The 115,343-nt window shown below is 66.1% G+C and carries 82 protein-coding genes, 1 tRNA gene and 1 pseudogene (1 of these 84 running past the window's edge); 50 read left to right on the top strand and 34 right to left on the bottom strand.

Annotated elements, in window-relative coordinates:
• A protein-coding gene (locus tag B2R83_RS08955) for a hypothetical protein (protein ID WP_292040252.1) crosses the window boundary here: on the bottom strand, window positions 1–820 show its 5' portion. 671 nt of this gene lie to the left of the window's left edge; the window shows 820 of its 1,491 coding nt (coding positions 1–820); its start codon is at window positions 818–820; its stop codon lies off the left edge, out of view.
• Entirely contained in the window at window positions 817–2,295 is a 1,479-nt protein-coding gene (locus B2R83_RS08950; RefSeq protein ID WP_292040250.1) for a hypothetical protein, read from the bottom strand. The genes B2R83_RS08955 and B2R83_RS08950 overlap by 4 nt, the downstream gene beginning before the upstream one ends.
• Window positions 2,296–2,516: 221 nt before the next feature.
• Between B2R83_RS08950 and B2R83_RS08945 the strand changes: the two genes are divergently transcribed.
• The 3 genes from B2R83_RS08945 (at window position 2,517) to B2R83_RS08935 (ending at window position 6,314) form a co-directional block, all read left to right on the top strand.
• Window positions 2,517–3,560, top strand: coding sequence for a hypothetical protein (locus tag B2R83_RS08945; protein WP_292040247.1), 1,044 nt, complete (start codon window positions 2,517–2,519; stop codon window positions 3,558–3,560).
• 60 nt (window positions 3,561–3,620) lie between these two features.
• Window positions 3,621–4,805 (top strand): GAF domain-containing sensor histidine kinase, encoded by a 1,185-nt coding sequence (locus B2R83_RS08940; protein ID WP_292040245.1) that lies wholly within the window; start codon window positions 3,621–3,623, stop codon window positions 4,803–4,805.
• A 78-nt stretch (window positions 4,806–4,883) separates the two neighbouring features.
• Complete coding sequence (locus tag B2R83_RS08935; protein ID WP_292040243.1) at window positions 4,884–6,314, top strand: serine hydrolase domain-containing protein; 1,431 nt, start codon at window positions 4,884–4,886, stop codon at window positions 6,312–6,314.
• On the opposite strand, the gene B2R83_RS08930 is transcribed toward B2R83_RS08935, so the two are convergent.
• Window positions 6,298–6,687 carry a MerR family transcriptional regulator gene (locus B2R83_RS08930; RefSeq protein ID WP_292040241.1) on the bottom strand — a complete coding sequence of 130 codons (390 nt, stop codon included), beginning with the start codon at window positions 6,685–6,687 and terminating at the stop codon, window positions 6,298–6,300. The genes B2R83_RS08935 and B2R83_RS08930 overlap by 17 nt on opposite strands.
• 83 nt (window positions 6,688–6,770) lie before the next feature.
• On the opposite strand from B2R83_RS08930, the gene B2R83_RS08925 reads away from it, so the two are divergent.
• The 7 genes from B2R83_RS08925 (at window position 6,771) to B2R83_RS08895 (ending at window position 16,422) form a co-directional block, all read left to right on the top strand.
• Entirely contained in the window at window positions 6,771–7,220 is a 450-nt protein-coding gene (locus tag B2R83_RS08925; protein WP_292040239.1) for a hypothetical protein, read from the top strand.
• Window positions 7,214–8,062, top strand: coding sequence for a phytanoyl-CoA dioxygenase family protein (locus B2R83_RS08920; RefSeq protein WP_292040237.1), 849 nt, complete (start codon window positions 7,214–7,216; stop codon window positions 8,060–8,062). Before B2R83_RS08925 ends, B2R83_RS08920 begins: the two co-directional genes overlap by 7 nt.
• 129 nt (window positions 8,063–8,191) lie before the next feature.
• Window positions 8,192–10,561, top strand: a complete 2,370-nt coding sequence (locus B2R83_RS08915; protein ID WP_292040235.1) for a M1 family metallopeptidase — start codon at window positions 8,192–8,194, stop codon at window positions 10,559–10,561.
• Window positions 10,562–10,644: 83 nt separating this feature from the next.
• Entirely contained in the window at window positions 10,645–13,020 is a 2,376-nt protein-coding gene (locus B2R83_RS08910; RefSeq protein WP_292040232.1) for a M1 family metallopeptidase, read from the top strand.
• Window positions 13,020–13,538, top strand: coding sequence for a DUF6702 family protein (locus B2R83_RS08905; protein ID WP_307189209.1), 519 nt, complete (start codon window positions 13,020–13,022; stop codon window positions 13,536–13,538). Before B2R83_RS08910 ends, B2R83_RS08905 begins: the two co-directional genes overlap by 1 nt.
• Window positions 13,538–15,604, top strand: coding sequence for a TonB-dependent receptor (locus B2R83_RS08900; protein WP_292040228.1), 2,067 nt, complete (start codon window positions 13,538–13,540; stop codon window positions 15,602–15,604). Before B2R83_RS08905 ends, B2R83_RS08900 begins: the two co-directional genes overlap by 1 nt.
• 47 nt (window positions 15,605–15,651) lie before the next feature.
• Window positions 15,652–16,422, top strand: a complete 771-nt coding sequence (locus tag B2R83_RS08895) for a 2OG-Fe dioxygenase family protein (RefSeq protein ID WP_292040226.1) — start codon at window positions 15,652–15,654, stop codon at window positions 16,420–16,422.
• Between the two features lie 208 nt (window positions 16,423–16,630).
• On the opposite strand, the gene B2R83_RS08890 is transcribed toward B2R83_RS08895, so the two are convergent.
• Entirely contained in the window at window positions 16,631–17,599 is a 969-nt protein-coding gene (locus B2R83_RS08890; protein WP_292040224.1) for a DUF1800 family protein, read from the bottom strand.
• A gap of 139 nt (window positions 17,600–17,738) precedes the next feature.
• Here B2R83_RS08890 and B2R83_RS08885 point away from each other — a divergent pair, with 139 nt between their 5' ends.
• Window positions 17,739–18,923: an efflux RND transporter periplasmic adaptor subunit gene (locus B2R83_RS08885; RefSeq protein ID WP_292040222.1), complete on the top strand. Its 1,185-nt coding sequence runs from the start codon at window positions 17,739–17,741 to the stop codon at window positions 18,921–18,923.
• 13 nt (window positions 18,924–18,936) lie between these two features.
• Window positions 18,937–22,059 (top strand): efflux RND transporter permease subunit, encoded by a 3,123-nt coding sequence (locus tag B2R83_RS08880; protein ID WP_292040220.1) that lies wholly within the window; start codon window positions 18,937–18,939, stop codon window positions 22,057–22,059.
• Between the two features lie 149 nt (window positions 22,060–22,208).
• Here the strand turns inward: B2R83_RS08880 and B2R83_RS08875 are convergent, their stop codons facing one another.
• Window positions 22,209–23,054 (bottom strand): DUF883 family protein, encoded by an 846-nt coding sequence (locus B2R83_RS08875; RefSeq protein ID WP_292040218.1) that lies wholly within the window; start codon window positions 23,052–23,054, stop codon window positions 22,209–22,211.
• A 422-nt stretch (window positions 23,055–23,476) separates the two neighbouring features.
• Here B2R83_RS08875 and B2R83_RS08870 point away from each other — a divergent pair, with 422 nt between their 5' ends.
• The 3 genes from B2R83_RS08870 to B2R83_RS08860 all read left to right on the top strand — a co-directional run bounded on the left by B2R83_RS08870 (window position 23,477) and on the right by B2R83_RS08860 (window position 27,060).
• Window positions 23,477–24,643 carry a DUF2325 domain-containing protein gene (locus B2R83_RS08870; RefSeq protein WP_292040216.1) on the top strand — a complete coding sequence of 389 codons (1,167 nt, stop codon included), beginning with the start codon at window positions 23,477–23,479 and terminating at the stop codon, window positions 24,641–24,643.
• Between the two features lie 92 nt (window positions 24,644–24,735).
• Complete coding sequence (locus tag B2R83_RS08865; protein ID WP_292040214.1) at window positions 24,736–25,800, top strand: acyltransferase family protein; 1,065 nt, start codon at window positions 24,736–24,738, stop codon at window positions 25,798–25,800.
• 198 nt (window positions 25,801–25,998) lie between these two features.
• The gene (locus tag B2R83_RS08860) at window positions 25,999–27,060 is read left to right on the top strand and encodes an acyltransferase family protein (RefSeq protein WP_292040212.1); all 1,062 of its coding nucleotides are present in this window, start codon (window positions 25,999–26,001) and stop codon (window positions 27,058–27,060) included.
• A gap of 67 nt (window positions 27,061–27,127) precedes the next feature.
• On the opposite strand, the gene B2R83_RS08855 is transcribed toward B2R83_RS08860, so the two are convergent.
• The 3 genes from B2R83_RS08855 to pepN all read right to left on the bottom strand — a co-directional run bounded on the left by B2R83_RS08855 (window position 27,128) and on the right by pepN (window position 30,978).
• Window positions 27,128–27,203 (bottom strand) — tRNA-Thr (locus B2R83_RS08855).
• A 98-nt stretch (window positions 27,204–27,301) separates the two neighbouring features.
• Entirely contained in the window at window positions 27,302–28,303 is a 1,002-nt protein-coding gene (locus tag B2R83_RS08850) for a class 1 fructose-bisphosphatase (protein ID WP_292040210.1), read from the bottom strand.
• 29 nt (window positions 28,304–28,332) lie between these two features.
• Complete coding sequence (gene pepN / locus B2R83_RS08845; protein ID WP_292040208.1) at window positions 28,333–30,978, bottom strand: aminopeptidase N; 2,646 nt, start codon at window positions 30,976–30,978, stop codon at window positions 28,333–28,335.
• A gap of 194 nt (window positions 30,979–31,172) precedes the next feature.
• Between pepN and B2R83_RS08840 the strand changes: the two genes are divergently transcribed.
• Entirely contained in the window at window positions 31,173–31,838 is a 666-nt protein-coding gene (locus tag B2R83_RS08840) for a DUF4136 domain-containing protein (protein WP_292040206.1), read from the top strand.
• 196 nt (window positions 31,839–32,034) lie between these two features.
• On the top strand, window positions 32,035–32,688 hold the full coding sequence (locus B2R83_RS08835) for a PEP-CTERM sorting domain-containing protein (RefSeq protein ID WP_292040201.1): 654 nt from the start codon (window positions 32,035–32,037) through the stop codon (window positions 32,686–32,688).
• Here B2R83_RS08835 and B2R83_RS08830 read toward each other — a convergent pair.
• From B2R83_RS08830 to B2R83_RS08815, 4 genes are read right to left on the bottom strand one after another with little or no spacing between them, the layout of a single operon-like run.
• The gene (locus tag B2R83_RS08830; protein ID WP_267872344.1) at window positions 32,681–32,803 is read right to left on the bottom strand and encodes a hypothetical protein; all 123 of its coding nucleotides are present in this window, start codon (window positions 32,801–32,803) and stop codon (window positions 32,681–32,683) included. The two genes, B2R83_RS08835 and B2R83_RS08830, sit on opposite strands and share 8 nt — an antisense overlap.
• Entirely contained in the window at window positions 32,800–33,774 is a 975-nt protein-coding gene (locus tag B2R83_RS08825; protein ID WP_292040261.1) for a quinone oxidoreductase family protein, read from the bottom strand. Before B2R83_RS08825 ends, B2R83_RS08830 begins: the two co-directional genes overlap by 4 nt.
• A gap of 25 nt (window positions 33,775–33,799) precedes the next feature.
• Window positions 33,800–34,192, bottom strand: coding sequence for a methylglyoxal synthase (locus B2R83_RS08820; RefSeq protein ID WP_209587566.1), 393 nt, complete (start codon window positions 34,190–34,192; stop codon window positions 33,800–33,802).
• Complete coding sequence (locus B2R83_RS08815) at window positions 34,189–35,109, bottom strand: DMT family transporter (protein WP_292040193.1); 921 nt, start codon at window positions 35,107–35,109, stop codon at window positions 34,189–34,191. Before B2R83_RS08815 ends, B2R83_RS08820 begins: the two co-directional genes overlap by 4 nt.
• A 213-nt stretch (window positions 35,110–35,322) precedes the next feature.
• Here B2R83_RS08815 and B2R83_RS08810 point away from each other — a divergent pair, with 213 nt between their 5' ends.
• From B2R83_RS08810 to B2R83_RS08765, 10 genes are all read left to right on the top strand, one after another.
• A complete protein-coding gene (locus B2R83_RS08810) occupies window positions 35,323–36,099 on the top strand; it encodes a DUF2182 domain-containing protein (protein ID WP_292040191.1) in 777 nt (258 codons plus the stop codon).
• Between the two features lie 112 nt (window positions 36,100–36,211).
• Window positions 36,212–36,937 carry a YebC/PmpR family DNA-binding transcriptional regulator gene (locus tag B2R83_RS08805; RefSeq protein WP_036215836.1) on the top strand — a complete coding sequence of 242 codons (726 nt, stop codon included), beginning with the start codon at window positions 36,212–36,214 and terminating at the stop codon, window positions 36,935–36,937.
• A gap of 79 nt (window positions 36,938–37,016) precedes the next feature.
• The gene (gene purD / locus B2R83_RS08800; RefSeq protein WP_292040188.1) at window positions 37,017–38,282 is read left to right on the top strand and encodes a phosphoribosylamine--glycine ligase; all 1,266 of its coding nucleotides are present in this window, start codon (window positions 37,017–37,019) and stop codon (window positions 38,280–38,282) included.
• 57 nt (window positions 38,283–38,339) lie between these two features.
• A complete protein-coding gene (gene hemF / locus B2R83_RS08795; RefSeq protein WP_292040186.1) occupies window positions 38,340–39,263 on the top strand; it encodes an oxygen-dependent coproporphyrinogen oxidase in 924 nt (307 codons plus the stop codon).
• On the top strand, window positions 39,260–39,919 hold the full coding sequence (nadD, locus tag B2R83_RS08790; RefSeq protein WP_292040184.1) for a nicotinate (nicotinamide) nucleotide adenylyltransferase: 660 nt from the start codon (window positions 39,260–39,262) through the stop codon (window positions 39,917–39,919). Before hemF ends, nadD begins: the two co-directional genes overlap by 4 nt.
• The gene (rsfS, locus tag B2R83_RS08785) at window positions 39,919–40,605 is read left to right on the top strand and encodes a ribosome silencing factor (RefSeq protein WP_292040182.1); all 687 of its coding nucleotides are present in this window, start codon (window positions 39,919–39,921) and stop codon (window positions 40,603–40,605) included. The genes nadD and rsfS overlap by 1 nt, the downstream gene beginning before the upstream one ends.
• A gap of 7 nt (window positions 40,606–40,612) precedes the next feature.
• The gene (gene rlmH, locus B2R83_RS08780) at window positions 40,613–41,083 is read left to right on the top strand and encodes a 23S rRNA (pseudouridine(1915)-N(3))-methyltransferase RlmH (RefSeq protein ID WP_036215824.1); all 471 of its coding nucleotides are present in this window, start codon (window positions 40,613–40,615) and stop codon (window positions 41,081–41,083) included.
• Between the two features lie 13 nt (window positions 41,084–41,096).
• On the top strand, window positions 41,097–41,714 hold the full coding sequence (locus B2R83_RS08775) for a Maf family protein (protein WP_209587559.1): 618 nt from the start codon (window positions 41,097–41,099) through the stop codon (window positions 41,712–41,714).
• Between the two features lie 95 nt (window positions 41,715–41,809).
• Window positions 41,810–43,282 carry a ribonuclease G gene (rng, locus tag B2R83_RS08770; protein ID WP_209587558.1) on the top strand — a complete coding sequence of 491 codons (1,473 nt, stop codon included), beginning with the start codon at window positions 41,810–41,812 and terminating at the stop codon, window positions 43,280–43,282.
• 66 nt (window positions 43,283–43,348) lie between these two features.
• Window positions 43,349–44,269, top strand: coding sequence for a CHAD domain-containing protein (locus B2R83_RS08765; protein WP_292040177.1), 921 nt, complete (start codon window positions 43,349–43,351; stop codon window positions 44,267–44,269).
• Between the two features lie 81 nt (window positions 44,270–44,350).
• Here the strand turns inward: B2R83_RS08765 and B2R83_RS08760 are convergent, their stop codons facing one another.
• From B2R83_RS08760 to B2R83_RS08735, 6 genes are read right to left on the bottom strand one after another with little or no spacing between them, the layout of a single operon-like run.
• A complete protein-coding gene (locus tag B2R83_RS08760) occupies window positions 44,351–46,441 on the bottom strand; it encodes a putative bifunctional diguanylate cyclase/phosphodiesterase (RefSeq protein ID WP_292040175.1) in 2,091 nt (696 codons plus the stop codon).
• Between the two features lie 60 nt (window positions 46,442–46,501).
• Window positions 46,502–47,155: an energy-coupling factor ABC transporter ATP-binding protein gene (locus B2R83_RS08755; RefSeq protein ID WP_027867779.1), complete on the bottom strand. Its 654-nt coding sequence runs from the start codon at window positions 47,153–47,155 to the stop codon at window positions 46,502–46,504.
• Entirely contained in the window at window positions 47,152–47,859 is a 708-nt protein-coding gene (locus B2R83_RS08750) for an ABC transporter permease (protein ID WP_292040170.1), read from the bottom strand. The genes B2R83_RS08755 and B2R83_RS08750 overlap by 4 nt, the downstream gene beginning before the upstream one ends.
• A complete protein-coding gene (locus tag B2R83_RS08745; RefSeq protein ID WP_292040166.1) occupies window positions 47,859–48,740 on the bottom strand; it encodes a formate dehydrogenase accessory sulfurtransferase FdhD in 882 nt (293 codons plus the stop codon). Before B2R83_RS08745 ends, B2R83_RS08750 begins: the two co-directional genes overlap by 1 nt.
• Window positions 48,737–51,538, bottom strand: coding sequence for a formate dehydrogenase subunit alpha (gene fdhF, locus B2R83_RS08740; RefSeq protein ID WP_292040163.1), 2,802 nt, complete (start codon window positions 51,536–51,538; stop codon window positions 48,737–48,739). The genes B2R83_RS08745 and fdhF overlap by 4 nt, the downstream gene beginning before the upstream one ends.
• A complete protein-coding gene (locus B2R83_RS08735; RefSeq protein ID WP_292040161.1) occupies window positions 51,535–53,250 on the bottom strand; it encodes an NADH-ubiquinone oxidoreductase-F iron-sulfur binding region domain-containing protein in 1,716 nt (571 codons plus the stop codon). Before B2R83_RS08735 ends, fdhF begins: the two co-directional genes overlap by 4 nt.
• A 111-nt stretch (window positions 53,251–53,361) precedes the next feature.
• On the opposite strand from B2R83_RS08735, the gene B2R83_RS08730 reads away from it, so the two are divergent.
• Window positions 53,362–54,819 carry a class I adenylate-forming enzyme family protein gene (locus B2R83_RS08730; protein ID WP_292040160.1) on the top strand — a complete coding sequence of 486 codons (1,458 nt, stop codon included), beginning with the start codon at window positions 53,362–53,364 and terminating at the stop codon, window positions 54,817–54,819.
• 2 nt (window positions 54,820–54,821) lie between these two features.
• On the opposite strand, the gene B2R83_RS08725 is transcribed toward B2R83_RS08730, so the two are convergent.
• A complete protein-coding gene (locus B2R83_RS08725) occupies window positions 54,822–55,052 on the bottom strand; it encodes a hypothetical protein (RefSeq protein ID WP_285382852.1) in 231 nt (76 codons plus the stop codon).
• Window positions 55,053–55,294: 242 nt separating this feature from the next.
• Between B2R83_RS08725 and B2R83_RS08720 the strand changes: the two genes are divergently transcribed.
• A complete protein-coding gene (locus B2R83_RS08720) occupies window positions 55,295–57,559 on the top strand; it encodes a family 1 glycosylhydrolase (RefSeq protein ID WP_292040157.1) in 2,265 nt (754 codons plus the stop codon).
• Between the two features lie 71 nt (window positions 57,560–57,630).
• On the opposite strand, the gene msbA is transcribed toward B2R83_RS08720, so the two are convergent.
• Window positions 57,631–59,376 carry a lipid A export permease/ATP-binding protein MsbA gene (msbA, locus tag B2R83_RS08715; RefSeq protein WP_292040156.1) on the bottom strand — a complete coding sequence of 582 codons (1,746 nt, stop codon included), beginning with the start codon at window positions 59,374–59,376 and terminating at the stop codon, window positions 57,631–57,633.
• Complete coding sequence (locus tag B2R83_RS08710) at window positions 59,366–60,646, bottom strand: O-antigen ligase family protein (RefSeq protein WP_292040155.1); 1,281 nt, start codon at window positions 60,644–60,646, stop codon at window positions 59,366–59,368. Before B2R83_RS08710 ends, msbA begins: the two co-directional genes overlap by 11 nt.
• A 55-nt stretch (window positions 60,647–60,701) precedes the next feature.
• Between B2R83_RS08710 and B2R83_RS08705 the strand changes: the two genes are divergently transcribed.
• On the top strand, window positions 60,702–61,541 hold the full coding sequence (locus B2R83_RS08705; protein ID WP_292040153.1) for a glycosyltransferase family 2 protein: 840 nt from the start codon (window positions 60,702–60,704) through the stop codon (window positions 61,539–61,541).
• A 12-nt stretch (window positions 61,542–61,553) separates the two neighbouring features.
• Here B2R83_RS08705 and B2R83_RS08700 read toward each other — a convergent pair whose 3' ends face one another.
• A complete protein-coding gene (locus B2R83_RS08700) occupies window positions 61,554–62,126 on the bottom strand; it encodes a DUF7010 family protein (RefSeq protein WP_292040151.1) in 573 nt (190 codons plus the stop codon).
• Window positions 62,127–62,477: 351 nt separating this feature from the next.
• Between B2R83_RS08700 and B2R83_RS08695 the strand changes: the two genes are divergently transcribed.
• Window positions 62,478–71,714, top strand: a complete 9,237-nt coding sequence (locus tag B2R83_RS08695; protein WP_292040150.1) for a putative Ig domain-containing protein — start codon at window positions 62,478–62,480, stop codon at window positions 71,712–71,714.
• Between the two features lie 264 nt (window positions 71,715–71,978).
• Here the strand turns inward: B2R83_RS08695 and dnaE are convergent, their stop codons facing one another.
• Together dnaE and B2R83_RS08685 are read right to left on the bottom strand one after the other, a co-directional pair.
• Window positions 71,979–75,476: a DNA polymerase III subunit alpha gene (dnaE, locus tag B2R83_RS08690; RefSeq protein ID WP_292040149.1), complete on the bottom strand. Its 3,498-nt coding sequence runs from the start codon at window positions 75,474–75,476 to the stop codon at window positions 71,979–71,981.
• 179 nt (window positions 75,477–75,655) lie between these two features.
• On the bottom strand, window positions 75,656–76,774 hold the full coding sequence (locus B2R83_RS08685) for an acyltransferase family protein (RefSeq protein ID WP_292040148.1): 1,119 nt from the start codon (window positions 76,772–76,774) through the stop codon (window positions 75,656–75,658).
• Window positions 76,775–76,920: 146 nt separating this feature from the next.
• Here B2R83_RS08685 and B2R83_RS08680 point away from each other — a divergent pair, with 146 nt between their 5' ends.
• Complete coding sequence (locus B2R83_RS08680) at window positions 76,921–77,793, top strand: sulfurtransferase (RefSeq protein WP_292040147.1); 873 nt, start codon at window positions 76,921–76,923, stop codon at window positions 77,791–77,793.
• A 152-nt stretch (window positions 77,794–77,945) separates the two neighbouring features.
• On the opposite strand, the gene B2R83_RS08675 is transcribed toward B2R83_RS08680, so the two are convergent.
• The 8 genes from B2R83_RS08675 to B2R83_RS08640 all read right to left on the bottom strand — a co-directional run bounded on the left by B2R83_RS08675 (window position 77,946) and on the right by B2R83_RS08640 (window position 91,255).
• Entirely contained in the window at window positions 77,946–78,521 is a 576-nt protein-coding gene (locus B2R83_RS08675) for a DUF4214 domain-containing protein (RefSeq protein WP_292040146.1), read from the bottom strand.
• A 371-nt stretch (window positions 78,522–78,892) separates the two neighbouring features.
• Window positions 78,893–80,251 (bottom strand): TolC family outer membrane protein, encoded by a 1,359-nt coding sequence (locus B2R83_RS08670; RefSeq protein ID WP_292040145.1) that lies wholly within the window; start codon window positions 80,249–80,251, stop codon window positions 78,893–78,895.
• Window positions 80,252–80,254: 3 nt separating this feature from the next.
• On the bottom strand, window positions 80,255–81,607 hold the full coding sequence (locus tag B2R83_RS08665; RefSeq protein ID WP_292040144.1) for an HlyD family type I secretion periplasmic adaptor subunit: 1,353 nt from the start codon (window positions 81,605–81,607) through the stop codon (window positions 80,255–80,257).
• On the bottom strand, window positions 81,604–83,430 hold the full coding sequence (locus B2R83_RS08660) for a type I secretion system permease/ATPase (RefSeq protein ID WP_292040143.1): 1,827 nt from the start codon (window positions 83,428–83,430) through the stop codon (window positions 81,604–81,606). The genes B2R83_RS08665 and B2R83_RS08660 overlap by 4 nt, the downstream gene beginning before the upstream one ends.
• A 190-nt stretch (window positions 83,431–83,620) precedes the next feature.
• Entirely contained in the window at window positions 83,621–85,156 is a 1,536-nt protein-coding gene (locus B2R83_RS08655; protein WP_292040142.1) for a class I SAM-dependent methyltransferase, read from the bottom strand.
• A 145-nt stretch (window positions 85,157–85,301) separates the two neighbouring features.
• On the bottom strand, window positions 85,302–88,031 hold the full coding sequence (locus tag B2R83_RS08650; protein WP_292040141.1) for a hypothetical protein: 2,730 nt from the start codon (window positions 88,029–88,031) through the stop codon (window positions 85,302–85,304).
• Between the two features lie 424 nt (window positions 88,032–88,455).
• Window positions 88,456–89,781 carry an IS4 family transposase gene (locus B2R83_RS08645; RefSeq protein ID WP_292040140.1) on the bottom strand — a complete coding sequence of 442 codons (1,326 nt, stop codon included), beginning with the start codon at window positions 89,779–89,781 and terminating at the stop codon, window positions 88,456–88,458.
• A gap of 118 nt (window positions 89,782–89,899) precedes the next feature.
• Complete coding sequence (locus tag B2R83_RS08640) at window positions 89,900–91,255, bottom strand: FecR family protein (RefSeq protein ID WP_292040139.1); 1,356 nt, start codon at window positions 91,253–91,255, stop codon at window positions 89,900–89,902.
• 285 nt (window positions 91,256–91,540) lie between these two features.
• Here B2R83_RS08640 and B2R83_RS08635 point away from each other — a divergent pair, with 285 nt between their 5' ends.
• The 18 genes from B2R83_RS08635 to B2R83_RS08550 all read left to right on the top strand — a co-directional run bounded on the left by B2R83_RS08635 (window position 91,541) and on the right by B2R83_RS08550 (window position 113,086).
• Window positions 91,541–93,382 carry a CHASE2 domain-containing protein gene (locus B2R83_RS08635; RefSeq protein WP_292040138.1) on the top strand — a complete coding sequence of 614 codons (1,842 nt, stop codon included), beginning with the start codon at window positions 91,541–91,543 and terminating at the stop codon, window positions 93,380–93,382.
• Complete coding sequence (locus B2R83_RS08630; RefSeq protein WP_292040137.1) at window positions 93,379–94,617, top strand: tetratricopeptide repeat protein; 1,239 nt, start codon at window positions 93,379–93,381, stop codon at window positions 94,615–94,617. The genes B2R83_RS08635 and B2R83_RS08630 overlap by 4 nt, the downstream gene beginning before the upstream one ends.
• An 8-nt stretch (window positions 94,618–94,625) precedes the next feature.
• The gene (locus tag B2R83_RS08625) at window positions 94,626–95,765 is read left to right on the top strand and encodes an acyltransferase family protein (RefSeq protein ID WP_292040136.1); all 1,140 of its coding nucleotides are present in this window, start codon (window positions 94,626–94,628) and stop codon (window positions 95,763–95,765) included.
• A gap of 69 nt (window positions 95,766–95,834) precedes the next feature.
• Window positions 95,835–96,152, top strand: a complete 318-nt coding sequence (locus tag B2R83_RS08620) for a VanZ family protein (RefSeq protein ID WP_292040135.1) — start codon at window positions 95,835–95,837, stop codon at window positions 96,150–96,152.
• 101 nt (window positions 96,153–96,253) lie between these two features.
• Complete coding sequence (locus B2R83_RS08615; protein WP_292040133.1) at window positions 96,254–96,934, top strand: Crp/Fnr family transcriptional regulator; 681 nt, start codon at window positions 96,254–96,256, stop codon at window positions 96,932–96,934.
• A 54-nt stretch (window positions 96,935–96,988) separates the two neighbouring features.
• Window positions 96,989–97,306: a hypothetical protein gene (locus tag B2R83_RS08610; RefSeq protein WP_292040132.1), complete on the top strand. Its 318-nt coding sequence runs from the start codon at window positions 96,989–96,991 to the stop codon at window positions 97,304–97,306.
• A 169-nt stretch (window positions 97,307–97,475) separates the two neighbouring features.
• Complete coding sequence (locus B2R83_RS08605) at window positions 97,476–98,276, top strand: ABC transporter permease (RefSeq protein WP_292040131.1); 801 nt, start codon at window positions 97,476–97,478, stop codon at window positions 98,274–98,276.
• The gene (locus B2R83_RS08600; protein ID WP_292040130.1) at window positions 98,276–99,511 is read left to right on the top strand and encodes an ABC transporter ATP-binding protein; all 1,236 of its coding nucleotides are present in this window, start codon (window positions 98,276–98,278) and stop codon (window positions 99,509–99,511) included. Before B2R83_RS08605 ends, B2R83_RS08600 begins: the two co-directional genes overlap by 1 nt.
• Window positions 99,508–100,809 carry an FkbM family methyltransferase gene (locus B2R83_RS08595; RefSeq protein WP_292040129.1) on the top strand — a complete coding sequence of 434 codons (1,302 nt, stop codon included), beginning with the start codon at window positions 99,508–99,510 and terminating at the stop codon, window positions 100,807–100,809. The genes B2R83_RS08600 and B2R83_RS08595 overlap by 4 nt, the downstream gene beginning before the upstream one ends.
• A 17-nt stretch (window positions 100,810–100,826) precedes the next feature.
• Window positions 100,827–103,739 carry a glycosyltransferase gene (locus tag B2R83_RS08590; protein ID WP_292040128.1) on the top strand — a complete coding sequence of 971 codons (2,913 nt, stop codon included), beginning with the start codon at window positions 100,827–100,829 and terminating at the stop codon, window positions 103,737–103,739.
• The gene (locus B2R83_RS08585; protein ID WP_292040127.1) at window positions 103,732–105,648 is read left to right on the top strand and encodes a hypothetical protein; all 1,917 of its coding nucleotides are present in this window, start codon (window positions 103,732–103,734) and stop codon (window positions 105,646–105,648) included. Before B2R83_RS08590 ends, B2R83_RS08585 begins: the two co-directional genes overlap by 8 nt.
• Window positions 105,645–106,685, top strand: coding sequence for a glycosyltransferase family 2 protein (locus tag B2R83_RS08580; protein ID WP_292040126.1), 1,041 nt, complete (start codon window positions 105,645–105,647; stop codon window positions 106,683–106,685). Before B2R83_RS08585 ends, B2R83_RS08580 begins: the two co-directional genes overlap by 4 nt.
• On the top strand, window positions 106,682–107,071 hold the full coding sequence (locus tag B2R83_RS08575) for a GtrA family protein (protein ID WP_292040125.1): 390 nt from the start codon (window positions 106,682–106,684) through the stop codon (window positions 107,069–107,071). Before B2R83_RS08580 ends, B2R83_RS08575 begins: the two co-directional genes overlap by 4 nt.
• Window positions 107,068–109,143: a DUF7024 domain-containing protein gene (locus tag B2R83_RS08570; protein WP_292040124.1), complete on the top strand. Its 2,076-nt coding sequence runs from the start codon at window positions 107,068–107,070 to the stop codon at window positions 109,141–109,143. Before B2R83_RS08575 ends, B2R83_RS08570 begins: the two co-directional genes overlap by 4 nt.
• Window positions 109,140–109,436, top strand: a complete 297-nt coding sequence (locus B2R83_RS08565) for a hypothetical protein (RefSeq protein WP_292040123.1) — start codon at window positions 109,140–109,142, stop codon at window positions 109,434–109,436. Before B2R83_RS08570 ends, B2R83_RS08565 begins: the two co-directional genes overlap by 4 nt.
• 48 nt (window positions 109,437–109,484) lie before the next feature.
• Window positions 109,485–110,939 (top strand): hypothetical protein, encoded by a 1,455-nt coding sequence (locus B2R83_RS08560; protein WP_292040122.1) that lies wholly within the window; start codon window positions 109,485–109,487, stop codon window positions 110,937–110,939.
• The gene (locus tag B2R83_RS08555; RefSeq protein ID WP_292040121.1) at window positions 110,933–111,250 is read left to right on the top strand and encodes a DUF7024 domain-containing protein; all 318 of its coding nucleotides are present in this window, start codon (window positions 110,933–110,935) and stop codon (window positions 111,248–111,250) included. Before B2R83_RS08560 ends, B2R83_RS08555 begins: the two co-directional genes overlap by 7 nt.
• A 144-nt stretch (window positions 111,251–111,394) precedes the next feature.
• Complete coding sequence (locus B2R83_RS08550) at window positions 111,395–113,086, top strand: histidine kinase famiy protein (RefSeq protein ID WP_292040119.1); 1,692 nt, start codon at window positions 111,395–111,397, stop codon at window positions 113,084–113,086.
• 117 nt (window positions 113,087–113,203) lie between these two features.
• On the opposite strand, the gene B2R83_RS08545 is transcribed toward B2R83_RS08550, so the two are convergent.
• Entirely contained in the window at window positions 113,204–114,727 is a 1,524-nt protein-coding gene (locus B2R83_RS08545; protein WP_292040118.1) for a DEAD/DEAH box helicase, read from the bottom strand.
• A gap of 258 nt (window positions 114,728–114,985) precedes the next feature.
• Window positions 114,986–115,343: pseudogene (locus B2R83_RS08540) on the bottom strand (hypothetical protein); the annotation flags it as partial.

Raw genomic sequence — 115,343 nt, 5'->3', positions numbered from 1 at the left:
TGGCCCTGGGAGTGCGCGCATCCGGATCGACGTCGGCGCGCAGCGCGCCTCCGGGCGCCTGCGAAAAGGACACGCCCGGCGCATCCTCCACCTGGGCCGGCGCCAGGCGCACGGTGTCGCGGTCGAGCGGTTTCAGGCGCGCCGGCTGCTCGGTGATCACGCGGGCGATGCGGCCCGAAGCCAGCAGGCCGTCGAGCGCACGGCTGCCCTCCTTGCCGACCGCGAAGGCATACACCATCAGCCCGTTGGCCTGGTAGTGCTTGCCCTGGACCGGCATGCGCAGCGGGAAGGCCACCACCTTGTCGATCGCCTGTCCCTTGTGGATCAGCTCGTAGAATTCGCGGTTGCGCGCGGCCGTGGCCTGGTCGTTGTTCGGGCTGTTGCGGTTATTGGTCACCAGCCAGACGATGCCCGGCTTGCCGCCGAGCGCCGTCGTGATGGCCGCCTGCACCGCTTCGCCGAGGTCGGTGTCGGCCAGCGCGCTGCTGTTCGGCTTGCGCGCGGTGTCCAGGTTCGCCAGCGCGCCGCCCACGCGGCTGCGCACCGTCTCATCAATCGCTTTCATCGACAGCAGCGCCTTCGGTGAGGGCGCGCCGGGCAGCGACTGGTTGAAGGCAGCCAGCACCAGCGCGTCGCCCGGCTGCACCACGGCGCCGGCCAGGGCGCCGACGAGCGGCTTGAACTGGCTCTTCGGGTCGCTGTAGAAGGGTTCCATCCAGCCCGAGTTCTGCACCAGGAAGACATGCGGCGTCGCCCACGCCCCCGCCATGGCGAACAGCGCCGCCAGCGCGGCAAGCAAGTGCTTGAAGCGCGCCCTCATGCCGGCTCTTCCAGGCGCCAGCCGCGCATCGCGTTCCAGTCCGGATGGTGCAGCCACAGGCAGCCGTCGTAGACGAAAGGCACGCACTCCAGTGGACGCGACAGGCGCACCACTTCGTCGAGGATCACGTTGCGGCGGCCGATCCATTCGACCGTGGTGCGGGCGATCGTGCGCTCTTCCAGCGCATCCTCGGCGCGGCCGGTGACCTTGTGCATGCGCAGCACCAGGCCGCTCGGCTGGCTGCGGTTGTTGTTAAAGGCGCGCAGCAGCGGCAGCACCAGGGTTTCGTCCTGGTTCAGGTCTTCCACGTGTTCGCCCGACCAGGGCTCGTCGAGCACCGGGTGGCCGCGCCGGAACAGGAAATTGGCGAAGCCCAGGCGCGCGCCGTCGATCGGCGCCGTCTCCGGCCGCTCGCTGCCGAGTTCGAGGAAGGAGTAGCCCTGGCCGTCATGGCCGATGTGCCACAGGCGGCCGTCGCGGCTCTGGGTCGGCCCGCCGAAGGCCAGGCGCGGTTGCCAGCCCGGCGGCCAGGGCGTGAACAGCGGCGGCTCGCCCGGACGCCAGGCCAGTTGTCCCTGCTCGTGCAGCCAGAACAGGCGCCCGTCGTAGCCGATCGGACGCGACCAGCCGCTTGCGGGAACGTCGGGGCAGGCGAATTCCTCGACCGCATCAAGATCGATGCGCGCGCTCCACAGGCGCACCATGCCTTCCGGCGCCACCAGGCAGGCGATGTGGCGGCGCATGGCGCCGGGCGCCGCAACGACCGGCGCCTGCAGCACGGGTTCGAGACGGTAGGATTCGCTGACAGGATTGATCCACAGGCGCTGCAGGCCCGCGTTGGTCGGCACGATGGCGACTTCGCCGCGGCGCGGCTCCAGCACCGGCAGCCATGCATAGCTGGAGACGGTGAAGGCCAGGCTGGCCGCCCCATCGTCCGGCGCCATCACGTGCCACAGGCCGGCCACCGGGTCCCAGTACTGCAGCACGCCGCGGGTATGCGCCAGCGCCAGCAGGCGCTGCTCCGGAAAGCCGTAGTGGGCGGCGGCGAACACGCAGTAGGCGTTGGGCGGCGTCGGCATGCTCAGGTCGCAGCGGCCGGGGTGCGGCGCGGCCGGACGTTCCTCCAGGCTGTCGCCGAGCGGCAGCGACGTGACCGGCAAGCCATGCGGCACATGGCGCGGCAGCATGGCATCGGCACCCGGCCCCCACCAGCCGGGCTGGCGCGAAGGCGTGCCGGGAAGGCGTTGCAAGGGCTTGCCGCAGTTCGGGCAGAAAACGAAACCTTCGGGGTAGATGGGCGCGCAGCCGCAGCTGGTCGGCAGCGAGGCGCCGAGCAGGCGGGCAACGTCGGGCAGGCGGCCGGGCGCATGGGCCTGCCAGTCGATGCGGCCCAGCCCTTCGCTGGCCAGCAACGCAAACTGTCCCTGCTCGTCTTCCTGCCAGACACTGGCAGGCGTTTCCCATCGGTATGTCATTCTCGCCTTTTCGCCCAAATAATTGATCAACATCTAGCCTGATGGGGCAGTTGTTGTTGCTCAAATCATAGCGCCGGGCACTGCCGCGCGGCGCGCCGTACACGGGGTAGCGTGCCCTGACACCTGAAGGATCAATAGACGAGCCAAAAACGGGCTGAAGCGCGGAACTTTTGGCCAACGTACGTATAATGGCGGCGATTTCGCCTCCATTTCCGCTCAACATGCATACGCCAGTTTCACCAGACCTCCCCGCGCCCGCCGTCGACGCCGCCACCGCGCACCTGCGCGACATCCTGGCGCTCGCGCTCGAACACGGCCCCGGGCAGCGGGCGCTGGTCGTGTACGACGAACGCACTCCCCTGTCGCGCGCCCTGACCGAGGCATACCGCCGCAACCTGGGGGAAGCAAGCTTCATCGACTTCGACAGCGCCACGCCGGAGGCGGTGCTGGCCGCCTTTCGCGCGATGGGGCCGAAGGACCTGGTGGTGCTGGTGCAGTCGACCAACTTCCGCCTCGACGGCTTCCGCATCCGGGTCGAGCTGTTCAAGCTGGGGCTGAAGGTGATCGAGCACGTGCACCTGTCGCGCATGCCGGGCCCGCAGTCGGAGCACTACATCGAAGCGCTGGCCTACGATCCAGCCTACTTCCGCGGCACCGGGCGTGCGCTCAAACGCCGCATCGACGCGGCGCCGCATGGGCGGGTCGAGGGCGGCGGCGAGACCCTGCATTTCAGCTCGGCCTTCGAGCCGGCCAAGCTGAACGTGGGCGACTACAGCGAGATGAACAACGTCGGCGGCCAGTTCCCGATCGGCGAAGTGTTCACCGAGGCGCTCGACCTGGAGGCGGTGCACGGCCGGGTGCAGGTGCACGTCTTCGGCGATACCAGTTACCGCTCGAACCGCCCGGACCTGCCGGTGACCCTGGTCGTCGAGCGCGGGCGCGTGGTCGGCACCGAGAACGCGACGCCGGCTTTCCAGGAAGTGCTGGACAAGATTACCCTTGATGAAGGCGAGGTCTGGGTGCGCGAACTGGGCTTCGGCCTGAACCGGGCCTTCACGCGCGCGCGCCGCGTGGACGACATCGGCACCTACGAGCGCATGTGCGGCATCCACCTGTCGCTCGGCGCCAAGCACGGCGTCTACCCGAAGCCGGGCTTCAAGCGCAAGGACGCGCGCTACCACATCGACGTGTTCGCGGTGACCGACGCCGTCTACCTGGGCGAGGAACGAGTTTACGCGGAGGAAGGATGGATTTGTAACAACTAGTTTTTCTTCGCGCCACAAGTGCTACCATGGTTCGTTTGCAATTGTTTCGTAGGGCGTTCTATGGCAGCAAATGCACTAAACTGCGTCGACGAAATCCAGGCAATCGGTGCGGTGCCGAAGATCCTGGAAACCGTCGCCGCCATGACCGGCCTGCGCTTCGTGTGCATCGCCCACGTCACGCAGGATTCCTGGACCGCCTGCGCGGTGCTCGACAAGCTCGAATTCGGGCTCAGGCCGGGCGACCCGCTCGACGTCACCACCACCCTGTGCGAGGAAGTGCGCGATACCGGCGCCGCCGTGATCATCGACCACGTGCGTGAAAGCGCGCAGTACTGCGAGCACCACACCCCGCGCATCTACGGCTTCCAGAGCTACTTCTCGATTCCGGTATTCCGTCCCGACGGCCAGTATTTCGGCACCCTGTGCGGACTCGATCCGGAACCTGCCCGGCTTACCGATGCCGTCACCGTCTCGACCCTGCAGTTGTTCGCCGAACTGATCGCCAAGCAGCTGGAAGGAGAACGCTCGCTGGGCGAAGCACGCGCCGCCCTGCTGGACGAACGCGAGACGGCCGAGCTGCGCGAGCAGTTCATCGCCGTGCTCGGGCACGACTTGCGCACGCCGCTCGGCTCCGTGCTGTCGGGCACCGAGATCCTGCTGCTGAAGCACCAGGATCCGTCCACCCGCCAGGTGGTCGAACGCATCCGCCGCAGCACCCGGCGCATGGCGGCCCTGGTCGAGGACGTGGTCGACTTCACGCGCGGCCGCATGGGCGGCGGCATCGCGCTCGACCTGCGCATGGTGAAGGGCGCCGACCTGCGCCTGTATGACGTGGTGGACGAACTGTCCGGCGTCTACCCGGAGCGCACCATCGACACCGCGATCCAGCCCGGCATGTCGCTGCACTGCGACCCGGAGCGGCTGGCGCAGCTGCTGTCCAACCTGCTGAAGAACGCCCTGGTGCACGGCAGCGCGCACCATCCCGTATTCGTGGTCGCCCACGTGCGCGAGGGCCAGTTCACGCTGCGCGTCACCAACGGCGGGCCGGACCTGAGCCCTGCCGTCGTCGCCCAGCTCCTGAAACCCTACTGGCGCGCGGCTTCGCGCGCCGGCAGCGAAGGCCTGGGACTCGGCCTATACATCGTCGACCAGATCGCGCGCGGCCATGGCGGGACGATCGACATCGGCTCGAGCGCCGGATCGACCTCGTTCACCTTCACGATGCCGGCGGAAGCCCGGGCTTGAGAAGGCGCTTGCGCCGCCTGCCGTATTTACCGATACTGTTGCTGATGAGGTAACTCGACAACAGTCAAGGGAGACGGCATGGACGCAAGGTGGATGGTGCGCGGATTCGCGGCACTGGGTATGAGCATGCTGGCGTGCTTGCCTGCACAGGCACAGGACGCGGAGTCCATCGCGCGCATCGAACGCGGCCTGCGCCCCGCCGTGGCGATCCAGGGCGCGAAACTCGAGACCCGTACGCTGGCCGCCGAGATGGCGCGCCTGAACGTGCCGGGCGTGAGCGTCGCCGTCATCCGCGGCGGCAAGATCGCCTGGGCCAAGGGCTATGGCGTGACGCACGCGAACGGCGCCCCGGTCACCCCGCAGACCCTGTTCCAGGCCGCCTCGATCAGCAAACCAGTGGCGGCCATGGCGGCCCTGAAGATGGTCGAAGCGGGCCAGCTCGAGCTCGACGCCGACATCAACACCGTGCTCACCAGCTGGAAACTGCCGCCGGGACCGGCCAAGCGCCCGGCTAGCTTGCGCCAGCTGCTGTCGCATACCGCCGGCACCACGGTCTCGGGCTTCCGCGGCTATGCGGCCGGCGTGCAGGTGCCGACGCTGCAGCAAGTCCTGGAAGGCGCAGCGCCGGCGAACAGCGGGCCGGTACGCATCGAAGGCATGCCCGGCGACGCCTGGAACTATTCGGGCGGCGGCTACACCGTGGTCCAGCAGGCCATGATCGACCGTTCCGGCCGGCCCTTCGACGCGCTGATGGAAGAGACGGTCCTCAATCCGCTCGGCATGAGCGACAGCAGCTTCGCCCAGCCGCTGCCCGGCGCCTTGCTGGCCCGCGCCGCCCTGCCCCACTCCGAAAACGGCAAGCCCACGGCGGGCGGCGCCCACACCTATCCCGAACTGGCGGCGGCCGGGATGTGGACGACGCCGACCGACCTTGCGAAGTTCGCGCTTGCGCTGCAGCGCGGCGCGGCCGGCGCCGACGGCGTGCTGTCCCCGACCATGACGCGCACGATGCTGCGGCCGGTGATGAACAACTATGCGCTCGGCCTGCAAATCGACGGCAAGGCGCCGCAGCACGCTTTTTCCCACGGCGGCAGCAACATGGGCTACCAGAATACGCTGTACGCCTACGTCGCGCGCGGCGACGGTGCGGTGGTGATGACCAACGGCGATGGCGGAGCCCAGCTGGCGCAGTCCGTCATCCGCGCCATCGCGGCCGAGTACCGCTGGCCGACCTACCAGACCGTGATGCGCAAGGCGATCGCGCTGCCGGCGGCAACGCGCGCCAAGCTGGCCGGGCGCTACGAGATCAAGGACCTGGGCGGCTTCGAGATCGCCGAGCGCGAGGGCAAGCTGATGGTGGCGCTGCGCGAGAACCAGTGGGAACCGCTGTATGCCGAATCGGCGCGCAAGCTGTTCGTGCTCTCGCGCGAGCTCGAGCTGCACATGGAAAACCAGGGCGGCCGCCTGGTCAGCGGTTCGTTCAACGTGGCGTTCAAGCGGGTTCGCTGAGCTTGTCCACGGCTGGATTGCGCAGCGGGCAGGCATCGAGCGGCTCGGCCAGGCGTTGCGCCAGCCCTGCCCGCAGTTCGGCCAGGCCCGCGATACGCGCGTCGATGTCCGCCAGCTTGCGCGCCAGGGCGGCGCGCAGCTCGGCGCCGGAGCTGGCCGGGTCGCCCAATAGGGGCATGCCGGCCTCGATCTCGGCTAGCGTGAAGCCGAGCGACTGGGCGGTGCGCAGGTAGCACAGCCACTCGACCGCCTCCGGCGGATAGTCGCGGTAGCCGTTCTCGCGCCGGCGCGCCGTCAACAGGCCGCGCGCTTCGTAGAAGCGCAGCGCGTCGCGGCTCAGGCCGGTGGCTGCGGCCAGTTCTCCAATCTGCATGGCTCGTTTCCGAAAAATCGCTTGACCCTCGAGTGTACTCCAGGCTTGAGGATGGGGACTTCGTTATCCCAAGGAGCCCTGCCATGCCGCTTTCCCCCGCCGCCAATTGCCGCATCGTGCGCGCCAGCGCCATCTACGACCTGCTCCTCACCGCCGCCTTTGCCACGCCGTGGACCTTCGCCCTCGCCCATGGCCAGATCTCGTCCTTGAACCTGGCGTTGGGCGGCGCGGCACTGCCGGGCTTTACGCCTTTCCATATGCTGTTTGCCTGCCTGATGGGCAGCGTGGTGCTGGTGTGGTCGCTGCTGCGCATCCTCGAGCCGACGCAGCGTTTGGGGCGCTTCGACGGCATTGCGCGTTTCCTGTTCTCGCTGTGGATGGCCTGGTGCCTGGCGCTGACCGGTGCGCCGGTGCTGTGGCTGTTCGTGGTGCCCGAATTCGCCTGGGGCGTGGTGCAGTGGTGGCCGGTCCGTGGACAGGAAGACGGGCAGCGCTACAATGGCGTTTTGTCCCGGACCTCCCAAGCATGCTGACCACTGAACAGCGCGAGCAGTACAGGCGCGACGGCTTCCTCGTCATCCCCGATTTCAAGAGCATCGAAGAAATCGCCGCCCTGCGCCGGCGCGCCGAGGAAATCGTCGACGCCTTCGATCCAAGCGAATCGCGCGCCATCTTCACGACCAAGGACCAGGCCCGCGCCAGCGACGCCTGGTTCCTCGGCTCGGACAACACGGTGCGCTGCTTCTTCGAAGAGGAAGCCTTTGGCCCCGACGGCCAGCTGCGCCAGGCCAAGGCGCTGTCGATCAACAAGATCGGCCACGCCATGCACGACCTCGACCCGGTCTTCGACGCCTTCACGCGCGACCCGAAGCTGGCCGCGGTGGCGCGCGACCTCGGCCTCGAGCAAGCGCAGGTATGGCAGTCGATGTACATCTTCAAGCAGCCCGGCATCGGCGGCGAGGTGCGCTGGCACCAGGACGCCACCTTCTTCGACAGCGACCCGATCACTGTGACCACCTTCTGGTTCGCCCTGGAAGATGCGACCGTGGACAACGGCTGCCTGTGGGCCGAGCCGGGCGGCCACCGCGGCCCGCTGCGCGAGCGCTTCCTGCGCGATGGCGACACGATCACGATGGAAAAGCTGGACAACACGCCCTGGCCAAATGACAGCACCGCGGTCCCGCTGGAGGCCAAGGCCGGCACCCTGGTCTGCTTCCACGGCCTGCTGCCGCACTACAGCGCCCCGAACCGCTCGCCGGTGTCGCGCCACGCATTCACCCTGCATGCCACCGATGCGCGGTCTGTTTACTCCCCGCGCAACTGGATCCAGCGCGGGGACGATTTCCCCGTGCGCGGCTTCGATCCGCACGAATAAGACACAGTTTCAGCCCGGGTGGGGATGCATATGCATCATGTATCAGCTTTTTTACAAATCCACTGAGCAATTGATAATTGGTAAAGCTAGAATAGTTTTTCCTATACCAATTAAAATTCCAGGGGAAATATGATACGTCTGCCCATCGGACTAGCCGCGCTGTGCCTCAGCGCCACGGTTTTCGCAGCACCGCCTTTCGACGACAAATTCCGCCAGCTCGACGAACTGCTGCCGACGCCGGGCGCCGTGCGCACCGCGTCGGGCGCGCCGGGCCACGCTTACTGGCAGCAGCGCGCCGACTACACGATGCGCGCCACGCTCGACGAGAACAAGCGTTCGCTCACCGGCTCGGGCACCATCACGTACCACAACAACTCCCCTGACACGCTGAAGTACCTCTGGCTGCAGCTGGACGAGAACATCTACAAGCCGGATTCGGCTGCCCGCAGCACCGCCACCCTGCCCTCGCGCGAAGCCTGGCAGGCGCGCGGCAACGACGGCGTGAAGTTCGACGCCCTGCGCACCCTGTTCACCGCGCGCGATTTCGACGGCGGCTTCAAGGTCGCCAACGTGCGCGACAGCGGCGGCCGTGCGCTGAAGTACACCATCAACGGCACCATGATGCGCATCGACCTGCCGCAGCCGCTCAAGCCGGGTTCGCGCGTGTCGTTCAGCCTCGACTGGAACTACAACATCAACGAGCAGAAGGTGCTCGGCGGCCGTTCCGGCTACGAGAAGTTCGACGACGGCAACGACCTGTACGAGATCGCCCTGTGGTTCCCGCGCATGGCGGCCTACTACGACGTCTATGGCTGGCAGCACAAGCAGTTCCTGGGTTCGGGCGAGTTCACGCTGGAATTCGGCGACTACGACGTGCGCATCACCGTCCCGGCCGACCACATCGTGGCGTCCACCGGCGAACTGCAGAACCCGAACGAGGTCCTGACCGCCACCCAGCGCCAGCGCCTGCAGCAGGCCAAGACCGCCAAGAAGCCGGTCATCATCGTGACCCAGGCCGAAGCCGAAGCCGCCGAGAAGGGCCGCGCCACCAACACCAAGACCTGGCACTTCAAGGCCAAGAACGTGCGCGACTTCGCGTTCGCGTCGAGCCGCAAGTTCATCTGGGATGCCCAGGGCATCAAGTCGGGCAACACCGACGTGATGGCCATGTCCTACTATCCGAAGGAAGGCAACCCGCTGTGGGAGCGCTACTCGACCCACGCGATCATCCACACCATCGAGCAGTACAACAAGTATTCCTTCGACTATCCGTACCCGGTCTCGATTTCCGTGAACGGCCCGGTGGGCGGCATGGAATACCCGATGATCACCTTCAACGGTCCGCGTCCGGTCAAGGACAAGAAGACCGGCGAGCTGACCTACTCGAAGCGCACCAAGTATGGCCTGATCGGCGTGATCATCCACGAAGTCGGCCACAACTACTTCCCGATGATCGTCAACTCGGACGAGCGCCAGTGGACCTGGATGGACGAGGGCATCAACTCCTTCGTGCAGTCGCTGGCCCAGGAAGCCTGGGAAGAAGAATGGGATGAGATGCGCGGCCATCCGCGCACGATCGTTCCCTACATGCGTTCCCAGAACCAGGTGCCGATCATGACGAACTCGGAGTCGCTGCTCCAGTTCGGCAACAACGCCTACGCCAAGCCGGCCGCCGCGCTGAACGTGCTGCGCGAGACCATCCTGGGCCGCGAGCTGTTCGACTTCGCCTTCAAGGAATACGCCGAGCGCTGGAAGTTCAAGCGCCCGACCCCGGCCGACTTCTTCCGTACCATGGAAGACGCTTCGGGTACGGACCTCGACTGGTTCTGGCGCGGCTGGTTCTACACCACCGACGCGGTCGACATCAGCGTGGACGGCATCACCGAGTACACCGTGAGCAGCAAGGATCCGGAAGTCGAGAAGGCCTGGGCGCGCGCACGCAAGCAGGAAGAACCGATCTCGATCACCGACCAGCGCAACAAGGGCATGGAGCGCCGCGTCGACCGCTTCCCGGAGCTGAAGGACTTCTACAACGAGAACGACGACTTCACCGTCACCAACAAGGACCGCAACAAGTTCAACGAGACCATGGCTGGCCTCGAGGACTGGGAAAAGGCCCTGCTCAAGGAAGGCAAGCGCCTGTACCTGGTGGACTTCTCGAACAAGGGTGGCCTGGTGATGCCGCTGATCGTGGAGATCACGACCCAGAGCGGAAAAAAATACATCGAGCGTATCCCGGCCGAAGTGTGGCGCTACTCGCCGAAGAAGATCACCAAGCTGTTCGTCACCGACGAGCCGATCGTGAGCCTGGTGCAGGACCCGTACTGGGAGACCGCCGACATCGACGTGAGCAACAACGCGTGGCCGGCCAAGGCAGTGCCGTCGCGCCTGGAACTGTTCAAGTCCGAGCGTGAGCCGGCGAACAACCTGATGCGTGACTTCAACACCAAGCTGGCCCCGCCGAAGGCGGCAGGCCAAGAGGCGCCGAAGGCCGAGTAACACGCTCTCGACCCGTCATCACCGGCAGGGCTGCGCGCCCTGCCGTTTCTTTATAGAGCAAGCGCATTAATATTCAATCACGCATGAAAATGAAACAACTGCAGGCCGTGATCGCCACCCTGTTCCTGGCCAGCGCCGCCCACGCCGCCCCGGCCTTCGATGACAAGTTCCGCCAGCTCGACGAACTGCTGCCAACCGCCACCGACACCCGCACCGCCTCCGGCGCCCCGGGCCACCGCTACTGGCAGCAGCGCGCCGACTACCGCCTGCGCGCGACGCTCGACGAGGATAAGCGCGCCGTCCTAGGTGCCGGCACGGTCACTTATTACAATAATTCGCCGGACACGCTGTCCTATCTGTGGGTGCAGCTGGACCAGAACATGTTCCGCGCCGATTCGGACAACCGCCGCATCTCCACCCTGCCCTCGCGCGAAGCCTGGCAGGCGCGTGGCAACGACGGCGTCAAGTTCGACACCTTGCGGTCCACCCTCGCACAGCGAGGCTTCGAGGGCGGCATCCAGGTCACCAGCCTGACCGGCAGCGATGGCCGCGCCTTGCGCCACACGGTCAACAAGACCATGATGCGCATCGACCTGCCGCAGCCGCTCAAGCCGGGCGCACGCGTGTCCTTCAACATGGCCTGGACCTTCAACATTCCCGAAGCGAACGTCGTCGGCCGCCGCACCGGCTTCGAAAAATTCGACGACGGCAACGACATCTACCTGACTGCCCAGTGGTTCCCGCGCATGGCGGCCTACTACGACGTCAAGGGCTGGCAGAACAAGCAGTACATGGGCGACGGCGAATTCACGCTGGAATTCGGCGACTACGATGTGCAGCTGACCGTCCCGGCCGACCACGTGGTCGCCTCCACCGGCGAGCTGCAGAACGCGAACGCGGTCCTGAGCGCCGTCCAGCGCCAGCGCCTGGAGCAGGCTCGCAGCGCCAGGAAACCGGTCATCATCATCACCCAGGCGGAAGCGGAAGCCGCCGAGAAGGGCCGCTCGAAGGCGACCAAGACCTGGCACTTCAAGGCCAAGGACGTGCGCGACTTCGCCTTCGCCTCGAGCCGCAAGTTCATCTGGGACGCCCAGGCGATCAAGAGCGGCAACAAGGACGTGCTGGCAATGTCCTACTATCCGAAGGAAGGCAACCCGCTGTGGGAGCGCTACTCGACGGCTGCCGTGATCCACACCATCGAGCAGTACAACAAGTATTCCTTCGACTATCCCTACCCGACCGCGATCTCGGTGAACGGCTCGATCGGCGGCATGGAATACCCGATGATCTCGTTCAACGCCGGCCGCCCGGTCAAGGACAAGAAGACCGGCGAACTCACCTATGCGAAGAGCACCAAGTACGGCCTGATCAGCGTGATCATCCATGAAGTCGGCCACAACTACTTCCCGATGATCGTCAACTCCGACGAGCGCCAGTGGACCTGGATGGACGAGGGCATGAACAGCTTCCTGCAGTTCCTGGCCGAGGAAGCCTGGGAAGACAACTACCCGTCGCGCCGCGGCGAAGCGCGCAACATCGTCGACTACATGCGCAGCACCAACCAGGTGCCGATCATGACCAATGCCGAATCGACCATCCAGCGCGGTAACAACGCCTACGCCAAGCCGGCCGCCGCACTGAACATCCTGCGCGAAACCATCCTGGGCCGCGAATTGTTCGACTTCGCCTTCAAGGAGTTCTCCGAGCGCTGGAAGTTCAAGCGCCCGACCCCGGCCGACTTCTTCCGTACCATGGAAGACGCTTCGGGTACGGACCTCGACTGGTTCTGGCGCGGCTGGTTCTACACCACCGACGCGGTCGACATCAGCGTCGACGGCATCACCGAGTACACCGTCAGCAGCAAGGATCCGGAAGTCGAGAAGGCCTGGGCCCGCGCACGCAAGCAGGAAGAACCGATCTCGATCACCGACCAGCGCAACAAGGGCATGGAGCGCCGCGTCGACCGCTTCCCGGAGCTGAAGGATTTCTATAACGAGAACGACGACTTCACCGTCACCAACAAGGACCGCAACAAGTTCAACGAGACCATGGCTGGTCTCGAAGACTGGGAAAAGGCCCTGCTCAAGGAAGGCAAGCGCCTGTACTTGGTGGACTTCTCGAACAAGGGTGGCCTGGTGATGCCGCTGATCGTGGAAATCACGACCCAGAGCGGGAAAAAATACATCGAGCGTATCCCGGCCGAAGTGTGGCGCTACTCGCCGAAGAAGATCACCAAGCTGTTCGTCACGGACGAAGAGATCGTGAGCCTGGTGCAGGACCCGTACTGGGAGACCGCCGACATCGACGTGAGCAACAACGCGTGGCCAGCCAAGGCGGTACCGTCGCGCCTGGAACTGTTCAAGACCGAGCGCGATCCGGCAACGGGCAACCTGATGCGCGATGCGAAAACCAGGCTGGCGCCGGTCAAAACGCCTGACGCGGCAAAGAAAGCCGAGTAATGATGATATTCCGCCTGAAGCCTGCCTTCAAGGCGCTGTTCGCCGCCGCCCTGCTGTTTCTCAGCACGGCGGCGGGCGCGCACCGCTTCCACATGGGGATCACCGAGGTCGCGTTCAATCCGCGCACCGGCAGCACGGAGATCGTCCATACCTACATGGCGCACGACGTCGAGGCGCTCCTGATGAACCTGTACGGACGCCAGTTCGACCTGGGCGATCCGGAAGACCAGGTGGTGCTGCGCAAGTATGTCGAAGAGCGCTTTTTCCTCAAGGGCGAGGACAAGGCGCGCCTGCCGGTGCGCTGGATCGGCATGACCGCCGATTCGCAGAGCGTGGTCATCTACCAGGAACTGGAGAACGCGCCGCTATCCAAGACCGCCGCGATCCACCAGGGCGTGCTGATGGACTTCCTGCCCGACCAGGTCAATACCGTCAACCTCAATAACGCCGGCGCGATCCGCTCGCTGACTTTCACCCAGGCTGCCGTCGAGCAGCCAACGCAAGAGAAACAACCCTGATGCTTCGTTCCAACCGTACTGTGCTTGCCGGCGCCATCGCCGCGCTGTTCCTCCATGTCCCGGCCCTGGCCGACGACTTCGTCCTGCAGCGCGTCCTCGTCGAAGGCTCGCGCACCAGCCAGATCGGCATGACCGATTCGGCCAGCTCCGGCACCGTCGGCGCCAAGGACCTGGCCAACCGCACCGTGTACCGCCCCGGCGAGCTGCTGGAAGCGACGCCCGGCCTGATCGCCAGCCAGCACAGCGGCGAAGGCAAGGCCAACCAGTTCTACCTGCGCGGCTTCAACCTGGACCACGGCACCGACCTGGCCACCTGGGTGGACGGCATGCCGGTCAACCAGCGCAGCCATGCGCACGGCCAGGGCTGGACCGACCTGAACTTCCTGATCCCGGAAATCGTCACCCGCCTCGACTACCGCAAGGGCCCCTACTCGGCCACGGACGGCGACTTCGCCTCGGCCGGCAAGGCCTCGATCGCCTACGCCAACCGCCTGGTGTCGCCGCTTGCCGCCGTGACCGTCGGCCAGGACGCGTACGCACGCACGGTGCTGGCCGCCTCGCCCGAGCTGGCCGGCGGCAACCTGCTGTACGCGCTGGAACTGATGAAGAACGACGGCCCGTGGACGCGGCCGGACGGCTACCGCAAGATCAATGCGGTGCTGCGCTACAGCCGCGGCTATGCCAACAACGGCTGGACCGTCACCGCCATGCACTACCGCGGCCACTGGAACGCCACCGACCAGATCCCGCTGCGTGCGGTCGCCGGCGGCCAGCTGGGACGTTTCGACACCATCGACCTGAGCGACGGCGGGCAGGCCGAGCGCAGCAGCCTGTCGGGCAGCTGGCGCCGCACCACCCAGGACACGGCCAGCAGCCTGAGCGCCTACGCGATCCGCAACAAGGGCGAGCTGTATTCGAACTTCACCTATTTTCTGAACGATGCGGTGAACGGCGACCAGTTCGCCCAGCCGGACCGTCGTGTGACCACGGGCCTGGACGGCAGCCACACCTGGCACGCCTACAAGCAGGGGGACATCGCCTCGGACATGACCGCCGGCTTCCAGCTCCAGAACGACAACATCTTCAACGGCTTGTACGACACCCGCGCGCGCCGGCGCATTGCGACCACGCGCGAAGACCACATCGTCGAGGGCAGCGCCGCCGTCTACCTGGAAAACGCCACGATGTGGAGCAAGGCGCTGCGCACCGTGGTGGGCCTGCGCGCCAATGCCTACCGCTTCAGCGTCGACGGCGACCGGCCTGAGAATGCCGGCCGCGCCCGCGACAAGCTCGTCACGCCCACGCTGAGCGTGGCCTACGGGCCGTGGTCGCACACCGAACTGTATTTCAACTACGGTCACGGCTTCCACAGCAACGACGCGCGCGGCACCGTGGCGACCGTCGATCCAAAGACGCTGGATCCGGTGGACCGCACCCCGGGCCTGGTGCGTTCGCGCGGCGTGGAGCTGGGCCTGCGCACGGTGGCGATCCCGAAGACCGAGACCACGGTGTCGGTGTACCGCCTGGACTTCGATTCCGAGCTGACCTACATCGGCGACGCCGGCAATACCGAGGCGGGCGATCCGAGCCGCCGCTATGGCGTCGAGCTGTCGAACAGCGTGCGCGCCAACAAGTGGCTGACGCTGAACTTCGACGCGGCCTACGCACGGGCGCGCTCGCGCGGCGGCAACCCGGACGGCGACCGGGACGCCGGCCGCCGCATCCCTGGCGCCGTCGAAGGCGTGGCCCAGGCCGGCCTGACCGTCGACCGCGCGGGTCCGTGGTCGGGCGCCCTGCGCCTGCGCTACTTCGGCCCGCGTCCGCTGATCGAGGACGACAGCGTCCGCTCGCGCCCCAGCCTGACGCTCAACGGCCGCGTAGGCTACCGTCTCGGCAAGGACATGCGCATCGAGCTGGAAGGCTTCAACCTGACCAACCGGCGCGATTCGGCGATCGACTACTACTACGCTTCGCGCCTGCCGAACGAGCTTGATGCGGTCGACGACATCCACTTCCACCCGATCGAGCCACGTTCCTTCCGACTCAGCTTTACAAAGAACTGGTAATTGCCCGTGGTCATGCCGGCAGCATCGAAACCTGCTACGCTACCCGGATGACCACACCTGAACTACCCTACACCGCTCCGTCGCAGCTGACGGAAGCCATCCGCAGCGAGGGCTATGCCCTGCTGCGTCCGCAAGATGTCGCACGCCTGGCCGGCTGCTCACTCGATGAGCTGCAGTCGCTGGTGCCGAGCTGGGACCGGCTCGAACTCGACAACTACCTGAAGGACGGCGGCCGCTACCGGCGCCGCCGCCACTCCTGCTTCATACATGAGGAAGAAAGCCGCGACGACGCCAGCCACGCGCTGGTGCAGGTGCCGCACCGGCCGCACTGGCAGCCGGTCGAGTACAACGCCCTGCACGGCGGCATGCACCGCCTGTTCGAACCGGTCGAGACGGCGACCATCGCGAACCCGGCCTGGGGCCGCCTGCTGCGTGCATTGGGCGACGTCTGCTCCAGCGTGCGCGGGCGCCAGACCTGGTACGTGGAAGCGCACCAGTTCCGCATCGATACCGCCGACGGCATCGGCCGCCCCACGCCGGAAGGCGCGCACCGGGACGGCGTCGATTTCGTCGCCGTCATCCTCATCCAGCGCACCGGCATCAAGGGCGGGGAAACCCGGGTCTTCGAGGCCGATGGACCGGCAGGCAAGCGCTTCACGATGCTGGAGCCGTGGACCCTGCTGCTGCTCGACGATGCGGCCGTCATCCATGAGTCGACGCCGATCCAGCCGCTGGGCGAGCATGGGCACCGCGATACGCTGGTGCTGACCTGGCGCGCCGGGTCCTTCCAGGGCGCGGACGTGGCGCAGACCGACTGAAGGCGCAAAAAAAGCGCCCGCGAACCTTGCGGCTGGCGGGCGATAATCCAATTTTCGGAGAAAACTGGAGGAGACGGTTCCAATATAACGCGATTTATTGTGCAGTGCAATACCGTAGAATTACGTAATCAAAATTCGACGGGAAGCGTTTCCAGAAAATGACACTTCGCGGCATTTTTTTGCGCTGCGCAATACTCGCTTCCCGGTATCAATAACGTAGAAATTTCGGGTCGAGCAGGAGCGCTCGCAAGCGCTCGGGCTGCGCCGGCTGGCTGCGAGCCGCCGCCATCGCGGCGGCGGAGGGCGTCGGCGCCGCCATCAGCACCGGCCCTGGCTGGGCTACCGTCCCCTGTGACACCTCGCCGGCGACGCCGGCACGCAGCGGCGGCGCCGACGACGCGTACTCGTGCGGCTGCACCGGCGCCATCGCCAGCGCCAGCCTTCCAGCTGCCAGGCGCTCCACGAATTCGGCACGGTCTGCATCCGACAGCGGCGCACGCACGATGGCCATCAGAGGCGCCACATTGTCCACCGCCAGGCCGGATGCCCGGACTGCCGAGGCCACGAAGCGGAACCCATCCTTCTCCTTGCTGTTCCACTGCGACGGCGCCAGGAACTCGGGACTGGTCAAGAGCTGGCGCAGCACCGCGCGCTGGTCTCCGCCCGTGGCCTCCCACACCCGCCATGTCGACCCTTGCAGACTGGTGGAAGGCGCGGAGACGAAATGCCGCAGCAGCGCTTCCATCGCAGCCCGTTCGCTGTTCTTCCCGCGCGCATGCTCCCCGAGCGCCGCACGCAGGTCGGCATGGCGGCCCAGCACGTGCGGACGCAGCGCCGCGTCTGCGCCCTCTTCTTTCTTGAAGTAGTCGAGCCAGAAGCGCACCAGCACTGCTTCCAGCTGGCGCGGGCTGGCGATGGCGCGCAGCAGCGCCGCTTCGGGCGCGGGCAACGTGCGCAGCCGTGCCTCCAGGCGCGGCGGCATCGGCGGCGGCGCCAGCTGGCCGTCCACCCAGGCCTGCACACCGAGTGCACGCACCCGCGCCACCTCGCCCGGCGCCGGGCCGTAGCCCAGGCGGTTCAGCAGATGCCGCGCCAGCCCGTCGTCGAGCGGGGCGGCAGGCTGCGCATGGACGACGCCGCCGAGGAGCAGGCAAAACAACAGGATGAGGACTCGCATTCCGACTTTATATACCCACACAGGCTCCCTTGCTGCGCCGTTTGGTAAGTCTTTGTAAGAACGTAAACATACGAATCAGCCCGCACCGGATTGCAATTTTGCTACACTTAACAGCTTGAACCAAAGCCGATTGAAGAAGATGCCAACCCTCCGCCGTCTGCCCCAGAATATCCCCGTTCCGCTGCTGGCCATCGCCGGCGCAACGCTCTGTTTTGCCCTCGCGCTGGCCGTGCCGAAGCGCGCCACCGCCAAGGACGAGAAGCCGGCCGCGCCGACGCCCGCGCTCACCGTGACCACCGGCCAGCCGTCCACCACCACCGTGCCGGTGGGCTTGACCGCCAACGGCAGCGTCGCCGCCTGGCAGGAAGCCGTCATCGGCAGCGAATCGAACGGCCTGCGCCTGAGCGAAGTGCGGGTGAACGTGGGAGACGTGGTCAAGAAGGGCGAGACCCTGGCCGTGTTCGCCAGCGAGACCGTGCGCGCCGACGTCGAGCAGGCGCGCGCGGCGCTGCAGGAAGCCCAGGCCAACGCCAGCGCCGCCAGGGCAGACGCCGACCGGGCGCGCGCCCTGCGCAGCTCCGGCGCGCTGAGCGAACAGCAGGTCACCCAGCTCCTGACCGCAGAACGGACTGCCGCCGCGCGTGTAAGCGCCACCCGGGCGACGCTGTCCCAGCAGGAACTGCGCCTGCGCCAGGCCACCGTGGTCGCCCCAGACAGCGGCATCATCTCTAGCCGCAGCGCCACGGTCGGCGCCGTCACCGGCCCGGGCACGGAGCTGTTCCGCATGATCCGCCAGGGCCGCCTCGAATGGCGCGCCGAAGTCACCTCGAATGACCTGGGCCGCATCAAGCCGGGCATGCGCGCGGCGGTGCGCGCCGCCAGCGGCAGCGAGATCGTCGGCAAGGTGCGCACCGTGGCCCCGACCGTCGACCCGCAGACCCGCCTGGCGCTGGTCTACGTCGACCTGCCGCCTTCGCTCTCGGCCAATGCGCCGCTCAAGGCCGGCATGTTCGCCAGCGGCCGCTTCGAACTGGGCGCCACCAGCGCCCTCACCGTGCCGCAGCAGGCGCTGGCGGTGCGCGACGGCTTCAGCTATGTGTTCCGCCTGAACGGGGACAACCGCGTGAGCCAGCTGAAGGTCAGCACCGGCCGTCGCCTGGGCGATCGGGTCGAGATCGTGGGCGGGCTGGCCGCAGGCACCCCGATCGTCATCAGCGGCGCCGGTTTCCTGAACGACGGCGATCTGGTGCGCAATGTGCCGCCGCCGGCCGCGCCGGCGAAGGCGGCGCTGGCTCCGGCGCCGCGCCAGACCGCGGCACGCTGAGCGGAGCACCCCCATGAACTTTTCCGCTTTATCGATCCGCAACCCGATCCCGGCGATCATGCTGTTCGTCCTGCTCACGGTGGCGGGGCTGCTGGCCTTCAAGGCCAGCAAGATCCAGGACTTTCCGGACATCGAACTGCCGATCGTGACCGTCGCCGCCACGCTGGAAGGCGCGGCGCCGGCCCAGCTCGAGACCGAGGTGGCGCGCAAGATCGAGGATTCGGTCGCCACCCTGCAGGGCGTCAAGAACATCTATACCAAGGTGCTGGACGGCGTGGCCACCGTCACCATCGAATTCATCCTGGAGAAGGACCTGTCCGACGCGGTCAACGACGTGCGCGACGCGGTGGCGCGGGTGCGTGCCGACCTGCCGCCCGAGATGCGCGAGCCGAGCGTGACCAAGGCGGCCACCGCCGGCCGCGTGGTCGCCACCTTCACGGCCGAAGCGAGCAAGACGGCCGGCAGCGCGATGGACGACCAGGAACTGAGCTGGTTCGTCGACAACGACGTGGCCAAGCGCCTGCTGAGCGTGCCCGGCCTGGGCGCGGTCAAGCGGGTGGGCGGCGTGACCCGCGAAGTCCGGGTCGAACTCGACGACCAGCGCATGGCGGCGCTGCGGGTGTCGGCGCTGGACATCTCGCGCCAGCTGCGCAACGTGCAGCGTGAAGCGCCGGGCGGACGCGGCGACGTCAGCGGCGCCGAGCAGTCGGTGCGCACCATCGCCACCGTGCAGTCTGCGCAGGAACTGGCGCAGATGGATATCCCGCTGCCGGACGGCCGCCACGTGAAGCTCGGGCAGGTCGCCACGGTCCTTGATACCGTGGCCGAGCCGCGCTCGATCGCCGAGCAGGACGGCCGCAAGGTGGTCGGCTTCGAGGTGTTCCGCACCCGCGGCGCAGGCGAGGTGGACGTGGCCGAAGGCGCGCGCGCCGCGGTGGCCCAGCTGCAGAAGGAAAACCCGAGCGTGGTGCTGCGCGAGGTGATCGACAACTCGGGACCGGTGCAGGAAAACTTCGACGCCTCGATGGAGATGCTGTACGAAGGCGCGGTGCTGGCGGTGCTGGTGGTGTGGTGGTTCCTGCGCGACTGGCGCGCCACCCTGGTGGCCGCGGCCGCGCTGCCGCTGTCGGTCATCCCCGCCTTCCTCGGCCAGTACCTGTTCGGCTACACGCTCAACATGGTGACCCTGCTGTCGCTGGCGCTCGTCATCGGCGTGCTGGTGGACGATGCGATCGTCGAGATCGAGAACATCTCGCGCCACCTGCGCATGGGGAAAACCCCGATGCAGGCGGCGCTGGAAGCGGCCGACGAGATCGGCATGGCGGTCATCGCCACCACCTTCGCCCTGGTCGCGGTGTTCCTGCCGACCGCCTTCATGGGCGGCATTCCCGGAAAGTTCTTCAAGCAGTTCGGCTGGACCGCAGTGATCGCGATCCTGGCCTCGCTGGTCGTGGCGCGCCTGCTCACGCCGATGATGGCGGCCTACATCCTCAAGCCGTCCAAGCACCACGGCGAAGAGAAGGACGGCCCGCTGATGCGGCGCTACATGACGGCCATGCAGTGGTGCCTGCGCCACCGCATGGCGACCGCGATCGGCGCCGCCGTCTTCTTCTTCGGCTCGATCGCACTGGTGCCGCTGCTGCCGACCGGCTTCGTGCCGCCGGCCGACCGCTCGCAGACCATGGTGACGGTGGAACTGCCGCCCGGTTCGACCCTGGCCGAGACCCACGCCGTCGCCGAGCAGGCGCGCCTGGCGGCCATGCAGGTCGAGGGCGTCAAGGGCATCTTCAGCTCGATCGGCGGCGGTTCCAGCGGCGACGCTTTTGCCCCGGGTGCGGCGGCGGAAGCGCGCCGCGCCGTGCTGACCGTGACCACCGTCGACCGCCACGACCGCGACGTGGGACTGTCCGAGATCGAGCGCGCACTGCGCGTCAAGATGTCGCAGATCCCGGGCGCGCGCTTCAACGTCGGCGCCCCCGACACCGGCACCAAGCTGCAGCTGGTGCTGCGCAGCGAAAACCCGGAACTCCTGACCACGACAGCGCGCCAGGCCGAGCGTGAACTGCGCACCCTGCAGGGCATCGGCAACGTCAGTTCCAGCGCCTCGCTGGTGCGGCCCGAGATCATCGTGCGCCCGGACTTCGCGCGCGCCGCCGACCTCGGCGTGACGGCCGCCGCCATCGGCGAAACGGTGCGCGTGGCCACTGCCGGCGACTACGACATCTCGCTGTCCAAGATGAACCTGGACGAGCGCCAGGTGCCGATCCGCGTCAAGCTGCCGGACGCGGTGCGCGCCGACCTCGATGCGCTGGGCCGCCTGACCGTGCCCGGCTCGCGCGGACCGGTGCTGCTGGCCAACGTCGCCACCATCACGGTGGAAAGCGGTCCGGCCGAGATCAACCGCCTGAACCGCACCCGCAACGTCACGCTCGACGTCGAGCTGCAGGGCCGCTCGCTGGGCGAGGTCAATGCCGAGGCGCGCGCCCTGCCGGTATTCCAGAAGCTGCCGCCGGGCGTGCAGATCGCGGAACTGGGCGACGCCCAGGAGATGCAGGCGCTGTTCGCCAGCTTCGGCGTGGCGATGCTGATCGGGGTGCTGTGCATCTACGGCGTGCTGGTGCTGCTGTTTAACGACTTCATGCAACCGGTGACCATCCTGGCCGCGCTGCCGCTGTCGATCGGCGGCGCCTTCGTGGCCCTGCTGCTCACGCAGAACGCGCTGTCGATGCCGACCATGATCGGCCTGATCATGCTGATGGGGATCGTGACCAAGAACTCGATCCTGCTGGTCGACTATGCGATCCTGGCGCGCGAAGCGGGCATGAACCGCTTCGACGCCCTGGTCGACGCCTGCCACAAGCGTTCGCGCCCGATCGTGATGACCACCATCGCCATGGGCGCCGGCATGATGCCGCTGGCGCTGGGCCTCTCGGGCGACCCCAGCTTCCGCTCGCCGATGGCGGTGGCCGTGATCGGCGGCCTGATCACCTCGACCTTGCTGAGCCTGCTGGTGGTGCCGGCGGTGTTCACTTACGTGGATGACTTCGAGCACTTCATGAAGCGCCAGATGGGACGGATGCGCCGCAAGCAGGTGGCGGCGCCGGTGAAGGAGCCGGCGTCGGATCCAGTGAAGTGAGGCCATGCGTAGGGTGGTCGGCTCTGCCGACCGCGCGTCCAGCTAGTGCCTGAATAAAAATACGGTCGAACGGAGCAAGCTCAGTTTGAACGAAAAAACCCCGGCAGGGCCGAAGCCCGCCGGGGTTTTTATTTGATGGCTTGCGCCGATCAGTCGCGATAGTAGCGGTATTCGCGACGCTCGGTGGTGTCGCTGCTGCTCAGCAGCTTGGCCAGCAGGAAGCCGACGCCAGCCGCGACCAGCAGGGCGGTGCCCGGGTTGGTCTTCACGTACTCGGTGCTCTTGGTCGAGTAGTTCTGGTAGGTCTCGCCCAGCTGGCCCTTGCGCTGGCCCAGGCTTTCCGAGGCGCCGCTCAGCATGCCGCTCAGGCGATCGACGCCGGCGTGTGCGGTGCTGACCAGGCGATCGACCAGCGGCTGCGCGCCTTGTGCGAGCTGGTCGATTTTCTCGTGCGCCTTGTCCGGGGTGATGTTCGACATGGCAGCCTTGATGCCGCCCTGCGACTGGTCGCCGCCCGAGGTCGAACCCGACGATTGTGCGCTGGCGCCGCCCATGCTGCCGCTGCTGCTGGCGGTGGTGCCGGCGCTGCTGCCGGTGGTGCTGCCCGAGGTGCTGCCGCTCGAGCCCAGGGCGCTGTTGCCGCCGGTCGAGCTGCCCAGGCTGCCGCTGCTGCCGGCTGCGCTGGAACCCGACGAGCCGCTCTGCTGGCTGCTGGAGCTGGAGCTGCCCAGGTTGCCCGAGCTCTGCGAGCCGCTTTGCATGCTGCCCGCGTTGCTGGTGCCGCCGACGGCGCCGTTGCTGCTGCCGGTAGCCGGCTTGGCGCTGCTTGGCGAGGCGTTGGCGCTGCCGAGGCTGCCCGACGAACCGCTCTGGCTGCTGCCCGAAGCGCTGCTACCCTGGTTCAGGCCGGAAGTCTGGCTTTTACCAATGCTCGAACCTGCACCCTCGCGGCTTGCGTCGCTGCCTTTTCCCTCGGTAGATTTCTGATTATCCATGATGTATCCCTCGTAAAAATGTAGACCAACGCGATTAGACCGATACCCGACTATCACCACATTCTTCCTCGATTCCGCCTCAAACGGCGCGAGGGACGACGATTGACTGCGCTATCTCAAGACAGAACTTTGTTTCTTGCTCCAGGTCCATTCTCATGAATCGAGACCCGAAGCCAGCGCAAAAGTTCCGCTATTAGCGCAGACGTCCTCGTCGCTGCGTGAGCGGTCGCCTGTGGCGGTCCGAAAACGCGCGCAGTATCGGACACTGCGTCGCGATACAAAAAATACAACAGCCGTGCTCCCGGGACCGTGCGTTGCCTAACAGAGCCGTGCCATCCACGGAGAGGAGGCGAATCCGCTTGCCTTCCACCTCATCTGCGCTATCATATGAATGATAATCATTCTCATTTACAGGAAAAAGCATGTGCGACAAACACGCTCCGCAGGCCGCCGACACATCGCAAGGGGGATCGCGCCGCCGGCGCGTCTGGGAACTCAGCCAGGCCAGCCATTGCCCGCTGGTCGGCGTCGCCCTGCCGTTGCCTGCCCTGCGCAAGCTGGTGGAACGGGTCACGGGCGGCCGGCTGCTGCACGACGACTACGACATCCACGTCGGCGCGGTCAGCGAGTGCGCCCTGCGCAATCCGCTGTCGGAAGCGCTGCAAAAGGAGCTGGAGCGGCGCTACGCCGCCGACGTCGCGCGCTTCCGCTCGGCCAGGACCACGGAGGAAGTGGGCGCACTGTGGGTGCAGGCGGTCGACGTCGGCAAGGTGCCGGGCGCGTTCTGGGCCGCTCTAAGCCATGCGCGCTGCACGCCCGCACTGGAACAGCAGATGTGCCGCGACATCCACATGGTGCAGCACCAGGCCGGCGCCTGCGCCCGTGCCGACATCGACAAGGTCAAGGCCCTGAGCACGGAGCATGCCCGCCTGGTGCGCGAACTGGCCCGGACGCAGGGCCGCTGCCAGGCGCTGTTGCAGGAGAAGAGCGCGCAGGCCGAACGCTACGAGCAGCAGCTGATGGCCGGGCGCGCCGCGCTGATCGCGAAGGACACCGACATCCACCAGTTGCGCTCCGAACTGGCCCGGCTGCAGGCGGAAGTGCCGGAACTGGAGACGCGCCAGCGCCTCGCGAATCGCGTGGCGCAGATGGAGGAACGGGAAGCGGCGCTGCGGGCCCAGGTGGCCACATTGAAAGCGGCACGCAATGTGCCCCCGGATGCACCGGCGCCTGCAGGCGACGCGCCTGCGGACATGCCGGCCGTGCCGACCGAAGTGCCGGTGCGGCTGGTGAACCGCAGCGTGCTGTGCGTGGGCGGGCGCAGCGGCAGCGTGCCGGTCTACCGCAACGTGATCGAGCGCGTCGGCGCCCAGTTCGCGCACCATGACGGCGGCCTGGAAGACAGCGCCGGCCAGCTCGATGCCAGTCTGGCGGCGGCCGACCTGGTGATCTGCCAGACCGGCTGCATCAGCCACCATGCCTACTGGCGGGTGAAGGACCATTGCAAGCGCACGGGCAAGCGATGCATTTTTGTCGACAACCCGAGCGTGTCGAGCCTGGTGCGCGGGCTGAAGGAGGCAGCCCTCTGATCCGTGACGCGGCCGTTCAATCGCGCGACTTTCCTAAAAGTAAACTGGTAACATCGCAATATTTACATTTTACAAACTAGATTGAAAGTTTGATGACGGCACAAAAACTCGTATCTGATCGCATTGCCATGCTCAGGTATCTCATGATCGTCGGCGTAGTTATCCTGCATACCCCACCTTACGTGCCCATCACCGAGATCGGTCCGGGAATCTTCGACTTCATCAAAGCATTTTTCCAGAACGCCGCATTTCGGGCCACGGTACCAGTCTTGACGCTCATTTCCGGCTATCTCCTGTTCCGCTCCGGACTGGACCAGGACTGGAGGCGATTGTTCAACAAGAAGGTACGCACGATCGTCCTGCCCTTCCTCGTGTTCAATCTGTTTGTGCTGGCTGGCGCCCTTGCAGCCCAGCATCTGCTTGGTCTTCGCATGAGCTATCAGCTCATTCCTTTCGATACGCAAACCTGGCTCGATGCTGCCTTCGGAATGTCTGCGTCGCCGATCAACTACCCGCTTAATTTCCTGCGCGACCTGATCGTCCTGATGGTATTCGCGCCTCTGCTGGGTTTCATCCTGCGCAACTGGGCCTGGCCCGGATTCGCGGCGGTGTTTCTCATCTTTTTCAATAATCTGGACGGAACGCTGATCCTGCGCGAGATCATGCCGATCATGTTCTACGTCGGCGGCATGGCGGCGACACGCAACTGGGACCTGCTGGCTCTGGACCGCTACGCCCTTCCCTGCCTGGGACTGCTCGTTGTCCTGTGCGTGTGCGTGGTTCACTTCCAAGTCGGTAACACCACCTATTTCCGCTTCGTCGCCCCTTTCCTCATCTGGTCCGCGGCTGCGCTGCTGCACGATACGCGGCCAGGCCGCTGGCTGCAGTCCCAAAGCAAAGCCAGCTTTTTCATCTTCCTGGCCCATGCGCCTTTGCTGCTGGTGTCGTGGGTGATGTACCAGAAGCTTGGCGACCACATACCTTACCCGCTCTACTGGATTGCGGCACCCGTGGCGATCGTCGCTATCCTGGGCCTGGCCTACCATACGTTCATGCGCCTCTGTCCGCGCCTGTTCGCACCGCTGATCGGCGCCAAGGCGCCAAGCCCGCGAAGCACGGCGCCTTCGCTGGGCGCTCCCGCACGCGTGGTGCCCTGATCCGGAAACCGGAACGGGTCAGCCAATGCGAAAAGGGCCACCCTGTTGGGTGGCCCTTTTCATGTCCTGGTGCCGCTGATCGGAATCGCCCGATGGGCGTCGCATGTCATGCGCGATCGGCTCGGACTGCGTCCCGGAAGCACGATTCATGAGTGCGAAATATTTGCATTTTACCATCCTCTGTAAGGAGGAAAGAAAATGGAACAACAACTGGTGTTCGACCGTATTGCCATGCTCAGATACCTCATGATCGTCGGCGTCGTCATCCTGCATACACCGCCTTACGTGCCGATCGCCGAGACCGGCCCGGACCTGTTCGACTTCATCAAGGCCTTGTTCCAGCACGCCGTATTTCGCGCCACGGTGCCGATGCTGACCGTTTTTTCCGGCTATCTCCTGTACCGTTCCACGCTGGACCAGCATTGGATGCAACTCGTCAGGAAAAAATTCCGCACGGTTGCCCTGCCCTTTTGCGTATTCAACCTGGCCGTGCTGGCTGGCGCATTCATGGCCCAGCAACAGATCGGCCTTCGAATGAGCTATCAACTCGTTCCCTTCGATGCCTCGACCTGGCTCGATGCTGCCTTCGGAATCGGTGCGTCGCCGATCAACTATCCACTGAATTTTCTGCGCGACCTGATCGTCCTGATGGCCCTTGCGCCGCTGTTGGGAGTCGTCCTGCGCAGCCGCCCGTGGACAGGTTTCGCCGTGGTGGCCTTCATATTCTTTAACAATCTGGATGGCGCCCTGGTCCTGCGCGACGTCATGCCGATCATGTTCTACCTCGGCGGGCTGGCAGCGACGCGCCAATGGACACTATCGACCCTTGACCGCTACGCACTTCCCTGCTTTGGGCTCTTTATCGTACTGTGCCTGTGCCTGGTACATTTCAAGATCGGGAATACCACGTATTTCCGCTACATCGCGCCTTTCCTCATCTGGCCCGCGGCATCGCTGCTGCACGATACGCCTGTGGGACATTGGCTCCAGTCCCAGAGCAAAGCCAGCTTCTTCATCTTCCTGGCGCATGCGCCTTTGCTGCTGGTGTCGTCGGTGGCATACCAGGCCTTCGGTGATGACATACCTTACCCAATCTACTGGATTGCGACCCCGGTGGCGATCGTCGCTGCCCTGAGCCTGGTCTACCATCGGTTCATGCGCCTCTGCCCGCGCCTGTTCGCCCCGCTGATCGGGGCCAAGCCGCCAGGCCTGCCCAGCATGGCGCCTACCCTTGGCGCTCCCGCGCGCGTCGTGCCCTGATCCGGAAGCCTGGACGGGTCAGCCAATGCAAAAAGGGCCACCCTGTTGGGTGGCCCTTTTCATGTCCTGGTGCCGCTGACCGGAATCGAACTGGTGACCTTCGCATTACGAATGCGCTGCTCTACCGACTGAGCTACAGCGGCTCTACGCGGGCAATCCCGACGAAGAGCCGTATTCTAGCAAACAACTCCGGCAACTTGCTAGTCCGGCTCGGCAATTTCAAACACTTATTGCCAAAAAATTACTCCGCGTGATAACGGGTGACCAGTTCGACTTCGCTCTTCGAACCGAGGAACACCGGCACGCGCTGGTGCAGGTTGGTCGGCTGGATGTCCATGATGCGCTGCTTGCCGTCGGTGGCCGCGCCGCCGGCCTGCTCGACGATCATGGCCATCGGGTTGGCTTCGTACATCAGGCGCAGCTTGCCCGGCGAGCTGGAATCGCGCATGTCGGCCGGGTACATGAAGATGCCGCCGCGGTTCAGGATGCGGTGCACGTCGGCCACCATCGAGGCGATCCAGCGCATGTTGAAGTCCTTGCCGCGCGCGCCGGTGGAGCCCGCGAGCATTTCGTCCACGTAGCGCTGCACCGGCGCATGCCAGTGGCGCTTGTTCGACATGTTGATCGCGAATTCCTTGGTGGTTTCCGGGATCTGCATGTCGCTCTGGGTCAGCACCCAGGAACCCATTTCGCGGTCCAGGGTGAAGCATTGCACGCCGTTGCCGGTGGTCAGCACGAGCATGGTCTGCGGGCCGTAGACGGCGTAGCCGGCCGCGACTTGCTGGGCGCCCGGCTGCAGGAAGTCCTGCTCGGTCGGTTCGGTCATGCCTTCCGGCGCCTTCAGCACCGAGAAGATGGTGCCGATCGAGACGTTGACGTCGATGTTGGACGAGCCGTCCAGCGGGTCGAACAGCAGCAGGAACTCGCCCTTCGGGTAGCGGCTCGGGATCAGGCGGATGGTTTCCATCTCTTCCGAGGCCATCGCGGCCAGGTGACCGCCCCACTCGTTCGCCTCGAGCAGGATCTCGTTCGAGATCACGTCGAGCTTCTTCTGCACTTCGCCCTGGATGTTCTCGGTGTCGGCGCTGCCCAGCACTTCGCCGAGCGCACCCTTGCTGACCGAATAGCTGATGCGCTTGCAGGCGCGCGCCACGACCTCGATCAGGAGGCGCAGTTCGGCATTGATGTTCTGGTGGAGGCGCTGCTCCTCGACCAGGTACTGCGTCAGACTTACGCGTTTCATTGACTTCCTTTGGTTTGGTTTAAGTTCTTTTAATTGGCCAGCGCTTTGGTGACGATCTCGCGGACGTCGTTCGACAGCCGCTGCTGCCCCGCCACCTGCTGCAGCGCGGTCTTCATGTGCTGCTGCAGTTCCGGCGTGTAGCGGCGCCAGCGGTCCATGGCGCGCGCCAGACGGGCGGCGACCTGCGGGTTGAGGGCGTCGAGCAGGGTCACGTGCTCGGCCCAGAACAGGTAGCCGCTGCCGTTCGGGGCGTGGAACTCGACCGGGTTGTTCATGCAATAGGTCGCGACCAGGCTGCGCGCGCGGTTCGGGTTGCGCAGGTTGAAGGCCGGGTGGCGCATCAGCTCGCGCACCTTGGCGATGTCGGTGGTCGGCGCCGCGGCCTGCATCGCGAACCACTTGTCGACCACCAGCGCCTCGCCCTGGAACTCGTCGTAGAAGCGTGCCAGCTCGGCTTCCGCTTGCGGCGCCCGCGCATGGATCAGGGCACTGAGGGCGGCGGCCCGGTCGGTCATGTTGTCGGCGCCCTGGCACTGGCGCAGCGCCAGCGCGATGGTCTCGTCGTCCGGCGCCGCGTTCAGGTAGGACAGTGCCAGGTTCTTGAGGGCGCGCTTGCCGGCCGACGCCGCATCCGGGCTGTAGGGGCCTGGGGTCTGGTTGGCCTCGTACTGGGCCAGCAGTTCGCCCCGCAGACGCGCGCCGATGTTGGCGCGCATGAACTGGCGCGCCATGTGCACGGCCAGCGGATCGACGGTGTCGAGCTGTTCGGCGATCATGGTTTCGGTCGGCAGCAGCAGCGCCTGCTCGCGGAAGGCCGGATCGAGCGACTCGTCGGTCAGCATCTTGCGCATCGCCTCGATGAATGTATCGTCCAGGCTCAGGCGGCTTGACACCGGCGCCTCGCCGGTGAGCTTGAGCAGGCGCCCCATCGCCAGGCGCTGTCCGGCTTCCCAGCGGTTGACCGGGTCGCTGTCGTGGCTGAACAGGTGCAGCAGGTCGCTGTCGCTGTAGCCGTGCTGCAGGATCACCGGCGCCGAGAAGTCGCGCAGGACCGAAGGGGTCGGCTGCTCTTTCACGCCGGTGAACACGAAGGTCTGCTCGTTTTCCGTCAGTTCGAGCACGGTGGTGGTCCCCAGCTCCTTGCCGTCCAGCGTCAGCGGCATGTCGTTGCCCTCGCGGTCGAGCAGGCCGACGGCCACCGGGATGTGGAAGGGACGCTTCTCCGGCTGGCCCGGGGTCGGCGGGCAGGACTGGAACAGCGTGATGCCGTAGGTCTGCGCGCCTTCGTCGTAGCGCGCCTCGAAGCGCAGCACCGGGGTGCCGGCCTGGTCATACCAGCGCTCGAACTGCGTCAGGTCGCGGCCATTGGCGTCGGCCATGGCCTTGCGGAAGTCGTCGCAGGTGACGGCCTGCTCGTCATGGCGCTGGAAGTACAGGTCCATGCCCTTGCGGAAGCCTTCGCGGCCCAGCAGGGTCTGGTACATGCGCACCACTTCGGCGCCCTTCTCGTACACGGTGACGGTATAAAAATTGTTGATCTCGACAAAGGAGTCCGGGCGCACCGGGTGGGCCATCGGGCCGGCGTCCTCCGGGAACTGGGCCTGGCGCAGGGTGCGCACCTGGTCGATGCGGGTGACGGCGCGGCCGGTCTCGGTGCCGATCATGTCGGCAGTGAATTCCTGGTCGCGGAACACCGTGAGGCCTTCCTTGAGCGAAAGCTGGAACCAGTCGCGGCAGGTGACGCGGTTGCCGGTCCAGTTGTGGAAGTACTCGTGCGCCACCACCGCCTCGATGCCCTGGAAGTCGATGTCGGTGGCCACGCGCGGGTTGGCCAGCACGAACTTGGTGTTGAAGATGTTCAGGCCCTTGTTCTCCATCGCGCCCATGTTGAAGTCGCTGGTGGCGACGATCATGAAGCGGTCGAGGTCGAGTTCCAGCCCGTAGCGCTCCTCGTCCCAGCGGATGCTGTGCTTGAGCGACTGCATCGCGTAGTCGGTCTTGTCGAGGTTGCCCTCTTCGACCCACACCTGCAGCAGCGCGTCGCGGCCGTCGGCCAGCCGGAAGGTCTCTTCCTGGCAGACCAGGCGCGCGGCGACCAGCGCGAACAGGTAGGACGGCTTCTTGAACGGGTCTTCCCACTTGGCGTAGTGGCGGCCGTCGCCCAGCTCGCCTTCTTCCAGCAGGTTGCCGTTGGAGAGCAGCACCGGATAGCGTTCCTTGTCGGCGCGCAGCATGACCGTGTACTTCGCCATCACGTCCGGGCGGTCCGGGAAATAGGTGATGCGGCGGAAGCCTTCGGCCTCGCACTGGGTGAAGAAGTTGCCGTTCGAGGTGTACAGGCCGCTCAGCGTGGTGTTCTGCTCCGGCACGCAGACGGTCTCGATCTCGAGGGTGGCTTCTTCGGGCGCGTTCGGGATGGTGAGCATGTTGCCGTTGATCGCGTAGTCGCGGTCTTCCAGCTGCCGGCCGTTCAGGCGCAGCGCCACCAGTTCGATGTCCTCCCCGTAGAGTTCGATCTCGCGCTGGGCGCTGTCGGGGTTGCGGCGCACCGTCATGCGGTTGGCGACCACGGTACGGGCGGGGTCGAGGTCGAAGCCAAGCTCAACTGTTTCCACCAGGTAGCTCGGCGGGGTATAGTCACTCCGGTAAATCGTCTGGGGCGTATCGGTGCGCATAGGAAGTCCGCAAAAGGCAGGTTGGGATGCTGGCTGAAGTGCTTATTTTACCAACATGATTTTCGGCTGGCCGCTACGTTGCGGTATGTATCGGAATGTGCATGCAGTAACCGCGTGTAAATTAATTCACCTAGTTGCTGAACAGAAGATAATCTAGAGGATAGGAAAAGTCCGTATTCACGAGGGAGAAAGCAATGAAACGCCTGATGATCGCCGCCGGAGCGGCGCTCACGATGCTGCTGACCGGGTGCGCCACCACGATCCGCAGCGATGTCACCACCTTTCACCAGTGGCCGGCACAGATCGAGGACAAGAGCTACGTGTTCGAGGCGCCGCCGGCAGCCGACGACACGCTGGAATACCGCGCCTACCAGGATCTGGTGCGCGGCCAGCTGGCGCGCCTGGGCTTCCGCGATGCCGCAGGCGGCAAGCCGGCGCTGACGGTAGCGATGCGCTTCACCACCACCGAAGTGCCGGTGCGCGTGGTCGAGCCGATCACGCCCTTCGCCCACCCGTTCGCCTCACCGTTCTACCGCCCCTACTACCATCCGGCGCGGCGCTTCGGCTACCGCGGCCTGCACCGTCCGTACTGGGGCGGTTTCTACAGCAGCCCGTTCTACGATCCGTTCTGGAGCCCGGCCTACCAGGTCTCGATCGAGCACCGCTACCGCCGCGAACTGCAGGTCGGGATCAAGTCGGCCAGCGACGGCAAGCGCCTGTTCGACGTCACCGTGCACAACATGAGCCGCGAGCTGTCGACGCCGGCGCTGATGCCGGCCCTGGTGCAGAGCGCCTTCGAAGGCTTCCCGGGGCCGTCGGGCGTGGCGCGCAGGGTGGAACTGAAGCAGCAAAACGGCTGACACGCCAGCTGCAGACGAGGACGGGGCCGCAAGGCCTCGTTCTTTTTCAGGTCGACCAAACGGCGCCCGATGTCGGTTTTCTTGACACTTTTGGGAATGAATATTTCTTAGCCGCACTAAGCCATTGATGCCATTGATATTTTCCTGCTGGCATATTTATTGCTTTTATTCATTATTCAAAAGTTAAGGAAGACCGATGAAACTTTCTATCATCCGCAGTGCCGTGTCCGCTGTGCTGTTCTGCTTCGGCCTGCATGCCCATGCTACCGTCATCGTGACGGATTCGACGTATGGCGTCGCCGATGGAAACATTCTTCTTCGCAACATTGACGTCACCCGGCACGGCGACATCCAGGACCTGAACGTCCTGATCGAGTTTTCCAAATGCGACGATCCACGCATCGGCGCGGCCGGCAGCGCCTGCATCGGCACGGGTAACTCGTTCAACAGCGAAATGATCTTCCGCCTGATTGGCCCGAAAGGGACCGTGGTCAACCTGGTCAACGCCGGCACATACACCGGCTCGCGGCCGGGCAGCGGCCGCATCAGCGTCAACTTCGACGACGAAGCCGCCACGGCGGTCGGCGGCGTGGCAACCGCCGGCAGCTTCCGCCCGGTCAAGCAGCTGTCCGCTTTCGATGCCACCGACATGTTCGGCACCTGGACCCTGCAGATCCAGGACCTGGCCGTCGGCGATCCGCTCGAATATTTCTCGTCGCACCTGGAGTTCAACGCGAATGCTGCCGGGACCGATCCGGCACCGGTGCCGGAACCGGCGTCGCTCGGACTCCTGGGCCTCGGCCTGCTGGGCTTGAGCGCCGCGCGCCGCCGCAAGCAGCCGGTCAGCTGAAGTAGGCTTCCGAGCCGAAGGTGAGCGCCACGACCAGCACCAGCGCGAACGCCAGCACGATCAAGAGGCGCCCGAACTTCGGCGCGCCGCTTTCTTCCTTGTCCGACTCCCTCATGGCAGCAGCACCGTCGAGCCGGTCGTGCGGCGCCCTTCCAGCGCCCGGTGCGCCTCGGCTGCATCCGCCAGCTTGAAGCTCTGCTTGACCTCGATTCTGATCTTCCCGCTTTCCACCATCTCGAACAATTCGGCCGCCATCGCCTCGAGCGCGGGCCGGGTCGCGGCATAGGCAAACAGCGTCGGACGCGTGATGTAGAGCGAGCCGCGCGAAGCCAGTTCGGAAAGCGCGAAGGGCGGCACCGCGCCGGACGCATTGCCGAAGCTGACCATCAGGCCGCGCGGCTGCAGGCAGTCGAGCGAACGGATGAAGGTGTCCTTGCCGACCGAGTCATAGACCACCGGCACCCTGGCGCCCTCGGTAATCTCCAGCACGCGCTGCACCACGTCCTCGGTGTTGTAATTGATGACGTGGGCCGCCCCGTGGGCGCGCGCCAGTTCCGCCTTTTCCTCGGAGCCGACGGTGCCGATCAGGTTCACGCCGAGCGCCTTCGCCCACTGGCAGGCGATCAGCCCGACGCCGCCCGCCGCCGCATGGAACAGGATGGTCTGGCCGGGCTGCAGCTGGTAGGTCTGGCGGAACAGGTATTGCACCGTCAGGCCCTGCAGCATCATGGCGGCGCCAGTCTCGAAGGAAATCGCGTCCGGCAGGCGCACCAGCATGTTGGCCGGCATGACGCGCGCCTCGCTGTAGGCGCCCGCCGGGCCGCCGGCATAGGCGACGCGGTCGCCCGGCCGAACGTGGGTGACGCCCTCGCCCACCGCCTCGACCACGCCGGCGCCTTCCTGGCCCAGGCCGGACGGCAGGGCCAGCTTGTACAGGCCGCTGCGGTAATAGGTGTCGATGTAGTTCAGGCCGATGGCATGGTGGCGCACGCGCGCCTCGCCCGGGCCGGGATCGCCGACTTCGACGTCCGCGTACTCGAGCACTTCGGGGCCACCGAGGGTGGCGATGCGGATGGCTTTGACCAGCATGGGATTCTCCAAGTGCGGCTCGCTAGGCGCGGGCGCGCATCAGTTGCGACAGCACCAGGCGCGCGGTCGAGACGTTGGTGGCGCAGGCGATGTCGTGCACGTCGCAGGCGCGCACCAGGGCGTTGATGTCGGGTTCGTGCGGCTGCGGCGTCATCGGGTCGCGCAGGAAGATCACGCAGTCGATCTCGCCCTGCACCAGCTGGGCGCCGATCTGCAGGTCGCCGCCGACCGGACCCGAATGCTTGCGCTCGACCGTGAGTCCGAGCTCGTTGGCCAGGCGCCCGCCGGTGGTGCCGGTGGCCGAGAGCGTGCAACCCTTGAGGAAATCAAGGTACTCCCTGGCCAGGGTGATCATGTCGTCCTTCTTCCTGTCGTGCGCGATCAGTGCAATGCGTGGCTTGGTCATTGTCGTCATTTTTTCAGCGAGAGAGAATAGATCCCCACCAGCACGAGACCGGTGCCGGCCAGCTGTACGCCGGTTACCGGCTCGCCGAGGATCAGCGCGCCGAGGAACAGCGTCGATACCGGACCGATCATCCCGGCCTGCGAGGCGGTCGCGGCGCCGATGCGCTGGACCGCGGCCATGGTCATGAACACGGGGAAGATCGTACAGAATACCCCATTCACCAGCGAGAGCCAGTAAACCTCCGCCGGCTGCACCAGCATGCTCGCCGGACGCAGCAGGAAGAACTGGGCGATGCAGGCCGCACTCGACACGCACATCGCGTAAGCCACCAGACGCAGCGAGCCGATGCGCCTGACCATCTCGCCGGTGCCGAGCAGGTAGACGGCATACGAGATCGCCGAGCCCAGCACCAGCAGCGAGCCAAGGATGGTGCTGCCCGAACCGCCGGCAAGGTCGTGCACGAACACCAGCACGATGCCGCAATAGGCAAGCCCCAGCGCCGCCCATTCCGCCCCCTTGACGCGCCGCTTGAAGATCATCACGTTCGCCAGCAGCACGAAGGTCGGGGTCAGGAACAGGATCAGCCGCTCGAGCCCCACCGAGATGTGCTGCAGGCCGAGGAAGTCGAGGTAGCTCGACAGGTAGTAGCCGAGCAGGCCCAGCACGACGATGCGCCAGCGGTCCTGCTTCGACAGTGGCGGCTGGGTTCGCATCTTCCAGAGCGCAACGGCGGCAAACACCGGAAGCGAGAACAGCATTCTGAACGCGATCAAAGTGACTGCATCGATGTGGTAGCGATACAGCAGTTTGGCCACGATGGCCTTCGTGGAAAACAGGACGGCGCCTGCGACGGCGATGGACAGGCCGGCGACGAGGGCGGCGCGTGGTAAAGGAGCAGCAGGGTTGGCGGGGACGCTTTCGTTCATCCGACGATTGTACGAGGCTTCGGCCGGGTTCGCTGGAGGCGGGGCGGACAGCGCCCAAGAACGCGGCCGGTGCGGCGCTGTCGAACAGCGCACATCAACCATATCGAGGAGAGACCGAATGACGAACTCGTCAAACCATCGCAGGGGCCGGCACCGACCGGACGCAAGCTTCGTGCACGCAGCCGCCTTGCCTGCCCAGTGCGGGAGCCGCCAATGAGCCTGTCCGGCATCGATGAACGGCTCGGGCGCCCGGTCGCGCTCGGCCTGGCCTGGATGGTCCTGCTCGCCTGCGCCAGCCTCGCCCCGTTCGTCTTCCAGGGCGGGGCCTTGCCCCTGCCCCTTTCCCTGGCCGGCGCCCCCGCCCTGCCCCCGCCGGCGCCGCTGCGCGCCGCCGAACTGATGCTGCTGTTCGCGATGTGGACCGGCCTGTGCGTGGCCCTGATGCTGCCGGCCGCAGCGGGAGCTCTGTTCGTCTACCTGCGCGTCGCGCGCCGTCGCGCAGGGGTGCGCTGGCCGCGCCTGGCAACCGCCCTGTTCGCCACCGGCTGCCTGCTGGCCTGGACCGGTTTCGCGGCGCTGCTCACCCTGCTGCACTGGGCCCTGCACGACGCCGGCTGGCTCGACGCCAGCTTGGGGGCGCCCCAGCCGGCCCTGGGCCTGGCGCTGGTCGCCGCCGGGGCCTGGCAGTGGACCCCCGCCAAGCACGCCTGCCTGCAGCACTGCCGGGTGCCGCTGGCGGGCGTGCTGGTCGACTGGCGCGGCGGCGCGCTGGGCGCGCTGTGGCAGGGCGCGGAACACGGGCGCACCTGTCTCGGCTGCTGCTGGCTGCTGGTCCTCCTGCTGCTGGGCGGCGGTCCGGGCAATCCGGCCCTGGTCGCGGCGGCAGGGCTGCTGGTGCTGGCCGAACTGCGGCTCGAGGAAGGCCCGCTGGCCGGCTGCGTGGCCGGGGCGGCGATGGTGGCCGGCGGCACCTGGCTGTTGTTTCCATGACAGTTTGCTCACCAGCCTGGGCGATTTTGCAAGGGGGGCCTATGCTAAAATGTCGGCCACTCTTGCATACAGGAACCCCGCAGGTTCCCTTACCGTCTAAGGAACTTTGGAAATGGCTGGACACAGCAAATGGGCCAACATCAAGCATAAGAAAGCCGCTACCGACGCCAAGCGCGGCAAGATCTGGACGCGCCTGATCAAGGAGATCACCGTGGCCGCGCGCATGGGCGGCAGCGACGTCAACTCGAATCCGCGCCTGCGCCTGGCGGTCGAGAAGGCGGCCGACGCCAACATGCCGAAGGATAACGTCACCCGCGCGATCCAGCGCGGCGCCGGCGAACTCGAAGGCGTCAACTACGAAGAGATCCGCTACGAAGGCTACGGCATCGGCGGCGCCGCGATCATCGTCGACTGCCTGACCGACAACCGCGTGCGTACCGTGGCCGAAGTGCGCCACGCCTTCAACAAGTACGGCGGCAACATGGGCACCGAGGGTTCGGTGGCCTTCATGTTCAAGCACGTCGGCCAGTTCCAGTTCGCGCCGGGCGTGGACGAGGACAAGCTGATGGAAGCCGCCCTCGAAGCCGGCGCCGACGACGTGATGCAGGACGAGGAAGGCGGCTTCGAAGTGCTGTGCGACCCGTTCGCCTACGCCGGCGTGAAGGAAGCGCTGGAAAAGGCCGGTTTCAAGGCCGAGGTCTCGGAAGTCATCATGAAGCCGGACAACGAGACCGTGCTGACCGGCGAAGACGCCGTCAAGATGCAGAAAATCCTCGACGCGCTGGAAAACCTGGACGACGTCCAGGATGTCTACACCAACGCTGTCATCGACGAGTAAGCAGCAGCCGTCAAACTGTCGAAAACCGGCTGGCGCGCCAGCCGGATCCCCCGTAGCAACCAAGTAGGAACGCGCCCGTATGAAAATCCTCGTAGTCGGCTCTGGCGGCCGTGAACACGCCCTGTCCTGGAAACTGGCCCAATCGGAGCGTGTCCAGACCGTCTTCGTCGCCCCGGGCAACGGCGGCACCGCCCTCGACGCTCGCCTGGTGACCGTCGAGATCACCGATCCTGCGGCCCTGGCCGACTTCGTCGTGGCCGAAGGCATCGCCCTGACCCTGGTCGGCCCGGAAGCGCCGCTGGCCGCCGGCATCGTCAACCTGTTCCGCACCCGCGGCCTGAAGATCTTCGGACCGACGAAAGAAGCGGCGCAGCTGGAAAGCTCGAAGGACTTCGCCAAGGCCTTCATGCAGCGCCATGGCATCCCGACCGCGAAATACCAGAGCTTCTCGGATGCGGCCCAGGCGCACGCCTACGTCGACGCCAACGGCGCCCCGATCGTCATCAAGGCCGACGGCCTGGCGGCCGGCAAGGGCGTGGTGGTGGCGATGACCCTGGACGAAGCGCACGCCGCGGTCGACCACATGCTGTCCGATAACGCCTTTGGCGACGCCGGCGCCCGCATCGTGATCGAGGAGTTCCTGGCCGGCGAGGAAGCCAGCTTCATCGTCATGTGCGACGGCAAGAACGTGCTGCCGCTGGCAACCAGCCAGGACCACAAGCGCCTGAAGGACGCCGACCAAGGCCCGAACACCGGCGGCATGGGCGCCTATTCTCCTGCCCCGATCGTGACCCCGTCGATGCACGCGCGCGTGATGCGCGAGATCATCAACCCGACCATCCAGGGCATAGCCAAGGACGGCATCGTCTTCACCGGCTTCCTGTACGCCGGCCTGATGATCGACGCCGAAGGCAACCCGCGCACGCTGGAATTCAACTGCCGCATGGGCGACCCGGAAACGCAGCCGATCATGGCGCGCCTGAAGAGCGATTTCGCCACCGTGCTGGACCACGCCTGCAACGGCAGCCTGGATGCGGTCGAGCTGGAATGGGACCGCCGCACCGCGGTGGGCGTCGTAATGGCCGCCGCGGGCTATCCGGACAGCCCGCGCAAGGGCGACGTCATCGACGGCATCCCTGCCGAAACCCCGGAATGCGTCACCTTCCATGCCGGCACCCAGTTAGTTGCCGGCAGCCTGCAGACCAGCGGTGGACGCGTGCTGTGCGTGGTCGGCCTGGGCGACAGCGTCAAGATGGCGCAGAAGCAGGCCTACGAGACGGTGGAGAAGATTCACTTCAACGGCGCGCAATACCGCCGCGACATCGGCTGGCGCGGCCTGAAATAAGACCAGCGCCGGGGGCAGGTGTACAATCTGCCCATTTTCGCCGCCTACCCTGAACGCATGACCATCCCCGACCCGTCCGCCATCAAGACCTGGCTGCTCGAGCTCCAGTCCCGCATCGTCGGCGCCCTGGAAGACATCGACGGCAAACCTTTCCTGGTCGACACCTGGGAGCGCCCGGAAGGCGGCGGCGGCATCTCGCGCCTGATTGAGGAAGGCAATGTGTTCGAGCGCGGCGGCTGCAACTTCTCGCACGTCACCGGCGCCAGCCTGCCGCCCTCGGCCATGGCCGCGCGTCCGGAACTGGCGGGCCGGGCCTGGGAAGCGATGGGCGTGTCGCTGGTGCTGCACCCGCGCAACCCCTACGCCCCGACCGTGCACATGAACGTGCGCTTCTTCGAAGCCACCGCTGAAGGAAAAGACCCGGTCTGGTGGTTCGGCGGCGGCATGGACCTGACGCCCTACTACGGCAACCAGGACGATGCGCGCCACTTCCACCAGGTCTGCCACGACGCATTGGCGCCCTATGGCGCCGACCTGCACCCGCGCTTCAAGAAGTGGTGCGACGAGTACTTCTACCTGAAGCACCGCAAGGAGCCGCGCGGCGTGGGCGGCATCTTCTTCGACGACTTCAACGAAACCGGTTTCGATGATGCGTTCGCGATGGTGCGCAAGGTCGGCGACGGTTTCCTCGATGCCTACCTGCCGATCCTGCAGGCGCGAAAGGACACGCCCTACGGCGAGCGCGAACGCGACTTCCAGGCCTACCGCCGCGGACGCTATGTCGAGTTCAACCTGGTGTGGGACCGCGGCACCCTGTTCGGCCTGCAGTCGGGCGGCCGCACCGAGGCGATCCTGATGTCGATGCCGCCGATCGTGAAATGGCGCTACGACTGGCACCCGGAACCGGGCAGCCCGGAAGCGGCCTTGTATACCGACTTCCTCGTCCACCGGGACTGGCTGGCAGCGGGACCACATTCGTGAGTCAATGCATTGCCCTGCTGGGTGGCAGCTTCGACCCGGTACACCACGGCCACGTCGCGCTGGCCGCGCTGTTTGCCGAACTCCTTCAGCCGGACCAGCTGCGCATCCTGCCTGCGCGGCCGTGGCAGAAGAGCGCCCTGCAGGCCAGCGATTCCCAGCGCATCGAGATGCTCGAACTGGCTTTCGGCGGCCAAGCGTTCGCCGTCACGATCGACCTGCAGGAAATCGAACGCGGCAGCGCCACCTACACGGTCGAGACCCTGCGCGCGCTGCGCGCCGAGCTCGGCGAAGCCGCCTCGATCGTCTTCCTGATGGGCGCCGACCAGCTGCAGAAGCTCGACACCTGGCGCGACTGGAAGGAATTGTTCACGCTCGCGAACCTGGGCGTGGCGGCACGGCCGGGCTATGAACTGGACCAGGACAAGCTGCCCCCTGGCGTGGCGTCGGCACTCGCGGGACGGCTGGCGACACCCGCGGAAGTGCGCGCCACACCGCATGGCAAGGTTTGCCTGGCTCACACTTTGGCGGTTGATATTTCCGCCACCCAAGTCCGAAACAGCTTGCGGACTGGCGCGGACCGAGGCACCGACCTTGGCGCGCTCGTTCCGCCGCAAGTGCTAGACTATATTCAACAACATAACTTATATAAAAGCTAATGGATATCAAGAAACTGCAAACCCTCGTCGTTGACGCCCTCGAAGACGTCAAGGGCCAGGAGATCGTCCTGTTCGACACGACGCACCTGACCAGCCTGTTCGACCGCATCGCGGTCGTCTCGGGCACCTCGAACCGCCAGACCAAGGCACTGGCCGCTTCGGTACGCGACAAGGTCAAGGCAGCAGGCGGCGACGTGGTCGGCATGGAAGGCGAAGACACCGGCGAATGGGTGCTGGTCGACCTGGGCGACATGATCGTCCACATCATGCAGCCGGCCATCCGCCAGTACTACCGCCTGGAAGAAATCTGGGGCGAGAAGCCGGTCAAGCTGGGCGCGGCCAAGCGCAAGTCGACGCCGGAAGCGGCGGAAGCAGCCGAATCCAAACCGAAGTCGAAGCACCTGGCCGCCAACAAGGATGAGCCGGAAGCCAAGCCGGTCAACGAGCGCAAGCCTGCCGCCAAGCGCGCGACCAAGACCGCCACCGGCACCGCCGCCGCCAAGAAGCCGGCCGCCAAGAAGGTCCCGACCGGCAAGACCGTGAAGGTCGCACCGAGCAAGAGCGAAGTCGCCGCCGTCGAAGCCACCAAGGCCAAGCCGCCGAAGCGTACCCCGAAGGCTGCCGCTCCCGCCGATGCAGAACCGGTGAAAAAAGTGATCCGCCGCGTGAAGAAGGCCGCCGAGTAAGCCTTTTATGCAGCTGATCATTGCCGCGGTCGGGCACAAGATGCCGGCCTGGATCGAATCCGGGTTCGGCGAATACACGAAGCGCATGCCGCCCGAGCTGCGCATCGTGCTCAAGGAAATCAAGCCGGTCGAGCGCTCCGGCAGCAAGACCGCCGCCACCGCGATGGCGCTCGAGCGCGAGCGCATCGAGGCCGTCCTGCCGAAAGGCGTGCGCATCATCGCGCTGGACGAGCGCGGCAAGGACCTGACCAGCGTCGGCCTGTCCCGGATGCTGGAGAACTGGCAGCAGGACGGACGCGATACCGCCTTCCTGATCGGCGGCGCCGACGGGCTCGATCCCGAACTGAAGGCGCGCGCCGAAGGCATGATCCGCATCTCCAGCATGACGCTGCCGCACGGAATCGTGCGCGTCATGCTGGCGGAACAGTTGTACCGTGCCTGGTCCATCACCCAGAACCACCCGTACCATCGCGTGTGATTGCGCGCCATCCATGAAACCCACCGACAAGAAAATCTACCTCGCCTCGAAGAGCCCGCGCAGGCGCGAACTGCTGCGCCAGGTCGGCGTGGAATTCGAGCTGCTGATGCTGCGCAGCGACCCGGCGCGCGGCGTGGACGTCAGCGAAGACGTGCTGCCGGGCGAAGACCCGCACGCCTATGTGGCGCGCGTGGCCAAGGAGAAAGGCGCGTTCGCCTGGAACATGCTGCAGATGCGCCGCCAGCCGCTGCGTCCCATCCTGACCGCCGACACCACCGTCACCATCGACGGCGAGATCCTCGGCAAGCCGGCCGACAACAAGGAAGCCGTGGCCATGCTCGAGCGCCTGTCCGGCCGCACCCACCAGGTGCTGACCTCGGTGGCGGTCCATGCCGAGCGCGTGGCGGAACAGGTCACCCAGGTGTCGAACGTACGCTTCGCTACGCTCAGTCCGGCCCAGATCAAGGCCTATTGCGCCACCCCGGAACCCTACGACAAGGCGGGCGGCTACGGCATCCAGGGCCTGGCCGCGCTGTTCGTCGAGCATATCGAAGGCAGCCATTCGGGGATCATGGGCCTGCCGATCTTCGAGACGGCCCAGCTTCTGCGCAAAGCCGGCTACAACGTCTGACCGTCCGCTTATCCGTGGGCCGGCGGCGAACCGCCTGCCTACGAATTACGCCGCCCGTGTATGATGTCGCTCTGAACAATACTGCACGGCCGGCCATGAACGAAGACATCCTCATCAACATCACCCCGCAGGAAACGCGCGTGGCGCTGATCCTGCAGGGCGCTGTGCAGGAACTGCACATCGAGCGCACGCTCACGCGCGGGTTGGCGGGGAATGTCTATCTGGGCAAGGTCGTGCGCGTCCTGCCGGGCATGCAGTCGGCCTTCATCGACATCGGCCTGGAACGCGCGGCCTTCCTGCACGTCGCCGATATCTGGGAAGCGCGCAACCATGAAGGCCCCAACGGCGCCCTGGCCGCGCCCACGCCGATCGAAAAGCTGCTGTTCGACGGCCAGGTGCTGACCGTGCAGGTCATCAAGGACCCGATCGGCACCAAGGGCGCGCGCCTGTCGACCCAGATCTCGATCGCCGGCCGCATGCTGGTCTACCTGCCGCAGGACCATCACATCGGCATCTCGCAGAAGATCGAGAAGGAAGCCGACCGCGAACACCTGCGCACCCGCCTCGCGAACATGCTGCCGAAGGAAGAGAAAGGCGGCTACATCGTGCGCACCCAGGCCGAGGAAGCCTCGGACGCCGACCTGGCGGCCGACGTCGACTACCTGCGCAAGACCTGGGCCGCGGTCCAGCAGGGCGCGCGCACCCGGCCGCCGACTTCCCTGCTCTATCAGGACCTGAACCTGGCCCAGCGCGTGCTGCGCGACTTCGTGCACGACGAGACCGCGACCATCCAGGTGGACTCGCGCGAGAATTACAACATGCTGGTCGAGTTCGCGCAGGTCTACACGCCGAGCGTGCTGTCGCGCCTGACCCACTACACCGGCGAGCGTCCGCTGTTCGATCTCTACGGCGTGGAGGAAGAAATCCTGCGCGCGCTGGGCCGCCGCGTCGACCTGAAGAGCGGCGGCTACCTGATCGTCGACCAGACCGAGGCGATGACCACCATCGACGTCAACACCGGCGGCTACGTCGGCGGACGCAACTTCGCCGACACCATCTTCAAGACCAACCTGGAAGCGGCTCACGCCATCGCACGCCAGCTGCGCCTGCGCAACCTGGGCGGCATCATCATCCTCGACTTCATCGACATGGAGAACAACGAGCACCGCAACGCCGTGCTCGCGGAACTCAAGAAGACCCTGGCGCGCGACCGCACCAAGGTCTCGGTGAGCGGCTTCTCGGCCCTCGGCCTGGTCGAGATGACCCGCAAGCGCACGCGCGAATCGCTGGCCCACATCCTGTGCGAGCCCTGCCCGGCCTGCGCTGGCCGCGGGCAAGTGAAAACCTCGCGCACGATCTGCTACGAGATCCTGCGCGAACTGCTGCGCGAAGCCAAGCAGTTCAATCCGCGCGAGTTCCGCATCGTCGCCTCGCAGGAAGTGGTCGACCTGTTCCTGGAAGAGGAATCGCAGCACCTGGCCATGCTGGGTGACTTCATCGGCAAGCGCATTTCGCTGCAGGTAGAGAAGGGTTACCACCAGGAACAATACGACGTGATCCTGATGTAGCAATCGGGCGGCTGCCAAACTCGAGGCGGGTATGATGTGCTCCACATGAGCACATCAGGGCGCCCGATGAACACCGAAACCACAGTAAAGCTGGTAAAAGACGATGCCCCGGCACCGGTGAAGGCCGCGCGGGTGCGCCTGAAGCGCAAGATGCGCATGGAAGACGCGCTGCAATGCATCGGCCTGAACTGCATGGCGCAGATCGAGGCCAATGTTCCCGGCGTGCTGGCGCAGGACCTCGAGAGCCTGCACCAGATGCGCGTCGGCCTGCGCCGCCTGCGCGCCCTGCTTGACATGTTCCACGAACTGGCTCCGCTGCCGCCCGGACTCCGGGAAGAACTCGACTGGCTGGCGAGCGAACTGGGCGCCACGCGCGACTGGGACGTACTGGCCGGCACCACCCTGCCCACGATCACCGGCATCGCTACCCACGCCCTGCAGGCGGCCGCGCAGGACCATGCGCGCGCCCTGCACAAGAACCTGCTGCCCACCCTGCATTCGGAGCGTTATACCCAGCTGATGCTGCAGATGAACGGCTGGCTGCACGGCCGCCAGTGGCGCCCTGGCGCCGGCCTGCCACAGGACGACCCGCTGGCACGGCCGGCCCTGGACGGCCTGGTGCCGCTCATCCGCAAGGCGCAAAAGCGCCTGCGCAGGCGCATCGGAGCACTCGATGAAAACGATGCACCGGCCCGGCACCGGGTGCGCATCGCCGCCAAGAAGGCGCGCTATGCGGCCGAATTCTTCCGTGACCTGCTGCCGAAAAAGGAGGTCAAGGCCTATATCAAGTGCCTGTCCCGCGTGCAGGACCGGCTCGGCCACCTGAACGACCTGGCGGTGGCGAGCCGGCTGCTGCCCGAGCTCGAAAACCATGGACACGCGCACGACGGCGCGTATGCGCGCGGCTGGGTTGGCGGATCCGCATCAGCCGCTGCCCACGGCCTGCGCGAGGCGCTCGACAAGGTGGCGTGCTTGAAGCTGGCGTAAGTCCGTCGCACGCGGCAGCCGTCGGCAGTGCTGGGCGAATCCTCAGGCTGGCTTCGGCGTGCCGATTGGAAAGGGGTCTTGTCACCCGCAGGCCAGCACCAATGCCTCGAACTCCTTCACTGGCATCGGGGCGCCAAGCAGGTAGCCCTGGAAAGCGCGGCAACCGAGCGACTTCAGGTGTTCGAGCTGCGCCGCCGTCTCCACCCCTTCCGCGATATGTTCGAGGCCCAGCTTGGACGCAAGGCCAATGACGATCTCGACGATGCCTGCCGAGCGGGGATTCTCGACACAGCTCGCGACAAAAGACTGGTCGATCTTCAGGCTGCTCAGTGGGAAACGCTGGATGTAGCTCAGCGAGGAAAACCCGGTGCCGAAATCGTCGATCGAGAAACGCACCCCGTCCCGCCGCAAGCTGTGCATTTTCTCGATGGTCGCCTCGATATCGGTGGCCAGCAGGGACTCGGTCAGCTCCATCGACAGCTTGGCCGGATCGGCGCCTGCAGCGCGCACGATCGCCAGCGAGCGCGCAACGAAATCCTCGTCGTGCATCTGGCGTGCGCTGACGTTGACCGCGACGCCCAGCCTGGCGAGCGCCGGTACCGCCGCCCAAGCCGCAAGGCGCTCGCTCGCCTGGCGCAGGACGATGTCGCCAAGCCTGACGATCAGGTCCGAGGTTTCCGCCAGCGGGATGAAGCTGCCCGGCGCCAGGATCCCGCGCATCGGATGCTGCCAGCGCAGCAGCGCTTCGGCGCCAAGGATCTTCTGGTCGGCATCGAACTGGGGCTGGTAGTACAGGACGAATTCGCCGCGCGCCACCGCTTGCGCCAGTTCGTCCTGGAGCCGGGCGCGCTCGTCGATCAGCCGCTGCATGGCGGGATCGAAGAAACGGATGGCGTTGCGCCCCGCTGACTTGGCCGCATACAGGGCGATATCGGCCTGCTGCAGCAGCAGGTCGGCGTCCGTGTCCCCGCGATCGACCAGCACGGCGCCGATGCTGGGGGTGATCGAAAAGTGACGCTCCTCGATCGCGTAGGGGCGGCCCAGCATTTGGCCCAGCCGCCGGCAACCCTGCTGGGCCAGCGCGGCGCACGAGAGCTTGGGAGACGCGGCGCAGTCGAGCAGCACGACGAACTCGTCGCCCCCGAGCCTGCCCACGAAATCGCCTGGTCCGAGCGCGGCTTGCAGGCGCTGGCCGACTTCCTGCAGCAGGCGGTCGCCAAAGGGGTGTCCTTCGGTGTCGTTGAGCAACTTGAAATTGTCCAGGTCGATGAGCAGGACCGCGCTCGCCGTGCCGGCCGCCGCGGCGTGCATGCGCCGGCGCTCGAGCTCACGCAGCAGGTAGCGCCGATTCGGCAAGCCGGTCAAGTAGTCGTGGTCGGCATTCTGCTGCAGCTGCCGCTCGAGCCGCTGGCGCTCGCTGAGGTCGGTGTTGGCGCCGGAGATGCGCATTGCGCGTCCGGCGGCGTCGCGCAGGACAAATCCGCGGCTGAGCACCGGGACCGGATGCCCGTCGCGGTGCCATAGCCGGAACTCGATCGCATAGCTTACCTCCGGGCCGGCCAGCAGGTCCGCGAGAAAACCGTTGACGCGCTCGCGGTCTTCCGGATGCAGCAGCCGCTGCCATGTGTCGACATCGTCGGGCTGTGCGCCGGGGACACGGCCGAGCATTTCCCACCAGCGCTCGGAATAGAAAATCGTTTGCCGGTCGAGGTCCCAGTCCCAGTAGCCGTCGTTCATCCCACGCAGAACCAGTTGCAGGCGCCGCTGCGAGTGTTCCAGCGCCTGCTGGGTAGCCACCAGTTCGCTGCAATCGGTAAAGCAGACGACGACGGAAGCGATCTCCCCGGCCCCGTCGAACACCGGATAGGCATTGCAGATTACCCAGGTCACGGCGGCGCCGGGACGGTTCACGCCGACCACCAGGTCGGTCACCGGTGCGCGCTCGCGCAGCACGCGGCTCGCGGGCAAGTCTTCGACGTCGATCGCGCCGCCGCCCGGGGAGACGAACGACCAGCCCGGATGATCCACATGGCGGCCGCGAATCTCCGTCATGTCTTCGCCAATCAGCCGCTGGGCCATGGCATTGGCCGCAATGACCGCCGAGCGGCTGTCGTGCACCACGATGCCGGCGGGGACCTTGTCGAACAGGTTTTTGTCGAGGTGGAAGGCCATAGCAGCGTTAACATATCACACGGTAGTCGGTATATCGCACCAGCGGGGCTTCCGCGGGGTTCAGCGGTATTCCAGGCGCCCGTCGCGCAGCTTGAGGCGGTGGATGCCGGGCAGCCCGATCAGGTCGCGGTCGTGGCAGGCCATCACGACGCTGCTGCCCTGCTCCAGCAAGGTAGGGATCAGGTCGATGACCTGCTCGCGCGCCGGGCCGTCGAGGTTGGCCGTGGGTTCGTCGAGCAGCAACAGGCGCGGCTGCAACACCCGGGCCCGGGCCAAGGCCACGCGCTGCTTTTCGCCGCCCGACAGGCGTGCAGGATCGGTGTCGCGCAGGTGCGCCACGCCGGCCCAGGCCATCGCCTCCTCGACCCTGGGCGCCGCGCTGCGCCGGCTCTCGCCGCGCGCCAGCAGGCCATAGGCGATGTTGTGGGCAACGCTGGTCGAGAACATGATCGGATGCTGGTGCACGAACACGATGGCGCGCCGTAGCGCTTGCGGATAGGGATGCAGCGGCATGCTGCGGCCGTCGAAGTCGACCGTGCAGGCGTCAACGCGTTCCAGGCCGGCCAGCATGCGCAGCAGCGTCGACTTGCCGGCCCCGTTCACGCCGGTCAGCACGTAGGCCGTTCCCGCCTCGATGGCCAGCTGCTCGATCTCGAACAGGGTGCGCTCGCCGTGGCGCTTGCGCAGGCCATGCAGGGTCAAGAGCGGGGTCACCGGCGTCCTCCCGCCGTGTGGGCCTCGCCTTGCAGCAGCACCAGCGCGCCGTTCATCAGGAGCGCCAGCGAGACCAGCACGATGCCAAGCGCGATCCCTTGCGCGAACTCGCCCTTGCTGGTTTCCAGCGCGATGGCGGTGGTGATGGTGCGCGTCTGCCCTTCGATATTCCCGCCCACCATCAGGGCGCAGCCGACTTCCGAGATCACGCGGCCGAAGCCGCTGATGACGGCGGCCATTACGCCGTAGCGCGCCTCGTGCAGCACCGTGACCATCACGCGCCAGCGGGATGCGCCATGGGCGATCGCCGTCTCGGCATAGCGCGGGTCGGCCGCCTGCACCGCCGCCAGCGTGAAGGCCAGCAGGACCGGCAGCCCGATCACCATCTGGCCGAGGATCACGCCTTCCTGGGTGAACAGCCATTCGAGACCGCCCATCGGGCCGCGCCGCGACAGCAGCAGGTAGAGCAGCAGGCCGATCAGGACGGTGGGCAGCGACAGCGCGGCCTGGGCCAGCCAGATGGCGATGCGCCGTCCCGGGAAGCGGTGCATGGCGATGACGTAGCCGAGGAAGACCGCCGGCGGGGCCGCCAGCAGCAGCCCGAGGATGCTGGTCTTGAGCGAGACCCAGACGATGCGCCACAGCGCCTCGTCGCCGCTGAACAGCAGGGCAAAAGCGTGCGTCGTTGCGTCCAGCAGGGACATCAGGCCGGCCGTGCGCTATGGTAGGGTGCGTTCAGGGGTTCCAGCAGGTCCGGCTCGAACACCAGGCGCGCCTGCCCGGCCAGCAGCAAAAAGTGCTTGCCCGAGCAGCGCGCCAGCAGCGACATGCCGACCCGTTCCGCCACCATGTGCCCCATCTGGGTGGTGCCGGAACGCGACAGCAGGAAGGGAATCCCCATCTGGGCGCCCTTGATGACCATCTCGGAGGTCAGGCGCCCGGTGGTGTAGAACACCTTGTCCCCGCCCTCCAGGCCATCGAGCCACATCAGGCCGGCGATGGCGTCCACCGCATTGTGGCGGCCGACGTCTTCCACGAAATAGAGCAGTTCCCCATCGTGCGAGAACAGCGCGCAGCCGTGCACCGAGCCGGCCTGCTTGTAGACCGACTGCTGGGTACGGATGGTCTCGACGATGCGGTAGACGACCGACTGCGGCAGGCGCGCATCCTCGGGCAAGGTGATCTGGTCGACTTCATCCATCAGCCCGCCGAACACCGAGCCCTGCCCGCAGCCGGTGGTGACGACCTTCTTCGCGGTGCGCTCCTCGATATCAAGAATGCCGTTGCGGGTCACGACCGCCACCGCATCGACCGACCAGTCGACCTGGATCGAGACGATGTCCTCGAGCGTGCGCACCAGGCGCTGGTTGCGCAGATAACCCAGGGTCAGGGCTTCGGGCGCGCCGCCCAGGGTCATCAGGGTGACGATCTCGCGCTTGTCCACGTACACGGTGAGCGGGCGCTCGGCAGGAATGTGGATGCTGGAGGGGCGGCCGCGTTCGTCCACGGCCGTGACCTCCTGCGTCAGGCAGGCGTGCGCCTCGGACAGGACGGGACGATAAGAGGGCAAGTCAGGGCAGTTCATGTTGCCAATTGTGCCATGCCCGCCAATATTTGGCCGCCACCGTAGCTTCCCTGCGGCGCGACTTCGCCGCCGGGCGTCAGCTTGATGGCGCAATATTTGAACTCCGGAATCTTTCCGAAAGGATCGAGCGCTGCATTGGTCAGGCGGTTGATCGCCGCTTCGTAATAACAGAAGGGCACGAAGATCGCGCCCACCGGCGAACTGTCGTCGGCCCGTGCATACAGGACCACTTCGCCGCGGCGCGAAGCGATCGTGACGGGCTGGCCCGGTTGGAGCCCCAAGCGTTCGAGATCGAGCGGATGCACCAGCGCCACCGGATCGGGCTCGATCGCATCGAGCACCGTGGCGCGCCGCGTCATGCTGCCGGTATGCCAGTGCTCGAGCTGGCGGCCCGTGATCAGGACCATCGGGTAGTCGGCATCGGGCCGCTCGTCGGCCGGGATGATGTCGGCCGGGACGAAACGCGCCCTGCCGCCTTCGCGCGGGAACAGTTCGGTGAACACCACCGGCTGGCCCATGTCGCCCTCGTTCATGCACGGATACACCACCGCGCCGTTGCGCTCCAGGCGTTCCCAGGTAATGCCGCCGATGCTGGCCATGGTGCGGCGCATCTCGTCGAACACTTCCGATACGTGGCCATAGTTCCACTCCAAGCCGAGGCGCTTCGCCATCTGCTGGATGATCCACAGGTCCTGTTTCGCCTCGCCCGGCGGGTCGATCGCCTGGCGGCCCAGCTGGACCAGGCGGTCGGTATTGGTGAAGGTGCCGGTCTTTTCCGGGAAGCTCGATGCCGGCAGGATCACGTCCGCCAGGTAGGCGGTCTCGGTCAGGAAGATGTCCTGCACCACCAGGTGCTCCAGCGCCGCCAGCGCGGCGCGCGCATGGTTGGCGTCGGGGTCGGACATGGCCGGGTTCTCGCCCATGATGTACATGCCGCGGATCTGGCCGGCATCGATGGCATCCATGATCTCGACCACGGTCAGGCCCGGCTTCGGGTCGAGGGTGGCGCCCCAGGCCTGCTCGAAGCGCGTACGCGCGGCCGGGTTGTCGACGCGCTGGTAGTCCGGCAGCATCATCGGGATCAGGCCGGCGTCGGACGCTCCCTGCACGTTGTTCTGGCCGCGCAGCGGATGCAGGCCGGTGCCGGGGCGGCCGATCTGGCCGGTCATGAGCGACAGCGCGATCAGGCAGCGCGCGTTATCCGTGCCGTGCACGTGCTGCGACACGCCCATGCCCCACAGGATCATCGAACCCTGCGAGGTGGCGTACAGGCGCGCCACGTAGCGGATGGTCTCGGCATCGATGCCACAGATCGGCGCCATCGCTTCCGGGCTGTATTCGGCCACATTGGCTTCGAGCTCGGCATAGCCGATGGTGCGGCTGGCAATGAAGTCCTGGTCGACCAGCTTTTCGCTGACGATCACGTGCATCATCGCATTGAGCAGCGCGACGTCGGTGTCGGGCTTGAACTGCAGGCAGCGGTGCGCGTGCCGCGCCAGCTCGGAGCGGCGCGGATCCATCACGATAAGTTTCGCCCCGGCCTTGACCGCATTCTTGATCCAGGTCGCGGCTACCGGGTGGTTGACGGTCGGGTTGGCGCCGATGATGACGATCACTTCGGCGCACGTCACGTCCATCACCGGGTTCGACACCGCGCCCGAACCGATCCCTTCCAGCAGGGCCGACACCGACGAGGCGTGGCACAGGCGGGTGCAGTGGTCGACGTTGTTGGTACCGAAACCCGTGCGCACCAGCTTCTGGAACAGGTAGGCTTCCTCGTTGCTGCCCTTGGCCGAGCCGAAGCCCGCCAGGGCCGCGCCGCCGTGCGCATCGCGGATGCGGGCCAGCTTGCCGCCGGCAAGCAGGAGGGCTTCTTCCCAGCTCGCTTCGCGGAACACGTCCATCACGCGATCCGGGTCCATCGTGAAGTCGCCCGACTTGGGCACGCCTTCGCGGCGGATCAATGGTTTGGTCAGGCGATGCGGGTGGTGTGCGTAGTCGAAGCCGTAGCGACCTTTCACGCACAGGCGGCCCAGGTTGGCCGGACCGTTGCGCCCTTCCACGTAGAGTATCTTGTTGTCCTTGACGTTGTAGGTCAGCTGGCAACCGACGCCGCAGTAGGGGCAGACCGAATCGACCTGCTTGTCGGGAATGTTGAGGGCCACTTCGCGCGCCGGCATCAGGGCGCCGGTCGGGCAGGCCTGCACGCATTCGCCGCAGGCCACGCAGGTGGAGGCGCCCATCGGGTCGTCCTGGTCGAACACGATCCTGGTCTCTTGCCCGCGGAAGGCCAGGCCGATCACGTCGTTGACCTGCTCGTCACGGCAGGCGCGCACGCAGCGCGTGCACTGGATGCAGGCGTCCAGGTTGACGGTGATGGCGGCATGGGTCGCGTCACGCTGCGGCTGGCGACGGCTTGGCGTGAAACGCGGCTTCTGGATGCCGAGCTTTTCCGCCCACAGGTCGACTTCGTTCCTGCGGGTGTACTCGGCCTCGGGCATGTCGGACAGCAAGAGCTCGAGCACCATCTTCTGGGCGGCCAGTGCGCGCGGACTGTCGGTCGTGACCTTCATGCCGGCGCTCGGATGGCGGCAGCACGAAGGCGCGAGCACGCGCTCGCCGTCGATCTCGACCATGCAGGAGCGGCAGTTGCCGACCGCCTCCAGGCCTTCCTTGTAGCACAGCCGCGATATATCGACGCCTTCGCGCGCCGCGACCTCGATCAGGGTTTCCTGCGGCAGAGCCTCGACCTCGCGGCCGTTCAGCGCAAAGCGCACGGTGGGGATGCTGGCGTTCATGCGCCCTCCAGTTCATGCGGGAAGTAGCGGATCACGCAATCGAAGGGATTCGGCGCCGCCTGCCCCAGGCCGCAGATCGAGGCATCGCGCATCACCTGGGACAGTTCGCCCAGCAATGGCGTATCCCAGCGTGGCTGGTCCATCAGCGCCAGCGCCTTGGCGGTGCCGCTGCGGCAGGGCGTGCACTGGCCGCAGGACTCGTGCCTGAAGAAGGCCAGCAGATTGCGCGCCGCCGCCACCGCGCTGTCGTGCTGCGACAGCACGATCACCGCCGCCGAACCGATGAAGCAGCCGTAGGCTTGCAGGGTGTCGAAGTCGAGCGGGATCGCATTCATCGAGGCCGGCAGGATGCCGCCCGAGGCACCACCCGGCAGGTAGGCATACAGGCGGTGCCCTTCCAGCATGCCGCCGCAATACTCGTCGATCAGCTCCTGTACCGTGATGCCGGCCGGGGCAAGCTTGACGCCCGGCTCGCGCACCCGCCCCGAGACCGAGAACGAGCGCAGCCCCTGCCGCCCGTTGCGCCCTTGCCCCGCGAACCAGGCCGCGCCGTTCTCGAGGATGGCGCGCACCCAGTACAGCGTCTCGAAGTTGTGGACCAGGGTCGGCCGGTCGAACAGCCCCTGCTGGGCCACGTAGGGAGGACGCAGGCGCGGCATGCCGCGCTTGCCTTCGATCGATTCGATCATCGCCGACTCTTCGCCGCAGATGTAGGCGCCGGCGCCGCGGCGCACATGCACCTGCGGCAGTCCCTCGCCCGGCGGCGCCGCGAACAGGCGCTTCAGTTCATGGTCGAGGATGGCGCGGCAGCCGTGGTATTCGTCGCGCAGGTAGATGTAGACCGCCTCGACGCCGGCCGCCCAGGCCGCCACCAGCATGCCCTCCAGGAAGCGGTGCGGGTCGCGTTCGAGATAGTACCGGTCCTTGAAGGTGCCGGGCTCGCCTTCATCGAGGTTCACGGCCATCAGGCGCGGGCCGGGCTGCTCGCGCACCAGGCGCCACTTGCGCCCGGCCGGAAAGCCCGCGCCGCCCAGGCCGCGCAGGCCGGAGGCCTCCATCTCCCTGAGGACATCGTCGACCTGGCGCCGGCCCGCCATGCAGTCGGCCAGCAGGCGGTAGCCGCCCGCTTCGCGATAGTCCTGGTACGCCAGCCAGGGCTCGGGCTGGTGCCGCACTTGTCCCGTGGCGACCTTCCCCAGCACCGCGTCGAGCGTCGCCTGCGGCACCGGGTGCTGGCCGACCACGGCCGCGGGCGCCTGTTCGCAGCGGCCGATGCAGGGCGTCGGGAGCACGCGTACTTCGGCGCCGAGCAGCGCCGGCAGGCGCGCCAGCAACTCGTTCGAGCCCGCCATCGCGCAGGACAGGCTGTCGCACACGCGCACCGTCAATGCGGGCGGGGCAGCCTCGCCCTCGCGCAGCACGTCGAAGTGGTGATAGAAGGTGGCGACCTCGAAGACCTCGGCCTGGGCCATGCGCAGCTCCTGCGCCAGCGCGGCCAGGTGGGCGGCCGGCAGCGCCTTCAGGCCGTCCTGCAGCAGGTGCAGGCATTCGATGAGCAGGTCGCGGCGGCGCGGCATGCCGCCAAGGAACGCCTGCACCTCGCGCAAGGCCTGCGGGTCGACCTGGCGGCCCTTGGGCGCCTCGCGCTTGCGCTGGCGGCTGGCGCCCCCGCTGTCGCCAATGCGGGCGATCGGAATGATGGGGTGGTTCATGTGGACATCCCTGTTGTGGTCCGGATCTGTCGCCGGTTGCAATGAGTATAAACCCGGCGGCGCACGGTGGAACGCTTGCCTGGCGTGCGCGGCAGGGGTATAAAGCCGCCCATGATCGATCCAGCCGCCCTGCCCTCCCGTATTTCCGACATCGTCCGCATCCAGGCCGCACGGTCACCGCAAGCCCCGGCGCTCGCCGAAGGCGGACAGCTGTGGACTTATGCCGAACTGGAGCGCGAAACGGATCGCTACGCCGGCCTGCTGCGCGCGCTGGGCGTACGCCCCGGCGACCGCGTCATGCTGGTGAGCGAGAACTGCATGGCCCAGGTGGCCCTGCTGTTCGCCATCGCCAGCCTCGACGCCTGGAGCGTGAACGTCAATGCCCGCCTGAGCGGGGGCGAACTGGCCGCGATCCGCGCCCACAGCACGCCGCGCCGGGTACTCTACACCACGGCGGCATCGAACGATGCGCTGGCCCATGCCAGGTGCGACGGCGCGGCGGCATGCGGCGAGCTGATGGCCGGGCCGCTCGACCCCGCCGCCCTGCCGGAGCCGGTGTCTCCCGGCGGCGCCCAGGTGGCGGCGCTGGTCTATACCACCGGCACCACCGGCCAGCCCAAGGGCGTCATGCTGACCCATGCCAACCTGCTGTTCGTCGCCGCCACCTCGAGCCTGCTGCGCGGCCTGCAGCCTTCCGACCATGCCAGCGGCGTGCTGCCGATCTCGCACGTGTATGGCCTCAGCTCGGTCATGCTCGGCACGCTGTACGCGGGCGCCTGCCTGCACCTGATGCCGCGTTTTTCCGCCGAGGCGCTGCTGGCGCAGATCCGTGCCGGCGAGCTGAGCATCGTGCAGGGTGTCCCGGCCATGTATGCGCGCCTGCTGGCGCTCGCCGGGGGCGAACCGGTCCGGTCGCGCCTGCGCTTCTGCTACGCCGGCGGCTCGCCGCTGGACCCGGCCCTCAAGCGCGAGGTCGAACGCGTGTTCGGGCTGCCCCTGCACAACGGCTACGGCCTGACCGAGAGCGGCCCGACCGTCTCGCAAACGCGCCTGGACGCCCCGCGCGGCGACAGCTCGGTGGGCCATCCGATTCCCGGGGTCGAGGTGCGCATCATGGAAGCGACGGGCGAGCTGTGGGTGCGCGGGCCGAACGTGATGACGGGCTACTACCGTGATCCGGCGCAGACCAGCGCCACCCTGCGACCCGGCGGCTGGCTGGCCACCGGCGACGTCGCGACCCGGGGCGAGGACGGCGCGCTCTTCATTGCCGGGCGCCTGAAGGAACTCATCATCCGCTCGGGTTTCAATGTCTATCCACTGGAAGTGGAGACGGCGCTCAACAGCCACCCGGCCGTGCTGCAGTCGGCGGTGGTCGGCCGGCCGCTTGCCGGCGGCGAGGAAGAGGTGGTGGCCTTCGTGGAGAAAGCGGAGGAAGTCGATGCGGCCGCGCTGCAGGACTGGCTGCGCGCGCGCCTGGCGCCCTACAAGCGGCCGTCGCGCATCGTGTTCATGGATGTGCTGCCGGCAGCGCCGAGCGGCAAGATATTGAAGAGCCGGCTAACCGTATAAGCTCAACGGCGCCGCTTCTTCCAGTTGTAATCCGGCCCCGTCACGTCCACGCCCGGATGGCCGACCAGATCCGGATGCTCGGACGACATCGTGATGAAGCGCACGCCCTCCCCCTCGCGCTGGCGCGTGCGCAGCACTTCCATGTACTGCATCGCCTCCACCATGGCCGTGGTCTCGAACAGTTTCTGGTGCGGCGTGCATTTGTCGGCTTCGACGATTGTCCAGTACACCATGTACATCATGATCTCCTTGTATGCGCATATTGTCGCCGCTCCAGGCTCCATGCGGCGCACTGGTCGCTACGTTTTGATGCCTCCAGAAATTTCCAGTTAGCAGAAGTTAGAGTCCGAAACGCGTATTTTTCCCACAAATGTAGGACTGGTCCGAAATGTCCTTTTTATGTGGGCTAGTTCACACAACTCGTCGCATGCGGCCATTAGGCTTTAGGCTGTCTTCACAAACAGCGGGTCATAACATGAACATACCGATGGTTTCCCAGCCGGACCACACCCCTGATCTCGAGCTCTGGGGAGGGCTCGAATGCACGGTCAACCGCGTGCGCGACAATTACTTCAGCCAGATGGAGCGCAACGGCCACGCCGAGCGCCTGCAGGACATCGACCGTTTTGCCTCCTTGGGCATCAAGGCCATCCGCTATCCGGTGCTGTGGGAGCGCACCGCGCCCGATGGCATCGAGTCCGCCGACTGGTCATGGTCCGACGAACGCCTGCCGGCCCTGCAGCAGCTGGGCGTCACGCCCATCGTCGGCCTCCTTCACCATGGCAGCGGACCACGCGACACCAGCCTGGTCGATCCCGCCTTCCCCGAAAAGCTCGCCGAGTACGCCGGCGCGGTAGCCCGTCGCTACCCCTGGGCCGAGTACTACACCCCGGTCAACGAACCTTTGACCACGGCGCGCTTTTCCGGTCTGGCAGGCGTCTGGTACCCGCACGGCAGTGATGAATCCACCTTCATCCGCGCCCTGATCAACGAGTGCCGCGCCACCGTGCTGGCGATGCGCGCGATCCGCGAAGTCAACCCGGACGCCAAGCTGGTCGCGACCGACGACCTGTCCAAGACCTACGGCACGCCAGAGATGCAGGAAGTGGTCAGCTTCTTCAACGAACGCCGCTGGCTGGGCTGGGACCTGCTGTGCGGGAAGGTCGACCAACACCACGCGCTGTGGAACTACCTGCTGGAGTCGAACGCCACCGCGGAAGAGCTGCTCTGGTTCCGCGACAACCCCTGCCCGCCCGACATCATCGGCGTCAACTACTATGCTACCAGCGAGCGCTGGCTCGACCACCGTCCGGAGCGCTATCCGGAGAACCGGCGCCATGTCTACCGCGGCATCCCGCACGCCGACATCGAGACGCCGCGCGCGCTGGCCACGCCGACGCCGGGCATCGGACCGCTGTTGATGGAAACCTGGGAACGCTACGGCCTGCCGATCGCCATCACCGAAGCGCACATCGACGCCAACCGCGAAGACCAGATGCGCTGGCTGCTCGAGATCTGGAACGCGGCGCGCAGCGCCCGCCAGCAGGGCGCCGACGTGCGCGCGGTGACGGTCTGGGCCCTCCTCGGCTCCTACGACTGGAACTGCCTGGTCACCGAGTGCCGCGGCTACTACGAACCGGGCCCGTTCGACGTGCGCGGCGGCGAACCGCGCCCGACCGCCGTCGCCACCCTGATGCGCGAACTGTCCAGCGGACGTCCGCTGACCAACCCGGTGCTGCAGGGCGAAGGCTGGTGGCGCCGCCCGGGCCGCTTCTTCTGCAAGCCGGTGGCGACCCGCACCGCCGTGGCCGACATCGCGATCCGCAGCCAGTTCAAGTCGAACGTGGTGCAGCCGATCCTGATCACCGGCGCCACCGGCACCCTAGGCTCTGCCTACGCGCGCATCTGCAAGAACCGCAACCTGGCCTTCCACGTGCTGACGCGCCAGGAGATGGACATCACCGATCCGGCCTCGGTAGAGGCGGCGATCCAGCGCTACAAGCCGTGGGCGATCATCAATGCGGGCGGCTACGTGCGCGTGGATGAGGCCGAGGGCGATTCCGAACGCTGCATGCGCGAGAACACGCTGGGCGCGACGATCCTGGCGCTGGCCTGCATCCGCCACCAGCTGCGCTTCATGACCTTCTCCACCGACCTGGTCTTCGACGGCACCAAGGGCGCGCCCTATGTCGAGTCGGACGCCCTCAATCCGCTCGGCGTGTACGGCCGCAGCAAGATGGAGGCCGAGCAGCGCGTGCTGGACGCCGACCCGCAGGCCCTGGTGATCCGCACCAGCGCCTTCTTCGGGCCCTGGGACCGGCACAACTTCGTCACGCATGCACTCAATGCGCTCGAAGCCGGCCAGCCCTTCCAGGCCGCGGGCGACATGGTGGTCTCGCCGACCTACGTGCCGGACCTGGTCAACGTCTCGCTCGACCTCCTGATCGACCGCGAACGCGGCGTCTGGCACCTGACCAATGCCGAGGCGCTCACCTGGGCCGAACTGGCCAAGCGCGCCTGCGAAGCGGCGGGCGTGGATCACGCCAGGCTGGAAGTGGTGTCGAGCGAGGCCTGCGGGCACCTGGCGCGCCGGCCGGAATACAGCGCCCTGTCGAGCGAGCGGGCCATGATGCTGCCGTCGCTGGACGATGCGCTGCGCCGGTACGTGGAAGCGGTGCAGGACCGGGCGCATGGGCGCGATGCGGAAGTGCCGGGGGAAGCGGCGCATTACGCCAGCTGAGGTTTTAACGTCAAAAACAACTTGGGTCCCGGCCTTCGCCGGGACCCAATTTTGTATGCGTTACCAGTAGCTTACGAACTCGCCTCGTCCGCCGCCACGAACTGCAGGCGGTACAGATTCGCATACATCCCATTCGCATCGAGCAGTTCCGCATGCGTCCCCTGCTCGACGATGCGGCCGTGTTCCATCACCACGATCCGGTCGGCGCGCTCGATGGTCGACAGCCGGTGCGCGATCACGATCGTGGTGCGTCCCGACATCAAGGTCTCCAGCGCCGCCTGCACCGCGCGCTCGGACTCGTTGTCGAGCGCCGAGGTGGCTTCGTCCAGGATCAGGATCGGCGCATCCTTGTAGATTGCGCGCGCGATCGCCACGCGCTGGCGCTGGCCGCCCGACAGGCGCATGCCGTTCTCGCCGATGCGCGTCTCCACGCCGTCTTCCAGCTTGGCCACCACGTCCGTCAGGTGCGCGGCCCTGACCGCCGCCGCCAGGCGTTCGTAGTCGATCTTCTCCGCGCCGTAGGCGATGTTGGCCGCCAGCGTGTCGTCGAACAGCACCACGTTCTGGCTCACCATCGCCAGCTGCGCGCGCAGGCTGGCCAGTTTGATGTCCGGGTAAGGCACGCCGTCGAGCAGCAGGCGCCCGCCTTCCGGATCGTAGAAACGCGTCACCAGGTTGACGAAAGTGGACTTGCCGCCGCCCGACACGCCCACCAGCGCCACCGTCTGGCCCGGCTGCACGTCCAGCGTGACCTCGCTCAGGGCCGGGCTGGCCGCGTTCGGATAGCGAAACGAGACGTTCTCGAAACGCAGGTGGCCTCTCGCCCGGCCCAGCTCCTGCGTGCCGGTATCGCGCTCGGCCGGGGAGTCGATCAGGCCGAACACCGTCTCGGCCGCCGCAATCCCGCGCTGCATCGGGCCGTTGACCTCGGCCAGCGACTTCATGGGCGTCAGCAGCATCAGCATCATGGTCACGAACTGGACGAACTCGCCCTGGGTCATGTTGGCCTGGATCGCCAGCACCACCACCAGCGACAGCGCCATCGAGGTGGCGATCTGGGTCACCGGGGTGGTGGCCGCAAACGCGACCGTCATGCGCTGCGAGAAGCCGCGCAGCGCCTCGCTGCGCGCATGGAAGCGCGTGCGCTCGTAGCGCTCGCCCGAGAACACCCGGATCACCTGGTGGCCGCGCGTGGCTTCTTCCACCACCTGGGTCAGCTCGGCCGTCACGCGCAGGTTCTCGCGGTTCAGGCGGCGCAGGCGGCCGGTGGTGGTGCGCACGATCACGGCGGTCAGCGGGATCACGATGATCGCCACCAGGGTCAGCTTCCAGTTCAGGTAGAGCAGCGTGCCGAGCAGGCCGATCACGACCAGGGTATCGCGCACGCAGGCCACGAACACCGACTGCAGCATGTCCACCACCTGGCGCACCTCGTTCACCACGACATTGATGATCTTGCCGGTCGACTCTTCATGGAAGCGCGCCACCGGCAGCCTGAGCACGCGGTCGAACACCATCGCGCGCAGGTCGTTCAGCACGCGGCTGGTGACCCAGTTGTTCAGGTAGGCGGTCGAGAAGGTGCCGATGCCGCGCAGGATGAAGATCGACACCAGCACGCCGGGAATCCACCACAGGCTGAACGGCACCTTCTCCTCGAAGCCGAGGTCGATCAAGAGCTGCAGGGCCTTGCCGAGCAGCGGCTGGGTGGCGGCGGTGAGCGCCATCGACAGCAGCGCCAGCCAGGCCCGCGTCTGGTAGGGCTTGACCACCGCCAGCAGGCGTTTGATGATGACCTTGTTTTCCAATTTATTGTCCACGTTGTGTTTCCATACCGGCCTGCGCGTCGGCTTTCGCGGTCAGGCAGAAGCCCATCAGGAGAGCCACCATGAGCACGTAGAACATGGTGCCCTTCAAGGACCAGAAGATGACTTCGGTGAGGCCGAAGCCGAAATAAGCGAGCACCACCAGCATGCCCGCCAGGGCCGGCGCGAACTGGGGCATCCCGCGGCGCGAGCCGCCTCCGATGGCGCGCGCGAAGAACGCGAAAGGCGCGGCCAGGATGCCGGCATACGCGAGCAGCCCGAACACGCCGCCGGTCGCCTGCGCCTGCAGGATATCGTTGTGCAGGTGGTGGCCGAACTCGAGGATCACGTCCTGGACCTTGCCCTGCTGCGCCAGCTCGCGCAGCCCGGCGCGTACGCCCTCGGGGGTACGCCCGAACCAGGGTTCTTCCGCGATCAGGTAGCGGGCGCCCTTCCATAGCTCGAGGCGGATGCCGACGTTCGAGAAGGCGCTGCCGCCGTCGAGCCATATCTGGACGTCGTGCATGCCCTGGTCCATCCGTTCCTGCACGCCGAAGGCGGGAATGAAGAAGGTCGAGGCGAACAGCGCGAAGCTGCCGACCAGCAGCAGGCGCACGCGCCGGCTCTGCAGCAGGCGCGCGTAGGTCAGGAACAGGATGGCCGCCAGCACCAGCGCGATCCAGCCGCCGCGGGTGCCGCTGATGACCGTCGCGCCCAGGCCCGCCAGTGCGCCGAGCGCCGGGAAGATCGCCTTGCGGGTGCTGTGGCGGTAGTCGATGGCGGCCGCCAGCGCCACCAGCGCCAGGCACAAGGCGATGTCGCCGAAGGTGATCGAATTGAGCCAGCCGCCCGGGCGGTAGATATCGAGCACGAAGCGCTGCCAGGCGATGAAAGGCAGCGCGCCCAGGGCGCCGAGGATCACGCCCCACCACAGCCAGGCGCGCGCGGGACGCGCCAGCACCACCAGCATGAGGGCGCTGAATCCCAGGAGCATGCGCGAGGGCTTGTCGAGGTAGCTCCAGTCGGCCTCGGGACGCGCCAGCACGAAGGCCAGCGCCAACAGAAAGTAATAGCCGAAGGCCGCCAGCACCCAGCGGATTTCGCGCCAATGCGGCGCCATCGCCGCCCAGGCCTTGCGCGGCACGCACAGCAGCGCAAGCACGAAGACGAGACTGGAAAAGCCGATGCCGGACGGGGTGATGAGGCTGAGGAAAGGGAACAGGAAAACCAGGAAGCCGATCCAACGCTGCATCGGCACCCCGATTTTCGTCTGATTATTGTTCATTCATGTTCTTGTGGGATACTCTTGCCAAGCTTGAGCACGTGTTAATTGGACTTCCATGCAGCAAACCCCGACCATCTCTGTCGTGATCACCACATACAACCGCCCGGACGCACTCGCAGCGGTCGTGGAGGCCTGTTTCATGCAGGATGACAAGAATTTTGAAATCATTATCGCTGATGACGGCTCGACTGCCAACACGCGGGACACCGTCGCCGACCTGGCAGCGCGCTCGCCCGTGCCGCTCAAGCACGTGTGGCAGCCGGACCAGGGCTTTCGCGCCGCGATGGCGCGCAACCGCGGCACGCTGGCGGCAACCGGCAACTATATCATCTTCCTGGACGGCGACTGCGTGCCGCAGCGCGACTTCATCCGGCGCCACCGGCAGCTGGCGCGGCCGGGCTTCCTGGTCGCCGGCAGCCGCATCCTCCTGAGCCAGGCGCTGACCGAACGCGTCCTGCGCGAACGCATCGACGTGGCCGGCATGTCCCTGCTGGACCGCCTGCGCTGCCGCCTGCGCGGCGACATGAACAAGGTGCTGCAGACGATGCTGCGCTGGCCCGACCTCGGCCGGGTACGGCGCCGGTTCAGCTGGCGCCGCATCAAGAGCTGCAACCTGGCCGTCTGGCGCGCGGACCTGGAGCAGGTCAACGGTTTCGACGAGAGTTTCGTGGGCTGGGGCCACGAGGATGCCGACCTGGTGCTGCGCCTGTTCCATGCCGGCGTGCTGCGCAAGGACGGCGCCCTGGCCACCGAGGTGCTGCACCTGTGGCACCGGGAAGCGAAGCGCGACGAGGAATCGAGCAACCGCAAGGTGGTGCTGGAGCGGGCTGCGACCAGGACGGTCCAGGCGGTGCGCGGACTGCGCGAGCACCGGGAGCCCGCGTCCCGGGCATGAGAGCGGCCCTCGTCAGGCACCCATGCTATCTACTGCAGCCGCCGGGACGGCGAGCGCACTGCGGCGCATGCGCATTTCGGCGATCGTGAGCGCATAGGCCGCGACGACCACCGCCGCCGATGCGCTGACGGAGTGGGCGGGAAACGCAAACCAGACCGCGACCAGGCCGGCCGAGCGCAGGATCGCATGGCGATAGCCGAGTGGATGGCCGATGATCCAGGAATAGACCATCCAGTGCAGCCCGAGTGCGATGCCGAGACTGAGCGGGACGAACTCGGGTGCCCGCATCAGCAGAGGAATGTGTACTGCCCACAGCAGGTTGACCATCAGGACGCAGACGCCCATCAACTTGGCCAGCGGATTGGCATTTTCCAGCAACTGTTCACCACGCAGCCTGGCAATCGCCATCGCGAGCGGAAAGATCGCACCGGTCGCGAACACCAGCGCCAGGATGGCGGCCTTCGGCGGCAGGAGTATTCCCAGGACGCCGACAATGCACCAGACCAGCATGCCGGCGATCGGCAAGGACATGGAGCCCTTGGAGCGCTCGTCGAAATCCGCGCGAAGTTGAGTCAGTGTCTGCATGGCCAAGGTCCCCATCATATTGTTGTACATACATGAAAATGTAGCATAACCAATGTCCGCGTGATACGCGTGGCGCGAGGACGCAGATGCTGCGTCGAATGCCGCGCATGCGCTGTCGAAATCCACCAATGTTTGCAGGAGTCGTTATCGGCCACGTACGCTGCCCGACCAAGAAAAAGTTACCTACCGAAACAAATGCATGGATCGTTCAATATATTCTGTGCATAAAAGATACAGTTGGTTCCATTGCGCAATAAACCTCGATAGAATCCGATCTGCATTCACATTGAGCCATACCACCGAGTCCGCCAAGCGACTCCGGCATCCTTTTCTCTCTCCCGCTTAATACCCATGACGACCGCCACTTCCAAAGACATCGTGTTTATCGACGCCTCCATCGCCAATGGAGATGCCCTTCTCGACCGCTTGCCAGTCGATTCCCAAGTTGTCTGGCTTGATGCAGATCTGGATGGGCTGTCGCAAATCGCCGCGGCGCTGGCGGCGCACGATGGCGTCACCGGGGTCCATATCATCAGTCACGGCAGCGCTGGCATGCTGCAACTCGGTTCCGCCGCGATCGGCTTGAACAGCTTCGACAGCCATGCAGCCGATTTCGCCGCCATTCGTGCAGCCCTGGCGCCAGGCGCGGACCTGCTGCTCTACGGGTGTGACGTCGCTGCCGGTCCAAGCGGTCAGGCTTTCATACACACCCTTGCCGCTGCAACCGGCGCCGACGTCGCCGCATCGACCGGGCTGACCGGCGCCGCCGCCATGGGGGGTGACTGGGTGCTGGAAGCGAGCACCGGCGCCATCGAGACTGCCGCCATCGTTGCAAGCGCAATGCACGGTACGCTGGCTGCGCCCGTGATCAACAACCTGGATGCGGAGGTCACCTATACCGAGGGCGGCGCTCCCGTCGTCATCGACAGCAACATGACGCTCGGCGGCGGCAGTGCCTACGGCGGCGGCTATGTGCGCTATGCCCTGAACGCGTCGAATAGCGCCGACCTGCTTGCCCTGAACAGCGCGGCCAACCCCAACGCGTCCGGTGCCGTCAGCGTCGATGCCGGCACCGTCTACCTCGGCAATGGCAGCGGAAAGGAAGCGATCGGCTCGATCGATGCCACGCTCAATGGCCAGAATGGCAAAGCACTGCAGATCAACTTCTCGGCAAACTTCACGAACCCGAGCTTCGAATCGAATGGCGGCAGCGTCACCGGCTGGACCATCGGCACGGAGTGGGTCAACCTGGGCACCACCAAGATCGGCGGCTTCACCTCGCCTGAAGATCCCACCCATGCGCCGAATTCGGGTGGAGACAACGAGAAGCCGGCCAGTGCGTCCTTCAATTCCCAGCTGGCCCCCGGCGGCTCGGATGCCTCCAGCGGCGGCGGCAGCTATTCGCTGCGCCTGTACAGCAGCATGACCACCGCCCAGGGCTACGACGTCGTCCACGGTCCGTACGCGATGTCCAACGCCTTCCAGGCCTCCCAGGGGGACGTCCTGTACTTCGACTGGAAGGCGGCAGGCGGCTCGGACGCCTTCGACGCCTTCGGCTACCTGCTGAACGCGGACACCGGCACCGCCACCATCGTGCTGAACCGCACCGGCACGAGCGCGAGCGAGAGCACGCCCTGGACCACCGCCAGCGTGACCGTGCCAGGCAACGGAAACTACCGTTTCGTCTTCGTGTCGGGCACCTGGGATGCGACGGGCGGCAAGGCCGCCGGCGGCTCCTTGTACATCGACAATTTCAAGGTGTTCGGCAACAAGGTCAACGATGCCGTGGCGACCTCCATCGCCCAGCAGATCACCTACCGCAACAGCGCCGAGGACGCGCCTGCCAGCCGCGAGCTGACGGTTACCGTGGCCGACGGCAACGGCGCCACCAGCAGCGCGAAGACGGCCCTCAAGGTCGCCGGTGTGAATGACGCACCGATCCTGACCGGCGGAGCCTTCCTGCCCGGCGTGCTGGAAGATGCGTCCAATCCCGTCGGCGCCACCGTCCGCAGCCTGTTCGGCAACAAGTTCACCGATCCCGATAACGCCTACAGCCCGACCGACAGCCTGGCGGGCATCGTCGTCGTCGGCGACGCCTCGACCCCAGCCCAGGGCAACTGGCAATACAGCACCGACAACGGCGCCAGCTGGCACGACATCGGCGCGGTCAGCGCCAGCAATGGCCTGCTGCTCGATGCGAACGCCAAACTCCGCTTCATGCCCGCCGCCGACTATCCGAGCGGCGCGGCGGCCCATGGCGCCGCGGCCAGCCCGGGCGCACTCCACGTGCACGCCGTCGACAGTTCCCATACCGGCGGCTACGCCAGCGGCGTGGTCCGCAAGTACTTCGACACCACGAGCGATGGCGGCAGCTCGGCGGTCTCGGCCGTCGGCGTCAACCTGACGACGACGGTCACGGAAGTCAACGACGCGCCGCGCTTCACGCCGGCCACGCTCGCGACGCCGAACGGCAGCATTGCCGACACCGCCGCCAACGACAGCGCGGGCGGCCTGGGCGGCGCCGGCACCGGACTGTCGGGAAGGCTGGAAGCCAGCGATCCTGAGCGCGACGGATTCAGCTTCGGCGTGCGCGGCGGCGTGGATGACGGTGCGGGCCACGTCGTGCGCACCGGCCTGTACGGCACGCTGAGCGTCGACAAGGCCAGCGGCGCCTGGACCTACACCCCGAACCCGGTGGCGATCAACGCGGTGCCGGCCGGCGCCCGTACGGTCGACAGTTTCGAATTCAAGGTCACCGACGCGCTCGGCGCCTCGTCGGTGATGCCCTATAGCGTGGACATCGCGGGGATGAACGACAAGCCGGAAGCGCACGGCGGCAGCTTGCCGGACCTGACCGCCGCCACCAGCAACTGGGCCTACCAGCTGCCCTCGACCGCCTTCACGGACGCCGAAGGCTCGGGCCTGACCTACACGGCGACCCTTGCCGACGGCACCCCTCTGCCGGCCGGGATCGCATTCGACGCGCAGGCGCGCACCTTCACCACCACGGGCGCGGCGCCGGGCGCCTATGTCATCAGGGTCAAGGCCGACGACACGGCCGCCGCCGTCGAACACGACTTCACGCTGACGGTCGCGAACAGTGCGCCGATACTGAACAAGCCGCTCGGCCCGCAGGTGGTGGCCGCGAATGCCCCCTGGTCCATCCAGATACCGGCCAACATGTTCGTCGATCCGGACAACGATCCGCTCAGCTACAGCGTGTGGATGGACGGCACGGAGATCACGGCATCCGGCGCGAAGATCGGCTTCGACCCGGCCAGCGGCATCCTGTCGGGCGACGGTTCGCCATTGGCCGGCCGGATCATCGAAGTGCGTGCCAGCGACGGCGCCGCCATCGCCACGGCCGACTTCCAGCTCAAGCTGGGGACCGGGACTGGCACCGCTCCGGCGGCCGGAACCGCGATCCCGAGCCAGACGTGGACCGGCGCCGGCGACAAGATGTTCCAGGTTCCCGCCAATGCCTTCGATATCGGCGACGGTCCGGGCGTGCCGCAGCACTATGCCGCCACGCTTGCGGACGGCAGCGCGCTGCCGGGGTGGCTGACGTTCGACGCGGCCACCGGCACCTTCTCGGGCAATCCGCCGGCCGACGCCGCCGGCACGCTCGCACTGAAGCTCGTCTCGGTCTACGACGGCGTGGAACGCGCCGCCCGGAGCTTCGATCTGAACATCTTCGATCCCAACGATGCGCCGGCGCTGAGCGCCGCCGCGGCGCTGGCGGACCAGACCCATGCCACGCCGACCAACTGGAGCCTGAACGTCGGCACGCTGTTTACGGACGCGGACGGCGACGACAGCGCCATCGTCTACAGCGCCAGGCTGGCCAACGGCGATCCGCTCCCTTCCTGGCTGAGCTTCGACCCGGTTGCCAAGAGCTTCAGCGGCATCCCGACCGGGGGAGCGGCCTACCTGAACATCGTGGTCAGCGGTACCGATGCCGGCGGCAAGAGCGGCTCGACCAGCTTCACGCTCAACCTGCAGGACATCACCGACAGCAGCACCGTCGGCACCAACGACACCAACACCGTCGGCACGGTGTCCGTTACCGACCTCAACGGCAACACCCTGCTGCAGGGAGACACCCTGCGTGCCGCGGTCACCGACGCCAACGGCCTGCGCGGCGCCGTCACCTACCAGTGGCAGTCCTCCACCGACGGCAACACATGGACCGACATCGCCAACGCGAACGCAGCGGACTTCACGCTGGGCCAGGCCCAGGTCAACCAGCAGGTGCGTGTCCAGGCCTTCTACCTGGACGCCGGCGGCGTGGCGGAAAGCCCGGTCGCGAACGCGCTGGGCCCGGTCATCAACGTCAACGACGCCGGTGTGCTCAACTTCAGCGGCGCGCTCTCGGTGGGAAGCGAACTGCGCGCCAACCTGTCTGACATCGACGGCCTGGCCGGCGCGGAGCCGAGCTACCAGTGGGAGACCTCGAGCGACAATGTCAGCTGGACCGCGATTGCCGGCGCCACCTACGGCAGCTACACCATCGTGGATGACGACGGCGGCAAGTACATCCGGGTGCGCGCCACCTATACCGACGACCTGAACAGCACCGAGACCGCCGTTGCCAACGGCGGCCGGATCAACATCGGCACGGTTGCACCGGTCGCTTCCGATGTCTCCGTCGGCGCGACCGAACGAGGCGGCCAGAACAATGCTACCGGCGGCAACGACCCGAGCGGCAACCTGCTGGCCGCGGTGACCGATGCCAATGCCGGGGACACCAAGGCCATCCAGTCGCTGCGCGCCGGCGCCGCCGAGGGCCTGGGCGCGGACGCCGAGGACGGCGGCGCTACCCTGACCATTCGCGGAAAGTATGGCTCGCTCGTCGTGAACAAGGCGACCGGCGCGTACACCTACACGGTCGAGCAGGGCAATCCCGATGTGGAGGCGCTGAACCTCGGCAGCTCGCTCGCCGACAGCTTCAACTACACCGTGGTCGACGGCAGTGGCCTGACCGACACCGCGGTGCTGACGGTGAGCGTGAACGGCGCCAACGACGCGCCGACCGTGAACGCGTCCCCGAGCGTCACCGTGCTGGAAGACATGGCGGCGAACATCGACCTGTCGAGCATCGTCATCAATGATATCGACGGCGGCAGCAGCTTCAGCTTCAAGCTGGTGGCGAGCCAGGGAACGCTGGCCGCAGCCAGCGCAGGCAACGTGAGCGTTTCCGGAAGCGGAACCGGCACACTGATCCTTACCGGCAGCCGCGCCGATGTCAACGCTTTCCTGGCGGCGGCGGATGCGATCCGGTACACCGGGGCGCTCGACGATAATGGCAATCCAGGCGCAAGCATCGGACTGTTCGCCAACGATGGCGGCGGCGAGGTCAAGGTCAGCGAGGCCAGCGTGGCGATCGGCGCGGTGAACGACGCACCGGCGGGCACCGATGGCGCCGTCACGATTCTGGAAGACACGGCCCATGCCATCCGGGCCGCCGATTTCGGCTTCACCGACCCGAAAGACGCCGTGTCCGGTACGGCCAACAAGCTGGCGGCGGTCATCATCACGTCGCTGCCGCTCAAGGGCAGCCTGGAGCTCGACGGCCTTGCCGTCACGGCCGGCCAGACCATCTCCGTGGCGGACATCGATGCCGGCAAACTGGTATTCACGCCGGCGGCGAACGCCAACGGCACCGCCTATGCCAGCTTCGGCTTCCAGGTCCAGGACGACGGCGGCACCGCCGATGGCGGCGCCGACACCGACGCCAGCGCCAACACCCTGACCGTCCATGTCACGCCGGTCAACGATGCGCCGGTGCTGGTCAATGCCGGCTCCAGCGCTCCGAAGCTGACCACGATTGACGAGAACCAGGTCTCCAGCAACGGCAACCTGATCAGCGATCTGGTCCGCCCGACCGACGGCGGCGGCACGCCGGCGGACGGCGAAGCGAAGAGCTTCTTCACGGACGTGGACTACGTCACGCAGGGCGCCGCCGGCGCGCCGGGCGAGAGCTGGAACGGCGGCGTGGCGATCCACGCCTTGCGTAACGACGGCCCCGCCGACGGCGGCATCTGGCAGTTCTCGACCGATGGCGGCCAGACCTGGAGCGCGGTCGGCGTGGTGGGAGAAGGACAAGCCCTCCTGCTGTCCGCGACCGACAAGATCCGCTTCGTGCCGGATACCGAGAACGGCGCCAATGCAAGCTTCGATTATTACCTGTGGGACGGTTCGAGCGGAACGCACGGACTCAAGGCCAGTGTCGCCGTACGTGGTGGCAGTAGCGCCTTCTCGCTCGACGGCGACCGCGCCGACATCGTCGTCACCCACGTCAACGACGCTCCGCGCATCGACCTGGACGGCACGGCGGCAGGCACCGGCTTCGCCACCAAGTACCTGATCCGCGGCGAGGCGGTCGCGATCGCGGCGTCCGACATGCGTATCACCGACGTCGACAAGCTCGGCCCGGCTCAGCGCGACACGATCACGTCCGCCACCGTGGCGATCACGGACGGCGCCGCCGACAATCTGTTCGGCACGCTCTACGAGACCCTGACGTCTTCGGCCGGCGCCAGCTACCAGGGTAGCCTGGGTCCGATCGCCATTAGCGGCAACGGCAGCGCGGCGCTGACCCTGACCGGCGTCGGCACCTGGGCCGACTACGAGGCGGCGATCAAGAGCATCACCTACCTCAACGCCAATCCCAACGCCTTCCATGGCGTGCGCACGGTTACCGTCAAGGTCTACGACGGCGCGATCACCGATCCTGGCCACTCGCTGGCCGGCACCGCGGTGGCCAGCATCGACAACATCTGGGCGCCGGTCATCGATACCAACGGCGTGGCCGAGGGTGTGATCTACACCACGACCTATACCGAGGACGCCCCGCCGGTGCGTATCGCCAGTGCCGATTCGACCATCACTGACGAGGACAGCCACCTGTCTTCCGTATCGGTCAGCATCAGCAACGTCATGGATGCCGGCCATGAAACGCTGCGCATGTCGGCTGACAGCGTCCTCAGCCTGAGCAAGCTGGGCGTGAATGTCAGCGGCAACGGCACGACGTCGATCACGCTGGCCGGCAATGTCGCGCCGAGCCTGTTCCAGTTGGCATTACGTTCGATCAGCTACGCCAACACGTCGCAACAACCCGACCAGACCCAGCGCGTGATCAAGATCCAGTCGGTCGACATCGACGGCCAGCAAGGCGATCCGGGCTACTCGCACATCAACGTGGTTTCCGTGCAGGATGCGCCTACCGTCGCCAAGGCGCTCCCGGACCTGCCGGGCACCGCCAATGGCGATCCGGGCCATGGCAGCGGTACCAGGGAAACGACGATTCCTGCCGATACCTTCGTGGATGTCGACGGAGATACCCTGACTTACAGCGCCACGCTGGAGGATGGCTCGCCTCTGCCTTCGTGGCTGAGCTTCGACCCGTCGACCCGCAAGCTGAGCGGCAATCCGCCGGCGAGCGCCGATGGCAGCACCTTGACGATCAAGGTGACCGCAACCGATCCGTTCGGTAACAGTGGCTCGGATATCTTCACCTGGAGCTTCAAGGACACGAACGATCTGCCGACGGCAGCGCTTCCGCTGGCCGACCAGACCAAGACCGGCGCTGGTGAACTCAGCTTTGCCCTGCCGCTGGGCAGCTTCACCGACGCCGACGGCGAACAGTTGAGCTATACCGCCAACTTGAGGGATGGTAATGACAGCGCACCGCTGCCTGCCTGGCTGCATTTCGACCCAGTGAGCCGCAGCTTCAGCGGCAACCCGCCGGCCGGTACGACCTCGCCGCTGACCGTGCGCGTGACCGCGACCGACCCGAGCGGCGCCAGCGCCCATGACGACTTCGTCATCACGCTCGGCGGCAACCTGAACGACCTGCCGACCGTGGGCACGCAGCCGCCTTCGCGCAGCTATACGGTGGGCGACTCCGTGAATTTCACGCTGCCCGCGTCGACCTTCGCCGACGGCGACGGCGACACCCTGAGCATCGTGCCAAAGATCGTGAAGGCCGACGGCAGCCTGGGCGATCTCCCCTCGTGGCTGTCGTTCGATCCGCTTACCCGCACCTTCAACGGAAACGCCGGTAGCGCGGTCGACCTGACCATTCGCCTCACCGCCACGGACGGCCATGGCGGCGAGATCAGCACCGACTTCAAGCTGGCCGCGCAGTCGCCGAACACCGCGCCGAGCGCCCCGGTCGATGGCGACAACGACGGCCAGCCCGACGACCAGGAAATCGGCGTCGATACCGATGGCGACGGCATTCCCGACAACCTCGACGACAACGACGACAACGACGGCGTGTTGTCGATCGTGGAAGCGCGCGCGCCGGCGCTGAGTGCGGGTGGCAAGATCGGGGACGGCAACGGTGACGGCATCGCCGATACCCGCCAGGTCAACGTCTCTTCGGCGCCGCTCGTGCGCAAGGATGCGTTCGACGCCAACGGCGGCCCGCTCGATTCCTACGTGACCCTGGTTGCGGACTCGTATGAAGGAAAGGTTCTCCCGACCAGCACCTCCAAACTGCTGAGTCTGCAACAGGTCGATTCGCCGGCCAATTTGCCGGTCGGCATGAACCATCCGCTCGGCATGATCGCGTTCACGTCCAAGGTGGCGAGCGCCGGCGCAACCGAGTCGTTCAGCCTGTACGTCGACAAGTCGCTGAATGTGAACGGCTACTGGAAGGTCGACAAGTTCGGCGATTGGGTCAACCTCGCCAGCGCCGAGTACGGCGGCAAGGTCGTCGTCGAAGGCGATAAGTTGCGCCTGGACTTCAAGATTGCCGATGGCGGCCAGTTCGACGCAGACGGCAAGGCGGACGGCATCATCTCCGATCCGGGCGCGGCCGGCTGGGGCGTCACGACGAAGCACCCGGATGACATCGACAATGACCAGTTCCCCGACCACCTCGAGGGGGCGAACGGACTCGTCGTGGGAACCAAGGACAACGATGTGTTCAGCAGCAGCAAGCTGTTCGTGATGCAGATGTACCGCGACATGCTGTTCCGCGAAGCCGAACCGGAAGGCCTGGCCTTCTGGATGAAGCTGATCGATAACGGCGTGCTCGACCGCGCACAGGTCGCCAACGCATTCCTGCATTCGTCCGAATTCGAAGACATGACGGGCACCGTGGCGCGCCTGTACTTCGGAGCGCTGAAGCGCCTTCCGGACGATGCCGGCCTGAGCACCTGGCTCGATGCGATGAAGGGGGGCATGGACAGTGCCGACGTGGCGGCGGGCTTTGCCGCCAGCACCGAGTTCAATTCGGTGTATGGATCACTCGACAATGCCAGCTACGTGTCCCAGCTGTATCAGGACATCCTGCACCGCGCGGCGACGGAGGCGGAACTGGGCAACTGGACCGCGAAGATGGGCGGCGGCGCCAGCCGGGGCGACGTGCTGCTGGGCGTGACCAATTCGACCGAGAACATTGCGCTCCTGGACGATGCGGTATCGCTGGCGCTGGGATACGCGGGCCTGCTCGGCCGCACCCCGGACCAGGCTGGATTCGACTTCTGGATGGACAAGCTCGACCAGGGCGTCTCGCAGGACGATGTGATTGCGGGCTTCATTGGCGTGCCGGAGTTCCACGACCGTTTCCTGCCTTGATCCAGCAGCGGCCGGGCCCGGGCTGCTTCGGCAGCCGGGCCAGGTGGCAGCCGCCCCGGCCTGGCGGGGCGCATCTGGCGTACTATCTGGATGAAAAGGAAGTTCCAGGAGGAGAAGGCAGGATGCCGGCAATGCATGCCGGCTGTCGACCGTTGGCGGTCCTGAAGCGGGACGCGGGCCGGCCTTCATGGCCCCGGCCCACGCGATGGGGTACGCAGCCCGATCCGGGATCGGGATGCGAATCGAAGCAAGCGCCCGCTTGCCTCAGTACTCCACCGCCACGTCCTTCGCCCCCAGCACCAGTTCCAGCTGCTGCTTGAGCGTGTCCGACGGCGCCACCCGCCAGTCGTCGCCCAGCTGCAGCACCGCTTCCACGCCCTGCGGCTTGATCCGCAGGCTGACCGGCATGCCGTCCTGCATGCGGTGCGGCTGCAGGACCTCGGCCAGCTTGGCGGGATTGAGGTCGCACGGAACGTCCATCTCCAGCTTGAAGCCGTACTGGATGCGCGCCGCCGCGATGTCGTAGACCTTTTCGGCGGTGATGCGCAGGCCGCCGTTGAAGCGGTCTTCCGACACCTTGCCGACCACCAACAGGAATTCGTCTTCCTTGAAGATGTTCTTGTTCTGCTCCAGCAGCTCGCTGTAGATGGTCACCTCGACCACGCCGGTCTTGTCGTCCAGCGCCACGATCAGAATCTTGCCGCGCTGGGTCATCTGGGTGCGCACGCCGGTGATCACGCCGCACAGCATGCGCGGGTCGCGCGACGGTTCCAGGTCCTTCAGCTTGGTCTTGGCGAAGCGCCGCACCTCGGCCGCGTAGGAATCGAACATGTGGCCCGACAGATAGTAGCCGAGCGCGATTTTTTCCTCGGCCAGCTTCTGGCGGTCGGTCCACGGGGTCGCCTTGACGTATTCCGGCGGCGCCACCAGGTCGGAATCGTCACCGCCGAACAGGCTGACCTGGTTGGCGGCGGCGGCGGCCTGGCCGGCCGCTTCCATGGCGAAGCCGACCGAAGCCAGCAGGACTGCGCGGTCGACGCCGAAGCCGTCCATGGCGCCGGCGCGGATCAGCGATTCGATGGTGCGGCGGTTGATCTGCTTGCGGTCCACGCGCATGCAGAAGTCGAACAGGTCCTTGAACTTGCCGCCTTCCGTACGGGCGGCGATGATCGCCTCGATCGCGCCCTGCCCCGCGCCCTTCACGCCGCCCAGGCCGTAGCGGATGTTCGAGACCTGCTTGCCGGTCACGGAACGCGGCTGGCCTTCCGGGGTGAAGCGGAAGTGCGACTCGTTGACGTCCGGCGGCAGGATGGTGAGTTTGCAGACGTCGATCGCGTCCTCGACCAGGATCTTGATCTTCTCGGTGTCTTCCATCGCCAGCGACATGTTGGCTGCCATGAACGCGGCGGTGTGGTGCACCTTGAGGTAGGCCGTGTGATAGGACAGTAGCGCGTAAGCGGCCGCGTGCGACTTGTTGAAGCCGTAGCCCGCGAACTTCTCCATCAGGTCGAAGATCTCGTCGGCCTTTTCCTGGCTCAATCCGTCCTTGGCGGCGCCGGCGCGGAAGATGGCGCGGTGCTCGGCCATCTCTTCGGCCTTCTTCTTGCCCATCGCGCGGCGCAGCATGTCCGCGCCGCCCAGCGAGTAGCCGCCGACGATCTGCGCCATCTGCATGACCTGCTCCTGGTAAACCATGATGCCGTAGGTCTCGGACAGAATCGATTCGGTACGCGGATCCGGGTAGTCGAACTTCTCGCCGTGCTTGCGCTTGCAGAAGTCGGGGATCAGGTCCATCGGGCCCGGACGGTACAGCGCGACCAGCGCGATGATGTCCTCGAAACGGTCGGGACGCGCGTCCTTCAGCATGCCCTGCATGCCGCGCGATTCAAGCTGGAAGATCGCGACGGTCTTCGCTTCGGACAGCAATTTATAGGACGGCCGGTCGGTCAGCGGCAGGGTCTCGAGGTTGAAGTCGGCGTCCTGCGGGTCGAGCGCGCGGATGTAGTTCACCGCGCGGTCCAGGATGGTCAAGGTGGTCAGGCCCAGGAAGTCGAACTTCACCAGGCCGACGGCCTCCACGTCGTCCTTGTCGTACTGCGAGACGACGCCGGCGTCGCCGCCCTGGGTGTACAGCGGGCAGAAGTCGGTGAGTTTACCTGGCGCGATCAGCACGCCGCCGGCGTGCATGCCGATGCCGCGGGTGATGCCTTCGACCTGCTGGGCCAGGTCGAGCAGTTGCTTGACCTCTTCCTCGTTCTCGAGGCGTTCCTTGAGCAGCGGTTCCTCTTCGATGGCCTCGGCGATCGAGACCGGTTTGCCCGGCTTGAACGGGATCAGCTTGGAGATGCCGTCGCAGAAGTTGTAGCCGAAGTCGAGCACGCGGCCGACGTCGCGGATCGCGCCCTTGGCCGCCATGGTGCCGAAGGTGGCGATCTGCGAGACCGCGTCGCGGCCGTACAGGTCCTTGACGTGCTGGATCACCAGTTCGCGCTTTTCCTGGCAGAAGTCGATGTCGAAGTCGGGCATCGAGACGCGTTCCGGGTTCAGGAAGCGCTCGAACAGCAGGTTGTACTTGAGCGGATCCAGGTCGGTGATCTTGAGCGCATACGCGACCAGCGAGCCCGCACCCGAGCCGCGGCCCGGGCCGATCGGCACGCCGTTGTTCTTGCCCCACTGGATGAACTCCGCCACGATCAGGAAGTAGCCCGGGAACTTCATCTTGATGATGGTCTGGTTCTCGAACTCGAGGCGCGCCTCGTAGCGCGGGCGTTCCTTCTCGCGCTGTTCCTCGTTCGGATACAGCTGCACCAGGCGCTCTTCCAGGCCCTTTTTCGTCTCGGAGACCAGGAAGTCGTCGATGCTCATCCCGTCCGGGGTCGGGAAGTCCGGCAGCTGGGGTTTGCCCAGCGTCAGGGTGACGTTGCAGCGCTTGGCGATTTCCACCGAGTTGGCGAGCGCGCCCGGCAGGTCGGCGAACAGTTCCGCCATCTCGGCCTGCGACTTGAAGCACATGCTTTCGTTGAAGCGGCGCACGCGCTTGGCGTTGGCCAGCATCTCGCCTTCGGCGATGCAGACGCGCGCCTCGTGGGCGATGAATTCGTCCTTGTTCAGGAACTGCACCGGGTGGGTCGCCACCACCGGCATGCCGAGGCGCCCGGCCAGGGCCACCGAGTGGCGCACGCCCTGCTCCTGGTTGGGCTGGCCGGCGCGCTGGATCTCGATGTAGAAGTGGCCCGGGAACATGCGTGCCCAGCGCTGGGCCGCGCGTTCGGCGCGCTCGATGTCGCCCTGGTCGATGGCCTGGCCGACGTCGCCGAAGCAGGCGCCCGACAGCACGATCAGGGCATTGGACTGGTCCGCCTCCGGCTCCAGCGTCGAGGTGGACGTGGCCAGCGCTTCCAGCCATTCGACGCGGATCTCGGCGCGGCCCTTGTATTGATTGGTGAGCCAGGCCTTCGAGAGCAGGTCGCACAGCTGCAGGTAGCCCGTGCGGTTCTTGGCCAGGATCAGGAGGCGCGACGGCTTGTCGCGGTTCTCGTCGTTGGTGATCCAGGCGTCGACGCCGACGATCGGCTTGATCCCCTTCCCGCGCGCCGCTTTGTAGAAGCGCACCAGGCAGAACATGTTGGCCAGGTCGGTCACGGCCAGCGCCGGCTGCTGGTCCTTCGCGCAGGCCCCGACGATGTCGTCGATGCGCACGAGGCCGTCGACGATGGAGTATTCGGAGTGGACGCGGAGGTGGGTGAAAGTCGGGGAAGTCATTCCGACATTTTACTCCGGCTGGGCTGTCGCTTGAAGTTGTGTGACTGTTCAGTCGTTGCGTTCGAGCATCGTAGGGTGGGCGAGTCCCTCGCCCACGCGGTGATAGCTTGCAGCAAGATCATCCGGCACGATGACGGAGCCGATAACGATCACCGCGTGGGCGGGAAGACCCGCCCACCCTACGCAACCCGCGCAGCTTGCGGATGGCTGGCGCCATAGTTGCGGCGCATGCGCAGGAAGGGTTCCTCGACGATGTGGTAGCTCAGTGTCGACAGCGCCCAGGTGGCGCCATAAGCCACCGCCAGCATGATGGCGGCGTCGACCCAGACAGTGCCGGTCGGCGCCACCAGGCCGATGCGGGCGGCAAAGATGTGCAGCAGTCCCATGTGCAGCAGGTAGAACGAGAAGCTGATCTTGCCGCCCTGGCTCAGCGCGCGTTCGACCGGCGCCGACAGGCGCGGCCCGAAGGAAACCCAGGCCAGGATCAGCGCGGCCCAGCCAAGACTCTCCAGCAGCGACCACCAGATCCAGAACGAGGATTTCGGCGTGGCGCCGAAAGGCGCGAGGCGGTGCATCAGGGCGGTGTCCCACAGCACCAGGGCGACGCTGGCGACCAGCAGCAGCGGGGCGAAACGCGCCAGCGGGGCGCGCCAGCGGGCGTGCAGCATGGCCGCCGCCATGCCGATCAGGAACTGGTCGAAGCGGCCGACCCAGGTGCTGAAATACATCAGCGTGCTGTTGTCGTTGACCGTATAAGCCGCGACCTTGAAGAAGGCCATCAGCACCAGCCAGCCGCCCAGGTAGGCCACGCCGCGTTCGATGCTGAAGCGCGCCAGGAAGGGGAAGACCATGTAGAACAGGAATTCCAGCGAGATGGTCCAGGCGGCGCCGGTGATCACCGTGCCCGAGGTCGGCGCCAGGCCGAGGTTGGAGGCGAACAGGTAGAGCAGGTCCTGGGGCGCGAACTTGTCGCGGCCGATCGAGGTGGCGACCAGGAAGATGACGAGGTAGAGCGGCAGGATGCGCAGCACGCGGTTGCGCAGGAAGTCGCGGTAGACGATCTCGCGCCCGGCCCCGTGCTGGTGCAGGGCGATCTGCATGAACAGGAAGCCCGACAGCGTGAAGAACAGGCCGACGCCGGTGTGCCCTTCCGTGATCAGGGCGGTCCAGGGGCCGGCAAAGCGCACGCCGCCGTTGCCGGCATATTCGAGGTGGAAATGGAACAGGAAAACAAGGGTGGCGGCGAGCCAGCGCAGCTGGTCGATGCGCGGGTTGTACTGGATGTTCAGGGAATGCATGGCAGGGCCGGCTGGCGCGCGGCTTGTTGTTCTAATTCTTCTATTCTAATGTGAAAACCCGAGCCATTCCCTCTGGAATTGCCGCTTCAAGCAGCGGCTGCCTTATAATAGCCGGCTGTCTTCACCAAGTCCCAGCGTCAGCAGCCATGTACGTCAATATCGCCGCCTACAAATTCGTCACCCTCGACAATCTCGAAGAACTGCGCCCGCAATACCAGGCGCTGTGCAACGAACTCGGCCTGAAAGGCACGGTCCTGCTGACGCCGGAAGGCATCAACATGTTCCTGTCGGGTACGCGCGAGCACATCGACCAGTACCTCGCCTGGGTCCGCAGCGACGCTAGATTAGCTGACCTCGAGTGGAAGGAAAGCCTGTCGCTTGAACAGTCGCACAAGCGCATGCTGGTAAAGATCAAGAAGGAAATCATCACGATGCGCATGCCGCTCATCAAGCCGGAACTCGGCCGCGCACCGTCCGTCGATCCGAAGACGCTCAAGCGCTGGCTCGACCAGGGGCACGACGACGAGGGCGTGCCGGTGGTGATGATGGAAACCCGCAATGCCTTCGAGGTCGATGTCGGCACCTTCCAGAACACGCTGGACTACCGCATCGACAAGTTCACGGAGTTTCCCGAAGTGGCCACGCGGCACAAGGATGAGCTGGCCGGCAAGACGGTGGTGACCTTCTGCACCGGCGGCATCCGCTGCGAGAAGGCCGCGATCCACATGAAGGACATCGGCTACGAGCGCGTCTACCAGCTCGACGGCGGCATCCTCAAGTATTTCGAGGAAGTCGGCGGCGAGCACTACCAGGGCGACTGCTTCGTGTTCGACTACCGCACCGCGCTCAACCCCAAGCTCGAGCCGACCGAAACCACCCAATGCTTCGCCTGCCGCGCCGTGGTGACGCCGCGCCAGCAGCTGTCGCCCGAGTATGTGCCGGGCGTGTCCTGCCCGCACTGCGCCGGCAAGGACAAGGGCGCCGCGGCGCCGGCCGGTCAGGAGCCGGCCGCTTCGTAAGACCCGATGGACGCGTGGTCGGCGGGGCCGACCACTCTACGCCCAATCTATGCTCTGCCACGGTAATGCGCTACCTGCGCCATACCGCTTCCACTACCCTGCAAGTTTCACTTCATAATATTTCAAAAAACGTCTTTTTTTGAAATATTATTTCAAACCATGGCCATGCCGTCGAAGTCGAACCCGCTTGGCGACCCGACGATCTTCGCGATGGCGGCGTCGATCTGGCCCGGGTCGGAATACATGGCGCCCGTCTGCAGGTTCTTCACCTGGGCGATGTAGTCGACCGCGATCGCCGTCTTGGCGCCGGTGTAGGCGGCCTTTTCGGCATCGGTATCGATCCGGTTGGTGAACTGGGTCGACACGCCCACCTTGGCATTGAAGGCGATGCGATCGTCACCCTGCGCGCCCGCAGCCACGCCGGTCACCACGTTACCGATGTTCAGCGCACCCGTGCTCAAGGCATTCGCCCAGAAATCAATGCCGGCGGCTTCGCCCGCACGGCCAAACAGGTTCTCGTACACTTCCGCCACCACGGCGCGGTTATTCATGCCGCCATAGGTCGCCTGGTATTCGGCCGAGGTCGAAAACGCCTGGGCGATTTCCTGGTAGCCGTTCGGGTTGGTCGCCAGGTTCTTGGCCCAGAAATCCAGGCCGGCCGGGTCTGCCGGGCGGCTGAAATAGGCGACATACAGTTTCTGCACTTCGTTAATGTAATCAGTTGCCATCACGGCCTCCTCATCAAAATGGTGAGGAAAATATACCGTAATAAAAAGAACAAGGGCGCAATCCACTCATCCGTGCGCACCTAATTTCTTCAAGAAAATCAATTACATACAGGAATATGTTTCAGGTGCGAATCGATTTATTGACCTTCCAGCCAGCCTTTCCTGAACCTTGGCGATGAGCCATAACCGGTTGCCATGCGGGTTTGCGGCGGCGAGGACTCGCGACTTGCACGGCTATATGGCCGTCTGAAATCATGCTGATTTGAAAGAATCGGGATCCGCCTAAAGGCGTTCTGAGAAGCAAGATGTGGTAGCAAGGGGACAACGCAGGCCAGCTGCCGAGCCGGCCTGCGCAAGGGATGGATGCCGCCTTAGCGGAAGTATGCTGCGATTTCGCGGATGTCCTGGCTGTCGACGGTGCCGGCCAGCGCGCGCAGGCGCAGCGTAGCCACCAAGTAGGCATAGCGCGCCTGAGCCAGGTCGCGCTGGCTGGTGAACAGCTGCTGCTGGGCGTTGAGCAGGTCAAGGTTGATGCGCACCCCGCCCTTGATGCTCTGTTCGGTGGCCGTCATCAAGAGCCTGGCCGATTCCACCGCCTTGACCAGGGCATCGATCTTGCGCACGCTGCTCTGGGCCAGGCTGTGCGCGCGGCGCAGTTCGACCGTCAGCCTGTCGGTGCGCGCGTCCAGGTCGGAGCGGGCGCGCTCGTAGTTCGCCGCCGACTGGCGCGTCTGCGCATTGATGGCCCCCCCCTGGTAGATCGGGATATTTACCTGCACACCCAGCGAGCGGTTGGTGTTGAGCTGGTTGAGCGTGTTGACCGTCTCGTTGTCGCCCTTGTTATAAGTCGCGACAAAGTCCACCCGCGGCAGGTGACCTGCGCGCTGGCGTCCGATTTCCAGGCGCGTGTTCTCGACGGCAAGGCGGGCCGCGGCCAGCTCGTTATTATTCGCCAGGAACAGCTTGTGCCATTCCTCGAACGAGGCCGGTGACAGCTGGGTCGGGCGAAAGCCTTCGTCCAGGCGGTCGAGCGTGTCCACAGGGCCGCCGATCACCCCTTCAAGCACTTCGCGCTGGGCCTTGGCATTGTCCTGCGCCTCGATCAGCGCGGCCTCGGCCAGATCGAGCCGGGCCTTGGTCTCGAGCATGTCGGTGCGCGTGCCCTCCCCCTTCTCGAACAGGCGCTGATTGACCTTCTGCTGCTCGGCATACATGTCGCGCTGCACGCGCGCCAGGGCTACCTGGTCGTCGGCGAACAGCGCGTCCATGTAGGCGCTGACCACGCGCACCCCGACCTCATTGGTGTCGGCCTCGAACTGCTCGGCGCCTTGCGCGGTCTGGACCTTGCCCTGGCGGTAGCGCTGGACCGCATCCATATTGAACAGCGGCTGGCGCAGCTGGACGACGGAGGAGCGGCTCATGTACTTCTCGTTCGACAGCCTCGGCGCCTGGCCGGGAATCTCGGTTTCCCGATCGAGGACGTTCTTGCTGCCGTTGAAGCTGGCCGACACGCTCGGCAGCAGCTGGGAGCGGCCGAGGATGCGGTTTTCCTTGGCCGCCTCGTTCGCATAGAAGCCGATGCGGTAGGTCGGGTCGTTCTTCAGCGCGGCTTCATAGGCCTGCTGCAGGCTGACCGCGCCGGCATTGCCTGCCGCGAGGACAGCCGCTGCCAGTGCACACAGGTGGAGACGCCCCGGCAGGCGCCGCTGATGACGGGAAATGCTGCTCACTGGTCAGTCCTCGCTGATGGCCGAATGCGCACGATCGATCACCGGCTTGAGCAGGTAGTTCGCCATGGTGCGCTCGCCGGTCTTGACGAACAGTTCCACGGGCATGCCAGGGATGATGTTGAGCTTGTGCGCAGCGATTTTCTTCGCACCCTCCGGCGTCACTTTCACGCGCACCGTGTAGTACGGCATGCCGCTGTGCTGGTCGACCGAACGATCGGCCGACACCTGCGTCACTTCGCCTTCGATGTGCGGGGTCTTGTTGGTGTTGAAGGCCGAGAAGATCAGCTCGGTCGGCAGTCCCGCGTGCACCTTGTCGACCAGGTTGACCGGCAACTGGCCCTCCACCACCAGTTGGTCGCCGCTCGGCACGATGTCCATCATCTTGAAACCGGCCGGCACCACGCCGCCGTTGGTGAACACGGCGAGGTCGACCACCACGCCGTCCGCCGGCGCCTTCACCTCGACGTTCTCGAGTTCGAACTGCTGGGCCTTCAGGCGCGCCGCAAGCGATTCGGCTTCCTTCTGCACATCGGTCAGGACGGTACGAACTTCCTTCTGGTAGTCCTGGGCGCGCTGGGAGCGGCGCAGGTTCAGCTCCAGCACCTGGCGCTGGGCGCGGCCGATGTTGCCGATGTCTTCCGAGATCAAACCGTTCAGCTGGGCATAGGTACGCTCCAGGTCGAGCAGGCGGTTGCGGGCAACGTAGCCTTCCTTGGCAAGGTCGCGCATCCCGGCGAGCTGTTCCTTCAGGATGTTGACCTGCTCCTTTTTGCTCTCGCGTGATTCCTGCAGGCCCTGGATCTGCAGCTTGAGGCCGGCGATGCTCTCGTCGATGCCGCCCAGCTCGTTCTGCAGCGAGACCTGGCGCGAGGTTAACAACTGTTCCTGCAGGCGCATCACTTCCGCCACGCGCGGCTCGCCGCGACGCTTTTCCAACTCCGGCGGGAAGGTGATCGTCTTGCGGTTGTCGCGTTCCGCGACCAGGCGCGCCTCGGTGGCGATGGCGCTCAGGTACTGCGCCTCAGTCTGGTCGTGGCCGGCCTGGGCCAGCACCGCGTTCATGCGCACCAGCACCTGGCCCTGCTTGACGTGGTCGCCGTTCTTGACCAGGATTTGCTGGACCGTGCCGCCGCCCTGGTGCTGCACCGCCTTGCGGTTCGATTCCTTGGCCACGGTCCCCGACAGCGGCACGCCCTTGTCCAGCGGCGCCAGAGCGGCCCATAGCACGAAGCCGACGAAGCCGACCAGCACCACGATCCAGCCGACCCGTGCGAAGCTCTTCGCATCGGTATTCACTTCCAGCGGTGTGACGTCATGGCTGACGACATCGCTGGTCTCGCTCTTCAGTAATTTCATTCCTTGTTCTCTCCGGTCGTGGCTTCGGCTGGCTGCGGCGTCACGCCGGCGGCCTGCGCACGTGCCTGCGCTTGGGCCTGGGCTTGAGCCTGCGCAGCGGCCTGCTGCGCCTGCTGCTGTGCCAGCATCGCCTTCTTGTTCGCGTCCTGCAGCGCCGCCAGCACCTCATTGGTCGGGCCGAAGGCCTGCGCAGTACCGTCGCGCAGGAGCAGCAGCTTGCTGGTCGCGCCCAGCACGGTGGTGCGGTGGGTGATCAGGACAATGGTCTTGCCGCGCTGGCGCAGGTCGAGGATCGCCTGCACCAGGGCCTGTTCGCCGATGTCATCCAGGTTCGAATTCGGCTCGTCGAGCACGATCAGCGAAGGATCGCCGTACATGGCGCGCGCCAGGCCGATGCGCTGCTTCTGGCCGCCCGACAGGCCGGCGCCGGCCTCGCCCAGCCGGGTGTCATAGCCGTCCGGCATGTGCAGGATCATGTCGTGCACGCCGGCGCGCTTGGCCGCGATGACGACCTTCTCGGCATCGACCTCGCCGAAGCGGGCGATGTTCTCGCTCACGGTGCCGGCGAACAGTTCGATATCCTGCGGCAGGTAGCCCATGTGCGGGCCCAGCTCACCCTTGTTCCACTGATAGATATCGGCGCCGTCCAGGCGCACCTTCCCCATCTGCGCCGGCCACACGCCCACCAGCAGGCGCGCCAGGGTCGATTTGCCGGAGCCGCTCGGGCCGATCACGCCCAGCACGTCGCCCGGGGCGATGGCGAAGCTCAGGCCCTTGATGATGGCCGACTTGCCGCCGGGCGGAGCCGCGGTCACGCCTTCCACCGACAGGGCGCCCAGCGGCTTGGGCAGCTCCATGCCGGCTTCGCGTGCAGGATTGGCTTCGAGCAGCTTGCTCAGACGTTCGTAGGCGCTGCGGGTCGAGGCCCACGACTTCCACACGCCGATCACCTGCTGCACCGGGGCCAGGGTGCGGCCGACCAGGATCGAGGCGGCGATCATCATGCCGGCGGTGATATCGTTCTCCAGCACCAGCAGGGCGCCGAAGCCCAGCACCAGCGACTGCAGGGACACCTGCGTGAACTTGGTGAGGGAGGCGATCTTGGCGGCCTTCTCGCTGGCGTCGGCCTGCAGCACCAGGAACTTGCTGTGGGTTTTGAACCAGCGGTTGATCAGGTTGGGCAGCATGCCCATCGACTCGATCACCTCGGCATTGCGCAAGTTGTTGGTCGCCATCGTGCTCGAAGCGATCGCCATCGAGTTGGCTTCGCTCAGCGGGGCCTTGGTGACGCGCTCGTTGATGAAAGCCAGTGCGATCAGGATCATCGAACCGACCAGGGCGAACAGGCCGAGCCAGACGTCGAATGCGAAGATAACCGCCAGGTAGATCGGGAACCAGGGCGCGTCGAAGAATGCGAACAGGCCGTTCCCGGTCAGGAACTGGCGCAGGGTGGTCAGGTCGTTCAGGGCCTGGCCCGCGTTGCCGCCGGCCTGCTTCAGGTTCTGCTCGAAGGCGGCGGTATACACGCGCTTGTTGAGCGCTAGGTCGAAGCGCGCCCCAACCCGCACCAGCACGTAGGAACGCACCAGCTCCAGGCCCGACATGAGGACATAGGCGCCCAGCATCAGCACGGTGAGCATAATGAGGGTCATCTCGTTGCGGCTGGCCAGCACGCGGTCATAGACCTGCAGCATGTACAGCGAAGGCACCAGCATCAGCAGGTTGGTAATGGCGCTGAAGGTACCGACGGTCCAGAAGGTGCTTTTGAAAGCGAGCAGGGTCTGCTCAATCTCGTTTTTCTTGTTGAAGAGTTTGGTATTCATGCAGTCCGTTGGCGCGGTTGGTCAGTGCTTCGACCCGTCAAGCGAACTCAACGGGAAAGAGCGAGACATTATCGCTCAATTCCCGACAAAAATGTGATGTGCGTCACATACTCCACCCGACTTGGAGCGGAAATCTGTGGTTTTCATGCTGCAGAGATGACCGCCATGCAGCATGGCGCGAATGCACCGATCAGGCGCAGACGCCCAGGTTGCGCAGGATGGGTAACCTGGTATCGCGGAAGTCCCTGGCCTGGATGCGCAGTTCCGCCAGTTGCTCTTCTTGTGACGTCAGCGGCTTGCCTTCCTTGAGCAGCTGATGTCCTTGCTGGACCAGCAGCGCCTGCACATAGTCGGCCCAGGCCTCGGGCTCGACTAGGCCGATGTCGCGCGCCAGCAGGAACAATTGTTCGATCCGCGAAGCGGCGACGGCGCCTCCGGTGAGCGGCGCCGCCAGCGCCGCGACCGTGCTCGAGGCGCGCGCGATGCCGCACAGCTTGCGGTTGAGCCTGATGGCGGGTGCGCGGGCGTCGGTGACCGTCGCCTCGTCCTGCACCGGCTGCAGGACGGCCTGGGCGGTCAGGATCATCACCACCTGCACCAGCTGCACGAAGCTGACCCGCTCGCGCAAGGCATGTTCGATCTCGAGCAGGCTGCGCGGCTGGTGGTCGGCCAGCAGATCGATCACCGGGCCATAGATGTCGGCGGTCAGCTCAGCCTCGCCCAGCACGCCGGTCACTTTCAGCTTGATGCCGGAAGCCGGCACCACCATCACGACCCGCTGCATCCGGATCTGCTCGTTGCGCTCGAAGGGCGCCAGCGTGCGTGCCCCGCGTACCCAGTAATCGCGGCGGAACTGCTGGTTGACGAAAAAGTCGCGCACGGTCTCGCGGAAGTTGCGGTCCGGGATCTCGGCCAGCATCTGCTGCTGCTCGGCGCTCAGGTTGATGGCGTCGATGTGGTCCAGGTAATGGGCCGAGCAGACATAGGACAGCTTGGCCCCGGACAGCCAGCCCTGCATGCGCGAGAAGGACATCGGCATCCAGTCGCGGTTGAAGTATTCGTGCGCCAGATAGGCGCGGGGCTGCTTGCCGATCTGTTCCAGCCGTTTTTCGACCTGGGGATTGGCGCGCGCAAACTGGGCGCCGGTGCCCAGCACTTTCTGTGCGAAGGCCAGCGAGGCGTCAATGCGCGGCACGATGCCGGTACCGGGCACGCCCATCAGCTCGGCATGCTCGGTCAGCAGGTCGCGCAGCGGCGCCATCGCCGCCCAGCCCGGCTGGGTGTTGTAGCTGATGTAGAGGACGCCGCCGACCTTCAGCTTGCGGCGCAGGAAGTCGGCGATGAGGGCGCGGTTCTCGTCCGAAATCCAGCTCCAGATGCCGTGCAGGCCGATGTAGTCGAAATCGGGAAGGTCGGGGCGTTTGCAGAAGATCTCGAAGGATTCGTCGAACAGCTGCGCCCCGGAACCGGCGGCGCCCGCCAGCTCCTGGGCGAAACCGGCCTGGGCGGGGTTGAAGTCGGTGCCATGCCAGCGAGTGACCGAGGCCGCGGCGTGCACGTTGATACTGACGCCCTGGCCAAAACCGAGTTCGCAGGCGGTCCCGACTTCGGGAAAGGCGACGCCGGAATTGAGGAAGGCCAGCTTGATCCGCTGCGGATTGAGTTCGGCGTAATACCCGTATGTGTAGCCGATATCCGCTACGTAGCCCTCGGTCCAGTCTGACATCGTCCCTCCACGTGTGATATTGAACACAACATGTTAGCACTGCTTCGGGTAGGCGGGACCAGTAAAAGAAAAAACCCCGCAAGCGAGCTTGCGGGGTTTTGCTTCGGAGGCAGTCCGCTTGCGCGGACTGCCTGCCGGAGGGGTATTACACCAGGAAGAAGCCGTCGGTGGTGCCGACTTCGCCGATCTCGGTGACACCGGTGATGCCGACCAGCTTGACTGCCAGGTCACCAACCATATCAGCCGAACCGCCAGCGCCTTGCTGGAACACGTAGCTGTTGCCCAGGTATTCGAAGATCACCACTTCGCCAGCGGTTTCAGCGGCGTTGTTGGCGATTACGAAAGCAGCGGCCAGATCAGCAGGACCAGCACCGGTAAAGGTCAGCACGCCCTTGGCGATGGTGCCGGTGGTGACAGCGGCGTTAGCGTTAGCAACGGTACCGTTAGCGAACACCAGGGTGTCGGCGTCAGCCCAGGCAGCGGTGCGAGCAGCACTTGCCTCGGTACCGGCAGCAGCAGCGGCAGCCTTCTCGAAGCCAAACACTTGCTCTTGCTCACCAGCAACAGTGGTCGAGGTAGCAGCTACGGTCACGGCATCCACGCCCGAACCCAGCTTGATCACGCCGCCGTTGGCGACATCATTGGTACCCACGATCAGGCCACCGGTCTGTGCCGACGCGTCGATGGTTGCCAGCTTGGTCGCGCCGGTGACAGTACCGATGGTCAGGTTCTGCGCGCCGGTCACGGTAATCGAGGTCAGCTTGTCGGTCGCGGTCACGTTGACGTTGTTGCTTGCGTTGGCGCCGCCCGAAACGATCTCCAGCGACGTTGCTTCTTCAGCGGTCAGCGACAGCGTGGTGTAGTTGTCGGCCGTCTGTGGCAGCAGCGCTTCCGCAGCATTGTCAGCCAGGTACGAGGTGTCGAACACGGCTTTGACAGCGGTCGCGTTGGTAGCAATTGCGCCGCTCACGGTTTCACCAGCATCGTTGGTGGTGGTGCGGGTTTCGTCAGCATCGACGGTCACGGTCAGCGCGCCAGCGGTCTTCTGCAGGACGGTCAGGGTCGAGCCAGCCATGTCGGCGGTCACGCGGACGCCAACGTTAGCACCGACGTTCGACAGGGTTGCGCCTGCACCGACGTTGCCCGAAGCGATGAACTCGGTGACGGTGTTTTTGCTCGAAAGGATTTCGACGTCCAAAGTACGAGCCAGACCAGCAGCGTCGAACAAGTCGAAGTTGCTGAATGCGCCGATGTTTGCCGAACCAACCAGGCTCAGCGACAAGGTATCGATACCTGCGCCGGCGTCGATGTTGTCACCAGCTTGGATTGCCACACCGGGGTTCGCTTTGAAGGTGTCGGCGCCATCGCCCAGCAGGACGGTCAGCTTGCCGGTGCCGCGGCCAGCGAGGGTGACGGTGTCGTCACCTGCACCAGCGTCAACAGTGACTTCGCCGTCACCGGTGGTGTTGATGGTGATGGAGTCCTTGCCCGCGCCGGTCGATACAGTCGCGTTGAGGGCGGCGGTCGTGGTGGTTGCTTTGGCGGTATTAGCAGCCAGGGTCACGGTGTCAGCGCCAGCGCCGGTCGTGATGCTGTTGACATCGGTGTCGCCCACGAAGGTGATCGCGCCGGCCGAACCAGCTGCGTTCACGGTCGTAACTTTCTTGGTCAGTGCCGATGCAGTGTCGTTGATGGTCAGGGTGGTAGCCACTGCCGAGTTCACGGTCACGGTCTGTGCATCCTTGACAGCGGTCACGCCCAGAGCCAGCGAGGCCGGGGTCGAACCAGTGCCGGTGGTAGTCTGAGCGATGGTGCCCGACACATTCACGGTCGAGGTGCCAGTAGTGGTCAGGCCGACGACGTTGGTGGTGGCAGCACCCTTGACGGCCTCCAGGGCGATGTTTGCCGAAGCTGCGCCGCTGGCGGTGGTGACAGAACCGCTTTCCAGGGTCAGGCCACGGAAACCTGCGGTGGTGCTAGCAGCCAGGCCGGTGACTTTGGTAGCGCTGCCGATCTGCCAGATTTGGGTTGCGCCAACAAACTGGCCAGCGGCGACGCCGTCAGCGCCACCGAATTCAGCGCCGGCAGTGTTGTACAGGTTGATGATCTCGACGTTCTTGACCGATGCCGATGCCGGCAGACTGGTGTTGATGCCAGCGCTGGTGTACACGTTCAGGGTGTCGGTGCCTGCGCCGCCGTCGATGCTGTCGAAGGCGTTCAGGGTCGCTTTCGAGTCGCCATTGGCGTCAACGTTGCGAGCATTGAAGGTGTCGTTGGCCGAGGTGCCGACCAGGGTTTCGACGCCAGTGCCGACGACGTAGGTCTGACCCACGATCGGCGGGTTGGTGACGGTACCAACGGTGCTGTTCAGGGCGGCGGCTTCGGTCGCGGCCTTCAGGGTAGTTTCGTCTTTGATACCAGCCAGCCATGCCTTGGCAGCATTGTTAGCCGCAGTACCGTTGTAACCCAGGATTTCAGCTGGGGTGTCCAGGGCTGCGGTAAATGCGGTCGCGGCAGCGACTTTGGCTTTGTAGGCATCGCCATCAGCGCCTTGTGCGCCAGCAGCGATGGTGGTGACGGCGTTGTCGATGGTGAAGGTGCCGTTCAGCAGGCCCTGGCCCCAGAAGGTCAGCGCGGCTGCTTCTGCAGGACGACCGAACAGGTTCTGGTAAACTGTGTTGATCACCTGGTAGGCGCTCTGGCCTGCGAAGGTGTCTTTGTATTCTTGCGATGCAGCGAAAGCTTTCGAGACTGCGGTGGTGTCGCCTTTAGCGGCAGTCACAACGTTTTCCCAGTAAGTCAGGCCGGCAGCGTCGGCTGGACGGCTGAAGTAAGCGACGTACAGCTTTTGTACTGCTTCGGTATAAAGCGCCATTTATTGCTCCTAAGTTTCGGTCAGTGTTTAAATTTGCAGCACGTCTCATGACTTCTGCAATCCAACGGGGCGAATGATGACAGAGGGAACTTGCGCAATAATGTGACGGTCATCACATTCACTCACATTTTTTGTCCCTAAGTTGTAAAAGCTCGTCCGATTTGTTGGTCGCACATTATCAGAGAACAGCACAGCTCATGCAAGCTTGTATTTCCCAAGTGCTCCAATAATGACTAAAATCGCGATACCATCACTGTTTATCGAGAAATCTGCGGTATTTATGCACGGAAATATATGCATATGGATAGAATTAGAGAGAATTAAACATGATTCAACATAGTCCAATATACAATTGGAAACAAATTGAACGTGTTAGCCAAGCAATGCAACAATAAAAACCCGTGTTACCGGTAATGCCGTTCAGTTAAGGTAGCTTCTTCACCTTCCGGACGGCATAACGCTTCGGCGTTGCCTTGACGGCCCGGTCGCATTTGCGGCCGGACCGTTCTTCTTTCAGAAGGCTAACCAGCCTCTCTCGCAGGTGCTTCATTGAGGCAGGCAGCTTTCCATAGGACCTTGTAACTCCTGCCCAGTGCAGTTCAAACTGGATCAGGTGAAAGGCACGAATGAAGCTCACCTCGGTCGGCTCGCACTTGACCGCCAGCGCAGCCTTGGCGATTTCAAGGCGGACCAGATTGTAGGCGATCAGCGTGCCCCAGATTTCCTGATACACCCCGTCCACGGTTTTCGAACGCAAAGTCAATGCCATACCCAGCATGGTCTGCTTCAGTTCCCGGTAGCTTGTCTCGATACTCCAGCGCTTGTCATACAAAGTGGCGATGTCGGCCGGTTTGTAACGCTGACGGTCGCGTAGCGAAGTCAGCAAGACGCGCTTGCGCGCCTGGGCGTCGACGACAGTGATGGCGCGCGCCTCCCAGAATTCCGGCAGTTCCGGAGACTTCTTCCTTGCCTGCGGTGACACGCGCATGCGAACGAAGGCGTCATGCTCGCTGCCTTCGAGCACGTCCCATTTCGTATTCGATTTGGCTGGAATCAGGAAGTGACGCTCGGCGCCGCTGGCTGTCAGACTGCACAGGATTTCGGCCGACAGGAAGCCACGGTCGAAGACGGTGAGCGATTCGTCCGGAATCGCCTCGACCAGCTGCTTCGCATACAGCATTTCATTGGTCGAATAGGGGCCGAACGCTGCGCTGTGCACCAGGTGCGTCGGCAGTGCAGTGAGCGTGACACCGCGCACCTGCGGATAGCTCGCCACTGTGCCGCCGGCATAGCCCTGCGCGCCGAAATGCTCCCGGTTCTTCTCCGTGTCGTGGGTGCGCAAGGTGGTGCCGTCCATTGCAAACAGCTGCAGTCCCTTGAACAGATAGGCGCGCTTGTCCTGCGCAACCCAGTTTGCCGCCGAATGGTCGAACAGCCACTTCAACGGCTCCGGCCCGACGCGCTGGCGCGCCTGCGCTGCCGCGCTCTTGCTAACGAACGGCGTGTGCTCGGTCGGTACGGCCAAGCCGAGGTCGTCGAGCACTTCCCCGATTGACTTGTGACGATACAGCGCCAGCGCCACCATCAGCCATACCACCTGCTCGGCAGGCAGACGCCGATGCCGGATACTGAGCGCATCCGAGCTCGCGAGCGCCTGCTCGATCCATTCAACAGGAAGATGCTCTCCCAGCCTTGCCCAGTCGGGAGCTTCGAGATGGTTTGCTAGAAAATGAAGATTGTCGTCAAACATGGCGACGAAGGTTAACAGCGATGCCCAACGTTTACAACGACAAAATAAAAATGCCGTTCAGTCTTAACTGAACGGCATTACCGTGTTACCGGGGTTTGCTCAAAACTGTCAGCCAGCTTTATTTGGTCCAGAAAGTCACGCCTCTGACACGTCGCTCTTCATCGAGCATACGATCGAATAAATAGGCGGCCGTTCCACCCTTGTCATTGCTAAGCAGGCCGTCAACCAGCATATTGTTCGACTGCGACCGGAAGGTCGTATCATAGGTGCTGTTGGCAAAGCGCCCATCCTGCGCGACGATGCCCTCTGCCACCATACGATGGCGTTCGCTGCCGTTGACCAGGTCGAAGCTGGTGACAAAGCTTGCCTTGCCAAAATCGACGTCCAACAGGCCATTCTGCACGTCAGCGATCGTTACAGCCTCCGAATTAATATAGCGGATGGTCGCCTCGCCGCCTTGGAGCTTGAAGCTGGCATTGCCGCGCTCCGGCCTCACGTAATCGCGACCGGCGGTGCGGAAAATAACGTAATCTCCAACAAATAGGCGCTCGCCGCCTTTGGGCGTACTGAAGTCGATGGTGGCAGGCCTATCGGCAAGGTCTCGGAACCGTCCCCACTGAAGGGCGCGCTCGGGCAAGGACGGCACTTGCGGCTCGGCCGGCTTTTCTTCGGAAGGGACACCCACGATCGGCGGCGCCTTCGGCGGCATCGTGATCGGGTCGGGTGGCGGGATCTGCGGCGCCTGGCTCACCAGCTTCTCGAGCGAGTCGGCCTTGCGTCCGTCGAGGACCGGCACGGCGGTGCCGCTGCCGCTCTTGAGCGCCACCGGCTCGTCGGCGCGCGGCGGCGATACCTGGTCCGGGCCGCCGCCGTTCGATGGCACCAACTGCGGCGCGGCAGCACCGCGCTTAACCTGCAGCAACTGGCCGCGTTGGCCAGCGAACAGTTCACGGCTGGCCGCGCCTTCGCAGGGGCCTGCCCCCTCCGGACTGCAATTGCCGGCAAAGCTGCTGACGACCACGCCGCCGGTCAGGACCGCGACGCGCGAGGTTTCCTGGTCCGTATAGACGGTGAAGTCGGTGCCGCGCACGCCGATGGCCGCCACCGGGGTGTTGAAACGGAAATTCTGGCGCGCCAGCTTGACAGCCTCGCCCGACTTGCTGCGCGCAACCCCGCTGATGAGTTCGAGCTTGATGCGGGTTTTTGCCGGATTTTTCTGATCGACGCGGTAGGAAACGATCTTTGCCTGGGTATTCGGGCGCAGGATCAGCAGGCCGTTGTCGATCGTCTTGATATAGAGGAAGCCATCCTTGCCTGTACTCAGGAGCTCGCCTTCCTGTACCGGGGTACCTTCGGCGCCGGCCTTGTCGGCCACCTGGGCCGCGCCAGCGGCAAAGATGACCTTGCCGGCCTCGGCCGCCTGCGCCTGGAAGGCGATGGCGAGCGAGCTGATGATGAGTATTGGACGCAACATGGTTTTCCCCTTTTCGCGCTATTATCCGGGGCCGAACGCACCCCTTCCGTGATGGCCGTCACATTCTAGAGCAAACTGATACGTTATCCATCCTGCTTGGAATTTGCCTTACTTGCCCTCAAAGCAACTACTTTGTCGTACACTGTTCGTTTCCGTTAGTTAATACCCGTTTTTTAAACTCTTCCTGACGGCGTGGCCGAGTTCCCTTCCCCCATGAGCATGCACAGGCCGACCACGCGCTGGCAGACATTGTTGGCACGCCCGGCGATTGCAATCGTGGCGGTCATGCTGACTGTCGTCGTGCAATGGGGACCTTCGCTCGGGATGTCGTTTCTGAACAACATCGCTTTCGGAAGCGAGATCCTGCGCGACCAATTCATCCGCTGGCGCGTCACGACCGAACCGGAGCCCCGCATCCTCGTTGTCGATATCGACGAAGCCAGCCTGGCAGCGGTCGGGCCGTGGCCATGGTCGAGCAGCCGCATCGCCGACCTGGTTGAAATATTGCTCAGCCGCTACGAAGCGCGCGGCGTCGCACTCGACATCGTGCGCGAGAAAGCCGGCGACCCCGAAGGCGACATGCGGCTCGAGGCGCTGGCCGCCCACGGCCCGCTGGTCCTTGGCCAGATCTTCGATTTTGACTACGAGAACAAGCGCCCCCAGCCTTTGCGCCAAGGCGTGCTGGCCGGGGCCCTGCCCGAACTGCAGGCGCGTGCGCGCCGGGCCGACGGCTACATCGCCAACCATGCCGGCTTCGCCGGCGCCCGCCATGTCGGCAACATGGGCTTCGTGCCCGGAACGGACGGCGTGCTGCGCCACGTGCCGCTGGTAACGCGCTTCGAGGGCCGCGATTACCCCGCCCTTGCCCTGTCACTGGTCCGCTGCTGCAGCGCAGCGCCTGCGCCGGCGCTGCCGGACGCGGACCACATGCGCATTCCGTTCAAGCGCGACTGGAACGCTTTCACCCTGGTGAGCGCCGCCGACATCCTGGACGAAGCCATCGATCCGGCCAGCGCCAGGGGGCGGCTGGTGCTGGTCGGCTCGTCCTCGCTCGGACTGGGCGACCGCGTCACCACTCCGCACGCGGCCAAGCGCCCGGGCCTGGGGGTGCAGGCCGAAGTCCTGTCCACCCTGCTCGACCGCCAGGCGGGAACCACGCCGGCGCCCTGGCCTGGCCGCCTGGCCGCCTGCGCCTTCGCCCTGCTGTCGGCGCTACTGGCGACTTTCGCCTTTCCGCGCCTGCCGGCCTGGGCCAGCGTGGCCATGCTTGGCGCGGTTTCGACGCTGTGGCTGGCCGCCGCTTACGTCATCGCGCCGCACGACCCCTTGTTCTCGACCACCGCGCCGCTGCTCACCAACCTGTTCCTGCTGGCGGTGGCCGTGCCCTACCAGTGGCAGATGGCGCAGCGCCGCTCGCGCCATTTGCTCGGCACCCTGCGCCAGTACGTCGCGCCCTCGGTGGTGCGCGAACTGCTGCGCAGCGACCTGGAGGATCCGCTGGCGCCGCGCCAGCTCGACGTCACCACCCTGATCGCCGACATGGAGGGCTACACCACCCAGGTCGAATCGCTGTCGATGACAGAGGCCGCACGCCTGACGCGCGAATTCCTCGACTGCCTGACCGCGCCGGTGATCGCCGGCGGCGGCACCCTCGACAAGTACACCGGCGACGGCCTGGTGGCCTTCTGGGGCGCGCCGCTGCCAATCGAGCAGCATGCCGACCTGGCGCTGGATGCCGCGCGCGCCATCGTCGCGCGCGTGAAGGCGCTCTCGCATACGCGCGAAGCGGCCGGGCATCCGCCGCTGCGGGTGCGCATCGGCATCGAGAGCGGCCCGGCCGTCGCAGGCGACTTCGGCACCTCCTTCCGCAGCATCTATACCGCCGTCGGTGACAGCGTCAACACCGCTTCGCGCCTGGAACAGGCGGCGCGCGACTTCCCGCACGACGTGATCGTGGGCGCCGGCACCGTCGAGCGCTCCGTGCGTCACCGTTTCATCGCGCTGGGCGAGCGGCGCCTGCGCGGCAAGGGCAAGCCGACCGCCCTGTTCACGCCGGCCGACATCCCGCGTTCGCGCGTCGCGGCGGCCGGCGTGCCCGACATCGCCGTAGTCAAGGGCAGTACATGACATTCGATTCGCTACGCGCCGGGTGCGCGCTCTCCTTCCTGCTGCTGGCCGGCGCGCCGCACGCCTTGGGGCAAACGCAAGCCGATCCCGGCGAAGACCTGTATCTGCAAGCCCTGCAATCGATCGCGGAAGGCCGCCGCACCGACGCCACGCTTGAACTGCGCCGTGCGATCGAACAGTCGCCCAGGCATGCGGGCGCCTGGCTCGAGCTGGCCCTCACGCACTGCGCGCTCGGCAATTCGGACGAGGCCGAGCGCCTGTTCGCCATCATCGAAACGCGCTTCAATCCCTCACCGGCACTGCTGGAACTAATCGCGCAGACGCGGGAGCAGGGCTGCTCGCGCTGGGACGTGATCTCGAGCGCCGTGCTGAGCACCAGCCGCGGCTTCGACCAGAACGTCAACCAGGGCGCACGCACCACACGCTACACGATCGATGCTCCCGGCGGGCAGGTGGAATATGAACTGTCGGGCGATTTCACCCCGCGCAGCGACCAGTACACCCAGCTCGCGGGTGACTACATGCGCGAAGTCACGCCCAACGGCGTGCTCGGATTCGTCCAGTACCAGGTGCGCCGCAACGACAGCCTGCACCAGTACAACACCAGCTCCCTGTTCACGGGCCTGGAAGCGCCTTATCGCTGGGGACGCTGGCGCCTGCGCGCCATCGGTACGCTCGGCCTGGTGACCCTCGGCGGACAGCTCTACCAGCGGCAGGCCCAGCTGCAGGCACGCATCGAGCCGCCGCTGCGCTTGCCGGCCGGCACGCAGTTCAACGTAGTGGTCGCGCTCACCCGGAACAGCTTCCCGGCGCTGACCAACTTCGACTCGACCACCGAGGAACTGCGCGGACACCTGTCCTGGCGCCGCGGCGACCACTACGCCAGCGCCACGCTTGGCTACCTGAACGACCACGCGCTGGCGCACCGCCCGGGCGGCGACCGCAAGGGCGGGTTCACGAACCTGCTGCTGCGCCACCAGCTGGGGCACGGCCTCAGGACCGAGTTCGGCTACTCGCGCCAGACGTGGAACAGCAGTCGCGCCTATTCGCCGGGCCTGATCGACGAGGTGCGCGCACAAGCCACGCAGGTACTGCGCGCCAGCGTCAGCTATGCGCTCGACAAGCGCCACGCGCTCGTGCTCGAGGCGCGCGCGGTGCGCAACCGCGAGAACATCTCGATTTTCCAGTACAACAACCGCCAGTTGCAGCTGAGCTGGCAGTGGCAGCTGCCCTGAAACGGTCCATGGCATATCCAACACAGCACCGCTCGCTCGAAGCGGCAATCAGTTCCCACGACAACGGCTTCAACCTGGTGCGCCTGGTCTGCGCCCTGCTGGTGGTGGTCTACCACACCTGGATGATGAACCGGGTCGCGCCCCATCCCGATCCCCTGACCCGGCTGCTGGCGCCGAACGGCGACCTGGGCGCGCTCGCGGTCGGCGTGTTCTTCGTCATCAGCGGGATGTTCATCACGCGCAGCTGGATGGGCGACCCGCACCTCGGCCGCTTCGCCCTGCGCCGCGTGGCGCGCATCGTGCCCGGCCTGTTCGCCTGCCTGCTGGTCTCCACCGTGGTGGCCGTGGCGTTCTTTTCCGAACCCGGGTGGCGCGGCCTGCTCGAGCCGGCGCCATGGCGCTTCATCTTCGGCAACACGGTGCTGCATGGGCTGGTCTACGACATCCCGGCCGAGGAACTGCGCATCGCCGGCGTGCTGGGCGGCCAGGACCTGAACGGCCCGCTGTGGACCCTGTACTGGGAAGGCCGCATGTATGTGATGGTGGCCCTGGTCGGCCTGGCCGCCGCCCTGCCGCTGCGCAGCTGGATGCGCGGCGCCGCCCTGTTCCTGCTGCTCGCCGCCAACCTGTTCCCGCAAGTGGCGAGCGGCTACGTCTGGGAAGTGCGGATGTGGTCGCTGTTCCTGGTCGGCATGCTGCTGCAGACCCTGGCCCCGGACCTGCGCATCGGCTGGCGCCACGTGGCCTGCGCGCTGGCCCTGCTGCTGCTCAACTGGACCAGGTCCGCCGCCCTGACCCCGAGTCCGCTCACCTGGTTCGGCATTGCGCTGGTGGCGGTGACGCTGGCCATGTGTGTCGGCTCGCAGTCGCTGCCATGGGCGGCACATGTGCAGCGCCACGACTACTCGTATGGCGTCTATATCTGGCATTGGCCGGTGATCATCGTGCTGCGCGAAGTGCTGCCGCCGGTGAGTCACCGGGAGCTGACGCTGGCGACGCTGGCCGTGGTGCTGCCGCTGGCCATGCTCAGCTGGCATATGGTCGAGGCGCCGGCGCTGCGAGCGGCGCGCCGCTGGCTGGGGCGCGATGTCAACAAAGCGGCGGCTGCGTTGCAGGCACGCCCTACCGAAGCCCAAACTCCTCCCTAAGCAGGCTCGACCGTATACAATCACGGCTGTCGTCAATCCTGGAAGGGCCGTTTGATCGTGGTAGGAGACATGGTGTTGCTGGGCATGGCTGCGGCGGCCGTCTGCGTCGGGTGCCTGGTGCCGAACCGTTGGCTGCCGCCTTTGCCAAACGACAAATTCCTGCACTTTGCCAGCTTCGCCGTGCTGGCCATGCTCGCGCTGCGCGTGGCCCAGGGCCGCGCCGAGGCGCTGTTCTGGCTGCTGGGCCTGCTCGTGGCCGGCTGGCTGATCGAATGCCTGCAGGCGCTGGTGCCGGATCGCCGCTTCTGCTGGCGCGACATCGCGGCCAATGCAGCAGGGATCGCCTTTTCGGCCCTTAGCGCCCAACTCTACGTCACTTTCTTCTGAGACACAGTTCATAAGCCACCATGACCGCGTCCGCAAAAACCGCTTCCGTCCGCCGGGCTCCCGCTGGGAACGACGCCACAGCCGCGCCCGAGGAGCGCCAGGTGCAGATCCACCTGCGCAAGATCCCACTACTGGCCGAACTGTCTGACGAAGAGATCATCCGGGTCAAGCAGGACCTCCGGATCCGCCAGTACGGCAAGCGCGACATCGTGCTGCAGAAAGGCGGCCATGGGGACGGCCTCATGTTCCTGCTGTCGGGCCAGCTGCAGGTCATCGACGTGACCGAGGATGGCCGCGCCATCGGCCTGCGCATGCTGGCGCCGGGCGACTTCTTCGGCGAGATCGCCCTGATCAACAACTCCACCCGTTCAGCCTCGGTAGTGGCGATGTCGGATGCGCTGGTCGCCTTCCTGCCGGCAGCCACCGCGATGCACCTGTTCGCCCACTCTCCCTCGGTGGCGACCCACATGCTCAAGCACCTGGCCCAGAAGATCCAGCGCGATTCGGAATTCCGTTCGCTGCTGAGTATTAACAATACCGCCAAGCGCATCTACACCTACCTGGTGCTGATGCAGAAGAACAAGCAGGACGAACCGGGCGTTCCTGCCGTGGTCGAGAACCTGCCGACCCACCAGGACATCGCCAACATGATCAACACCAGCCGCGAAACCGTGACGCGGGCGCTGACGGCGCTGGCGCAGCAGGGGATCGTGCAGAAGGATGCGCACCGCTTGATCATCGTGAAGCCGGAGGCCTTGCAGAAGCTGGTGCAGGGGTCGTGAATCTCCCGTCGCGTGCTACATTCATGTCATTACACGTTTGTTCAGGAGACGACAATGAGCACGATGACCGGCAAGGGCATGGGAGTCAAACCCGGCCTGGGCAAGAGCCTGCTGACCGTGGCCCTGGTAACGGCGGCCATCCTGATGATCCCGCTCGTCGCCATGCAGTTCACCACCGAGGTGAACTGGACCGGTGTCGACTTCATCGCCGCCGGCGTCCTGCTGGCGCTCAGCGGCCTGGTCCTTACCTTCGCGCTGCGCACCGTCCGCACCGCGAAAAGCCGCCTGATTGCCGCCGGGCTGATCGGCCTGGGCTTCCTGTATTGCTGGGCAGAGATGGCTGTCGGGATTTTTACCAACCTGGGTAGCTGAACACGCGACAAACCATGACAAATTGAGTTGATTATAGACAAGGTGTTACATCTGTAACAATGGATTGGCGATTGGATGAAGTATAATTTTCGGCTCATCCGGCTCAGCCTTTCCTTATGCAACTCACATTGACGTACCCGATTGGGGCGCTGCTAGAGCGGGCCGCCCCATGATTTCTCCACTGATGCTGCGCGGCCTGTGGGCCTACCGCGGTTTCGTGCTGGGCAGCGTCAAGCGCGAATTCCAGTCGAAATACGTGAACGCGATGCTGGGCGCCGTCTGGTCGGTGCTCAGCCCGCTCGCCATGATCCTCGTGTACACCGTGATCTTTTCCGAGGTCATGCGTGCCAAGCTGCCGGGCAACGCCTCCGGCGCCGCCTATTCCATTTACCTGTGCGCCGGCGTCCTGACCTGGGGCCTGTTCGCCGAAATCGTCGCGCGCGGGCAGAACATGTTCCTCGAGCAGGCCAACCTGCTCAAGAAGATCAGCTTCCCGCGCATCTGCCTGCCGATCATCGTCGTGCTCAACGCCCTGGTGAACTTCGGCGTCATCTTCGGCCTGTTCCTGGTGTACCTCCTCGCCTCGGGCAATTTCCCGGGGGCCGTGTTCTTCGCCATCATCCCGGTGCTGTTGCTGCAGATCCTGCTGGCCATCGGCCTGGGCATGGTGAGCGGCATCCTGAACGTGTTCTTCCGCGACGTCGGCCAGTTCGTCACCATCGCGATGCAGTTCTGGTTCTGGCTCACGCCGATCGTCTACCCGGCCTCGATCCTGCCGGAAGCGGCGCGGCCGATCCTGGTCTACAACCCGATGGCGGCCGTGGTGGGGGCGCACCAGGCGATCCTGGTCGAAGGCCGCCTGCCCGACTGGAACGGCCTGATCCCGGCCGCGCTGCTAGCCCTGCTGCTGTGCATCCTGGGCCTGCGCCTGTTCCGCAAGCGCTCCGGCGAAATGGTGGATGAACTCTGATGGGCAGCATCGTCGTTCAAAACCTGGGCAAGGCCTACAAGCAGTACCCGACGCGCTGGTCGCGCCTGGGCGAATGGCTGCTGCCGCTGCGCGGCCCGCGCCACAAGCTCAAGTGGGTGCTCACTGACATCAACTTCCAGGTCTCGCCGGGCGAGGCCGTGGGCCTGATCGGCATCAACGGCGCCGGCAAGAGCACGCTATTGAAGCTCATCACCGGCACCACCCAGCCGACCACCGGCAGCGTCTGGATGGAAGGCCGCGTGGCCGCGCTGCTGGAACTGGGCATGGGCTTCCACCCCGATTTCACCGGACGCCAGAACGTCTACATGGCCGGCCAGCTGCTGGGCATGACGGTGGACGAGATCGGCGCGCTGATGCCGCAGATCGAGGCCTTCGCCGACATCGGCGACTACATGGACCAGCCGGTACGCGTCTACTCGAGCGGCATGCAGATGCGCGTCGCCTTCTCGGTCGCGACGGCGCGGCGCCCCGACATCCTGATCGTCGACGAAGCGCTGTCGGTGGGCGACGCCTACTTCCAGCACAAGTCCTTCGACCGCATCCGCCAGTTCCGCAAGGAGGGCACCACCCTGCTCCTGGTGTCGCACGACAAGCAGGCGATCCAGTCGGTGTGCGACCGCGCCATCCTGCTGGACGGCGGCCGCCTGGCGAAACAGGGCAAGCCGGAAGAGATCATGGATTATTACAATGCCATGATCGCGGAACGCGAGAACGAGACCGTGCGCCTGAACGAGACCGGCGACGGCAAGGTCCAGACCATCTCGGGCACCGGTGAAGCCACGGTCAGCGACATCGCCCTGCGCGACGAGCTGGGCGAGCGCGTCGAGGTGGTCGACGTCGGCGCGGCCGTGACGCTGGAAGTGAAGGTGAAGGTCAAGGCCCCGATCCCGCGCATGGTACTCGGCTACATGATCAAGGACCGCCTCGGCCAGCCGATGTACGGCACCAACACCCACCTGAAGGGCTTGCCGCTCGAGGACGTCGCGCCAGGGGAGGAAGTGAGCTACCGCTTCGCCTTCCCGATGAACCTCGGCCCCGGCACCTATTCGGTGGCGACCGCGATCGTCAGCACCGAGACCCACCTGGTGAACAACTACGAATGGCGCGACCTGGCGCTGGTGTTCACCGTGATGAACATGCGCCGCCCCCACTTCGAGGGCTCGGCCTGGCTCGACCCGGCCGTCGATATCCAACGTTCCCCATTGAGCACATGAGTTTCATTTCCTACTCCCAGAACGCCGAGGACGTGCTGTTGTGGCGCGCGCTCGGACAGGTCGAGAACGGCTTCTACATCGACGTCGGCGCCAACGATCCCGAAGAGCATTCGGTCACCAAGGCCTTCTACGATGCCGGCTGGCGCGGCATCAGCATCGAGCCGCTGCCCTCCTTCCACCAGGCCTTCCTCGAGCAGCGCCCGCGCGACGTCAACCTGGCGATCGCCGCCGGCAGCGCGAACGGCGAGCTGACCCTGTACGATACGCCCCAGGTGCGCGGCTGGGCCTCGCCCGACCAGGCGGTGGCCGAGCTGCACCGTTCGGAAGGCCACCAGGTCGTCGAGCTGAGCGTGCCGGTGCGGACCCTCGCCTCGGTGTGCGAAGAATACGTGCAGGGCCAGCAGATCCACTTCCTGAAGATCGACGTCGAAGGCTTCGAGGGCGAAGTGCTCAAGGGGATGGATTTCGCACGCTGGCGTCCCTGGGTGCTGGTGATCGAGGCCACGCTGCCGAACAGCCGCGAGACCAACCACGCCTCCTGGGAGCACATGGTGACCGGCCAGCGCTACCGCTTCGTGTGGTTCGATGGCCTGAACCGCTACTACGTGGCAGAAGAACACAGCGAACTGGCGCGGCACTTCGGCATCCAGCCGAACGTGTTCGACGACTACATCTCGCACCACCTCGACAAGTCCTGGGCCGCGTCCAGGAAGCTGACGCATGACTTGCGTGAAACCGAGCGCCATGCCGCCGCCACTGCCGATGCCCTCGAAGTGCAGCGGGAGGAAGCGCATTCCTTGAAGGGACAGCTCGACGCCGCCTGGAGACGGGCCGAAAGCCTGGCGCAGGAAAAACTGCATGCCGAAGTCAGCATCATCGCGCTGCAACAGGCGGTCGCGGCCGAACAGGCCAATGCGGAAAAACTGCTGGCTTGGGCGAAGAGCCTGGAAGCGACCGTGATCGCGACCCATGCCAGCACCTCGTGGAAAGTCACCCGTCCGTTGCGCATTGCCGGCGCCATCGTCCATGGCCTGCGCCGGCCCGAGCGGACCAAGCGCATCGTGACGCGCTTGACCCGCAGCGAAACGCTGCGGCGCCTGCTGATTCCCTTCCTGCTGCGCTTTCCCGCGCTGAACCGGAGGGTCCAGGCTTCGCTCTCCGCCATCAAGCAGGTGCCGCCGGAGCCGCTGCCGGAGGGCGTCAAGCCGGTACCGGACGAACTGCGCGGCGTTCCGGCATCGGTACGCAAGGTGATGGCCGACCTGCAGCAAGCGCGCCGCCGGCATACCGGTTCTTGAAGCCTACCGAACAGATTATGCGTATCGTTATCGATCTACTTGAAAACCATGGCCGCGTGGACGCCGCCGCACTGGCGCTGGTTCAGGAACTGGCCCGCCATGCCGGCGCACGCGAGGTGCGTGTCGCCCTGCCGCTCCTCGATCCCGTCGCACTCGACACCCTGCGCTCGTGCGGCCTGCTGCGACCCGAACACGTCCGTGCGTTCGACCTGCCGGCCGGCGGGCGCTTGCGCGCGCACGCACGCGCGCATGCCCTGGCGGGACTGGCGCCGGACGTCGTACTGCTGCCCGTGCGCGTCGCCCGCGGCCGCGCCGCCGATACCCCGGCCACCCCATTTCCCGTGCTGGAAACCGAATGCCGCGGCGTGCACATCGCCACGCTGCTGACGGCGCTCGACGCCAGCGCCGCCGAACGGCCATCGAACGGGTCCGCCACGCGCCCCAGGTTGGCTTATGTCTCGCCGCTGCCCCCGGAACGCTCGGGCATCGCCGACTACAGTGCCGAACTGGTGCCCGAGCTAGCTCGCTACTACGACATCGAACTGGTGGTGGAACAGGAAGCCGTGACCGACCCACGCCTCGATGGCCTGCCCCTGCGCGATGCCAGCTGGCTGCGCGCGCACGCGCACGAAGTCGACCGCGTGGTGTACCACTTCGGCAATTCGCATGCGCACAAGCATATGTTCGAGCTCGTGCGCGACGTCCCGGGCGTCGTGGTGCTGCATGACTTCTATCTGTCGGGCGTGCTCGACAACCTGGAGCGCGAGGAATATCTAGACAAGGGATTCCTGCACGCGCTGTACGAATCGCATGGCTACACCGGCATGCTCGACCATCGGCGCGACGGGCGCAATCCCTCGATCTGGAAATACCCGCTCAACAAAGGTGTGCTCGACCATGCGGCCGGTGTCGTCGTTCACGCCGACTTTTCGCGCGAGCTTGCAGAGCGCTGGTATGGGAAAGGCGCCGCTGACGCCTGGCGCACCATCCCGCTGCTGCGCGGCCGTCCCACAGGTGAACAGGCGGTCACTCGCGCCGCCGCCCGGACCCGCCTGGGCCTGGGTCCGAACGAGTTCGTGGTCTGCAGCTTCGGCATGCTCGGCCGCACCAAGTTGAATGCGGAACTGCTCGACGCCTTCCTGGCCTCCCCCCTGGCCGCCGATCCGGACTGCCGCCTGCTGTTCGTCGGCGAGAACGATTCGGGGCCATATGGCGAGGACTTGCTGGCGAAGATTGCCGCCAGCCCGGCCGCGGGACGCATCGCCATTACCGGCTTCGTCGACGGCGCCAGCTATGCGGACCACCTGGCCGCCTGCGATGCGGCGGTGCAGCTGCGCACCTCCACGCGCGGCGAGACCTCGGCCTCGGTGCTCGACTGCCTGCTGTACGGTATTCCGACGATCGTGAACGCGCATGGCTCCACGGCGTCCCTGCCCGACGCGCTGTTGGTCAAGCTGCCCGACGAGGTCGCGGTCGACGCCCTGGCGGACGCCCTTGCCCGCCTGCGCCGTGACGAGACGCTGCGGGCGACCCTGTCGGCACGGGCGCGTGCGCACCTGGACGAATACCATGCCCCCGCACGTGTCGGCGCCCTGTACCACGATGCCATCGAAGACTTCGCACGCCGCGGCGAAGCCGCCGCCTACCGGCGCCTGATCCACTCGGTCGCTCCCTTGTGTCCCACGCAGGAACTGGAACAGCTGGCGGCGGCCATCGCCTTCAACCGCCCCGGGCTGCCGCCGCGCCAGTTGCTGGTCGACGTCTCCGCCATGGTGCAGTCCGACTTGAAGACCGGCATCCAGCGTGTGGTGCGCAGCGTGCTGCTTGCCATGATCGCGGATCCGCCGCCGGGCTGGCGCATCGAACCGGTGTACTCGCACGGCGGCAACCGCAGCTACCAGTACGCTCGCCGCTTCGGCCTGGGACTGGTGGGCGAAACCGAGCTGGCGCTGGAAGACGCGCCGGTCGACCTGCGTCCGGGAGACATCTTCTTCGGCCTCGACCTGTTCACCACCGGCACCTCCCAGAACGAAAAGCTGCTCCTGTCGATGCGCGACCGCGGCGTCGGGGTCTATTTCGTCGTGTTCGACATCCTGCCGATGCTGCGCCCGGACGTCTTCCCCTTCGGCACCGAGCAGTACTTCGGCGAATTCCTGCGAACCGTGCACAAGGTCTCGGACGGCGTGCTATGCATCTCGCGCGCCGTCGCCGACGAACTGGCCGGCTGGATCGAACGCCAGGGATTGAGCCGCCGCACGCCCTTGAAGCTCGGCCACTTCCACCTGGGCGCCGACATCGATGCCAGCGCGCCCAGCTTCGGCCTGCCGCCGGACGCCGCGCAGGTGCTGGACGCGCTGGCGCAGCGCCCCAGCTTCATCATGGTCGGCACGGTGGAGCCGCGCAAGGGCCACACCCAGGCGCTGGACGCCTTCGAGCTGCTGTGGGAGCGCGGCGAGGACGTCAACCTCGTCGTCGTCGGCAAGCAGGGCTGGATGATGGAAAAGCTGTGCGAACGCATGGCCGCGCATCCGGAAAAATCGAAGCGCCTGTTCTGGATGAACGGCATCTCGGACGAGATGCTGCTCAAGCTTTATGCCGCCTCCTCGGCCCTGCTGTCGCCGTCCGAAGGCGAAGGCTTCGGCCTGCCGCTGATCGAGGCGGCCCAGCACGGCATCCCGATCGTCGCGCGCAGCCTGCCGGTGTTCCGCGAAGTAGCGGGCGAGCATGCCTATTACTTCGACGGCCTGGCGCCGCAAGACCTGGCCGACGCGATCCAGGCGTGGCTGCTCTTGCAGCGCGAGGGCAAGGCGCCGCAGTCGACCGGCATGCCCTGGCTGACCTGGGACCAGAGCGCCCGGCAGGTGCTCGACGGCCTGGTACGCCAGCAGTGGTACCGCGTGCTGCCCGGCACGGATAACGGCCGTGCTTGAGCGCTTGCGCTTCCCGCTGCTGGTCGCACTCAGCCTGTGCGGCCTGCTCTGGATGTACGAGCCCTACTACGGCGGTGACGTGGTCGAGTACACGGTCGCCACCGTGGCGATCGCCGACCATGGCTCGCCCGACATCCGTCTGGAAGACATCGCCCGCGTGCGCACCCTGCTGCCCGGCATGTTCGCGGAACCCTTCGACCTGCTCGAGCGCGGCATGCGCGCGGGCGACCAGCAGCTGTACGCGGCCTTCGTGCGCGGACGCGATGGCGACGTGTTCCCGGTCCACTACTTCGGCTATTCACTGCTGGCGGCCGCTCCCTTCAAGCTGTTCGAGGCGCTCGGCATGCAGCCCTTCAAGGCATTCCAGGCGGTCAACCTGGCGGCCGTCTTCGTGCTGGGACTGGCGCTGCGCCGCTTCTTCGGGTCCGAGCCCAAGGCCTGGCTCGGCCTGGGACTGTTCATGCTGTGCGGCGGCGCCCTCTACCTGCACTGGACCAGCCCGGAATGCGTGAGCGCGGCCCTGCTGCTGGCCGGCCTGCTGTTCTATACCAGCGGCGCCCCGCTGGCCGGCAGCGTGCTGGCCGGGCTGGCCGGGCAGCAGAATCCGACCATCCTGTTCTTCTTCGTGTTCGCGCCCCTGTTCAAGCTCTGGCTCGAGTATGAGCGCCAGCTCGGCGGATTGGCAGGACTGCGGGCCAACCTGCGCGCCCAGCTCACCCGCAGCAACATCCTCGGCCTGGCTGGCGGCATGGCGGTGTTCGCGCTGCCGCCACTGTTCAACCTGTGGCAGTTCGGCGTTCCCAACATCATCGCCAAGCTGTTCTCCGACCCGGGCCTGGTCGGCGCGACGCGCCTGCTGTCCTTCTACTTCGACCTGAACCAGGGCATGATCGTCGGCGTTCCCGCCCTCCTGCTGCTCCTGCTCCTGCTGCTGCCGCGCATGGATGGCCGCGCGCGCGGGGTGCTGCTACTGAGTGCGCTGCTCACGCTGGCGCTGGCCCTGCCTGCGCTAGCCGTGCTGAACTGGAACTCGGGCGCCGTGGGCCCCATGCGCTACGCCTTCTGGGCCGCGATGCCGCTGGTCTTCGCGCTGCTGGTGCTGCTGCGCCGCCTGCCGCGCTGGCCGCAGCTGGCCCTGGTGCTGCTGGCGGCCGGCCAGGCGGCGGCGGTGGACCACGCATCCGAATACGACTACGTCCACTTCAGCCCCACCGCCGAGCTGGTCCTGGCGCGCGCCCCGCAGCTTTACCATCCGGAGCCCGAGATCTTCGCCGAGCGCGCCGGCCACCACGACAACTACATCCAGACCGACAAGGTCTACGTGCTGCGCGGCGCCGACGGCAGGGAGCTGAAAACCCTGGTGCATGCGTCCAATGCCCACCTGGACGAGCAGCTGTGCGGCCGCGGCGCCAGCCTGGCGCCCGACCTGCCGCAGGTGGCGAGCACGCGCGGCTGGCGCTACATCGACGGGCCGCTGCGCTGTGTCGCAGGGGGCTACGTCCAGCGCAGCTTCGGGTTCGACGCGCTGCGCGCCGGCGAGGCCGTAGCCCTGGTGTCGGGCTGGAGCAACCTGGAAGCGAACGGCCCCGGCTGGGACGGCGCCTGGTCGCTGGGCGCGCGCTCGCGCCTGCGCGTGAAGGTCGACGGCGCCGCCGTCCAGGCCCTGCTCATCGCCGGCAACTACCTGGCGCCAAACCGCCAGACCCGCATCATCGTGAACGGCCAGGACCTCGGCTGGCATGCGCTCGACCAGGCCGGCCCGCTGGCGCTGCCCGAACAGGCGCGCGCCGCCACCCTCGACATCGAACTCGAACATGCCTCGCCCACCTCCCCCGGTCCGGGCGACCCGCGCCTCCTCGCCTTCTTCCTGCGCGAGATCAGCGTACGCCAACACCCCAGCAAGCCATGAACGCTATTGACGCCAGCAGCACGAAGCTTTCTCCCGCCACCGCGCAGGCCATTGCGCCGATCGGCGTGCCCGACGCGGTCGCGGTCGTGATCCCCAGCTACAAGGTCACGCGCCACATCCTGGGCGTGATCGAAGGCATCGGGCTTGAAGTCAGCCGCATCTACGTGGTGGACGACAAGTGCCCGGACGGCAGCGGCGCCTTTGTCCGCGAACACTGCCGCGACCCGCGCGTGGTAGTGCTGGAACACGCCGAGAACCAGGGCGTGGGCGGCGCCGTCATGACCGGCTACCGCGCCGCCATCGCCGACGGCGCCAAGGTGATGGTCAAGATCGATGGCGACGGCCAGATGGACGGCGCCCTGATCCCGAACTTCATCGCGCCGATCCTGGCGGGCGAGGCCGACTACACCAAGGGCAACCGCTTCTTCAACCTGGAACGCCTGGGCGCGATGCCGCCGATGCGCCTGTTCGGCAACGCGGCCCTGTCCCTGATGACCAAGCTGTCCTCGGGCTACTGGGACCTGTTCGACCCGACCAACGGCTACACCGCGATCCACGCCGACTGCGCGCGCTTCCTCCCTTTCGACAAGATCAGCAAGCGCTACTTCTTCGAGTCGGACATGCTGTTCCGCCTGAACATCCTGGGCGCGGTGGTGGCCGACGTGCCGATGGACGCCGTCTACGGCGACGAGGTCAGCAACCTCAAAATCTCGCGGGTCGTCACCGAATTCTTCACCAAGCATGTGCGCAACTTCGGCAAGCGCATCTTCTACAACTACTACCTGCGCAACATGTCGGTGGCCTCGATCGAGCTGCCGCTCGGGATCCTGCTGACCCTGTTCGGCATCATCTACGGCCTGACGCACTGGATCGCCTCGGCCCAGGATGGCGTCGCGACGCCGGCCGGCACCGTGATGCTGGCCGCGCTGCCGGTGATCATGGGCGTGCAGCTGATCCTCGCCTTCATCGCGCACGACGTCGCCTCGGTGCCGCGCCGGCCGCTGCACAAGAAGACCCTGTACCGCAGCACCCCATGAGTCCGGCCAAGATCGCTTCGAAACTGGCCTCGCGCCAGTTCGCCGTCTACGTCACCGGCGGCGTGCTGTGCGCGCTGGTCGACATCGGCCTGATGCAGCTGCTGCTGGGCGCAGGCTTCCATCACACCGCCGCCGCCAGCGCCGGCTTCGCGGCCGGCCTGCTGGTCAACTTCGCCTTCCACTCGGGCGTCACCTTCAACGCCTCGGCCAATCCGGCGCGCTTCGCGCGCTACCTGTGCCTGGTCGCCGTGAACTACGGGCTGACACTGGGCTGCGTGGCCCTGGCCCAGGCGCTGGCGGGCAATCCCCTGCTCGGCAAGCTCCTGTCGCTGCCGCTGGTGGCGGTGAACGGCTTCCTGCTCGGCAAATACTGGATCTTCAAGTGAATACCACGGCAAGCAACCGGAACACGCGCATACCCTCCCTGGTCCTGGCTGCCGGCATGGCGCTGGTGGGCTGGTACCTGCTGCAGCGCACGCTCGGCCTGTCGCCCGGCGTCTTCGCCGACGAGTGGTACTACAGCAAGATGGCGCGCCTGATGCCGCTGTCCGACGCCACGCTGCCTTCCTGGCTCTACCTGCTGGTGTTCGGCGCCAGCAGCAGCTGCGGCCCCGGCTTCCTCGACTGCGCCCGCATCGGCAACGCTTTGTTCCACATCGGCGCCGCCCCCTTCCTCTACCTGGTCGCGCGGCGCGTGATGCCGGCGCCGCTGGCCTGCGCCATCGCCCTGCTGTCCCTGCTGCTGCCGCTGAACCTGTACACCAGCTTCTTCATGCCGGAGTCGATGTACTTCTTCGGCTTCGCGGTGCTGGCCTGGGTCGCGCTGTGCGGCCTGGCCTGGCGCCCGTGGCTGCATGCGCTGCTTGCCGGCCTCGTGCTGGGCCTGATGAGCCTGGTGAAGGTGCACGCCATCTTCCTGCTGCCGGCGCTGTGCCTCTACCTCGTGTACGCCAGCCGTGTGCGCGCTGGGGGTGACAAGGACGGCGCCTGGATCGCACGCGGCCTGGGCGCGGCGGCGCTGGCCCTCGTCACCGCCGTGGTGGTGAAACTGCTGCTCGGCTGGCTGCTGGCCGGCGAGGCCGGCCTGACCCTGTTCGGCGCCTTCTATGGCGCCGGCGCCAGCTCCTACTCCCAGCACAGCCTGCTGTCGCGCCTGCACCCGATCACGGTCAGCGCACGCGGCCATGCGATGGCCTTGACGGCGCTGCTGGCCATCCCGCTGGCGGCGCTGCTGCACGCCCTGTTCAGCCGCGACACCTGGCGCGCCGACAATCCGCGCGGCCCGCTGGTCGTCTTCACCGTGCTCGCACTCGGCTCGGCGCTCGGCCTGGCCGTCCTGTACACGGCCTCGATCGCCCACGAGGGACCGACCGAAGTCATACGCCTCCATTCGCGTTACTACAGCTTCGTCCTGCCCCTGCTGCTGTTGGCGGGCGCCGCGGCGACTCGCCCAGCCGGTTCCGGCCAGCTGCTGGCGCCGGCCCTGATCGCACTGCTGCTGGGTTTGCTGCTGGCACTGGCCTGGTTCCGCATGTCCGGCTTCGACCCGCGTATCACCGATAGTCCCGAGTACACGGCGCTGCTGCTGCGTGACTGGACGGTCGGTGCGCTGTTCATCGTACAGGCCCTGCTGCTGGTCCTGTGGCTACGCTACCGGCGCGCCGCGGCCTGGGGCTTCATATTGCTGGCGCTGCCGCTGGCCTTGTACGTCACCGATGTGCAAATCGGCACCTACCTCGGCCACCGCCAGCAGGCAGGGGCTGCCGACCGCGCCGGCATGGCCGCGCGCGCGCTGATTCCGCTGGAGGAGCGCGGCGCGACCATGATCGTCGCCAACGGCGCCGACCTGTTCCGCACCCAGTTCCACATCGACTACCCCGAGATGACCCTGCTCAACATGCCCGACGGCAGCCCGATCGAGGCCTATCGCATCGGCTCGCAGACCCGCTGGCTGGTCGCGGTGGGCCGCCATCCGCTGCCGGAAGGGATGGTGCCGGCGGTCGCCAACGAGGCCTTCACGATCGTCAAGCTGCCGCGTCCCGAGCGCAGCCTGGTAGGCGAGTACGCCTTCAATGTGCCGCCCGGCCCCGGCCAGCTGGTGGTGGGGGCCGACGGCCTGTCGAATGTGGAAGCCTGGGGCCGCTGGTCGGACGGCAAGCGCGTCGAGCTGCGTTTCGACCGCCCCCTGCCGGCGCGCCTGACGGTGGTCTTGAGCGCGGGCGCCTTCGGCGCCAACATCAACGCGCCCTTCGTGCTGCGCGTGGGGGACGCCGCGCTTGAATTCCGCCTGCCCTGGGAAGCCCGCGAAGTCGTGCTCGACCTGGATACCGACGGGCGCCAGCAGACCCTGGCGATCGACGTGCCGCAGCCGCAGCGGCCTAGCGAGCTGGGAAATTCGACGGATACGCGCCTGCTGGGGATTTCGCTGACGCGCATGCGCATTGAAACGAGACCATGACTCCACACGATACCCGAACAAAACGCCTTGTCTGGCCCCTGGCCCTGAGCTTCGCCCTGGCCGGCATCGCCTGGCTCCTCTACCAGCGCAACGCCGGCCTGCAGCCGAGCGTCTTCGCCGACGAATGGTATTACAGCAAGTTCGCGCGCCTGATGCCGCTGGCGGATTCGATGCTGCCCTCGTATCTGTATCTATGGCTGTTCGGCGCCAGCAGCGCCTGCGGCGACGGCTTCCTCGACTGCGCCCGGATCGGCAACCTCGCCTTCTTCGTGGGCGCCGCGCCTTTCATCTAGCTGATCGCGCGCCGCTACACGAGCGCTCCGGCGGCCGCCGGCGTCGCGGTGCTGAGCGCCCTCGCGCCGCTGAATTCCTTCACCGTCTACTTCATGCCGGAATCGATGTACTACTTCGGCTTCTGCGTGCTGAGCTGGGTGGCGCTGAAGGGCAGCGACTGGCGGCCAGGCGCGCATGCGCTGGCGAGCGGCGCCGTGCTCGGCCTGATGAGCCTGGTCAAGGTGCATGCGGTGTTCCTGTTGCCGGCCCTGGTTCCCTTCCTGCTGGCGGCCAGCTGGCTCCGTGGCGGCCCCTGGTTCCTGCGCGGCATCGCCATGGCGGCCGCGGCCACCCTGTGCACCTTCGCCGTCAAGTTCAGCCTCGGCTGGCTGCTCGCCGGCGACGCCGGTCTCAGCATATTTGGCGCCTTCTACGAGTCGACCAGGCTGGGCACCGACGGCTTGACCTTGCTGGGGGCGGCCCTGGTCAGCGCGCGCGGCCACCTGATGACGCTGGCCCTGGTCTACGGCCTGCCGCTGGCCATGCTGGCCTACGCCCTGGCCACGCAGGTCGCGCGTCCGCGTGCCGCAGGCGCCGTCCCCGACCGGGAAGACGCCAAGCGGCGCCTGCTGTACCTGTACATCCTGCTCATGCTCGGCGCCGCCGCCGGCCTGACGGTCATGTATACCGCCGGCCTGCACGTCGAGGGCAGCCGCGAAGGCCTGCGCCTGCACCTGCGCTACTACAGCTTCGTGTTCCCGCTGCTGCTCGTCGTGGCCGCGGCGGCGCTGCCCCGGGAAGCACGGCTGCCGGAAGGGCGCGAGCGTCCCTGGCTGCGCTGGACGCTGGTCGTTGCGCTGGGGGCGACCCTGGCCGCGGCGCTGTTCATGCTGCAGGGCTATACGACGAACGTGGTGGACGGCCCGGACATCCATCGCCTCAACGTGACGGACAAGGCCCTGCGCATCCTCGTCGGACTGCAGTTGCTCGTGCTGCTCGCCTGGGCGATGCGCCTGCGCGCGGCGCCGCTGCTGTTCCTCTGCCTCGTCCTGCCGGCAAGCTATGCGGCCAGCAACCGGGCCATCCACAATCACTTCGAGAACCTGCGCCCGCCGAGCAAGACCGACCTGGCGGCCAAATGGGTGTACGAGCACGTGCCGCCGGCCGAGCGCAGCCAGGTGGTGGTGGCGGGCGTCGACCTGAGCATGATGCTGCGCGCGCAATTCCATATCGACCACCCGGACACCACGACCATGGTGATCGACTTCGGCCCGGTCGCCGAATACCAGTTGCCGTTGAACAAAAAGTGGATGCTGCTGCTGGGCGAGTACCAGGTGCCGGACAACATCGCCACCACCGTCCTGCGCACGCCCTGGTACACGGTGCTGCGCCTGCCCGAGCCCGAGCCGAAGCTCAGCCATGTGAAACTGTCGCTCCCGCCGGATCCGCGCGTGGTGACCGGCGTCGAAGGCCTGTCGCACCTCGAACCTGGGGCCGCTGGTCGGATGCGAAACGGGTGGTGATCGAGTTCGCGCAGCCGCTGCCGCGCCGCGCCGGCGTGGTGCTGACGGCGCGCGCCTACGACGTCAACGCCAACATGCCGTTCAAGATGCACCTCGGCGGCCAGACCCGGGAATTCAAGGTCGGCTGGCACCAGCAGGAAATCGGCCTGCATTTCGACACCGACGGCGCCGCCCGCACCCTGGTCATCGAGGTGCCGCAGCCGGTGTCGCCGGAGGAGCGCGGCCACCCCGGCGATTCGCGCAAGCTCGGCATCGGCATCGGCGACATCATCATCACCGACGGCACCAAGCAGGCCCAGGCCGCGCGTTGATCTGGCGCAGACCGGTGCCTTGTTGCCGGTGCTGTGTGCGGTCACGTACGGAATACCATCCCCTGCCCCGCTAAAGTGAACTCGAGCCGGCCGCCCGCGTGCGGCTGCCGGCGGCGCGGCATGTTGCCGCACATCGGGACACACATGGCAACTGGATCGGACAAGGAAGATCACCTCTCGAAACCCCTCGACATGCAGGGGAATGGCCAGAGCGTGGGCGTGCAGGCCGTCGGCGAGGTCGAGGGCAATGCCGTCACGCCGACCGGCGGCCCGGGCGTCAATCACTGGCAGGCCGGCTATATCGGCCGCCGCGGGCTGGACGAGCGCAGCAACATCTTCTTCGCCGCCGTCGAGATGACGCGCATGCCCATGATCATCACCGATCCCAACCAGGACGACAATCCGATCGTGTTCGCCAACGGCGCCTTCTTCGACCTCACCGGCTACGAAGAGAAGGATGTGATAGGCCGCAACTGCCGCTTCCTGCAGGGGCCCGACACCGACCGCGGCACCGTCGCCGAAGTGCGCAATGCCCTGCGCGAGCAGCGCGCGGTGGCGGTCGACCTCCTCAACTACAAGGCCGACGGCGAGCCTTTCTGGAACGCCCTGTTCATCGGCCCGATCTTCGGCCAGGACGGCAAGCTGCTGTACTTCTTCGCCTCGCAGATGGACGTCACCGAGCGCCGCAGCACGCTCGAGTCGAACCTGCAGGCGCAGAAGATGGAGGCCATCGGACAGCTGTCGGCCGGGATGGCGCACGACTTCAACAACCTGCTGCAGGTCATCAACGGCAACCTCGAACTGGCGCTCCTGAGCGCCGGGAAGACCCCCGCGGCGGCCGAGCCGATCCGGCGTGCCCAGCGCGCCACCCTGCAGGCCGGCAAACTCACCCAGCAACTGCTGAGCTTTGCGCGCAAGCAGCGCCTCGAGCACAAGCGCGTCAGCCTGAACGCGCTGGTGGTCGATTTTTCCGACATGCTGGTGCGCACGCTTGGCGACAAGGTCGAATTGCGCCTCGACCTGCGCCCCGGCCTGCCGTCCTGCTCGATCGACCCGACCTACCTGGAAATGGCGCTGCTCAACGTCGTCATCAATGCGCGCGACGCCATGCCGCAAGGCGGCGTGGTCACGGTGGGCACGGCGGTGGTCGAGGAAGCACGGCGCCTCGCCAACCGGCTGCCGCCGGGCGAGTACGTCGCCATCTCCATCCAGGACGGGGGCGAAGGCATGCCGCCGGACGTGCTCAAGCGCGCCACCGAGCCCTTCTTCACCACCAAGGGCCTGGGCACGGGCCTGGGCCTGGCGATGGTGCACGGCTTCGTGCAGCAGTCGCAGGGCCGGCTCGACATCGACAGCGAACCTGGACGCGGCACCCAGGTGCGCATGATCTTCCCGGTGGCGCAGCAGCCGCGGCACGAGGACGGCGGCCTGGAGCCCGGCACGGACGCGCACGAAGCGGGGCGCAAGTGCCGCATCCTGGTGGTGGAAGACAACGAGGACGTGCGCGAGCTGGCCGAAGCCATGCTGGCGGCGGCCGACTACGACGTGCTGTCGGCGCCGAGCGGCGAGCGCGCGCTCGAGCTGCTCGAAACGGAAAAGGTGGATTTGCTGTTCACCGACGTGATCATGCCGGGCGGGATGAACGGGCTGCAGCTGATCGAGCAGGTGCATGCCAGCAAGCCGTCGATGCCGGTGCTGGTGACCACCGGCTACATGGACGAACTGCCGGCGCGCGGGGCGCGCGACAAGTCACTGGACGTGCTGGCCAAGCCCTACCAGCACCAGGACCTGCTGGACCGGGTGCATGCGGCGCTGCGGGCGCGCCGGGCCGCCTGAACTCGCTATTCGTAGGGTGGACGGCTCCGCCGTCCGCGCGTTCAGCCAGTGCAAGCGCAGTGGCAAATTATCATGGAGTTGAACGCGCGGACGGGAAACCCGTCCACCCTACGAAAATCAATTGCTACGTGGCCCACCGCCCAGCAGGAAAGCCAGCTTCTGCTTGCCCGGCTTGGCTTGCGGCGCCGGCGTCACGACTTCCCTGCGTGCCGCGCTGGACGGCTCGTAGGGCTTGAGGAACCACGGATCGACCTTCTCGCGGCGCGGCGTCGGGCTGTAGCCGCTGCTGCGCGACGGACGTTCGCCGCGCTCGCCGCCACGCGGGGCGCCTTCGTCGCGGCGTCCACGGCGTTCGCCGTCGCGGGCGAATTCTGGGCGTCCGCTGTCGCGCGAACGGCTCGACGGCGCCACGAAGCCCGGCAGCTCGCCGCGCGGGACGGTCTGCTTGATCAGCTTCTCGATGTCAAGCAGCAGGCGCTCGTCCTTGTCCGAGTACACCGACAGCGCGTCGCCCGAGGCGCCGGCGCGGCCGGTACGGCCGATGCGGTGCACGTAGTCCTCGGCGTTGTACGGCAGGTCGTAGTTGATCACGCAGGGCAGGTCCGAGATGTCGAGGCCGCGCGCGGCCACGTCGGTCGCCACCAGCACTTCCACCGTGCCCGCCTTGAAGGCGTCGAGGGCGGCCATGCGCTCCTGCTGGGTCTTGTCGCCGTGGATCGCCGAGGCCTTGATGCCTTTCTGCTCGAGGTGGCGCGACAGGCGCGAGGCGCCGATCTTGGTGTTCGAGAACACGATCACCTGCTTCAGCTTGCGCTCGCGGATGATGTGCTCGACCACGTCGCGCTTGAGCTCCTCGTCGACCTTGTAGACGATCTGCGTGACCTTGTCGGCAGTGGCGTTGCTGCGCGCCACTTCGATCAGCACCGGACTGTTCAGGAAGCTGTTGGCCAGCTTCTTGATCTCCGGCGAGAAGGTGGCCGAGAACATCAGGTTCTGGCGCTGCTTCGGCAGCAGGTTGATGATGCGCTGCAGGTCGGGCAGGAAGCCCATGTCGAGCATGCGGTCGGCTTCGTCCATCACCAGCATCTGCACCTGGCCCAGGCTGATGTTCTTCTGCTCGATATGGTCGAGCAGGCGGCCCGGGGTGGCGATGACGATCTCGACGCCGCCCTTCAGGATGGTGGTCTGGCCCTTCATGTCCATGCCGCCGAACACGACGGTGGAACGCAGCGGGGTGTGCTTGGCGTAGGCCTTGACGTTGTCGGCCACCTGCACCGCCAGTTCGCGGGTCGGGGTCAGGACCAGGGCGCGCACCGGGTGACGCGCCGGCGACATGCTGCTGTTGGCATGCGCCAGCAGGTGCTGGATGATCGGCAGCGAGAAGCCGGCGGTCTTGCCCGTGCCGGTCTGGGCGGCGCCCATGACGTCGCGGCCCTGCAGCACCAGCGGGATCGCCTTGGCCTGGATCGGGGTCGGATGCTCGTAGCCCTGGTCGGTCAGCGCGCGCAGGATTTCCGGCGCCAGGCCGAGGTCGGTGAAGCGCACGGTCGGCGCTTCGTCCGCCTTGACCTGCTCGACCGGTGCGGCCAGGGTGATGTCGTCGGAATCGGCGCTCACGGGAGTATTCTGGATATCAGACATATTCTTGTTGGACAGTATTTCGTTAGCTCTACGGCTGCGCCTGCGGGCACAAATCGGCCCGCGCGGGTAGCTTCCAGAGGGACGGCGGGCCGGCAAACCGGCACGCATGGGCCGCGAAGCGCCCAGGCAACAAGCCTGGACTGGGCGGACGTAGAGGCACTTTAGCGGGCTACACGATACCTGAAAACCACCCCCATGTATATAAAGTCCTGTTTCCGGGGCAGTTTTCGAGAACGGTGGAAGGCATCGGATAAAGGGTCAGGGTGTCCAGCCACGCTGCTGGGCCGCGCGTTCGGCCGCCGAATCGAGGGTGGCGCCGACGATGCGGGCGTCGATGGCGGCCTGTACCGACGGCGGCAGGGTGCTGCCGTCGAGCCAGGCGGTGCCCGGCTGCGGCTGGGCCAGCACCGGAATGGTCCAGCGCCCGTTGCCGCGGCAGGCCAGGCCGGCCGTGGTGTCGACCACGAAGCTGCGGCAGTAGCTGCCGTCTTTCGACACGAAGGTGACGCCGATGCGCACCCCGGTTTCCGAAGGGCCGGGGCTGGCCAGCTGGCCGCCGAGGGCTTCGACCAGGCGCCCGCGCGCTACCAGGGCGCCGTCGCTGGCTTCGAGCATC

The sequence above is a fragment of the Massilia sp. UBA6681 genome (assembly GCF_002454935.1).
Lineage (GTDB): Bacteria > Pseudomonadota > Gammaproteobacteria > Burkholderiales > Burkholderiaceae_D > Telluria > Telluria varians.
This window is presented reverse-complemented; position numbering and strand designations above follow the sequence as displayed.

Bases quoted from the DNA above. Each gene is read 5' to 3' on its own strand.
- B2R83_RS08950 (WP_292040250.1), bottom strand. From the start codon at position 2,295: ATGACATACCGATGGGAAACGCCTGCCAGTGTCTGGCAGGAAGACGAG.
- B2R83_RS08945 (WP_292040247.1), top strand. From the start codon at position 2,517: ATGCATACGCCAGTTTCACCAGACCTCCCCGCGCCCGCCGTCGACGCC.
- B2R83_RS08940 (WP_292040245.1), top strand. From the start codon at position 3,621: ATGGCAGCAAATGCACTAAACTGCGTCGACGAAATCCAGGCAATCGGT.
- B2R83_RS08935 (WP_292040243.1), top strand. From the start codon at position 4,884: ATGGACGCAAGGTGGATGGTGCGCGGATTCGCGGCACTGGGTATGAGC.
- B2R83_RS08930 (WP_292040241.1), bottom strand. From the start codon at position 6,687: ATGCAGATTGGAGAACTGGCCGCAGCCACCGGCCTGAGCCGCGACGCG.
- B2R83_RS08925 (WP_292040239.1), top strand. From the start codon at position 6,771: ATGCCGCTTTCCCCCGCCGCCAATTGCCGCATCGTGCGCGCCAGCGCC.
- B2R83_RS08920 (WP_292040237.1), top strand. From the start codon at position 7,214: ATGCTGACCACTGAACAGCGCGAGCAGTACAGGCGCGACGGCTTCCTC.
- B2R83_RS08915 (WP_292040235.1), top strand. From the start codon at position 8,192: ATGATACGTCTGCCCATCGGACTAGCCGCGCTGTGCCTCAGCGCCACG.
- B2R83_RS08910 (WP_292040232.1), top strand. From the start codon at position 10,645: ATGAAAATGAAACAACTGCAGGCCGTGATCGCCACCCTGTTCCTGGCC.
- B2R83_RS08905 (WP_307189209.1), top strand. From the start codon at position 13,020: ATGATGATATTCCGCCTGAAGCCTGCCTTCAAGGCGCTGTTCGCCGCC.
- B2R83_RS08900 (WP_292040228.1), top strand. From the start codon at position 13,538: ATGCTTCGTTCCAACCGTACTGTGCTTGCCGGCGCCATCGCCGCGCTG.
- B2R83_RS08895 (WP_292040226.1), top strand. From the start codon at position 15,652: ATGACCACACCTGAACTACCCTACACCGCTCCGTCGCAGCTGACGGAA.
- B2R83_RS08890 (WP_292040224.1), bottom strand. From the start codon at position 17,599: ATGCGAGTCCTCATCCTGTTGTTTTGCCTGCTCCTCGGCGGCGTCGTC.
- B2R83_RS08885 (WP_292040222.1), top strand. From the start codon at position 17,739: ATGCCAACCCTCCGCCGTCTGCCCCAGAATATCCCCGTTCCGCTGCTG.
- B2R83_RS08880 (WP_292040220.1), top strand. From the start codon at position 18,937: ATGAACTTTTCCGCTTTATCGATCCGCAACCCGATCCCGGCGATCATG.
- B2R83_RS08875 (WP_292040218.1), bottom strand. From the start codon at position 23,054: ATGGATAATCAGAAATCTACCGAGGGAAAAGGCAGCGACGCAAGCCGC.
- B2R83_RS08870 (WP_292040216.1), top strand. From the start codon at position 23,477: ATGTGCGACAAACACGCTCCGCAGGCCGCCGACACATCGCAAGGGGGA.
- B2R83_RS08865 (WP_292040214.1), top strand. From the start codon at position 24,736: ATGACGGCACAAAAACTCGTATCTGATCGCATTGCCATGCTCAGGTAT.
- B2R83_RS08860 (WP_292040212.1), top strand. From the start codon at position 25,999: ATGGAACAACAACTGGTGTTCGACCGTATTGCCATGCTCAGATACCTC.
- B2R83_RS08850 (WP_292040210.1), bottom strand. From the start codon at position 28,303: ATGAAACGCGTAAGTCTGACGCAGTACCTGGTCGAGGAGCAGCGCCTC.
- pepN (WP_292040208.1), bottom strand. From the start codon at position 30,978: ATGCGCACCGATACGCCCCAGACGATTTACCGGAGTGACTATACCCCG.
- B2R83_RS08840 (WP_292040206.1), top strand. From the start codon at position 31,173: ATGAAACGCCTGATGATCGCCGCCGGAGCGGCGCTCACGATGCTGCTG.
- B2R83_RS08835 (WP_292040201.1), top strand. From the start codon at position 32,035: ATGAAACTTTCTATCATCCGCAGTGCCGTGTCCGCTGTGCTGTTCTGC.
- B2R83_RS08830 (WP_267872344.1), bottom strand. From the start codon at position 32,803: ATGAGGGAGTCGGACAAGGAAGAAAGCGGCGCGCCGAAGTTCGGGCGC.
- B2R83_RS08820 (WP_209587566.1), bottom strand. From the start codon at position 34,192: ATGACGACAATGACCAAGCCACGCATTGCACTGATCGCGCACGACAGG.
- B2R83_RS08815 (WP_292040193.1), bottom strand. From the start codon at position 35,109: ATGAACGAAAGCGTCCCCGCCAACCCTGCTGCTCCTTTACCACGCGCC.
- B2R83_RS08810 (WP_292040191.1), top strand. From the start codon at position 35,323: ATGAGCCTGTCCGGCATCGATGAACGGCTCGGGCGCCCGGTCGCGCTC.
- B2R83_RS08805 (WP_036215836.1), top strand. From the start codon at position 36,212: ATGGCTGGACACAGCAAATGGGCCAACATCAAGCATAAGAAAGCCGCT.
- purD (WP_292040188.1), top strand. From the start codon at position 37,017: ATGAAAATCCTCGTAGTCGGCTCTGGCGGCCGTGAACACGCCCTGTCC.
- hemF (WP_292040186.1), top strand. From the start codon at position 38,340: ATGACCATCCCCGACCCGTCCGCCATCAAGACCTGGCTGCTCGAGCTC.
- rsfS (WP_292040182.1), top strand. From the start codon at position 39,919: ATGGATATCAAGAAACTGCAAACCCTCGTCGTTGACGCCCTCGAAGAC.
- rlmH (WP_036215824.1), top strand. From the start codon at position 40,613: ATGCAGCTGATCATTGCCGCGGTCGGGCACAAGATGCCGGCCTGGATC.
- B2R83_RS08775 (WP_209587559.1), top strand. From the start codon at position 41,097: ATGAAACCCACCGACAAGAAAATCTACCTCGCCTCGAAGAGCCCGCGC.
- rng (WP_209587558.1), top strand. From the start codon at position 41,810: ATGAACGAAGACATCCTCATCAACATCACCCCGCAGGAAACGCGCGTG.
- B2R83_RS08765 (WP_292040177.1), top strand. From the start codon at position 43,349: ATGAACACCGAAACCACAGTAAAGCTGGTAAAAGACGATGCCCCGGCA.
- B2R83_RS08760 (WP_292040175.1), bottom strand. From the start codon at position 46,441: ATGGCCTTCCACCTCGACAAAAACCTGTTCGACAAGGTCCCCGCCGGC.
- B2R83_RS08750 (WP_292040170.1), bottom strand. From the start codon at position 47,859: ATGTCCCTGCTGGACGCAACGACGCACGCTTTTGCCCTGCTGTTCAGC.
- B2R83_RS08745 (WP_292040166.1), bottom strand. From the start codon at position 48,740: ATGAACTGCCCTGACTTGCCCTCTTATCGTCCCGTCCTGTCCGAGGCG.
- fdhF (WP_292040163.1), bottom strand. From the start codon at position 51,538: ATGAACGCCAGCATCCCCACCGTGCGCTTTGCGCTGAACGGCCGCGAG.
- B2R83_RS08735 (WP_292040161.1), bottom strand. From the start codon at position 53,250: ATGAACCACCCCATCATTCCGATCGCCCGCATTGGCGACAGCGGGGGC.
- B2R83_RS08730 (WP_292040160.1), top strand. From the start codon at position 53,362: ATGATCGATCCAGCCGCCCTGCCCTCCCGTATTTCCGACATCGTCCGC.
- B2R83_RS08725 (WP_285382852.1), bottom strand. From the start codon at position 55,052: ATGGTGTACTGGACAATCGTCGAAGCCGACAAATGCACGCCGCACCAG.
- B2R83_RS08720 (WP_292040157.1), top strand. From the start codon at position 55,295: ATGAACATACCGATGGTTTCCCAGCCGGACCACACCCCTGATCTCGAG.
- B2R83_RS08710 (WP_292040155.1), bottom strand. From the start codon at position 60,646: ATGAACAATAATCAGACGAAAATCGGGGTGCCGATGCAGCGTTGGATC.
- B2R83_RS08705 (WP_292040153.1), top strand. From the start codon at position 60,702: ATGCAGCAAACCCCGACCATCTCTGTCGTGATCACCACATACAACCGC.
- B2R83_RS08700 (WP_292040151.1), bottom strand. From the start codon at position 62,126: ATGCAGACACTGACTCAACTTCGCGCGGATTTCGACGAGCGCTCCAAG.
- B2R83_RS08695 (WP_292040150.1), top strand. From the start codon at position 62,478: ATGACGACCGCCACTTCCAAAGACATCGTGTTTATCGACGCCTCCATC.
- dnaE (WP_292040149.1), bottom strand. From the start codon at position 75,476: ATGACTTCCCCGACTTTCACCCACCTCCGCGTCCACTCCGAATACTCC.
- B2R83_RS08685 (WP_292040148.1), bottom strand. From the start codon at position 76,774: ATGCATTCCCTGAACATCCAGTACAACCCGCGCATCGACCAGCTGCGC.
- B2R83_RS08680 (WP_292040147.1), top strand. From the start codon at position 76,921: ATGTACGTCAATATCGCCGCCTACAAATTCGTCACCCTCGACAATCTC.
- B2R83_RS08675 (WP_292040146.1), bottom strand. From the start codon at position 78,521: ATGGCAACTGATTACATTAACGAAGTGCAGAAACTGTATGTCGCCTAT.
- B2R83_RS08665 (WP_292040144.1), bottom strand. From the start codon at position 81,607: ATGAAATTACTGAAGAGCGAGACCAGCGATGTCGTCAGCCATGACGTC.
- B2R83_RS08660 (WP_292040143.1), bottom strand. From the start codon at position 83,430: ATGAATACCAAACTCTTCAACAAGAAAAACGAGATTGAGCAGACCCTG.
- B2R83_RS08655 (WP_292040142.1), bottom strand. From the start codon at position 85,156: ATGTCAGACTGGACCGAGGGCTACGTAGCGGATATCGGCTACACATAC.
- B2R83_RS08650 (WP_292040141.1), bottom strand. From the start codon at position 88,031: ATGGCGCTTTATACCGAAGCAGTACAAAAGCTGTACGTCGCTTACTTC.
- B2R83_RS08645 (WP_292040140.1), bottom strand. From the start codon at position 89,781: ATGTTTGACGACAATCTTCATTTTCTAGCAAACCATCTCGAAGCTCCC.
- B2R83_RS08640 (WP_292040139.1), bottom strand. From the start codon at position 91,255: ATGTTGCGTCCAATACTCATCATCAGCTCGCTCGCCATCGCCTTCCAG.
- B2R83_RS08635 (WP_292040138.1), top strand. From the start codon at position 91,541: ATGCTGACTGTCGTCGTGCAATGGGGACCTTCGCTCGGGATGTCGTTT.
- B2R83_RS08630 (WP_292040137.1), top strand. From the start codon at position 93,379: ATGACATTCGATTCGCTACGCGCCGGGTGCGCGCTCTCCTTCCTGCTG.
- B2R83_RS08625 (WP_292040136.1), top strand. From the start codon at position 94,626: ATGGCATATCCAACACAGCACCGCTCGCTCGAAGCGGCAATCAGTTCC.
- B2R83_RS08620 (WP_292040135.1), top strand. From the start codon at position 95,835: ATGGTGTTGCTGGGCATGGCTGCGGCGGCCGTCTGCGTCGGGTGCCTG.
- B2R83_RS08610 (WP_292040132.1), top strand. From the start codon at position 96,989: ATGAGCACGATGACCGGCAAGGGCATGGGAGTCAAACCCGGCCTGGGC.
- B2R83_RS08605 (WP_292040131.1), top strand. From the start codon at position 97,476: ATGATTTCTCCACTGATGCTGCGCGGCCTGTGGGCCTACCGCGGTTTC.
- B2R83_RS08600 (WP_292040130.1), top strand. From the start codon at position 98,276: ATGGGCAGCATCGTCGTTCAAAACCTGGGCAAGGCCTACAAGCAGTAC.
- B2R83_RS08595 (WP_292040129.1), top strand. From the start codon at position 99,508: ATGAGTTTCATTTCCTACTCCCAGAACGCCGAGGACGTGCTGTTGTGG.
- B2R83_RS08590 (WP_292040128.1), top strand. From the start codon at position 100,827: ATGCGTATCGTTATCGATCTACTTGAAAACCATGGCCGCGTGGACGCC.
- B2R83_RS08580 (WP_292040126.1), top strand. From the start codon at position 105,645: ATGAACGCTATTGACGCCAGCAGCACGAAGCTTTCTCCCGCCACCGCG.
- B2R83_RS08575 (WP_292040125.1), top strand. From the start codon at position 106,682: ATGAGTCCGGCCAAGATCGCTTCGAAACTGGCCTCGCGCCAGTTCGCC.
- B2R83_RS08565 (WP_292040123.1), top strand. From the start codon at position 109,140: ATGACTCCACACGATACCCGAACAAAACGCCTTGTCTGGCCCCTGGCC.
- B2R83_RS08550 (WP_292040119.1), top strand. From the start codon at position 111,395: ATGGCAACTGGATCGGACAAGGAAGATCACCTCTCGAAACCCCTCGAC.
- B2R83_RS08545 (WP_292040118.1), bottom strand. From the start codon at position 114,727: ATGTCTGATATCCAGAATACTCCCGTGAGCGCCGATTCCGACGACATC.